We start from the raw sequence: 92809 nt of genomic DNA, 5'->3' as shown, positions 1-92809 counted from the left end.
CGAACTCAACGGACGACCACGCCAAACCCTCGACTGGCAGAATCCAGCCGAGGTACTCCACAAACACCTCGTTGCAACAGCCGCTTGAAACCGCCCGCCAGGACCCCACTGCATCCAGGATCGAGCACGATCTTGCGACGGTGTCCGGGGTTTCCGGTGCAACTTCAGTGAAGTTGCTGCCTCGGCGCGGTCTGAGGCAGCAGTTTCCCCGAAGTTGCGTGGATCTTGGGCGGCCCTGGGAAACGGATCGACGGGCTTTCGAGCGGGCCGGATGATCCGGGCTGTGGGTGACGGTGGAGTGGGTGTGCCGGCGGGGACCGAGCGGCTGCGGTTGCGGAGGCTGACCAGGGCCGACGTGGAGGCGCTCGTCGAGTTGGACAGCGACCCCGAGGTGATGCGGTTCCTCACCGGTGGCGTCGCTACCCCGCCGGCCACCGTGCGGGACGAGCAGTTGCCGAGGTTGCTGGCCCAGTACGACGAGCATCCCGGGCTGGGTCGGTGGGCGGCGCACGATCGGGAGTCCGGGGCGTTCCTGGGTTGGTTCGCGCTGGACCCGTCGGAGGACGGCGCCGAGGCCGAGCTGGGCTACCGGCTGCTCCGCTCGACGTGGGGACGAGGGTTGGCCACCGAGGGGTCGCGGGCCCTGGTCCGGTACGCCTTCGACACCGTCGGGGTGCGTCGGGTCTGGGCCGAGACGATGGCCGTCAACGAACGCTCCCGGCGGGTGATGGTGAAGGCCGGGCTGCACTACGTGCGGACCTTCCACCTCCAGTGGGACGACCCGATCCCGGGCGCCGAGCAGGGTGAGGTGGAGTACGAGGTGCGGGCCGAGGAGTGGGCGACCGGCGGTCAGGAGCGGCCGGCGGCCCGGCGGGCGCGGTAGGCGGTCACCGCGGCGCGGTTGCCGCAGCCGGCCTCGCAGAACCGCCGGGACCGGTTGCGGGACAGGTCGACCACCACGTTGTCGCAGTCCGGGTACTCGCAGATCCGCAACCGGCTCAGCTCTCCAGAACGGACCAGATCGGCCATGGCCATGGCGGCCTCCACCGCGATCCGGGTGGCCAGCGGCGCGTCGCGGGGCACGGCGTGCAGGTGGTACGGCTCGTCGTCGTGCTCGATGAGCTGGGGCAGCGCCCGGTGTTCCAGCAGTAGGCCGTTGACCACCCTGACGATCTCGGGTGGCTCGGCGTGCCAGATGCGGCGCAGTTGGGGTCGCAGCTCCCGGACGGCACGCAGCTCGTCGTCGGTGTGCTCGTGCCGGCCGCTGTACGAGTAGCGGACGAAGAACGCGTCCAACGCCGTGATGTCGGGAAGCAGCTCACCGTCCCGACCCGCGGTGTTGACCAGCGCTGCGGCGGCGATCAGTGAACACTCGGTGTCATGAGCGAATAGCAACTTGACTCCTGTCATGGCTTCCGCCTAGCGTCATCAGCACAAGGATAGTTTGCTCATGACACGGTGCCCATTGCGAGGAGCGCGACATGCACTCAAGACCTGCTGCCGGCGTCGGGTTGGCGCTGCTCTCCGCAGTCACCTTCGCCACCTCCGGCACCTTCGCGCGATCGCTCATCGAAGCCGGCTGGTCAGCCGAGTCGGCGGTGATCGCCCGTGTCGGTGTGGCCGCCCTGGTGCTCGCGATCCCCGCCCTGCTGTCGCTGCGGGGCAAGTGGCACGTGCTGCGCAGCAACGCCACGGCCATCGGACTGTTCGGGCTTCTCGGGGTGGCACTGGCCCAGGTGTGCTTCTTCAACGCCGTGCGCTACCTGCCGGTCGGTGTCGCGCTGCTGCTCGAATACCTGGGCATCATCCTCGTCGTGGTCTGGATGTGGCTGCGGCACGCCCAGCCGCCCCGCAGGCTCACCGTCGCCGGGTCGGTGGCCGCGCTGGCCGGGCTGGCGTTCGTGCTCGACCTCGCCGGCACCGCCGACTTCCACCCGGTGGGCGTGCTCTGGGGGTTGGGCGCGGCGTTCGGCCTGGCCGGATACTTCGTGCTCGCCGGCCGGGTCGACCCCCGGCTGCCCTCGGTCGCCATGGCCAGCGGTGGCATGGCCGTCGGTGCCGCGGTGCTGCTCCTCGTCGGGATGACCGGCCTGCTGCCGCTGCACGCCACCTTCGGCGAGGTCACCTTCGCCGGGCAGCCCACCAGCTGGCTGGTGCCCATCGCCGGGCTCTCGCTGGTGGCCGCAGTCATCGCGTACCTCGCCGGTATCGCCGGAACCCGGATCCTCGGCCCGCGCCTGTCGTCGTTCGTCGGACTGACCGAGGTGCTCTTCGCGGTGCTGATCGCCTGGCTCTTCCTCGACGAACTGCCCACCGGCTGGCAGTTGTTCGGCGGTACGTTGATCGTCGCCGGCGTCGCCCTGGTCCGCCTCGACGAGCTGCGCCGGCCGGCTGCGGGGGACTCGGCGCCTTCGCCGCCCTCGCAGCCCTTGCCGGCCTCGCAGCCCCTGCCGGGTACCTCGGCCTCGCCGGAGGTCGAGGTGGCGTTGGATGGCCGGTGAGAGGCTGACCACTGTGGTGTTCGACGCTGACGAGACGCTGCTGAAGTGACTGCGGTCGTGGCTCGGTGGTGGCGTCCCGGGCGGCGTGGATTGCGTAGATGTCGATGCGGCCGGTGTGCGCTTCGAAACTCAACGGATTCACTACCATAACGGGCGCTTAGCTGGCGTAATCCGCATCGTTGTTGTGTGATGGCTGCCACGTCCCTCAACGAGAGGATCCGATGTGGTGAGCAAGCGCTTCACCGCCCGCACGGTCGCTACCGCGGCAGTGCTGGCACTTACGGCTACGGGGTTGGGTGTGCCGGCGAACGCCGCACCGGTCGACTCTCGCACCTTCACCGTCGTCGCCGAGGACGGCGTCGCTGCGGACACGGCCGTCGCGGCGATCCGGGCAGCCGGCGGCACTGTGGTTTCCCGGTCCGACGAGGTCGGCATGTTCCAGGTCAGCAGCGACCGGGCCGACTTCGCCGCCAGGGCGACCGCCGCACCGACGCTGATCGGCGCCGCCGAGCAGAAGGCCATCGGCCGCAAGCCGAAGCTTGACCGGGTGGAGCAGGAGCACCTGACTGCCGCTGCCGGCGCTCGGGCCGGCGCCGGCGCTGCCAGGAAGGGCGCGAAGCTCGACCCGCTCGACGACAAGCTGTGGGGCCTGGAGATGATCCGGGCCGACAAGGCCCGCAAGATCGAGCCAGGCGATCGTCGGGTGACAGTCGGCGTCCTGGACACCGGCGTCGACGCCAGCAACCCGGACATCGCGCCGAACTTCAACTGGTCGCTGTCGCGCAACTTCGCGCCGGACCTGGTCGACGTGGACGGCGCCTGTGAGGTGCCGAGCTGCCTCGACCCGGTCGGCACCGACGATGGCGGGCACGGCACCCACGTGGCCGGCACCATCGGTGCCGCCGCAAACGGCTTCGGCCTCTCCGGCGTGGCGCCGAACGTCTCGCTTGTCGAGCTCAAGGGTGGCCAGGACTCCGGCTACTTCTTCCTCGACCCGGTGGTCAACGCCCTTGTCTACGCCGGCAAGTCCGGGATCGACGTGGTCAACATGTCGTTCTACGTCGACCCGTGGCTCTACAACTGCACCGCCAACCCGGCCGACTCGCCCGAGGACCAGGCCGAGCAGCGGGCCATCATCAAGGCGATGAAGCGCGCGCTGACCTTCGCGCACAACAAGGGCGTCACCCTGGTCGGTGCGCTCGGCAACAACAACGAAGACCTGGGCGCGCCGCGTACCGACGTGACGAGCCCCGACTACGGCGCCGACCCGTACCCGCGACCGATCGACAACGACAGCTGCTGGGACCTGCCCACCGAGGGCCCGCACGTGATCGGCGTGTCGTCGGTCGGCCCGTCTGGCAAAAAGTCGGACTTCTCCAACTACGGCACCGAGCAGATCTCGGTCGCCGCGCCGGGAGGCTGGTTCCGGGACGGCTTCGGCACCGACACCTTCCGTACCGACGCCAACATGATCCTCTCGACGTACCCGAAGCATGTGCTCCAGGAGGAGGAGTCGGTCGACGCCGACGGCAACATCGTCGCCGGCTTCGAGAACTCGGTCTTCAAGCAGTGCAAGGCCAACGGTGAGTGCGGCTACTACACCTACCTCCAGGGCACCTCGATGGCGTCTCCGCATGCCGCCGGCGTCGCCGCGCTGATCGTCAGCCGCTACGGCAAGGCGCAGGGCCGGACTGGCTTCGGGATGTCGCCGGACCAGGTCGAGCAGCACCTTTACCGCACGGCCGCCGAGCACGCCTGCCCGGAGCCGCGCCTGCAGCAGTACCGCAACGAGGGCCGGGACGAGACCTACGACGCGTACTGCGCCGGTGGGGTCAACTTCAACGGCTTCTACGGGTACGGGATCGTCGACGCCTACGCGGCGGTGAAGACCCCGTTGAAGCCGAACGCTCGCCCGTAGCGCACATCGCACTGCAGGGGGTGGCCCAACCGCCACCACCTCCCAGGCCCGGTCGACGCTCGTCGACCGGGCCTGGGCTCGTCCGGGCCTGCTGCCCGTCATCGACCATGCCTGGTGCCCGGCTTCATGATCGACTCGGTTTCCTTGAAGGCGTGGTGTCGGGGCCTGGGGATGGCGCGGTTTCCAGGAACCCGAGTTGACCGTGGTCATCTGGACGATCCCCGTCGCCATCCGCGGCTGACCAGCGCGTTGCGCACCTCCCGAAGCACCGCCGGGAACTCGCCGTGCAGCCGTTGACTGGTCACGTGCAGGACCAACCAACCCGCACCTACCAGCTGATTCAGCCGACGGCGGTCGCGGTGCAGCTGCTCTGCGTCGGAGTGCCACTTTCCGTCGTACTCCACCGCTACCCGATAGTGCGGCCAGGCCAGATCGGGGTGCAGAACGAAACCGGTGGGCAGGCGTATCGGATGTTGAACCGATGGACGCGGTAGCCCGTTCAACACCAATCGCACGCGTAGGTGTGACTCCGGTGGCGACTCTGCTCTGCTGTCGGCCAGGTCGAACACCCACCGCGCTCGTCGTCCACCCGGCCGATCAGCGTTGCGGTCAGCGATGGCTGCCAGGCTGTCGCGATCGATCAACTCCTGCCCGAGCAGCGAGTCGACGATGGCGACTGCCTGGACCGGGTCGAGCCACAGGGCCGTCTCCCAGGCGGCCCGGCCAGGGTCGGATCGGGGGATCGGGACGTCCCGCTCGTCAGGCGGGAACGCGCTGGCCGAGGCCGACCCGTGGCCGTGGTTGGCCCCCACCATGCCTCCTGCTCCGGCGGAGACGGCGGTCGGGCGGGACAGGTGTCGTGTGTGGCGTGGTGACACTCCGCCGCCAGGTGGGCGCCCAGCTCCCGTAGGTCGCGCAGCGTCACGTGGGCGTAGGTCTGTCGGTCGTCTGGTGTCTGACGATCGTCGTGTGGATGGCACCGCCAGCTCAGGGACCTTGCTCGCGATCAGTGGGGTGGTGGCGTTGACGTGCACGCGGAGCCCGCGCTGTGGGCCGACCCGCAGCGGTCGAGGCACGAGGACGTGCACGTCGTCGGTGAAGCTCGCGGCGTGTTGAACACCGTGCAGGTAGGCGGCCGACGGACCACCGATCACCACTCCGGGCGGTAGCCGGAGGAGAGCGGCGCGACACGCGAGGGCGTGGTCCCGGTCCAGCCGCGAATCGGCGTAGGTGTCGTGGCGCAACCGCACCCAGGCGGAGTTGCGCAGCTGATGTTCGGTGAGCAGGCCGTCCCGGACAGCGTCGGAGCCGCGGAAGACCTGCCAGGCCAGGGCATCGGGACGATGCGGACGTGGGGGCATGCCGAGCAGCCTGCCGACCACCGACCGGCCACCGGTACCCCTGTGGACAACCCAGCCCCCGCGCGCCGCCGGACCTGTGGACAACCAACAATCCGCCTGCAGATCGTGCTATGGGACTTGCCGGAGGGCCGACCACATCAGGGCTGGTGGCGGGCGCTGATCCACTCGCGTTCCTGAAAGTCGGGCGGTTACCGACTGCGGGATGCCGCGACTTCCGTGAACCCGAGTTGATCAAGCCGCGCGGGCCCGGGGCGGACGGCGCCGAGGGAGCACTTGGCGGTGAGGGAGCAAGCGACGCCGAGGGCGGGCCCGGCGGTGGGGCGGAGGGCATCAGCTGAGGGCGGTGGTGATGGCTCGGGCGGCGGCCAGCACCTGCGGCCCGGTCGTGTCGACGTCCAGCGGGGCGAGCGCGACCACGCCGACACTTGCTTCCAGACCGGGTACGCCGAGCACCGGTGCGGCCACCCCGTACGCCCCGGCCTGCAACTCTCCGCTGCTGCTCACCGGCTCTGCCGCCCCGATCCGGCCAGCCAAGATCGCCCGGCCCGCCGCTCCCCGGTCCAGTGGATGCCGTGCCCCGGCGCGGTACGCGACGTGGAACGACGTCCAGCTCGGTTCGACCACGACCAGGGCGACACCCTCGCCACCCTCGACGACGGTCAGGTGCGCGGTCGCGCCGGCCTGTTCGGCGAGGCGGCGTAACGCGGGCAGCGCACCCTCGGCGAGCAGTGGTTGGGCCCGTCGTGCCAGGTGCAGCAACCCGGCGCCGAGGCGCAGCCGACCGTCTCCGTCGCGGCGCAGCATGCCGTGCCCGGTCAGCGCACTGACCAGCCGGTAGACGGCCGCCCGCCCGATGCCGAGCTGATTCGCGGCCTCGGTGACGGTCAGACCACCAGGGGCATCGGCAACGAGGTGTAGCAGCCGCAACCCCCGGTCCAGCGTCTGCGACGTCTCCCCGCCCCGGCCCGAAACCGCGTCGGCCGTCCGCACGCCAGCGTCGGCCCGCCCCACGCCAGCGTCGGCCGAGCCGGGGGCCCGCCCGACGGTCGGGTCGGCGGGGGCGGTGGGGTCGGCTGGCGTGTCACCGGAGCGTGCGGTCGCTTCCACGCCTGGCAGCGTACGACCCGGCACCGGCGGACCCGGACAGGCACGGACAGCTACCCTTGTACGGTGACGCTACGCCTGTATGACACCGCCACCCGATCGGTGCGGGACTTCGTCCCGCGGGAAGCCGGCAAGGTGGGGGTCTACCTGTGTGGTCTCACTCTCCAGGCGCCGCCGCACATCGGTCACCTTCGTTCCGGCGTCAACTACGACGTGCTGCGTCGCTGGCTGTCGGCCACCGGCTACGAGGTCACCTTCATCCGGAACCTGACCGACATCGACGACAAGATCCTGGTCAAGGCGGGCGAACAGGGTCGACCGTTCTGGTCGATCGCGTACGCGAACGAGCTGCTGCTCGCCGAGTCGTACCGGGCGTTGAACGTGTTGGCGCCCACCTATGAGCCGCGCGCCACCGGGCACATCCCCGAGATGCACGAGCTGATCATGAAGTTGATCGCGGACGGGCACGCGTACCCGGCGAGTGACGGCTCCGGTGACGTCTACTTCGACGTGGCGTCCTGGCCGGCGTACGGGTCGCTGTCGGGTCAGTCCCCGGACGCCATGCAGTCCGCCGGGGACGCCCCGGATCGGGGCAAGCGGGATCCGCGCGACTTCGCGCTCTGGAAGGGCGCCAAACCGGACGAGCCGGCGGACGCCTACTGGCCGTCGCCGTGGGGGCTGGGCCGTCCGGGCTGGCACATCGAGTGCTCGGCGATGTGCTGGCGTTATCTCGGCCCGGAGTTCGACATCCACGGCGGTGGGCTGGATCTGACGTTCCCGCACCACGAGAACGAGATCGCCCAGTCCCAGGCGGCCGGGTTGCCCTTCGCCCGCTTCTGGGTGCACCACGGGCTGCTGAGCATCGGCGGGGCCAAGATGGGCAAGTCCGCGGGCAACGCCCTCGGCCTGGCGTACGTGGACTCGCTCGGGGTGCGGCCGGTGGAGCTGCGTTACTACTACGCCGCCGCGCACTACCGCTCGGTGATCGACTACTCGGAGGATTCGCTGCGCGACGCGGGCACCGCGTACCGGCGGATCGAGGGTTTCGTGCAGCGGGCCGCGGAGCGCGTCGGCGCCGGGCAGTTCGGTGAGCTGCCCGCCGGCTTCGTCGCGGCGATGGACGACGACCTCAACACGTCCGCCGCGCTGGCTGTGCTGCAACAGCACATTCGGGACGGCAACACCGCGCTGAGCGTCGGCGACGATGTGACCGTCCGCACCACGCTGGCCGTGGTACGGGCAATGCTGGATATCCTCGGGCTCGACCCCCTCGACCCGTCCTGGACCGGCGGCGGCCGATCGGACGATCTTCGTGCCGTGGTGGACTCCCTGATCGCGCTGGCCCTGGAGCAGCGTGCGCAGGCGCGGGGCCGCAAGGACTGGTCCGCTGCGGACGCCGTGCGTGACCAGCTCAAGCTGGCCGGTGTGGTGGTCGAGGACACCCCCCAGGGCCCCCGTTGGACTATTGGAGAGCAGGACTGATGGCCGGCAACTCGCAGCGCCGTGGCCGGCGACTGACGTCGAAGGCAGGCGCCCCCAAGGGCACCGGCGGCAAGAACAAGGACTCGTTGGCCGGGCGAGGTCGCACCCTGCCCGCGGACGAGCGGCCGTGGCACAAGGGCTACTCGGGCACCGAGAAGTTGCCGCAGCGCACCGCCTGGAAGCAGGACAAGGAGCGCCGCGCGGCGGCCGAAGAGGGGCGCGCCCCGAAGATCGGCCAGCCCGGCACCAAGGACACCACCTGGGGCAAGGGCGGCGGTCGGGGCGTCCCTGTCGGTCGGGGTGCCACCGGCGGTCGGGGCGGCAAGCCCACCGGCCGGTCCGGTCCTCGGGTCGCGCCGGGCCGCAAGTCCAACCCGTCGAAGGACTCCCCTGAGCTGCTGGTCGGGCGTAACCCGGTGCTGGAGGCGCTGCGCGCGAACGTGCCGGCGACGGCGCTCTACACGGCCCAGGGCATCGACATGGACGACCGGGTCAATGAGATCATCCGGACCGCCGCCGACCGTGGCATCGCCAACCTGGAGATCAGCCGCGCCGAGTTGGACCGGATGACCGGCGGGGTGCTGCACCAGGGTGTCGGCTTGCAGGTGCCGCCCTTCGCGTACCAGCCCTTCGAGGATCTGGTCGCCGCCGCCCTGGAGCAGCAGGCTCCGCTGCTGGTCGCGCTTGACGGTGTCACCGATCCGCGCAACCTGGGCGCCGTGATCCGGTCGGCTGCCGCGTTCGGCGCGCAGGGTGTCTTCGTACCCGAGCGTCGTGCCGCCGGGATCACCGCGACCGCCTGGCGGACCAGCGCCGGCGCGGCCGCGCGGGTGCCCGTGGCGCAGGTGACCAACCTGACCCGGTCGCTGAAGGCGTGCCGGGACGCCGGCTTCATGGTCGTCGGCCTCGATGCCGACGGCGACACCGACCTCTACAACCTGGAGGCCGCGGTCGGACCGCTCGTGGTGGTGGTCGGTTCCGAGGGGCGTGGCCTCTCCCGCCTGGTCGGGGAGACCTGCGACCTGACCGTCAGCATTCCGATGATCTCCGAGGTCGAGTCGCTCAACGCCAGTGTGGCGGCGGCGGTCGCCCTGGCCGAGGTCGCCCGGCGGCGCTCCGTCGAGCTGTAACGCACGCCGACGAAGGCCCTCTCCCGCTCGGCGGGCGGGGGCCTTCGTGGTCAGATCTAACGGGTCCACGCGACGAAGAGCAACGCCCCGGGTCGGACAGGGGCAGCAGGGCCACCGCGCCGACGAGCAGGCTGAGCAGCGCATGGCCGAGTACCGCGACCGTGCCGGGCCGCCGACCGGGCACGGCCGTCGGTGGCATCCCCAGCAATCCGGTACGGAGGGCTCGCCAGCGTGCGACGGCGGCGTCGCCTCCGCCCAGCGGGGCGGTCACCAGCGCGACCACTGCGACCGGGATCAGCGCCGCGCAGTAGGCGAGGCTACGACCGGCCGGGCGGGCGATCCGGTACGGCCGGCGGGTGCCGGATCACCCCACGGAGCCATCCCCGCGCTGGCTCCCGGGAGTGACCACCCCTCCCGCCGGTACGACGAAGGGGCGGCCCGCCGAAGCGGACCGCCCCTGTCGGTACGGCGTTACGTCAGATCCGGCTGCCGGTGTTGGCGTGGAAGACGTGGCTGCGACCGGCGACCGGCTTGACGAACACGGTGTCACCCATGTTCGGCATGTTGCGCCGGTCGGTGCGGACGACGAAGCGCTCCGAGTTGCCACCGAGCGCGGCGTGGCCGTAGACGTTGGCGTCCGAGCCGAGGTCCTCGACAAGCTCGACCACGACCGGCATGCCGCCCTCGGTCGGGCTGACCAGCTCGCAGTCCTCCGGGCGGAAGCCCACGGTGACCTTGCCGTCGCCACCCTCGGCGCGGGCCGCCTCGACCTGCTCCCGGGTCAGCGGGATGTACATCTCGGCGAACTCGGCGCCCTTCTCGTTCAGCGGAACGGTCTTGATGTTCATGGCGGGCGAGCCCATGAAGCCGGCGACGAACACGTTGGCCGGGGTGTCGTAGAGCGCGCGCGGGGTGTCCACCTGCTGGAGGACACCGTCGAGCAGCACCGCGACCCGGTGACCCATGGTCATGGCCTCGACCTGGTCGTGCGTGACGTAGACGGTGGTGACGCCCAGCTTGGCCTGCAGCGACGCGATCTGGGTACGGGTCTGCACACGCAGCTTGGCGTCGAGGTTCGACAGCGGCTCGTCCATGAGGAAGACCTGCGGCTCGCGGACGATCGCCCGGCCCATCGCGACACGCTGACGCTGACCACCGGAGAGGGCCTTCGGCTTACGGCTCAGGTACTCCTCCAACTGGAGCAGCCCGGCCGCCTCCTTGACCCGCCGGTCGATCTCCGACTTGGAGGTCTTGCGCAGCTTGAGGGCGAACGCCATGTTCTCGTACACCGTCATGTGCGGGTAGAGGGCGTAGTTCTGGAAGACCATCGCGATGTCGCGGGCCTTCGGGGGAAGGTGAGTGACGTCACGCTGGTCGATGTAGATCGAACCGGCGTCCACGTCCTCGAGGCCGGCGAGCATCCGCAGGCTTGTGGACTTGCCGCAACCCGAGGGGCCGACCAGGACGAGGAACTCCCCGTCGCCGATCTCGAGGTCCAGCTCGTTGACGGCGGGACGCTCTTGGCCCGGGTAGACCCGGGACGCCTTGGAATAGGTGACCGTAGCCATGGTGAAGCGCTTCCTTTCACCGGCAGGAACGTGCCGGACGATCCGAGTGAAGGAGCAACCGGCACGCAGCCGTGCCGGTCATCGGACGGCGCGCGGTCGCGGGGCGCCCGTCGTCGTCCGTGAGTGAACCGTAAACGCGTTTCCCCGTGCTGCCAAGGCGGGGGAACGCCGAACGTCGCGCACGGCCTACGCATTCCGGTCACTCCGGCACGGTCAGACATCAATCGACGCAGCGCCAGGCGGGCGTGCGTCGGGTTGTTGACGATTCCCGTGCCCGGGAGGGATCGCGAGCGGGATAACCGGACGTCAGTCGCTATGCTGACCTCGACACACGCGCCCCTGTAGCTCAGCTGGCCAGAGCACTCGCCTTGTAAGCGAGATGTCGCCGGTTCGATCCCGGCCGGGGGCTCCAATTCCATCAGATCTTTCCGACCGGTGCTGCCACAAGTGAGGCATTGGCGGGCATCGCTTCCCGACGTGTCGCCCGCCTGAGACAGGCGCAACCGAGGGCTCGAGCCACCTTCGGCGTCACTGTTGCCGTGCGCGAGGAAGATCCGACCATCCGCTACGGCGGATGCCCGACGCCAGCGGACCTGACGACGAAGTGCCGGGCGGTAGCCTGGGCTCCGGCGGCGAGCGGAGTGGGGCCGGGGGGTCGATGAGTCGCGCGGTGGAGGAGTCGAACCGGGCGATGCTGCGCGCCCGGGACGCGATGGACCGGGCGTACGCCGAGCCGCTGGACATTCCCGCGCTGGCCCGGATCGCGCACGTCTCGGAGGCGCACTTCATCCGTACCTTCCGGGCCACCTTCGGCGAGACCCCGCACCGCTACCTGCAACGTCGCCGGGTGGAGCGGGCCATGTCGTTGCTGATGGAGACCGACCGGGACGTGACGGACATCTGTTACGCCGTCGGCTTCGGCAGCCTGGGTACGTTCAGCCGCACGTTCCGGCAGATCGTCGGGCAGTCGCCCTCGGACTTCCGGCGTCAGCGCGTCGCGCCGGCAGGCGTGCCGTCGTGCTTCACCAAAGCCTGGACCCGACCCAGCAGTTTTGGATAAGCCGCAGGTCACGGTCTGCCTCTAGCGTCATGGGCATGACGATGAACGCGATCAGCCGCTCCCAGATCTACGTCCTCGACCAGGATGAGGCACTCGACTTCTACGTGAACAAGCTCGGCATGGAGGTCAACACCGACCAGGACCTCGGCTTCATGCGGTGGCTCACGGTCAACCTGCCCGGCGACCCTGAGCGGGAGATCCTGCTGGAGAAGCCGGGCCCGCCCGCCCTGGACCCGACGACCGCCGAGCAGGTCCGGGAGCTGCTCACCAAGGGTGCCCTCGGGGGGTACCTCTTCATGACCACTGACGACGCCCGCAAGACGCACGAGGATCTCGTGGCGAAGGGCGTCGAGATCACCGACGAGCCGACCGAGCGCCCGTACGGGATCGACTTCGGAATCAGGGACCCGTTCGGCAACAAGATCCGCATCGGCCAGATGTTCCCCCGGGCGTAGGGGCGGCGGTTCGGTCTGCCTGTCTGGCCCCTCGGTTGGCATCGGGAGGTGCGGGTCGAGCCCGTACCTCCCGGTGTGTTGAGCTGGGGCCATGGTGACCCGGCTGCTCTACCTCACCCGACACGCCGAGCAGGACCTGTCCGAGCCGAGTGGGCCGGATGCCGGCGAACCGGACACCGGCCTGTCGGAGCGCGGCCGGCGGCAGGCCATTCTGCTGGGCGAACGCCTGCGGGCCCGGCGGTTCGCCGCCGTCCATCACGGGCCGCTGCGCCGGGCCGCGCAGACCGCCGAGCTGATCGCCAAGTCGCTGCCCGAGGTTCCGGTGTACGAGACGGAGCTGGCCGGCGACCACCTTCCACACGACACGGACCCGACCGGCCTGCCGCCCGCGTACGCCGAGTTCCTCGCCCAGTTCTCGACGGCCGAGCGGGTCGACGGGCCGCGAGTGACGGCGGACGCGGTGCGGCGGTTCGCCGGCCCGGTCGGCGAGGGGCCCGCCGGCGGCGAACCCGTTCGCGAGCTGGTCGTGACGCACAGCTTCCTGATCGCCTGGCTGGTGCGGCACGCCCTGGACGCGCCGGAGTGGCGGTGGCTGGGGTTGAACTCGCACAACGCGGGTCTGACGGTCATCCGGTACAGCGCGGCCGGCCCGCCGAGCCTGATCGCCGTCAACGACGTGGCGCACCTGCCCCCGGAGCTGCGGGGCACCGGCCTGCCACCGGACTACCTGACATAGGTCTCGGTGGTCCGCAGCAGCAGCTTGACCACCGCCTGGGTGGCCGGCGGCGGGGTCCCGTCGTCCGGGCAGGTGGTGTAGCCGGTGTCGTTGCTGGCCACGGTGAGGCGGTAGTGCATGACGTCCGAGCACGTCGTCGCGGTGGTCGGCTGCCGTGCCTCGGTGGCGAGCCGGGGGTCGGTGGCCAGTCCCGCCAGGGTGCCCTGGTCGGTAGGGGTGAGCCGGCCGATGCGCCGCCCGCCGGCCCGGTCCGTCACGGTCCAGCGTCCGTCCGGCTCGACGACGATGGACTCGCCGCGTCCGGCGAAGCCACCGGAGATCCGCAACGTCACCCGGGGGGCCACACCGTCGGTCCCGGCGCTGACGGTGGGGATGGCGGTCGGTTGCGCGGTGCCGATGGTCGGGGCGGCCGGGCCGGTAGCGGTGGTGGCCGAGGGTTGGCCCGGGGTGGTGGGGGCTCGTTCGACGCTTGTGCAACCGGTCAGGAGCGCGGCCACGAGCGCGACCGTGACGGCGGTCGTCGATGCGGGTCTCATCTCCGTCGGACGCGCGGCCCGAACCGTTGGTTCCCCCCGCCAAGAGTTCCAGGCGACCGTTAGGGTCGCGGCGTCGGTGCCACGACGCCGACAACGAGAATGGCGGCGTCGCACAGGTGGCGCGGGAAGGGAGCGGACGTGTCCGACGCGGAGTTGACAGTCGAGGTGGCCGGGCCTGTCGCCACGGTTGTCATCAGCAACCCGACCCGGCGCAACGCGATGACCGCGGCCATGTGGCGTCAGCTCCCCGCACTGCTCGACCGGCTGGAGCCCGACCCGACCGTACGGGCGTTGGTGCTCACCGGCGCGGGCGACGCCTTCTGTGCGGGTGCCGACCTCGGTGACCTGGCCGAGTTGCTTGACGCCGGTGACGCCAGCATCGCGGTAGCCGCCGAGGAACGGTTGGCCCGGTTCGCCAAGCCGACGATCGCTGCCATCCGGGGCGCCTGCGTCGGCGGAGGGGCTCAGCTCGCGGTCGCCTGTGACCTCCGGATCGTCGCGGACGACGCCCGTTTCGGCGTACCCCCGGCCCGGCTCGGGCTGGTCTATCCGGCGCCGACGACGCGCCGGCTGGCCCGGCTGGTCGGCCCGTCCGCGGCCAAGCACCTGCTGTTCACCGCGGAGTTGATCGACGCCGAGCGCGCTCTGCGGATCGGCCTGGTCGACGAGGTGTTGCCCGCCGACCGGGTCGCCGCACGGGTGGACGAACTGACCGCGATCATCGCCCAGCGGTCGCCGCTGAGCATCGCCGCCGCCAAGGAGATCATCGACGAGCGGGCCGAGCCCACGCGGATCGCCTGGTGGCACCGGAAGGTGACGACCACCGGCGAGGCCCGGGAAGGGGTCGCGGCGATGAGCGAGCGGCGTACGCCCCGCTTCGCCTGGCAGCCACCGACCGGCGCCTGAGTGCCTCGGCTGCCGGGTGCATGACAACTGCTGGGTGCATGACAACGCGGAGCCGGCCGAGTCGGCGGTTGGCAACCGTTTGGCCGCCGTCGTCGATGGGTAGTTCCCGCCCCACGCGGTGATCGGGGGACGACCATGGATGCGGCAGCGACAAATCCGGACACGGCCGGGCGGAAACAACAGCGACTCCGTCTGGTTCTTGCTTTCGTGCTGCTGTCCGCCGTGGTCGGCGCGCTCGCGGTGGGTGTCGCGATTGGTGGTCAGAACACCGGCATCTTCGACGGTGAGCCGCCGCGTTGGGCCAGTAACCTCGGGCGCGTTCTGGTGATCCTCGGATTCATCGTCGAGGTGGCCGCGATCTTCTGGGCCGTACGCACCGGGCGCTTCCGGGCGAGCCGACGGTCCCCGTTGCTGACGTCGGGCTGGTCGCACGGTCGGCGGCTGGCGCGGCAGGTTCGACGCGGCACGCCCGAGGCCGACGAAGACCCGGCCCTGCTTGTGGAGACCGCCCGACAGTTCGCCGGCCAGCGCTGGTTCGTGGTGCTGGTGGCCGGGTTGGCGATGACGAGCGTCGGTCAGGCGTTCCTGGTGTTCGCGCCGTTCTTCGCGGTGATCGGTGGGTTGTTGCTGGTGATCTGGGCGGTACTGATCCTGTCGGTGGTCCGAAACGCCCGCCGGGGCGAGGAATTCCTGCGGGACCACCCGGATCTGAGTGGACGGTAGCCGCCAGCCGGTCCCACTCATCGCAATATTTCGATCCCGGGTAGCCGGTTCTCAAGCCGGTACGGCAGGCTGTCCGCTGTGCAGCGTGATCAGTTGCTTGCGGGCCGCTACCGGCTCCTGGAGCGCCTCGGCAGTGGCGGCATGTCGGCGGTGCACCGGGCGTACGACGAGGTGCTCGAACGGGACGTGGCGGTGAAGGTGCTGGTCGGGTCGGACACCGACGCCCGCCAACGGATCCGGGGCGAGGCCAAGGCCGCCGCCCGGCTGTCGCATCCGCACGTCACAGGCGTCTACGACTACGGCGAGTCGGTGGTGGACGGTGAGCAGGTCCCGTTCGTGGTGATGGAGATGCTCGGCGGTCGCACCCTCGAAAACCGGCTGGCGGCCGGGCCGTTGCCGCCGCGCGCCGGTCTGCGGGTGTGCGCGGAGGTGGCCTCGGCGCTCGCCGCAGCCCATGACCAGGGGTTGGTGCACCGCGACATCAAGCCGGGCAACGTGATGCTCACGCCGACCGGGGCGAAGGTGCTCGACTTCGGCATCGCGGCAGCCGCGGGTGCCCCGGAGATCGACTTCGAGGGGCGGCTGATGGGCACGCCGGCGTACCTGGCGCCGGAGCGGCTGCGGGCCGGCGAGGTGCTGCCGGCCAGCGACGTCTACGCCCTCGGCCTGCTGCTGCACCGGGTGCTCACCGGCCGGCTGCCCTGGCCCGCGGAGCCGCCGATCCAGGTGCGCCACCTCCACCCGCACGTCGAGCCGGACCCGCTGCCACCGATCGATGGGGTGCCGCCCGAGGTGCACCGGCTCTACCGTTGGTGCCTGGCCAACGACCCGGCGGACCGGCCGCCGGCCACGGACGCGGCGCGCATCCTGTTCGCCGCCAGCGGGGCCGCCCCCGACGCGGTTGCCGTCGCCGCCGACCCCCCGACGACCGTCGCCGAGCCGGCCAGCGCCGAGCCGGCCAGCGCCGAGCCGGCCAGCGCCGAGCCGACCGGCACCGAATCGACAGGTGGTTCGGCGGTGCGGATGAGGCGCGAGCCGTGGCGTCGACGGCGGGCCGTGCTGACCGTCGGCGGTGCCGTGATCGCCGCGCTGGCGCTGGCCGGGTCACTCGGTGACTTCAGCAATCGTCGACCAGGGCAGAGCGCCGCGCCGACCGGCAGCGGTCCGGGCACGACCACGGTGGGGATGCCCAGTAGCGAGGAGCCGACCGTCGACCTCTCCGCCGGCCCGTCTGCCGTGCCGACAAGCAGGAACGCGGCGCCCGCTACCCGGACCAGCCCGTCGACAGGTCCGGGCGGGACGCTGGCCCCGGGCTCGACGCCCACCACGGCAGGTCCGACCCCGACCAGCGCCGCGCCGACGCCCACCCCCGCCGCCGGCGTCCCTGTCGACGCGCGCGGCGGGACGGTCACCGTGCGCTGCGTGGGTAAGTCGGTCGAGGTGCTCGCGGTGGCGCTGGAGCCCGAATTCCGGGTCGAGGCGTACGACCCGGGGCCGGCGAAGCAGATCGTGGTCGAGCTGACCTCCGCAGAGCACCGCAGCGAGATCCGGGTGCAGTGCCCCGCCGGCCGCCTGAAGCCGAAGATCATGGAACGCACGGTGTAGGGGCCGACGGGTGCCGCGCCCGGAACGTACCCGGGACGCGGCCCCCCGTTCCCGCCGGCCGGTCCGTCACCGCCCGGCCAGCACCGCCCAGCCCGGGTTCACCGGCTCCCGGCGCAGCGGCATGCCCGCCTCCCTCGGCGTCCGGTCCCCCTTGCGCTGGTTGCAGGCGTAGCAGGCGGCGGTGGTGTTCCGCCAGGTGTTCCGGCCGCCGCGCGAGCGGGGCAGAACGTGGTCGATGGTGGAGGCAGGGCCGCCGCAGTAGGCGCAGCACCTGTCGTCGCGGCGCAGCACACCGGCGCGCGACCAGGCCGGCCCGGAGTTGAACCTCCACCGGGTGACCACGAAGCGGACCAGCCGCACCACCCGGGGCATCGGGAAGACCCCGATCACCCGGTCCGGCTCGGCCTCGTGGATCTCGGCAACCCGGCGGCAGAGCATGCGTACGGCGTGTTGAACGGTGACCCGGTGCAGCGGGCCGAGGTCGGCGTTGATGACGAGGACGGCGTCCACCGGGACTCCTTTCCAGATGAGGAACGGTCAGCAAGAAGCCGCCCGGTCCGGCTGTCGGACGGGGCGGCTCAGCGCGTACGGGTACGCGTCAGTCGGGCCGGCCCGCCCGGGGACCTTCCGCTCGGTAACCGTCGCCGGGCAGCGACGACGGCACGATGGTGACGTGCGACATCGTCATGAGTTGCTCCCGCGGTGGTGGTTGACCTTGCGCGCTCACGGTAGGTCGACGTGGGAGACGCCGGCAACGTATTTCGATCGGCCGGTCTCCTCGGGACGCCGTTGACGACGGGTGCGGGGAGCTGCCTTGGCCGAGGCCTGGGCGGTGGTCAGTGGCCGGTTCAGTCGCAGGGCCATCCGTGCGGTGAGTTCGCTGTCCAGCAGGGGTCGGTTGACCTCGCCGGCGACCGTCAGCGCGGGCCCGGAGACGGTCCGCCAGATCGCGGCCAGCCCGGCGCCGAGGCCCACCAGGGCGACTGTGGCCCGGGTGGTCGGTGAGCCGGCGGCCGCGGCGGCACTCACCCCGACGACCGCGAAGAGCACCAACAGCAGGGGTACCAGCACCGGCCAGAAGATGCCCCGGGCGGCCTGCGCCACCAGTCTTCGGTCCCGGATGATCAGGTTCCGGGCGATCACCGCGTAGTCCTCCTCGTCGAGCAGGTCGCGGGGGTGCAGGCCCCCGGTGAGCACGTCGCGCCAGAGGTCCCCCTGAGCGCGCAGCGCCCGGCTCAGCACGGCGGGCGTCGGTTCGGTCGGGTCCCCGTGGCCGGCCCGGTCGACAGCGCTCGCCCAGGCGGCAAGCGACCGGCGCACCACAGCTGCCGAGTACGGCGGCAGCACGCTTGCCAACTCGTCCAACCACCTGCTGATCTGGACCTGCCGGCCGCCGAACTGCCGCAGCAACGCGGTGACGTCGCCGGCTCGGACGGTGTCGGCCACCGAGCGGCCCAGTCGGTAGGCCAGCCCGACCCGGTGGTTGGCGGCCATCGCCCACCGCAGCACCTCCACGTTGAGGTCGTCGAGGGCGAGCAGCAGCGGCACCGGGTCGGCGGTGTCGGTCGGACCCAGGTCGGGGAGCAGGGTTCGGGCGGCCGACGTGTCGGGTACCGGCCCGGTGTGCCGGGTGAGGTCGGCGATCTGGGCCAGGGCGACGTCCACCCCGTCGAGGTACATCCGCATCCGCCGGTGGGCGGACATCTCGGTGAGGTTGGAGAGTTTGGCCGGTGGCACGGCTGGCCGGGCCTCGACGAAGGCGCGCGGCTCCGCCTGCTGCCCGTGGTGGTAGGCGTCCGCCATCCACCACCCCAGCCGGAGCGCGGTGACGATGCAGGCGCGCTCGTCGCGGATCAGCGGGTACGCGTCGTCGCGGCCGACCTCGTCGAGCGACGGGGCGTTCTCCGGGCCGGCGCGGTGCAGTGGTGACATCTTCCGCTGCCCTCCCGCCCGGCCGATCGACGGTTGATCATTCGAGCGTACGGCAGCGTACCGTGGCTTATGTGGCGTTTTGTCGATTTGACCACGCGCGACCGGCCAGCAGCCCACGCGGTCGGATCGAGAGCACCGGCTCGGCCGCGCCACCCTCGGCACGCAGGATGTGGTTCGCGGCGATGATCCCGGTCGCGGCCGAGCGCTCCATCAACGCGCTCGGGAAGTCCGTGGCGATGCCGTCGCCGGCCAGGTAGAGGTTCGGCGCGTCGGTGCGTACCCCCGGTCGCCAGGCGTGGCTGCCCGGCGTGAATGCCGGCGCCTGCGCCTCCACCCGGGCCCGCAGCTCCCGGACCCGCAGGTCACCGGCCTCCGGCCAGAGCGCGACAAGCTCGCGGCGCATCCGCTCGGCCAACTCCTCGGCCGGCACACCCGGCTCGCAGGCGTACGCGTGCAGCTCGATGACCGACCCACCGGTCTGCCGCGCCCAGCGCCGCGGCTCGTTCTCCAGCCGGTGGTAGAGGGTCACCGAGTCCAGAGTGGGCTGGCGGGACACACCGCTGAACACCGCCCGTTCGGCGGCCACGTCCCCGTCACACCAGTAGCGCGCCACCGCGTACGGCGGGCCGGGAGTGCCGAAGGCTGGCATCCGTGCCGCCAGCTCGGAGGCCTGCTCGGCCAGGTCCGGTGAGGCCGCGACAAGCGCGGCGAGCGCTGGCGGGTCGACGGCGAGCACGACGTGACCCGCCGGATGACTGCCTCCGTCGGTGGTCGCCACCCGCCAGCCCTCGGGGTCCCGGTGCACCCCGGTGGCGGCGCAGTTGGTCAACACCCGGCCGCCGTGCTTCTCCACGTGCCGGGTCAGCGGCTCCCAGATCGCCGTGGCGTAGTCCTCGTCGGGGCAGTCGAAGGTCAGGCCCTCCGGATTGCCGAGCAGGTAGAAGTGGAACTGGGCGACCATCTCGGCGGCCGACATCTCCGCCTCGTGGTTGAAGAACGAGTGCGAGAAGACCTCGAACAGCATCGCCCGCGCCCGGTCCGGCAGCCGCAGCGACGCCAGCAACTCGTCGGCGGTGGTGTCGTCCAGGTCGGCGTAGGTGCGCACCGGGTCGTAGCTGAGCAGTGGCAGCGCGGCGTTGCGATCCATCAGCCGCAGGTCGGCCAGGCGCAGGCTCGGGCTGCGCAGCAGCAGCGCCAGCAGGTTCGCCGGCGGGGCGGGCGGCAACCGGCCGAACTCCTCGGTCGGCCACTGCTCGCTCAGGATCGGGTAGCCCGGAATGGGCTTGAGAAAGCCCAGGTCACCGTCGATCCGGCGAAGGATGGACCGCCAGTTGTAGTACTGCCGGAAGAACGCGTGGAAGCCGTGCTCGTTCTGCTGGCTGCCGTCGGCGAGCGCCTCCGGCCAGGCACCCAGTCGACCGCCGAGCGTCGGCGCCGCCTCCAGCACCGTGACCGCCACACCCCGTTCGGCGAGCACCACCGCCGCCGACATGCCGGCGATGCCGCCACCCACCACGAGCGCCGTGGTCGGTCGCGGCACGCGGGCGGCGCCACCGCCGCCCGGGTCCACCTGGTGCTGCCGTACGCCGATCAGCCGACCAACCAGTTGGGACAGCGCCATGCGCCCCAGTCTGCCCCACCTCGGCTCAGTCGGATGGTAGGCAACGGCGGGGGCGGTCGGAGGTGGGCCAGACGTACTCCAGATCCTCCGGCACCTCGTCGCCGAACAGCGGGCGATAGTGCGCCGGGTCCTTGCGCAGCAGCGACGAGCGGTGACTCAGGTGCAGGTCGTCGCGGCCCAGCCACGGCGGCAGCTCGCCGGCCCCGGCCAACTCGTCCTGGGTCCGTACGACACCGGCCCCGCACGCGGCGGCGAGGTCGACGGTCATCGTGGTGGCGCAGGTGTCGGCCCGCCCCGGCTCGCTCCACACCGCGCACATGTCCAACCCGTAGCGGACGAGCGCCTCCTCGTACCCGGCCCACATCTTCACGGCCGGGTGGTTGCGCCAGCCGTACCCGGGTCGGGTGAGCCCGCGCAGCACCTGGATGGCCTCCACCCGCTGCTTGCCCAGCCGCTTCTGGTCCAGCGTGCGGGCGCTGGCCAGGAAGCCCGGGTACGGGAGGAACGTCTGCATGCCGCTGCTCTACCCGCCGCCGGTGCGGACATACCTGGTCACCGGGATGATCCGGACGGGGTCGCCCACCCTGGCCGTGCTGATTACGATCCGGGCATGGCGGAGCCGTGGCGGGACCGGGCGCGACGGGCGGTCGAGTGGAACTGGCGGCTGCGGTCCGTCGGTGATCCGCGCCCGCACTACGTGATCTGTGGGAAGGACGCGCTCGCCTACTACGTGGCCCGGGCGATGCTCGAATCGGAGCTGCCGGTCGGCGGGGCCCGGGTGACGGTCGTGGTGCCGGAGCGTTACCGCAGCAACGGGCCGGACGTGGCCGGGCTGCGCGGGGTCCGGGTGGTCCGCTCGGACCGCCTGGACGTGGCCACCTTCGAGGCCGCCGGCCTGGCCGGAGCGACCGGGCTGGCCCTGCTGCACCAGGACGACGTGGGCAACCTGCACGCCGCGCTCTGCGCACAGGCCGTCGACCAGCGGGTCCGCCAGGTGCTGCGGATGTTCAACGGCACCCTCGCCGACGGCGTACGCAAGCTGCTCAAGGCCCCGGTCGAGGTGCTCTCCGACGCCGAGATGGCCGCACCGGCGTTCGTGGCCGCCGCGCTCAACGAGGTCGACCCCAGCTCCTTCCAGCATCGGGACAAGACGTTGCGGGTGGCGCGGCGGGCCGACGTACGACCGCAGGACGTGGTCTGCGCGCTGGCACATCTCACCGAGGCGCAGGGGGTCGAGTTGCTGCCGGCCGAGCAGGCCGGCGCCGACCTGGTGCTCGCCGAGGCGACAGGCCAGCCACCGGGCACCGAGGTCGCCGCCCGTCGGCTGGTCCGCGCGCGTCGGCGGCGTCGCCCGGTCACCGTGGTGTTGGGCGCGGTACGCGGCTTCGCCACCCGCAAGATCGGCATCGCGGTGATGGTGGTGCTCGCGCTGATCGCGGTGTTGGGGGCGCTGATCTCCCGGGCCGAGGACGTCTCTCCGTTGGAGGCGCTGTACCTGACGCTCGTCACCACGCTCAGCGGCGCCGACCCGGACACCACCAAGACGGCGGACGCGCAGATCATGCAGGTGGTGCTCAACCTGGCCGGTTTGGCGCTGATCCCGCTGATCACCGCGGTGGTGGTGGACGGCATCGTCAACGCCCGACTGGCCCTGCACACCGGCCGGTTACAGCCCGCCCGGGCCGGGCACGTGGTGGTGATCGGCCTGGGCAACGTCGGCACGCGGGTGATGGCGCAACTGCGCGGGTACGACGTCGAGGTGGTGGCCATCGACAAGGACCCGGAGCCGCGCGGCGCCGCCCTGGCGCGCCAACTGGAGGTGCCGCTGATCGTCGGCGACGCCGCATTACCGGAGACGCTGGCTGCCGCGTCGGTGGCCGACTGTCAGGCGCTCGTGGTGGCGTCCACCGACGACGTGGCCAATCTGGAGGCTGCGCTCGCCGCCCGCGATCTCCGCGCCGACCTGCGCGTGGTGCTGCGGCTCTTCGACGGCGACTTCGCCGAACGGGTGGAGGAGACCTTCGCGCTCGGGGTGTCCCGATCCGTCTCCTACCTGGCCGCCCCGGCCTTCATCGGGGCGCTCACCGAACGCGCCGTGATCAGCACCATCCCCGTCGACAGGCACGCGCTGCCGGTCGCCGAGGTGCCGGTCGCTCCCAACTCCGGGCTGGACGGCCGACCGCTGGATGTGGTCAACCGGGACGGGCAGGTCCGCCTGATCGCCCGCACCCCGGCGGGCGGGGCCAGGACGATCTGGTGGAAGGACCTCGACCCTCGGCAGGTGATCTTCGCCGGGGACCGACTGACAGTTGTCGCCCGGCGGCGCGGGCTGGATTGGCTGACCCGGCAGTGCGCCCCGCCGGCTCACCCGTTCACGGTGCCTCGGCCAGCCGGGTCGGTGCACGGCGGAGTGCACACCCCGGCGGCGGCTCCGTCGGTGCCGGGCCAGACGGAGTCGGGGATCGGCTCGGCACATCCCGTTCCTCCGGGCGGGGATGCGCCGCCGACCAACGGCGGTCAAGCTGACGAACGGGAGCCGACCCGCCGGCACGACGGGATCGCCGAGGTGAGCTGAGCCGCTGACCCTCCCAGATCGGCAACGTCGGCGGATCGGTAAGCAGACGACGGCCGGGGGTGGGCGACAATCCATCACATGCGTTTCCGCATCCTGGGGCCGACCCAGGTGGTGCTGGCCGACGGGCGAGAGGTGCCCGTGGGTGGTCCGCGGCTGCGCTCCCTGCTCGCGCTCCTGCTGCTCGACGCGGGCCGGGTGGTTCCCGCCGAGCGGCTGATCGACGGCCTGTACGGAGAGCACCCGCCCCGGGGCGCGGCAAACGCGCTCCAGTCCCAGGTGTCGCGACTGCGCCAGGCCCTGCCCGCCGACCACGACCTGATCGAGTTCCACCCGACCGGTTACCGCCTGGCGGTGCACACCGACGAGGTCGACGCGTACCGGTTCGAACGGCTCGTCGAGGCGGGGCGACGCGCGCTCGTCGACGGTGACTGGCCTCGCGCGGCGGCGGTGTTGCGGGAGGCGCTGGAGCTGTGGCGTGGTCCCGCTCTGGCCGACGCCACCGGCGCGGCCGCGCCGGCGGCCCGGTTGGACGAGCTACGGCTGGCCGCCGTCGAGGATCGGATCGAGGCGGACCTGGCGTTGGGCGCCGACGGCGCGCTTGTCGCCGAGCTACGGGAGTGGGTCGTCGCGCATCCGTTGCGGGAGCGCCTGCGCGGGCAGCTCATGCGCGCCCTGGCCGCGCTGGGGCGGCCGGCGGAGGCGTTGGCCGAGTTCGAGGAGGCCCGGCACACGCTTGCCGAGCAGCTCGGCGTCGACCCGTCGGCGGAGCTGGCCGCGGTCCACGTGGCGGTGCTGCGCGGTGCGGAACGCTCGTCGGCCGAAGCGACGCTGCCGAGTCAGCTCACCACCTTCGTCGGACGCGAGGAGGAGCTGAAGCGGGTCGGTGACCTGCTGGGCGGGCGGCGACTCGTCACCCTCACCGGTCCCGGAGGTGCCGGCAAGACACGCCTGGCCATCGAGGCTGCGAGCCGGGTCGACGGTGAGGCCCGTTTCGTCGAGCTGGCCGGGCTGGCCGACGGCTCGGACGTCCCGCAGGCGGTGCTGAGCGCGCTCGGCCTGCGCGACGCGGGCCTACGTGCCCCGGCCGAGCCGGGCCGGCAGGCAGTCGACAGGTTGGTCGAGGCGCTCGCCCAGCGGCGACTGCTGCTGGTCCTCGACAACTGCGAGCACGTCCTCGTCGAGGCGGCCCGGCTGGCGGCCCGGTTGCTGAGCGCGTGCCCGACGTTGCGTGTCCTGGCCACCAGTCGGGAGCCGCTCGGGCTGGCCGGGGAGGCGCTGTGCCAGCTGTCCGGGCTCACCGTGCCACCGCTCGGCGCGTCCGCGCTCGCCGTCGACGACTACGCGGCGGTCGGGCTCTTCGTTCAACGGGCCGTCGACGTCGCGCCCGACTTCACCGTCACGCCGGCAAACGTCGAGGCGGTGCTGCGGATCTGCCGCAGCCTCGACGGCCTGCCGTTGGCGATCGAGTTGGCCGCCGCGCGTCTACGGGCGCTCTCCGTCGCCGAGGTGGCCGCCCGTCTCGACGACCGGTTCCGGCTGCTGTCGACGGGCAGCCGGGCCGTGTCGCCGCGACACCGCACCCTGCGGGCCGTTGTCGAGTGGAGTTGGGACCTGCTCGACGACGCCGAACGAAAGGTGGCCCGGCGGCTGACCGTCTTCGCCGGCGGTGCCACGCTCGAAGCGGCCAACCGGGTCTGTGACCTGCCCACCTCCGAGTTCGTCGACGCGCTCACCGGCCTTGTCGACAAGTCCTTCGTGGAGATGGCCGGCGGCCGCTACCGGATGCTCGAGACGGTGCGGGCCTTCTGCGCCGAGCGTCTCGCCGAGGCCGGCGAGGCGGACCAGCTCCGTCGCGCGCACACCGCGTACTTCCTGGAACTCGCCTGGACCGCGAGCGACCACCTCCGGTGCGCGGAGCAACTGCACTGGCTGCGACGCCTCGACGCGGAACGGGACAACCTGCACGCGGCGTTGCGCCGGGCCACGGCCGCCGGTGACGCGTCCGACGCGGCCGGAATGGTCGCGGCCCTGTCGTTCTTCTGGTGGCTGCGCGGCATGCGGGGAGAAGGGGCCCGGCTCGCCGCCGACGTCCTCGAACTGCTCGGCACCGAAGCACCGCCGGGGCTGAGCGAGGAGTTCGCCCTCTGCGTCTACAACGCCGCGCTCGCCGGCTCCGGTCACCTGCCGTTGGTCGGGACGCAGCAGTCCGTGATCCGTAGCCTCGACCGGCCGCCCCGGCAGCCGTTCCTGCTGTACCTGTCGGGGATCTCGACCGGACCGCCGTCCGGAGGCGCGGACGATGTCGACGAGCTGATGGGGGAGCTGCGGCGGCTGGTCGGCCCGGGAGACGTGTGGGTCAACGCGCTCGGCGCGATGGGCAGCGGCTCGGCGCTGATGTGGAGCAACGACTGGGACCGGGCCGGGACCGCGCTGGCCACCGCGCTCGACGGCTTCCGGAGCACGGGGGACCGGTGGGGCACCATGATCACGCTTGGCGCGCTCGGTGAACTGGCCGCCTGGCAGGGCGATCCGGTGGCGGCGGCCGCTCACATGGACGAGGCCATGGGCCTGGTCGAGGCGCTCGGTTCGGCCGTCGACCAGGCCGACATGCTGCGTACCCGGGGGGAGATCAGGCTGCGTGCCGGTGACCTCGCGGCGGCGCACGACGACTTCGCAGGTGCGTTGCTCCTCGCGCAGCGCAGCGGCGCGCCCGAGTTCGTGGCCAGCGCCCGCCTCGGCCTCGCCCAGGTGGCGCGGAGGCGCGGAGACCTGGCCGAGGCGAGGCGGTTCTGCGAGGAGGCGTTGGCCGGCGGGCTCACCGGCTGGTACGTCGGCGAGGCCGCCCGTGCGGAGATCATTCTCGCCCTCGCCGAGATCACCAAGGCCGAGCAGGCCGGTGCGCGGCCGTCAGCGGACGGTGCGTGATCCGTCAGCGCCCGAACGCACCGTGGGGGCATGACGACATTCGAAGTGGTCGCCGAAGGTCTGGGCAAGCGGTACGGCCCGACCCGCGCGCTCGACACGTTCGACCTCACCGTGCCGACCGGCACGGTCCACGGACTGCTGGGACCGAACGGCGCGGGCAAGACGACGGCCGTACGGATCCTCACCACGCTGCTGCGCTTCGAAACGGGAAGGGCGACCGTGGCCGGGTACGACGTGCTGCGCCGGCCGGACGAGGTGCGCGCCCGGATCGGGCTGACCGGGCAGTACGCCGCGGTCGACGAGATCCTCAGCGGCCGGCAGAACCTGGAGCTGTTCGGCCGGCTGTTCCGCCTCGGCCGACGGGAGGCCCGTCGACGCGCCGACGAACTGTTGGAACGGTTCGGGCTCGACGAGGCCGCGAGCCGCTCCGCCGGTGAGTACTCGGGTGGCATGCGCCGCCGACTGGACCTCGCCGCAAGCCTGATCCGTACGCCACGGGTGCTCTTCCTGGACGAGCCGACCACCGGCCTGGACCCGCGCAGCCGCAACCAGGTCTGGGACCTGGTCCGTGGTCTGGTGGCGGACGGGACCACGGTGCTGCTCACCACGCAGTACCTGGAGGAGGCCGATCAGCTCGCCGACCGGATCTCGGTGATCGACGCCGGTCGGGTGGTGGCCGAGGGCTCGCCGGACCAGCTGAAGGCGATGACCGGTGGCGACCGGATCGAGGTGGTGGTCCGCGAGGCGGCCGAGCTGAGCCGCGCCGGCCTGCTCGTCGCGCCGATCTGCGGCGCGGAGCCCGAACTCGACCCGGAGGTCCGACGGCTCAGCGTGCCGGTGGTCGATCGGGTCGCCGGCCTGGTCGACGTGGTACGCGCGCTTGACGACGCCGGGATCGCGGTCGAGGACATCGGCCTGCGGCGCGCCACGTTGGATGAGGCGTTCCTGCACCTGACCGGGCACCGGCCGGACGAGGCTCGGGAACCCGTCGCCGCCGGACGAGAGGTGGACGTGGCATGACCACAGCTGTGGCCGACGGCTGGACGATGACCAGGCGGAACATGACGCACGTGGTCCGCGCGCCGGAGGAGCTGATCCTCTACTTCTCGCTGCCGATCATGTTCGTGCTGGTGTTCGGGTACGTGTTCGGCAGCGGCATGCAGGTGTCCGGTGGTGGCAGCTACCGGGAGTTCCTGCTGCCCGGGGTCTTCGTGATGACGATGCTGTACGGGCTGGGGGCGACCGCTACCGGCGTGGCGCTGGACCTCAGCCGGGGCGTGGTCGACAGGTTCCGGTCGATGCCGATGGCACGGTCCGCCCTGATGACCGGTCGCAGCGCCGCCGACCTGCTGCGCGCCCTGCTGGAGATGTCCACCCTCCTGGTCTGTGGGCTGCTGGTCGGGTGGCAGTGGCGACTGGGTGCGGGCAAGGCGTTGCTCGCCGTCGGTCTGCTCCTGCTGCTGCGGATCGCGATCACCTGGGTCGGGATCTACCTGGCGTTGCTGGTCCGCAACCCGGACACGGTCGGTGTGATCGTCTTTCCGGCGGCGTTCCCGTTCACCGCGATCTCCAACGTCTTCGTGTCGCCCGAGCTGATGCCGTCGGTCATCGGGACGATCTCGGAGTGGAATCCGCTGTCGGCCACCGTGGCGGCGATCCGGGAACTGTTCGGCAACCCGGGCCTGGGCGGCGACTCCTGGCCGGCAGAGCACGCCATGCTGTTGGCCGTGCTGTGGCCGGTGCTGCTGATCGCGACGTTCGCCCCGTTGGCCGTGCGCCGCTACCGGCGGTTGAGCCGATGATTGGGCCACCTGCCCGGGTCAGCGGCGGGCCCGCAGCGCGTAGAGGGCGGCACCGACGGCGAGCACACCGAAGCCGGCGAGGACGCTGCCCAGCGGCAGGTTGACCGCCAGCAGCAGACAACCGAAGAGCCCCAGACCGGCGAGCCCCCGGACCGGCAACCGCCGGTCCGGGTCCCGGCCCAGGGTGAGCGCCGCCGCGTTGGTGATCGCGTAGTAGACCAGCACCGTGCAGCTGGAGAAGCCGATCGCTGCGCGTACGTCGCCGAGCAGCACCACCACGACCACCACGGCGGCCACCGCCAGCTCGGCCCGGTGCGGCACCTGGCGCACCTGGTGCACGACGGCCAGCGCGCCCGGCAAGTCCCGGCGGCGGGCCATGGCCAGGGTGGTCCGACCGACCCCGGCGACCAGGGACAGCAGCACCCCGAGGACCGCGACGGTGGCCCCGGCGCGGACCACCCACGCCAGGCCGGGCAGCCCGGCGGCGGTCACCACGTCGACCAGGGGCGCGGCGGATCCGGCCAGCCGGTCGGCGCCCAGCACGCCGAGCGCGACCACGGCCAGCACCAGGTAGATCACGAGCACCACCCCGAGCGCCAGCGGCACCGCGCGGGGGATGGTCCGCTGCGGGTCGCGGACCTCCTCGCCGAGCGTGGCGATCCGGGCGTACCCGGCGAAGGCGAAGAACAGCAACCCGGCGGCGGTGAGCACCCCCCGCGCCGAGCCGCCGGGTTCGCCGAGCCGCTCCAGGCGCACCGACCCGCCGACCACACCGACCACGGTGACGAGGACCAGCACCGCGAGCACCAGCGCAACCAACGCCCTGGTCACGGCGGCGGTCTTGCCGATGCCGCGCAGGTTCACCGCGGTCACCGCGAGCACCGCGCCGGCGGCGACCAACCGGGCCTGGCCCGGCCAGAGGTACGCCCCGACGGTCAACGCCATCGCCGCGCAGCTCGCCGTCTTGCCGACCACGAAGCCCCAACCGGCCAGGAAACCGGCGAACGGCCCGAGGCGTTCCCGGCCGTAGACGTAGGTGCCGCCGGACTCCGGGTACCGGGCCGCCAGCCGCGCCGAGCTTGTCGCGTTGCAGAACGCGACGAAGCCGGCCAGCACCAGCGCGGGCAGCAGACCGGCACCGCCGGCCGCCGCCACGGCCGGGCCGAAGACCACGAAGACGCCCGCGCCGAGCATCGAGCCCAACCCGATGACGACCGCATCGGGTACGCCCAGCCGCCGCGCCAGTTGATCCACGAGCCGAGACCCTAGGGGTACGAGGTGAACGGCCGGTCCCACGCGCGTAGCCGCCCCGGAAGCGGCAGGCCGTCCCAGGGCACCCGGTGCAACAGTCGGTCCAGGAAGAGCCCCAACAGCAGGGCCGCCACGCCGTCGGTGAGCCAGTGGAAGTTCAGGTAGGTCGTGGTGACCAGGAGGATCGCCGGTGGGGCGAATCGGATCAGCCGGTGCACGGCTGGGTGCAGTCGCCCGGACGTCAGCGCGGTCAGCAGGACGGCTATCACCCCGTACCAGACGATCGCGTTGGCGACATGCCCGGACGGGTAGGACAGGTCGTACTCGGTGGGCGGCAGATCGTTGAAGATCCGGACCGACTGGGTCGGCGGCAGATCCGAGCTGGGCGCGGCCCGGTCGGTCAGGACCTTCAGCGGCCCGACCGTCAGATACAGGAGCACGAACGCCCCGGCGAGCAGCAGTAACGGCCGGACCGTGCGGGCCCGCCAGGCCACGGCGATGCCGAGCGCCGCCGAGATCGGCATCAGCAGCCAGCCACCCTGCCCGAGGAAGTTGAACACCCGCGCCGTCCAGTAGACCGGCGCCGGGTGATGGGCGTAGGCCCACTCCCGGACCGCCAGGTCCAGACCGAGCAGGGCACCTCGGGCGAGCGCCAGGGTCACCGCGCCGAACCCGACCAGCAGCAGCGCGTCGAACCACCACCCGGCCGGGCGGACGGGCCGTAGCCGCAGGTCACGTCGTACCGCCGTGGGTTTGAGCACGCGACCACGCTACCGGCCCGACGCGAGGCCGGGGCGATCGGCGCTGTGGGCCCAACCACGATCAGAGGCGGATGCGGGGGGCGACACGTCATGCTTGTGCCCGTGCGGATCACGTCAGCCCTCGTGGATCCGGCGCTGCTCGACCTGCCCTGGTCGACACCGCTGGAGGAGTGGCCTGCCCAACACCTGGTGGCGCTGCCGCAGGGCATCTCCCGGCACATCGTCCGGTTCGTCCGGTTGGGCGACTACGTGTACGCCTTCAAGGAGACCCGCGAGCGGATCGCCGAGCGGGAGTACGACCTGCTCCGGGCCCTGGAGCGGATCGACTTCCCGTCGGTCGAGGCGGTGGCGGTGGTCGCCGACCGGCAGACCGAGGACGGGGAACCCCTCGAATCGGTGCTGATCACCCGGCACCTCCAGTTCTCGCTGCCGTACCGGGCGCTCTTCTCACACACCCTGCGGCCGGAGACGATGAGCCGGCTGCTCGACGCGCTCGCCGCCCTGATCGTGCGAATGCACCTGACCGGCTTCTTCTGGGGTGACTGCTCGCTGTCGAACACGCTGTTCCGGCGGGACGCGGGCGCCTTCGCCGCCTATCTGGTGGACGCGGAGACGGGCGCCCTGCACAACTCGCTCTCCAACGGTCAGCGTGGCGAGGACCTGGAGATCGCCCGGGTGAACATCTTCGGTGAGGCGCTGGACCTGCAGGCCGCCGGGCTGCTGCACGAGTCCATCGACCCGGAGGTGGTCTGCGAGGAGGTCGTGCAGCGCTACGAGCGGCTCTGGCACGAGATCACCTACGAGCAGGCGATCGAGCGGGAGGCGCGGCGCGACATCGAGGGCCGGATCCGCCGCCTCAACGAGCTGGGTTTCGACGTGGCCGAGGTGGCCATGTCCTCAATCGACGGAGGGCGCTTCCTGGTTCGGCCGAAGGTCGTCGACGCCGGCTACCACACCCGCCGGCTACTGCGGCTCACCGGCCTGGACGCCGAGGAGAACCAGGCCCGCAAGCTGCTCAACGACCTCGACGCCTACCGGGCCGAGAGCGACCTGACCGACGAGCAGCAGGCCGCCCACCGCTGGCTCACCGAGGTCTTCGAACCGGTGGTCCGGGCCGTCCCCGCGCACCTGCGCCGCAAGCTGGAGCCGCAGGAGCTGTTTGCCCAGATCATCGAGCACAAGTGGCTGCTCTCCGAGCAGGCCGGCCGGGACGTCGGGATGCGCCACGCGGTCCAGTCGTACCTGGCCGACGTGCTGGTGCACCGCCCCGACGAACAGGCCGTCCTCGGCGTGGACGTCCCCAGCCTCAGCTGAGGCCCAGCCCGGTCGTCCGGGGCCCGGTGTTACTCCATCCAGGAGCCTCCGCGCAGCACCCGTACCACATTGAGGTCGTCGTCGAGCACCACCAGGTCGGCGCGGAGGCCCACCTGGAGGGACCCGACCCGGTCGCCCAGACCGATGGCCCGTGCCGGGGTGGTGGCCACCATCCGGGCGGCGTCGGCGATCGGGATTCCGGCATTCACGGCGTGCCGCAGGGCGGCGTCCATGGTCAGGGTGCTGCCGGCGATAGCGCCGTCGCGGGCCAGTCGGGCCACCCCGTCGGCCACGGTGACCGCCTGGCCACCAAGCTCGTACTCGCCGTCGGCCATTCCGGCGGCGGCCATCGCGTCGGTGATCAGCGCGGCGCGGTCCGGGCCGGCGGTCGCCGTGGCGAAGGTCAGCGTGCCGTCGTGCAGGTGCACCCCGTCGGCGACCAGCTCGCAGATCACGGTGGGCGCGTCGAGCAGGGCCACCACCGGCCCGGGCTCGCGGTGGTGCACCGGGCGCATCCCGTTGAACAGGTGGGTGCCGACACTGGCACCTGCGGCGACCGCGGCGCGGGTCTGGTCGTACGTGGCGTCGGTGTGGCCCACCGCCGCCACCACCCGCTGCGCGGTGAGCAGCTTGATCGCCTCCAGCGCACCGTCGCGCTCCGGGGCGAGGGTGACCATCCGGATCGCGCCCCGGCCCAACTCGATCAGCTCGGTCAGCTCGTCAGTCGACGGGTCACGCAGGTACTCCGGGTTCTGCGCGCCACAGCGGGCGGCCGACAGGTACGGCCCCTCGAAGTGGACCCCCGCCAACACGCCCTCGTCGACAAGCGGGGCGAACGCCTCGGTGGCCGTACGCATCAGCGAGAAGGGCGCGCTGACCAGGCTGGCCAGCAGCGTGGTCGTACCGTGTGAGAGGTGGAAGTCGGCCGCCGCGCGGGCCTCGTCGGCGTCCCCGGTCGTGAAGGTGTGCCCGCCACCGCCGTGCGTGTGCATGTCGACGAAGCCCGGCAGGATCCAGTGCCCGTCACGCACCGACGGATACTCGGCCACCGCGGTGATCCGGTCCCCGTCCCACTCGACGCAGCCCTGTCGGACGACTCCGGTCGGGGTCACCACTCGGCCGTTCACCCGTACGGTCATCGATTCTCCTGACGGTCACGGACACCCACGGCGTCCAGGGCGAGCAGGGCGGCACCGAGGCAACCGGCCTCGTCGCCAAGGGCTGCCGCGACCAACTGCGGCTCCCGGTGAAAGGTCATCCGTTCGTGCAGCGCCGCGCGCAACGGGGTCAGCAGGCGGTCGCCGGCCTGGGCCAGGCCGCCCCCGAGCACGATCGTCGCCACGTCGAACAGCGCCTGCCCGCTGGCGAGGCCATCGGCGAGCGCCTCGACCGCCTCCCGCCAGACCTGGCCGGCGAGCGGTTCGCCGGCGGCTGCCCGCTCGGCCACCTCGGCCGCGGTCACCGACTCGTCGGCGGACTCGCCGGCCAGTTCCGCGTAGCGGCGGCCGATCGCGGCGGCCGACGCGACCGCCTCCAGGCAGCCGGGCCGACCGCAGCCGCAGCGCGGACCGTCGGGCCGGACCAGGATGTGGCCGATCTCCCCGGCGGCGCCGTGCGCCCCCACGGCCGCCACGCCGTCGACGACGTGCGCGGCGGCGATGCCGGTGCCGATCGCCACGAACAGCACGTGCCCGGTACCCCGTCCGGCACCGAGCCGGGCCTCGGCGAGACCACCGACGCGTACGTCGTGGCCGAGCGCCGTCGGCAGGCCGAGCCGCGTCACCGTCAGGTCCCGCAGGGGTACGTCCCGGAAGCCCACGTTCGCCGACCAGACCGCGACTCCGCGCGCCTCGTCCACCACTCCGGGCACGGCGATGCCGACAGCGATCGGGGTGAGCCCGTCGGCGCGGGCCTTGTCGGCAAGCCCACCGGCCACGTCCAGGATGGTGGCCACCACGGCAGCCGGGCCACGTGCGGCCCCGGTGGGGTGCCGCTCGGTGCCCACCACGACGCCGTCCGGTCGGACCAGGGCGCACTTCATGCCGGTGCCGCCGACGTCGAGCGCAACCACAACGCGGTCGTCGCTCATGGCGATGTCTCGGTTCGCGACTGCGGGGCTCGCAACCCCGGCTCACTCCTCGCGCTCACGCGAGTACCACGGACCGGGTCAGGTGTCGGGGCGCGTCCGGGTCGAGGCCCCGGCTGGTCGCCAGCGCGACAGCGAAGCGCTGGGCCAGGATCAGGTCGGCCATCGGGTCGACCGGGGTACGGCCGGCGGACCAGCTGCCGAGCACCGTGCGCCAACCGTGCGTGCGGCTGTGCACGAAGGCCGCGCCGGTGGCGGCCACGTCCTCGGGCAGCCCGTCGGGCAGCTCACCGAACGCCCAGACCAACCGCCCCGGCGCGGCGACCGAGATGGGCCCGTGTCGGTAGTCCATCGCCGGGTACGCCTCGGCCCAGAAGGTGGCCGCCTCGCGGCACTTCAGCGCCGCCTCCTGGGCCAGGCCGACCGTCCACCCCCGACCGAGGAAGGTGGCCTGCTCGATGGTGGCCGGGTCGATCGGCAGCGGAGATCGCACCGCCACCTCGGCGTCGGCGGCGAGTGCGCTCACCGGGTCGCCGAGCTGGGCCCGGAGCAGGGCCAACGCGGTGGTCGCGAAGCGGGTCTGCACCACCGACCGCTCGTCGGCGAAGGGCATGGTCACGGTTGCGGCGGCCAGGTGGACCGCCGGGGACGCGGGATCGCCGACGATGACGGTGGTGGGTGTCTGGCCGCGCAGTGCGGCGAGCAGCTCCAGCACCTCGGTGGTGGTGCCGGAGCGGGTGATCGCGATCAGCCGGTCGTAGCGGCGCCCGGCGGGGAACTCGGACGCCTGGAACGCGTCGGTCTCACCCTGGCCGGCCTGCTCGCGGCGGGCCGCGTACGCCATCGCCATGAACCACGACGTGCCGCAACCGACGACGGCGACCCGCTCACCGGGGCGCGGCAGGTCGCCGCGGACCACCTCGGCCAGGCTGGCCGCCTCCCGCCAGCAGTCGGGTTGGCTCGCGATCTCCGCGTCCACGTACGCCATGGCAACTCCTCGCAGGCCGGGCTGTGCGCAATACGGCTCGTTACCGCCGCATTTCGCGCGTTATTCTGCGCGAACGCTGGTGACCATGGCAACCGGTGGGCCGATCGCGCAGGTCAGCCTTTTGCGCCAGCCTAGTTTTGCGCACTAGTGTGCACGCAATCAATCACCGTCCGTGCAGTTGCTTGAAGGGCCCCCGCAGTGGACCGGTACGCCAGATGGAACGCCCTGCTCGAGATGCTGACCGACAACGGTCGGGTCAGCGTGGAGGCGGCAGCCGAGCGGCTGGACGTCTCCCAGGCCACCATCCGGCGTGACTTCGACCAGCTCGCGCAGCAGCAGATGATCACCAGGACCCGGGGTGGCGCGGTCGCGAACGGCGTGTCGTACGACCTGCCACTGCGCTACAAGACGGCCAAGCACTCGGCCGAGAAGCAGCGGATCGGAGCAGCCGCCGCGGCGCTCGTCACGCCGGGCACCGTGGTCGGCCTGAACGGCGGCACCACAAGCACCGAGGTGGCGAGGGCGCTCGCCGTACGACCGGATCTGAACACCAGCGCCGAGGGTGCCCAGCTCACCGTGGTGACCAACGCGCTGAACATCGCAAACGAGCTGCTGGTCCGATCCCGGATGAAGGTCGTGGTGGCCGGCGGTGTGGTGCGCCCGAAGTCGTTCGAGCTGGTCGGCCCGCTTGGCGGGGCGCTGCTGCGCGAGGTCACCCTGGACGTCGCCCTGCTCGGGGTGGACGCGATCGATCCGCAGCTCGGCGCCGCCGCCCACCACGAGGGGGAGGCGGCGATGAACAACCTGATGGTGGCCCGCGCCAAGCGCGTGGTGATCATCGCGGACTCGTCCAAGCTGGGGGGTCACGCCTTCGCCCGGATCTGCCCGGTCGAGCGGGTGGAGACGCTTGTGACCGACTCCGGTGCCGCGCCGGAGGTGGTGGACGCGTTCCGCGCCGCAGGCGTACAGGTCGTCTGCGCCTGATCGGTCACGCTCCGTCGATGATTTAGCCTGATCGGCGCGTCACTGCATACCGCGTATTGCGCGCTCCTGCATACCGCGTATGGTGTCGGCTGTCACGCCCATTCATCGGGGGAGGTGCAGCTTGCCAGCTGTCCTGGAGATCGAAGGTCTACGTAAGACGTACAAGAGTCGTCGACGCGGCACCCGCAACGCGCTCGACGGCTTCGACATGCGGGTCGACGCGGGGCAGGTGCACGGCTTCCTGGGCCCCAACGGGTCCGGCAAGACCACTACGCTGCGTACCCTGCTCGGCCTGATCCGACCCGACGGCGGCCGGATGTCGCTGCTCGGGCACGAGGTTCCCGACTCGCTGCCCACCGTCGCCGGCCAGGTCGGCGCGATCGTGGAGAGCCCGCAGTTCTTCCCGCACTTCACGGCACGGGACACGCTGTCCCTGCTCGCCGGGGCGGGCGAGGTGCCGACCTCCCGGGTCGACGAGGTGCTCGAACTCGTCGGGCTGCGCGACCGGGCCGGCGAACGGGTCAAGACGTACTCGTTGGGCATGAAGCAGCGGCTCGCCGTGGCCTCGGCCCTGCTGAAGAACCCGAAGCTGCTCATCCTCGACGAGCCGGCCAACGGCCTCGACCCGGGCGGCATCCGGGAGATGCGTACGTTGATGCGCACCCTCGCCGAGTCCGGAATGACAGTGGTGCTGTCCAGCCACATCCTCGGCGAGATCCAGCTGATCTGCGACTCGGTCACGATCATCTCGCTCGGTCGACGGGTCGCGTTCGGCCCCGTCGACGAGGTGCTCGCGCAGCACTCGTCCGGCGCGGTCCGGATCCGGCTGGAGGCGGTCAGTGACCTGCCGATCGCCACCGAGGCGCTCACCCAGGCCGGAATCCGGGTGACCGGTCACCCGGACCACCTGATGCTTGCCGGCGTCGACAAGCCGGCGTCGGTGACGCGGCTGCTCGCCGAGAAGAACCTCTACGTCAGCGAGTTGGCGCCGATCGCCGTCGATCTGGAGAGCGTCTTCCTCGAACTGACCGCCACCGCGCCGGTACCCGGCCAGCACCGGCAGGTCGACGAGTCCACGAAGGTCGGCGGGACGGGTCAGCCCGGTCCCGCCGGGGGAGGGTGGGGCGCGTGAGCCTCTTTCGTACGGAGCTGCGCCGGCTCACCAAGCGGCGCTTCACCCGCTACTCGACACTGCTCGGCCTGCTCGTGCTCGTCGCGGTGGTGGTCGGGGTGTTCTTCACCAACCAGAAGATCGACGCCGGCCAGCTGGCCCGGGCCGAGCGTCAGGCCGACCAGCAGTACCAGGAGCAGGTGCGCTGGAGCGAGCAGGAGCGCGCGGAGTGCGAGAAGGCCAAGACGTCGGGTACGGCGACCGACGGCCGGTACCCGGACGACTGCTCGGTGATCACGCCCCCGGCGCGGGACCAGATCGAGGCGGAGTGGTTCCTGCCCTCGACGTTCGACTTCAGGGAGACGTTCGACGAGACGCTGATTCCGTTCGCGGCGATCCTCGCGCTTGTCGGGTTCGTGGTCGGTGCGTCCTTCGTCGGTGCCGAGTGGAGCACCGGCGGCATGATGAACCTGCTGCTCTGGCGGCCTAAGCGGCTCACCGTGCTGCTCACCAAGCTCGCTGCGCTGCTCACCGGCATCCTGGCGGTGACGCTCCCGGCCGCGGTGCTGTGGTTCGCCGGGTTCTGGGCGGTCGCCACGTTCCGCGGCAGCACCGAGAAGATGACCTCCGGGGTGTGGCAGTCGTTCCTGCTGACAGGTCTGCGCGGAGTGGCGCTGGTGTTGGTGCTCACCACCATCGGCTTCGCCCTCGCCTCGTTGGGTCGGCACACCGCGATGGCCCTCGGTGGCGTGGTGGCGGTGATGGTGGTCGGCCAGTTCGGTCTGGGCATCCTGCTGGGGATGGCGGGCGTGCGGTTCGCCGAGGCCTGGCTGCTGCCCACGTACATCCTGGCCTGGATGACGAAGACGGTCACCCTGCAGGACTGGAACTCCTGCAACGCGACCTACTACGGCGAGTGCGAGCCGGCGAAGATGGACATCACCTGGCAGCAGTCCTCAGTGCTGCTCTCGGTCTCGGTGGTGGTGATCCTCGGGGCGGCGCTCTGGACCATGCGTCGCCGCGACATCACCTGATTCCGGTACTCGACTGATCTCAGTGCTCGACGCGAAGGCCCTCGGCTCCTGCGGGGGCCTTCGTGTCGTCGTGGGCGCGACAGGTTCGCGACGTTCGCGCTGCCGGCCGCGCCGGCTGGTGCGACCCGGATCGTCCCTGGCTAGGCTGAGTGTCATGTCCGCCGACGCCACCCCGGCCACGCCCGAGCCGTCCACCGACGCTCGTCCGGGCGACGCCCCGGGTGCTGTCGGGCCGGCGGTCCCGACGCCGCGGCCGGCACCGCCGATCGAGAGCACCGACGATTCCGAACCGGACGATGGCGCCGACGTCCCACCCAGCGGGCCGGCACCCGGGCTCACCGAGCGGGAGAGGGCCATCCTCGCCTTCGAGCAGCAGTGGTGGCGGCACGCCGGCGCCAAGGAACAGGCCGTCCGGGACACCTTCGGGATCTCGTCGACCCGGTACTACCAACTGCTCAACGGTCTGCTGGACAATCCGGCAGCCCTCGCCGCCGACCCGGTCCTGATCAGCCGTCTCCGCCGCCTGCGCTCCTCCCGAGCCCGCAACCGCCGCCGCTAAACCCCCGCACGCCGCCTCCCCGCGCCGCCCGCCTCGCCCCGCCCGCCCCGCCCGCCTCGCTGATCTTGCAGATTCTGTCGCCGCTTCGTGGTCTTCTGGGGCTTTTGTCGCTACACAAAGTGCAAGATCGCGCAGGTGGGCGGGGCGGGCGGCGCCGGCAGAGCGGGCGGGGCTCGCGGGCGGGTGGGCTGGCTGCATGGCGGGTGGTGGGGCGGGTAGGCGGGTGGCGTTCCGGGGTCGCCTGCGGCCTCGGGCCCAGGAAGGGAGCGGGGTATGACGGCAACGAACCAGAGCGGCACAGGAGAGCAGGGGGAGACGCATGCGGCCGCCGACGACCTTCGACAGCGCTGACCCGAGCGGTGCGCCGGGGCTGGCGTCGGTGATGCGGGTACGCTCCGCGTCCGCGCCAGCCCCGGGCCGGCCGGTCAACGAGGATCTGGTCTTCCGGTTCGGCCCGTTGGTCGGTGTCCTGGACGGCGCGACGGTGCCGGACGGCTTCGACACCGGCTGCGTGCACGGTCCCGAGTGGTACGTCCGGCACCTGGCCGCCCGGCTCGGCGTCGCCGAGGCGGTACGCCCCGCCGCCCGGCTGACCAGCAACCTGGCCGCGGCCATCCTGGCGGTACGCGCCGACCACGGCGGGCAGTGCGACCTCGACCATCCGGGCACCCCGTCCAGCACCGTCTGCCTGCTGCGGGAGTGCGGTGACCAGGTGGACTATCTGGTGCTCTGCGACAGCCCACTCGTCCTCGACATGGGCGGGCAGGTGAGCGTGGTCACCGACAACCGGCTGGATACGGCGATGGCGGAACTGCGGGAGACCGTGGCCGTGGTTCCGGGCGGCGCGGCGGACCCGGTCACCCGGTTCCGGCACGCCGTGAGCGTCCAACGGGAGCGGATGAACCGTACCCACGGGTACTGGGTGGCGGCTTCCGATCCGGATGCGGCCTTCCACGCGGTGACCGGGACCGCGCCCCGGCACGGTCCGGGGGCACTCCGGCGGGCGGCGCTGCTCAGTGACGGCGCGTCAAGCGCGGTGGAGCAGTTCGCGCTCACCGACTGGGCTGGCCTGCTGGACCTGCTGAGCGCCGACGGTCCGGGCGCCTTGATCGACAGAGTGCGGGACGCCGAGCGCGACCACCCCGACCGGCTGCGCCGGCACAAGTCCACCGACGACGCGTCGGTGGTGTTCTGCGAGTTCGAGGCGACGGTTTGAGCGTTCGGCACCCGGTCGGGTGACAACAGAGCGTGATGTGGAACACCCGGGCCGCCCGACCGGCCGGTACCGCTGCCCGGACCGCCAGTGGATGGCCAATGGGGTGGACTTCGGCCGATGAGGGCGGCAGACTGCGGCACGTGGCGGGTGCGGTCCGGCTGGAGCCGGTGGACGAGCGGAACCTGGAGCCGTTGCTCTCCGTAGCGGCTGCGGAGGCGGAGCCGGGTGACGTGATGCCCCCGGTCGAGGCGCCTGCCGGCTGGTCACTCGCCCGCCGCGACGCGTTCCGCGATTTCCACCGGGCGAGCTTCGGCGGGCTGGACGGCCCGACCGGTTCGCAGATGTACGCCATCCTCGTCGGCGGCGAGGTGCTGGGCATGGTCCGGATGACACGCTGTGACGAGCCGCGCACGGTGGAGACCGGGATGTGGCTCGGCCGGTCGGCGCGCGGGCAGGGGATCGGCGCGGCGGCCCTGCGGGAGTTGCTGAACGCCGCCGCTCGGGCGGGCATGCGGGTCGTCGTGGCGGACACGACAAAGGACAACGTCGGCGCAATCACCGTACTCGAGAAATGCGGTGCGAAACTGCGCGAAGATGGCGACAAGGTGCGCGCCGAGATCTGCCTGGATTCGACGCCGCCGGCGTTGTGAAGTGCCCGGCGGGGTCGGCGGCGACCGCTGGGCCGCCGCCGACCGTCCCGGTCAGGCCGGCACGCGGACGATGTCGTAGTCGGTGCTCGGCGTCGACGCCACGTCGAACCGGCCGTTCACCACGTACAACGCCGAGCCGAGCAGGTCACCGGTGGCAGGTGAACGCAGCAGCGGGCTGGTGATCTCGCGCTGCACCACACCGGCGGTGTAGCCGGCGTTCAGCCGGACCACCGCGATGATGTTCGACAGGTTCCGGATCACGTGCAGGGTGCGACCGCGCAGCACCAGACCGTCGGCCCGGTCCGCCGAGTAGCCGCCCAGGTCGAAGAGGCGGCTGCTGCCGGTACGCGGGTCGACGCGTACCAGGTGACCGGTCAGCATCTGCGCGACGAGCAGATCACCGTTCGGCAGCGCCACGATCCCGTTGTTGAACGCGTCCGGAGTCGCGCCCGGACCGGTGAGTGGCAGCACCCGGAAGGCGTTGGCGGCCGGCAACCGACCGTTCCGGCCGAGCGGCACCACGTACAGCACCGGCCGGACGGAGTCGGTGAAGTAGATCGCCCGCTCGGTGATCACCAGATCGTTGACCAGGGTGTTGGGGTCGGTGGTGAACTGGTAGTGCGCCAACCGGGCGCCGCTGCCCGGGTCGTACACGCTGGCCCCGCCGCCATAGAAGTCGGCGGTCCAGAGCCGGCCCTGCCGGTCGAGCTCGATACCCGCCTTGGCGGTCCCCGGTGTGCCGGGAATCAGCACCGAGCCGCGTCCGGTGCGTAAGTCACCCCGCCACACGGCACCGTCCAGGACGGAGCCCACGTAGACCGTGGTGCCCCGGCCGATCGTCAGTCCTTCCGGGGTGTAGCCGTTCGGCAGCGCGATGCGGGCGGGGAACGGCTTCGCCGGATGAGCCGTCGCCGGTGCGCCGACCGAGACCAGGGTCGCCGCAGCCACGAGGGGGACGAGGAGGAGAGAGAGCCGCTTGCGCAAGGAACACCACCTGACGTCGCAGTGGACGACTCCACTGAGGAATGTGACGTACTAGGGACGTCCGGGGCGCGGCGAAAGGTTGTGCCGGTCGGATCACTCCCGGTTGGCGGCGTACGTGGCGAGCCACCTGACCTGGGCCGGGTCCAACGACGGGCGGACCCGATCACGTGCCCTCGACACGTGCTCGGCGGTGACCGTGGCGGCGGCGAGTGACTCCCGCATCGCGGCCAACGCCGCCTCACGGACCAGCGCCGCGCAGTCCGCAGCGGAGAAGCCGGTCAGCTCGTCGCCGAGAGCGGACAGGTCGACGTCCGGTGCCAACGGGACCTGCCGGGACGCGGCCCGCAGGATCTCCGCGCGGGCGGGCCCGTCCGGTGGCGGCACGTAGACCAGCCGCTCCAACCGGCCCGGCCGCAGCAGCGCCGGGTCGATCAGGTCTGGACGGTTCGTCGCGCCGACCACCACCACGTTGCGCAGCGTCTCCACCCCGTCCAGCTCGGTGAGCAGGGCTGCGACCACCCGGTCCGTGGTGCCCCCGTCGGTGGCCTGGCCGCGTACCGGCGCCAACGCGTCCACCTCGTCCAGGAAGATCAGCGTGGGGGCCGCCTCCCGGGCCCGACGGAACAGCTCGCGGACCGCGCGTTCGCTCTCCCCGACCCACTTGGAGAGCAGTTCGGCGCCCTTGACCGACAGCACGTTGGCCCGTCCCGACCCCGCCAGCGCGGTGACCAGGAAGGTCTTGCCGCACCCCGGCGGCCCGTAGAGCAGCACGCCGCGCGGTGGCTGCACGCCGAGCCGGGCGAAGGTGTCCGGGTAGGTGAGCGGCCACAGCACCGACTCGGTCAGCGTCTGTTTGACCTCGTCCAGGCCGCCCACGTCGTCGAGGGTCACCGAGGCCAGGTCCAGGGTGGATGCCGCCATCGTGGTGGGCCGGACCACCTCCCGGGCGGCGGTGAAGTCGGCCATCGACACCGTCGGCGTCTCGGCGGACTTCTGCCGCAGCGCCGCGCGTACCCCGGCCTCCCGGACCAGTGCGGCCAGGTCCGCCGCGACGAACCCGGGGGTACGCGCGGCCACGTCGTCCAGCCGGACGTCGTCGGCCAACGGCACCTGCCGGGTGAGCACGGTGAGCTGCTCGCGGCGCAGCGCCTGATCCGGAAGCGGCACGCTGATCCGCAGCGACAGCAGGTCGGGTGCGCGCAGCGCCGGATCGACCGCCTCCGGTCGGCCGGTGGTGCAGACCACGGCGACGCCGGCGCGGATGCTCTCCGCGAGCACCTGACGGAACACCGTCGCCACCGGGCCGGGATCGTCCGCGGGTGCGAGCGCCTCGACGTCGGTGACCAGCAGCACCGCCGGGCCGCCGGCTCGGGCCGCCGTCGCCGCTGCCCGCAACCGCTCGGCGGCGGCCTGATTCGCCAGGGCGGCCAACTCGGGTGCCCAGAGCGGGTGGACGCGGGCACCGACCCGGGCGGCCACGGCCCGCACCAGCGCCGACTTGCCGGAGCCGGCCGGGCCGACGAGCAGCACCCCCAACGAGATCGTGGTACCCAGTCGGCCCAGCACCTCCCGGTGGTGGAAGCCGAGGTCCAACAGCTCGGTCAGCTCCTTGGCCTGGGCCCGCAGCCCGGGAAGCTCGTCCACGTCGGGCACGTCCTCGGCCGCGACCGCGTCGGCGCTCGCCCCCGGCCGGGCCGGTATCGTGCCGACCGGGGCCGGTCCACCGTGGGTGGTCGCGCCGTGCTGCCAACCGGTCACCGTGCCCATGGTGACGAGCGCGCCGTCCGCCGGCTCGACCGCGACCACGGTGAGCAGGGTGCTGGTCCAGGCGAAACCGACGGTGTTGGCCAGGCTGTGTCGCGCCGCCTCGACCAGGCTGCGGACCGAGGCGTCCGGCAGCACGTCCTGCGGCAGCAGCGATACGTCGTCACCGGCGGTGAGCACCTTGCCCAGCAGGGCGAGCCGGAGCATCTCCGGGCTGACCGCCGCGACGACTCCCACCGGCCCGGCCAGCACGACCCGGCTGGCCGGAACCAACGGCACCGGGCTCACCCGCACCTGACCACCGTCGCGCAGACCCAGGTTGCCCAACGTCAGGTCGTCGGCGTACAGCAGGGCGCTGCTCGCGCCCGGCCCGGCCGCCGCGGCGATCCCGGCCGTCTCCCGGCGGCCGGCGAGGCGGACCGGGTCGCCGGGGCGGAGGCCCAGCGCGGTCAGCGCCTCCGGGTGCAGCCGCACGATGCCCCGTCGGGCGTCCAGCGCCGCCGGTCGCAGGCTCGCCGTCAAGTTCAGGTCGGGTTGCGCCACTGCCCGACCGTAGCCGCCGGCAGCCAGCCCCGCCGGTCAGCGCCGCGGATCCAGCTCGTCCAGGAGCGTCGGGTCACGTCGGATCAGCTCGGCCAGCCGGGCCGCCGGGTCCGGGGTCAACCCGTCCGGGCCGGGCGCCCAGGCGGGCACGGTCCGGCCGGAGAGCGGCCAGGCCGGCGGCGGTTCCACCGGGGTCGGCGGGGGCACCGGCCCGACCGTGACGGCGGGCCCGTTCCAGGAGACCCGCATCGGGTACGTCCGCCCGGCGTGCTCCACCTGCACGGTCACCGCCAGCCCGGGGTACGCCCCGACGACCTGGCGGACCGCCTCGGCCACCTCCTCGACCGGCCCCCATCCGTCGCCCGGAGCCTCCACCCCCGCGTGCCGGCCCGGCCGGGCGTTGCGGGTGCCGCTGACGAGGCCGGGCGGGCTCGACAAGGCGGTGTCGTCACGGTCGGTGGCCCGACGGCGCGACGCCTCCTCACGTCGAGCCAACCGGGCCAGCGTCTCGTCCAGGTCGCCCCTCACCAGATCACCCTCTTCCCGCCACGGCCGGAGCCGGTCGGCTCAGGCCCTCCTGTCCCGGGTGGCGCGGTCCAGCGCGCGGTCCAGGACGACCAGTAGGGCGTCCCGCACCGAGAGCCGGTCGCGGGCGTCGAACTGCACCAGGGGTACATGATCGCCGATGGCCAGCGCCCAGCGGATCTCGCCGAGCTCCAGGGCCAGTCGACCGTCGAAGGCGTTGACCCCGACGACGAACGGCAGCCCGGCCCGCTCGAAGAAGTCGATGGCCGGGAAGCAGTCGTCGAGCCGTGCGCTGTCCACCACCACGAGCGCGCCGAGCGCTCCCCGGGCCAGGTCGTCCCACATGAAGCCGAACCGGGTCTGCCCCGGCGTGCCGAACAGATAGAGCTTCAGGCTGCGATCGATCGTCACGCAGCCGAAGTCCATCGCCACCGTGGTGGTGGTCTTGGCAGATCGGGCACCCGGGTCGTCCACGCCGATCCCGGCGCTCGTCATCTCGGCCTCGGTGGTCAGCGGTGCGATCTCGGAGATCGCACCCACGGTGGTGGTCTTGCCCACCCCGAATCCACCGGCCACCAGGATCTTGACCGGGATCGGCGGTGCCGCCGGCTTACCCGACGAAGACGACCCCGACTGCGCACCCGACGGGGGCCGGTACGGCGGTGGTGCGGTCGGCGACGCGGTAGGCGGTGGGCCGGCCCGCCCGACTATCGGCCCGGTGCCCGGGGACATGCCGTAGCGGGCGGCGGCGCTGTTCGCGGCGACCCCGCCGAGCGGGGCGGCCGGCCATTCAGGAGATCGCACGGAGTCCATCAATCACTCGCAGGATGAGATCGGGATCGACAGCGTCGTCGGTGTCGGTGACATGCACGTCCAGGTGCCCGGCGGCGCGCAGGTCGCCGACCAGGACCCGTACCACGCCGAAGTGCAGTCGGGCGCGGGCCGAGATCTCGGCCACCGAGATCGGTTCGGCGCAGAGCGCGATGATCGTCTGAAGCTCCGGTGCCAGCAGGCTGCCGGGTGGACCGGTCCACCAGCCGCTCTCCGTGCGGAGGGTCACCTGGGTCTCCAGGCCGATCGCCGGGTCGGCGCCCGCCACCCGTCCGGAGGTGAGCACGAACGGACGGGGACCGGCCGGCCGGCCCCCGTCCTGCTCCGGCTCGGGCTGCACCGGTGTCGCCGTCGCGCCAACCCCGGTCGGGGGTGGCGTACGCAGGTACGGGCGGATCCGAACCCTGGGATCCGGATCCGGATCGTCGCCGGCGACGTCGGGGGTCACTGCTGAACGGCGTTCTTCAACTCGACGATCAGTCGCGGGGTCAGGGCGCCACCGGCCCGCCCGGCGAAGAGCGTCATCTCGTACGCGACGGTGCCCAGGTTCGCCGAACGGTCGGCGACGACCCCGAGCACGGAACCGCTGCTGATCGCGCTGATCAACAGGTAGCCGTCGGCCATGTCGACGATCACCCGGTTCAGGCCGCCGAGCGCGTACCAACTGGCGGCCCCACCGGCGAGGCTCGTCATTCCGGACACGACGGCGGCCAACCGCTCCGCGTTGGACCGATCCTTGATCGCCGACATGGCCATCAGCAGACCGTCCGAGGAGACCGCGATCGCTTCCAGGACCCCTGCGGTGCTGGAGGTGAAGGAGTCCAGCAACCAGTTGAACGTACGGGCCTCCGGGCTGAGGTCCCCATTGGTGCTGGGCTGACTCTGGTCGACATTGTCGTGTAGGAAGGGGCTGGTCACCGTGATGATCCTTCTTCGTTCCGGTGGTCGGGGCTGACTTCGCGGAGAGCGCGGGCGACGCCCGCCTCGAACTCGCTGATGAGGTCACGGACCTCGGCCGGATCACCGAGGTGCGTCGTTGGCGGTTGGCAGGCCGGGATGGCGGTGAGGTTCGCCCCCGGTACCCGTCGGCTCAGCCGCGGCCGCTCTGCTGCGGCATCGGTCGAGCCGCCACCACGCGGCACCGTGGGGCCGGCGCCGCCCGGGGTGCTGGGCAGGTCGAGCGTCGTGCCCGGGTCCACCACCGCAGCCCCGGAGCTGGCCGTCCGCGTCGACGCGCCGCCGAGGCCCGGTGCCACGTGCAGCTCGGCGCGTCGTACACCCTCTTGGAAGGCCTCGACAAGCGCGAGGGCTTCGGCGGGGTCCGCGCCTGTCGCGTCCACCGGCCGGGTCGTCGCGGCGGTGGCGTGCAGGGTTGCCCCGGGGACCCGCTGCCGCACCCGTGGCCCGGCCGGCTTGCCCGCCGGCTCCGGGCTCTGGGTCTCGGGAACGACAGGCTCCGGCTGGCCCTGACCGAACGCGTTCCAGGACGGGCCGGCGTCCAGGCTGCGGGTGGCCCGGCTGAGCAGGTCCGAGTCGAAGCGGGCCGGTGCGGCGACGGCCACCGCGGCGGGCTGCTCGGGGTCGAGCGTCGCAGTCGTACGCCGATCCCGTTCCGGCACCGCCGCGCGGGCCACGGCGGCCCCGGCACGGTCGGCGCGGCGCAGCACCAACGACGTCGCCGGGATCTCCAGCTGTGCGGTCACCCCGCCGCCGCCGGTGGCGGCCAGGGCGACCTGCCAGCCGTGCCGACGGGCCAACCGGCCCACCACGAAGAGACCGAGCACCTCGGTCGGGGCCAGGTCGAGCCGTTCCCGGCGGGTGAACCTGGCGTTCTCCTCAGCCAGCCGTTGTTCGCTCATGCCGATGCCGTGGTCCACCACGGTCAGCCGCGCGCCGAGGCCGGACGTCTCGGCGGCCACCAGCACCCGGGTGTGCGGCGGGGAGAAGACAGTGGCGTTCTCCATCAGCTCGGCAAGTGCCAGCACGAGGTCACCGACCACTGCCGGCGCGGCCGAGACGCCCGCCGGCACCTGCACCTCCACCCGGGTGTAGTCCTCGATCTCACCGAGCGCCAACCGGACCACGTCGGCAAGCGGCACCGGCGCGGTGTGCGCGTCGGCCCCGGCCGAGCCGGAGAGCACCACGAGGCTGCCCGCGTTGCGCCGCAACCGGCTGGAGATGTGGTCGAGTCGGTACAGGTGCTCGAGCCGGCCCGGGTCGGCCTCCTGCTGCTCCAGCCGGTCGATGAGCGCGATCTGCCGACCCACCAGGTTCTGCGTACGCCGCCCGACGTGGCCGAACATCTGCGCCACGTTGCGCCGGCCGGCGACCTGCCGCTCGACCAACTGCGCCGCCGTGTTCTGCACCCGGTCGAAGGCCCGCGCCAGGTCGCCGATCTCGTCGTTCGCGCGGATGTCCACCGGCTCCAGCCGCACCGACTGGGTTCTCTCCGTCTCGTCGTCGGTGACCCGGACCAGCTCCGCCTCGGCGACCCGGGCGACCCGGTCGGCCGAGCGCGTGAGGCGGGTCAGCGGTCGGGCCACCGTCCGCGCCACCGCCACGCTGAGCAACACCACCAGCGTGAGGATCAAGGCCGCCGCGGCACCGACGAGGTACGCGGCCGTCAGCGCCCGTTGCTGCTCGGCCGTCACCTCGGCGAGAACGTCGGCGACGAGCTTCTTCTCGACGAACTGACCGAGCCGGATCATCGTGCGGACGGCCGGGAAGAGCGCTTCCATCGGCACGTCCCGGACGGCGGCGGCCGGATCCCGGGCGCTTCTGACCAGGAAGTCGGGGCTGGTACGCGCGGCCACAGCGGCCTCGTTGAGCTGGGCCACCGTGAGCTGCTCAGGCGTGATCAGGCTGCGGAAGCGCGAGTTGTCGACCTGGAGCGCGGCGATGCAGGCCACGTACCCGGCGGTGGTGTCCGGTGTGCCGATCGCCTTGACCAGCAGGCTCAGGGTGGCGCAGGCACCCAGGCCCTCGTCGGCGCGGAGCAGCCCGTCGAGGGCGAGCACCTGACGGCCCGGCAACGTGGTGGTGTCCACGCTGAACGGCAGCCGCAGTGACTCGATGATCCCCTTGTTGACCGGGCCGAACGCGTCCATCACCTGGCCCGGGTTCGCGGTGCGGGCCAGGACGGCGGTCCGCAGGTCGATGAGACTGGACACGCGGTCGAGGGCGCGGTCGACCTGATCGGTGAGCGCGTCGCTGCGGGCCGCCCGGAGGTCGGCCACCCGGTCGTCCACGTCGGCGGACTTGCGGACCAGCTCACTTCGTTCGATGCGGCCGAGTAGGAAGCCGATGGAGAGGATGCGTTCCTGCTGGAGATCCTGGACCAGGCTGCCGACCCGGCTGGCGAGGCGTACCCGCTCGGCGGTGTCGCCGGCCCGCTGCGCGGCGGCGGTTCGGTCGAGCATCACCGGCACGGCCAGGCCGACCATGCTGAGCAGCGGGATCACCACGAGCAGCGCGAGCTTGCCGCGGATCCGGAGCCTACCGAGCAGCATCGAACGCCCCCCACTGTGTGGTCTCGGGGTCCCGGGCCGCGCCGGCCGGTTGCAGCGCCCGCTGCTCGTCCGTCGGCGGTTGCCAGGGGTCGCGGTGCGGCGGGGCGTCGGGGCTCTCCGTGTGGGTCGCGGCCAGGGTGGCACGACGCCGTGCCCGGCGGCCGGCGACGACGAGCAACGCGGCGAGCCAGCTCAGCAACAGCACGGCGACGATCCCTGCCCCGGCGGTCAGCCAGCGGTCCCGGTTGAGCCGATCGATGCGCTCGGCCAGCAGAGAGTCCAGCTCGGTGAGGATGACGGGCTGAAGTTGGCGGGCCGAGCGGTGCGAGTTGAGCGCGGCGGCACTCAACTGGCCCGGGTTGACCACGCCGGTGTCCCTGGCCGGCACGGAGTACGCGGCGAGCGCCTCCACCGAACGCTGGTAGGTGTCCAGCGGGGTCAGCACGTTGGCACCGAGGTCGGTGCTCTCCGAACCGTCCACGGCCGAGCGGAGGTTGTCGACGAGGTCGGCGGCGGGCGTCAGGGCGGACACCCGCAGGCCGGTCAGCTCCATCAGGCCGCGCGGTTGCTCGGCGGCCGGCCGGCGGGAGACAAGCGTGCCGAGGTCGGCGAGCCGACCGGCGGCGACCACCGCCTCGGGCAGTTCCTGGCCGGCGCTGTCCTGGAGGAAGAACGAGTCCGACTCGGGGTCGCGGACCAGCCCGGAACTCTCCCGGACCTTCCGGTGCAGGGCCAGCAGCAGGTCGGAGGCCTCACCGTACGCGGTGTAGGCGGCCTCGGGGTCGGTGGCGCTACGCCCGCGCAGCGCCTCCAACTTGGCCCGTACGCCGGCCCAGCGTTCCTGGCTGAGCAACTCCCCGCCGATGCGGGCGTCCACCGCGGCGGCCGCCTCGACCGCGTTGTTCAACGCCTCCCGTGCGACGGGTCGGCCGTTGACCGCGTTGGACTGGGCATCCACCAGGGCGTCGGTGACCGCCGCAAGCGCGGTGAGGTACTCCACGCCGAGTCGTTCTCTGGTGGCGAGGTCCCGGTCGTCGGTGATCTGCCGCCAGTTCGACGTCACGAGCAGGCCCAACGGTGCCAGCAGTGCTCCGATGAGCAGCAGGGGCAGCAGTCGGCCCAGCGTGGACGGCCGTCGACGGGCCCGCGGCGCGGGGATCGTCATGTGTGTCTCCTCCGGCGTGGGGCGCGGATCGGCGCGGCGTCGGGCGAGCCGACAAGTCCCGTGCACCGGACCGGAAAACTAATCGAACCCTCGCCTGGTCAGACCTCACTCAGCGAGTCAGGTTCGCGTCACTTCGAGCCATGTCACCATTTGTCCGCGTTACCGGCACGCTCTGTGTCACCTGTGGGTGTGACATGGAGGGATCGAGGTGGATATCTGTGGAAGATCGGAATTCACGGGATCCGAAGTCAACTCGCTGTGCCGCGTCGGACGTTGCGCGCTCGCACCCTCACGAGCCACCGATCGGGGCAACCGGACGGACGTACGGCGGATCTCAGCCAACGCTCAGGCGTCGGGCCGTACCGTGTGCCGCATGACATCGCCGTCGCCGGCCGCGTGGTTCCGGCGTGCCCTGCCCACCCGCCGCCGCGCGACCGCCGCCGCGGTGGTCGTCGTGTTGGTGGCCGCCGCCGTGACCTGGGCGGTGTGGCCACAGGGGCCGGGCGTACGCACCGAGAGCACGATGCTCACCGTCCGCTCCGGACCATCCGGCGACCAGCCGGTCAACCTGGACACCACCCTCTACCTGCCGGACGACGCCTCGGCTGGTCGGAAGGTGCCCGCGGTGCTGCTGGCGCACGGGTTCGGCGGCACGAAGGAGTCGGTGCGCTCGGACGCGGAGGAGTTCGCCGGGCGCGGCTACGCGGTGCTCACCTGGACCGCGCGGGGTTTCGGCCGCAGCGGCGGTGAGATCCACCTGGACAACCCGGACTACGAGGTGCGCGACGCCGAGCGGCTTCTCGACTGGCTGGCTGCTCGGCCGGAGGTGCGCACCGACGCCCCCGGCGATCCGAAGGTCGGGGTGGTCGGCGGCTCGTACGGCGGCGGGTTGGCGCTGCTGCTGGCCGCCCAGGACCGTCGGGTCGACGCGATCGTGCCCATGATCACCTGGAACGACCTGTCCCGCGCGTTCCTGCCGGAGAGCACCGGCGCGGCGCCGACCGAGGGCGTGTTCAAGAAGGGCTGGGCCGGCCTCTTCTTCGGCGGGGGCGGCAACGTGGGCTCCGGCCCGGCCGGGCTCTCCGGTGCGACCGCCGCCCAGCCACAGGGCGCACCGATGTCGGCCGGCCCGCCCAGCCCCGACCCCGGTGCCGGCCCGGGCAGTGGTCCCGGTGGCGCCCCGGCGGGTGCCGCCGACCCGTCCTGCGGCCGGTTCGCCGCCGACGTGTGCGCCGCGTACCTCCGGATCGCCACCACCGGCCGCGCCGACCAGGCCGCGGTGGACCTGCTGCGCCGCTCCAGCCCGGCCGGCGTGTTGGACCGGATCAAGGCCCCCACCCTGCTGGTGCAGGGCGAGGCGGACACCCTCTTCCCGCTCGGCGAGGCGGACGCGAACGCCCGTGGCATCGCCGCCACCGGCACCCCGGTACGGGTCGCCTGGTTCACCGGTGGCCACGACGGTGGCAGTGGGCCCCGCTCCGACGAGGACCGGGTGAAGTTCCTGACCGTCCAGTGGCTCGACCACTACGTCAAGGGCGAGGGGGACGCGCCCGGCGACGACTTCACCTGGTCCCGGATCGCCGGCTTCGACGCGCTCGACCGGGGCCTCGTCGCGACCGGCTTCCGCCGCGCCGACTATCCGGGCCTGACCGGCACCGCCCGCCGGGAGGTGACGGTCATCGGCCCGGCGCAGCCGATCGCGAACCCGCCGAACGGCAACCCGGCGGCCATCTCGTCGATCCCGTTCGCGGGCGGGCTCGCCTCGCTGCTGGACGGGGTGGCCGGCGACGTGCCCGGTCAGCACGCCCAGTTCGAGTCCACCCCGTTGACCGAGGCCGTGGACGTGGCGGGTGCGCCCACCGTCACCCTGCGCGCGGCGTCGCCTACCGGCGAGGCGGTGCTCTTCGTCAAGCTCTACGACGTCGACAAGGACGGCGCGGCCACCCTGCCCAACGGCCTGGTCGCCCCGATCCGGCTCACCGGCCTGCCGCAGCAGGTGCAGGACGCCCGCCCGGTCACCGTGACGCTGCCCGGGATCGTCCGCCGGGTGGAGGCCGGGCACCGGCTGCGGCTGGTGGTGGCCACCTCCGACCAGGCGTACACCACGCCCGCCGCGCCGACCGTCTACACGGTGGCGGCGGACGGCGCGGTCAGCCTGCCCACCGTCGACGGCGAGCCGATCCCCACCGCGGCGACGGTCTGGCGCTGGGTGCTCGCCGGCCTGCTCGCCGCGATCCTCATCGGGCTCGTCGTGGTCGTCGCCCTGGTCCGCCGACGGCACCGCCGCCAGGACCGGTCGGTGCATCCGGAGTACGCGGACACCCCGCTGGCCGTGCGCGCACTGCGCAAGGAGTACGCGGACGGCTTCGTCGCCGTATCGAACGTGGACTTCGAGGTGCACCCCGGTCAGGTGGTGGGTCTGCTCGGGCCGAACGGCGCCGGCAAGACCACCACCCTGCGGGTGCTGATGGGGCTGACCCAGCCGACCGCGGGGGAGATCTACGTCTTCGGTCGTCGGCTGGTGCCCGGCTCGCCGGTGCTGTCCCGGATCGGGGCGCTCGTGGAGGGGCCTGGCTTCCTGCCGCACCTGTCCGGTCTGGACAACCTGAAGGCGTACTGGCGGGCCACCCGTCGACCGTGGGAGGACGCACAGTTCGACGCGGCGCTGGAGATCGCCGGGCTGGGTGACTCGGTACACCGCAGGATCAAGAACTACAGCCACGGGATGCGTCAGCGTCTCGCCATCGCCCAGGCCATGCTCGGCCTCCCCGAACTGCTGGTCCTGGATGAGCCGACCGACGGGCTCGACCCGCCGCAGATCGCCGAGATGCGCCGGGTGCTCCAGCGCTACGCCACGGACGGTCGGGCGGTGCTGGTCTCCAGCCACCTGCTGGCCGAGGTGGAGCAGACCTGCACGCACGCGGTGGTGGTGAACAAGGGCCGGATCGTGGCGTCCGGGCCGGTGGAGGAGATCGTGGGCGAGTCGCCGAGCGTGCTCTTCGACGTGACCGATCCGGCGGCGGCACGGGTGGTGCTGGACCGGCTGCACGGGGTCCGGGTGTTGCCGGAGAGCGACGGCCAACTGGTTGTCGACACCAACGGCACGGCCCGCAGCGAGGTGGTGGCGGAGCTGGTGCGCGCCGGCATCGGGGTGGATCGGGTGGTGCCTCGGCGGCGCCTGGAGGACGCGTTCCTCGCCCTGGTGGGCGAGAACTCTCGGGGAAGCGGTGACCGGTGATGGCTGTTATTGACGCGGGTGAGGCCCGTGGTTACCGGCCGTCGGCCACCATGCCGTTCGCGGCGGAGTTCCGTCGGCAGGCGTCCCGGCGGCGGACCCAGCTGGCGCTCGGGTTCATGGTGTTGCTGCCGCTGATCATCCTGATCGCGTTCCAGTTCAACTCCGGTGGCGACGACGACAACGGCAACAACGAGTTCGCCAGCCTGGTCGACCTGGCCACCTCCGGCGGGCTCAACTTCACCCTGTTCTCGATCTTCGTGTCGGCGTCGTTCCTGCTGGTGGTCGTCGTCGCGCTGTTCTGCGGCGACACGGTGGCAAGCGAGGCGAGCTGGGGCAGCCTGCGGTACCTGTTGGCGATCCCGGTGCCCCGGGCGCGGTTGTTGGCGGTGAAGCTGGTGGTCGCGCTCGCGTACTCGGGTCTGGCTCTGCTGCTGTTGGCGGGCACCGCCTTGCTGGCCGGCACCCTGCGCTACGGCTGGTCACCGCTGCGCAGCACGGTCGCCGCCGAGCTGGAGCCCACCGAGGGGTTGCTCCGGTTGCTGGCCGTGCTGGGCTACCTGGCCGTCGTACTGCTTGTGGTTGCCGGCCTGGCGTTCCTGCTGTCGGTGACCACGGACGCCGCGCTCGGCGCGGTCGGTGGTGCGGTTCTGCTGTGGATCCTGTCCAGCATCCTGGACCAGATCACCGCCCTGGGTGCGCTGCGTGACTTCCTACCCACCCACTACAGCACCGCCTGGCTGGGGCTGCTCTCGACTCCGGTGCAGACCGACGACGTGGTACGCGGCTGCATCTCGGCGATCAGTTACGCGACGCTGTTCTGGGGGCTGGCGTTCTGGCGCTTCACCCGCAAGGACATCACGTCGTAGCCTTCTTCCAGGCGCTGACGCCGATCCGGCCGGTGTTGCCGAGGTCGATCGGCCCGTCCGGGTCCACCTCCTCGGCCGGTTGCCCGGCGGCGGGTGCCACCGTCAGAAACTCGCCGTTGGTGGCCACCACCGTCGAGTCGGTGACAAGGTTGCGCCAGAGCACCACGGCGGTGGCCCGCTCCCCGGCGGCGAGGGTGACCGGCCGGGGTGGTTGGTCGAAGCCCGAGGTGATCTCCTTGGCGCCGTTGACCACGCGCAGCATGATCGGCTCACGCTCCTCGTCGAACACGTGCAGCACCGGATACCCGTTGAGCTGGTAGGGGCGGTGACCGCAGTTGACAAGCTCCACGCCGAGGGCGCGCAGGCCCATCGCGGCGTCCCCGCCGGTCGACCGGATCCGAATACCGCTGGTCGGGCACTCGACCGACGGCGTAACGCTCGCGGACGGGCCCGCTTCCGGGCTCGACGCGGCGGGCGGCGGCCCGGTCGGGTCCCCGCCCTGGCCGCGATGGTCGCCGGGGGTGCAGGCGGCGAGCAGAAGGGCCGCCGCGATCGCTACGCCGGCCCGTCGCCGTGTTGCCGTGTGGCTGGAGATCATCCACCGATCCTCTCCCATCAAGGCGCCCCACCGCTGCTTGCACTTGCTGTTGCGGCATCAGGGGTCACACCGCTTTCACGAGGGATCTTCCCACCAGCAAGGAAGTTATGTTCTTCGATGTCTGTGTCCTTCACGATTGACGAGACCTATTCGCTCTCTTCGATGGAGGTTCGATGAACGTCTCTCGGCTCGGCGGGCCGATCCTGTCCCTGTTCCGCATCGTGATCGGCTTGCTGTTCACGCTGCACGGCCTGTCCTCGGTGTTCGGGTTGTTCGGCGGCAACCCGATGACTGGCAAGGCGGTACCGTTCGGCACCTGGCCCGGCTGGTGGGCCGCCCTGATCCAGCTGGTCTGCGGCGCCCTGGTGCTGGTCGGGCTCTTCACCCGACCCGCCGCGCTCCTCGCCTCCGGCTCCATGGCGTACGCCTACTTCGTCGTGCACCAGCCGGACCACCTGCTGCCGCTGCACAACGGCGGCGAACTGTCGGCCCTCTTCTGCTGGTCGTTCCTGCTGGTCGCCGCGCTCGGCTCCGGCCCGTGGGCGCTCGACGCACTGCTCTCCCGACGCCGCACCGACGCTCCGTCGTCCCGGGTGGCCGAACCCAGCCCGGTGTCCGTCTGACCGCACCCGTTCCGCGCGTCGCCGGAGCCCCGACGAGGTGGTTCCGGCGACGCGCGCCGGGGAGTGGTCTGGGGGAGCGGTCGGTCGGGTGATGCCGTGAACGATTCAGCTCCAAAGGCTGCGCGGGGCAGGTCCGTGGCCAGGGGGCCAGGGGCGGGAAGGTCCGGGAATCGGGCGCGGTGCAGGTCCGGGACCAGGGAGTCGAGGCGGTCAGGCCGGCGGGCGGGAGGCGAGGACCGCGTCCAGCAGGCCGGGGTAGAGCTTGTCCACCTCGTCGCGGCGCAGCCGGACCAGTCGACTGGTGCCGGCGGCCCTGGTCCGGGTCAGGCCCGCCTCGCGCAGCACCTTGAGGTGGTGGCTGCGGGTCGCCTTGGAGACGCCGAAGTCGAGGCTGCCGCAGGCGGCCTCGCCACCCTCGGCAAGTGCCCGGACGATCTGTAGCCGCACGTCGTCGGCGAGTGCGGCCAACACGCTTGTGACCGGGACGTCGGTCAGGTCGGGCTCATGCGGCTCCATGTGACCAGTGTAACCCTTGTTCGACAATGATCGAACAAGACCCTATGGTCGGTGTCGTTGGTTCGACGATACTCGAACATTGGAGTTACCGATGCGATCCCGCGCCACCGCGTACCCACTGGTCGCCGTGCTCGGCTGGGGCGTGATGTTCCCGATCCTGGCCAGTGCGCTCGACCGGGTCGACCCGCTCAACCTGACCACCGCGCGCTACCTGCTGGCCGCCGTCGTCCTGGTCGCCATCCTGCTGCTCCGCGAGGGGGCCGGCGCGCTGCGGCACGGTGGTCGGGCGGGGGAGGTCGTGGTGCTCGGAGTGGTCGGCTTCGCCGGCTTCAACCTGCTCACCAACCTGGCACTCGAACACGCCGCACCGCAGCAGATCTCTCTCTTCGTGGCCACCACCCCGGTGATCACCCAGCTCGTCCGCTGGGCTCGCGACGGCGTACGCCCGAAGCCGCTCCTGTTGGCCCTCTCCCTGGTGGCGCTCCTCGGAGTCGGCCTGGTGATCACGCGCGGCAGCCTGGCCGGGCTCGGCCAGTTCGGCCTGGGCGGGCTGATGATGATCGGCGCGGTGCTGGGCTGGGGCATCTACACCCACGGTGCCAGTCGGTTCGGGGAATGGTCCCCCCTGCGCTTCACCACCCTGACCGCGCTCGCCGGTACGGCGGCCATGCTCGTCCTGAGCATCGGCGCCGACGCGGTCGGTTGGCAGCACGCGCCGGCCGCCGCCGACCTCGCGGCGGTCGCCCCGCAGTTGGCGTACGCCGTGCTGGTGGGTGCGGTGATCTCGGTCCTGGCCTGGAACACCGGTGTGCAGCGACTCGGTTCCGCAAACGCCGCGCTGTTCATGAATCTGGTCCCGGTGACCACCTTCGCGGTGCAGATCGCCCGCGGCTACCACCCGGAGCCCGTCGAGCTGGTCGGGGCCGCCATCACGATCGCCGCCCTGATCGCCGCGAACCTCGCCGCCCGACCCCGGACCCCGGCACTGCCAGGGCCGAGCGCCGTCACCGACCCGGTCGCGGTGACCGACCCGGTTGCGGTGAGCGCCCGCTGACCCACTGTGTGGGATCGGCGGTAGCAAGGGTCGACAGCGTTGTCCTAGACTCGGCGGCACAACTGAATACCTCATCCAGAGGGGCTGAGGGATACGGCCCGACGACGCCCCGGCAACCACCCCGCGCGCTCACCGCTGAGCGACCCGCGGGGCAGGTGCCAATTCCGTCCCCGCCGCACCGTGCGATGCGGGGAAAGATGAGAGGACTCTCGACATGACGTCGACGCTCGTCACCTCCGGCATCGACACCTCGGCCAGCCCCGCCCGCGCCCTGGTCTGCCGTGCCTGCTCGGCCCGCTACCCGCTCGCCGCCCAGCACGCCTGTTACGAGTGTTTCGGCCCGCTGGAGGTCGACTACGACGCCGCCGCGCTGGCCACCGTCACTCGCGAGCAGATCGAGGCCGGCCCGAACAACATCTGGCGGTACGCCGCGCTGCTCCCCGCTGGTCAGGACCCGGCCAGCCGGGTAAGCCTCGACCCGGGGCTCACGCCCCTGGTGGCGGCCCCGCACCTCGCCGCCGAGCTGGGCATCACCGCGCCGCTCTGGGTCAAGGACGACAGCGCCAACCCCACCCACTCGTTCAAGGACCGCGTCGTCTCGGTGGCGCTCACCGCCGCCAAGGCGCTCGGCTTCACCCGGTTCGCCTGCGCGTCGACAGGCAACCTGGCCAACTCGGTGGCCGCCCACGCCGCCCGCGCCGGGGTGCCCTCGGTGGTCTTCATCCCCAGCGACCTGGAGCAGGGCAAGGTCATCACCACCGCCGTGTACGGCGGCGAGCTGGTCGCCATCGACGGCTCGTACGACGACGTCAACCGGCTCTGCGGCGAGCTGGTGGAGACCGACGAGTTCGAGGACACCGCGTTCGTCAACGTGAACGTCCGGCCGTACTACGCGGAGGGCTCCAAGACCCTCGGCTACGAGGTGGCCGAGCAGCTCGGCTGGCGGATCCCGGCGCAGGTGGTCATTCCGATGGCCAGCGGCGAGCTGCTCACCAAGATTGACAAGGCGTTCTCCGAGCTGGTCGAGGTCGGCCTGGTCGAGGCGCCGGCCGGTGGTTGGAAGGTCTTCGGCGCGCAGTCCGCAGGCTGCAACCCGATCGCGACCGCCCTGCACGCCGACACGGACACGATCATCCCGGTCAAGCCGACCGGCATCGCCAAGTCGCTGAACATCGGCGACCCGGCGGCCGGTCTCTACGCCCTGGAGGCGGTCCGCCGCACCGGCGGCTGGATGGAGTACGTCGACGACGACGAGATCCGTGCGGGCATCCGAGACCTGGCCCGCACCACCGGGGTCTTCGCCGAGACCGCAGGCGGGGTGACAGTGGCGGTGCTGCGCAAGCTCGTCGAGTCCGGTCGGCTCGACCCGACGGCCGAGACCGTCGTGTTCAACACCGGCGAAGGTCTGAAGACCATCGACGCGGTGGCCGGCCAGGTCGGGCCGACCCACCACATCAAGCCCTCGCTGCGCGCCGCCCGGGACGCCGGTCTCCTCGGCTGAATCCAGCCGGTGACTGGGTTTTCGCTGTGAGTGTGGAAAAACCGCCGCTACGGACTTGACGGCAGGAACCGGACGGCGCAAGATGCTCCGTGCGGGAGGGCATTTCGCCGAAGACTTTTGAAGTTCTTGCGACCCAACGCCGGAGGCGTTGTGCGAGTGTCCCTCCCGACCACGTCCGATCGGGCCAGCGATTAATCGCTGGCCCGATCGCTTTTCCCCGGTGCACGCTCGACGGCATGAGCATCACGATCGCGCCGTTCGACGGCGCTGACCGGGCCTCGGTCGACGAGGCGTACCGGATCGGGGCGGCGGTCAACGACGCCGATCTGCCGGACTTCCCGCCCTCCTGCCGGCGCCGCTTCGACGCGCTCTTCCACACCCCGATGCCCGGCACCCGGTCGCTCTGGGCGTTGGCCCGACTCGACGGCGTGCCGGCCGGCTACCTCCAGCTCGACCTGCCGCAGCTCGACAACCCCGACAACGCCACCGCCGAGCTGATGGTGCGCCCCGAGCTGCGGCGTCGGGGGGTGGGTCGGGCCCTGCACGAGTACGGGGTGCGCCTGCTCCGCGAGCACGGCCGCAAGCGGGTCGTGGCGATGGCCGTCTCCGCGCTGCCCGGCGGGCCGGACCGCAGCGGGGCGGGCGGTGCGTTCGCCGCCGCGATCGGAGCCCAGCCTGCCCTCGCCGAGGTACGTCGCCGACTCGACGTCGGCGAGATCGACCGGGTCGCGCTGCGGGCGGCGCTCGCCGAGGCCCGGCCGCGAGCCGAGGGCTACCACTCGGTCTGCTGGCAGGGAACAACCCCGCAGGAGTACGTCACAGACGTCGCCTACCTCGACGGTCGGCTGCTGATGGACGCGCCCATGGGCGACGTGCAGTGGGAGCCGGAGCAGGTCGACGCCGAGCGCATCCGCGGCAACGAACGGGCGCTGGACGCCCGGGGTCGGCGCCGCTACCACCTCGGGATGCGGCACGAAGCGTCCGGCCGGCTTGTCGCGTGGACGCTGCTGGACGTGGGCGCCTCCGCCGACTGGCACGCGTTCCAGCAGATCACCATCGTCGACCCCGCACACCGTGGGCACCGGCTCGGCCTCATCGCCAAGGCGGAGAACCTGCACCACCTGCTGACCCACGAGCCGGCGGTACAGGTGATCGACACCTTCAACGCGGCAAGCAACAGCTACATGGTGGCCATCAACGAGCAGCTCGGCTTCCGCCAGGTGGACGCCTGGACCGACTGGCAGCTCACCCTCTGACGGGTGTCGGCGCTACTGCTCGCGGACCCGACTCAGGCATGATTGCGGGCATGACGGAGACCCCGCATCCCCTGTACGACAGGCACGCCGACACCCTCAACCGTGCGCTGACCGCGATCACGGAGCGGGGCTACTGGTCCGCCTATCCCGAATCCCCGAGCCCCCGGGTGTACGGCGAAACCGCCGCCGCCGACGGTAAGGCCGCCTTCGAGGCGTACCTCGGTGGTGACTTCCCGCTCGACCAGCCCGGCAGCGGCGCACGGGTCGCCACCGAGACGAGCCCCTTCGGGGTTGAGTTGGCGGTGCGGTACCCGCACGCCGGCACCGACGAGCTGGTCGACGCCGCCACCGCCGCGCTGCCGGCCTGGCGTGACGCCGGCCCGCAGGCCCGGGTGGGCGTCTGCCTGGAGATCCTCGACCGGCTGCACAAGAACATCTTCGAGCTGGCCAACGCGGTGCAGTTCACCAGCGGGCAGGCGTTCGTGATGGCCTTCCAGGCCGGTGGCGCGCACGCGCTGGACCGGGCGCTGGAAGCGCTGGCGTACGCGTACGCCGAGATGACCCGGCACCCGGGCACGGCGGGCTGGGAGAAGGCCGCCGGCAAGGGTGACCCGCTGCGGATGACCAAGACGTTCCACGTGGTGCCGCGTGGGGTGGCGCTCGTCATCGGCTGCAACACCTTCCCGACCTGGAACTCGTACCCCGGGCTGTTCGCCTCGCTCGTCACCGGCAACCCGGTGATCGTCAAGCCGCACCCGCGCGCGGTGCTGCCGCTGGCCATCACCGTGAAGTACGCCCGGGAGGTGCTCGCCGAGGCCGGGTTCGACCCGAACCTGATCATGCTGGCGGCCGAGGCGCCCGGCGAGAAGCTCGCAAGCGACCTGGCCCTGCACCGCTCCATCAAGATCGTCGACTTCACCGGTTCCACCGAGTACGGCGACTGGCTGGAGACCCACGCCCGGCAGGCCTCGGTCTACACCGAGAAGGCCGGCCTCAACACAGTCGTCGTCGACTCCACCGACGACTTCGCCGGCATGTGCCGCAACCTCGGTTTCACGCTCACCCTCTACAGCGGGCAGATGTGCACCACCTCGCAGAACATCCTCATCCCGGCTGGGGGCATCGAGACCGACCAGGGGCACAAGAGCTTCGACGAGGTGGCCGGCGGGATCGCCGCCGCGGTCGGCAAGCTCACCGCGGACCCGGCCCGAGGCGTGGAGCTGACCGGCGCGATCGTCAACGACGGGGTGCTGGAGCGGCTGGCCGAGGTCACCAAGGTCGGCGAGCCGGTGCTCGAGTCGCGGGTCGTCGCCCACCCGTCGTACGCCGACGCGGTGGTGCGTACCCCGACGATCGTGAAGCTGACCGCTGACGACGCCGAGACGTACGGCCGGGAGTGGTTCGGGCCGATCTCGTTCGCCATCGCGACCGACTCCACCGCGCACAGCCTGGAGTTGCTGCGCCGGACTGTCGGCGAGAAGGGCGCGCTCACCGCCGGGGTCTACTCGACGGACGAGGCCGTGCTGGACGCCGCCGAGGCGGTGGCGGTCGAGGTCGGGGTGCACCTGTCCTGCAACCTCACCGGCGGCGTCTTCGTCAACCAGTCGGCGGCGTTCTCGGACTTCCACGGCAGTGGTGCCAACGCGGCCGCCAACTCGGCGCTGACGGACGGGGCGTACGTGGCCAACCGGTTCCGGATCGTGCAGTCGCGGCGACACGTCTGATTCAGCTGCTCTCGGTGATCAAGAGGTTTGCGTCAACATCAGCGCCGTTTCTGACGCAAACCTCTTGATCACCGGACCGGGGTCAGGCGGGGCGGCGCATCTGTAGCTCGGTCAGCGCCGGGATGGTGGGGTGGGGGACCCGTACACCGGTGTCCTTGAAGCCCAGGCGCTGGTAGGCGCGATAGGCGCGGTCGTTGCCGACCACCACCTCGAGCAGCAGCTCCGGGCGGCCACAGGCTCGGGACCAGGCGGCCACCCCGTCGATCAGCTCGCCCAGCAGTCCGCTGCCGCGCCAGGTCGGCGTGACGTACACGGCGTAGATCACGGTCAGCCCGGGTTCGTTCGGCGCGGTCGTGCCACCGGCGTGCCCGACCAGCCGGCCGCCCGGGTCGGCGATGAACTGCGCGTTGCCGGAACCGGCCGAGGTGTACGCGACCCGGGCGGCGTACTCGTTGTGCGGTCGGGCTGCCGCGTCCGCCAGGGTCTCCAGGAAGGCCAACGGCGCGTCGGCAAGCATCTCCAGGCGCAGCGCCCGCATCCGGGCGGCGTCCTCCGGGCGGACCCGACGGATCTCCGCGAGCCGCAGGGCCGACGGGCCCATGTCGGTGGTCATGTCCGCATGCCTACCACAGCGGCTGGACATCGTTTCGTGTGCTCTGCCGGAGTGCCGTCAGCTCGGCTGCGCCCTGCGGCCCACCCTTTCACTCGCAATGACGCGCGCGAATCCGACGGATCGGGAACCCGACCGATCAGTGTGGTCGGAACGCCCCGAAGTGTGTCCGATTTGTGGCCGTGCGCGGCCGTCACTCCTCGTGTAGCGTGCGATTTCGGTCACCTATGTCAATGGCGGTCATCGATCGCTGAGTCGGTGGTCGGTGGTGCCCGGCCGTGCCGTGCACCGGGTCAGGCAACGCCGCGCAGAGTGAGGGAAGTGCACCGTGGCACAGGGCTCCGTGAAGTGGTTCAACGCTGAAAAGGGCTACGGCTTCATCGCCGTCGACGGCGGTCAGGACGTGTTCGTCCACTTCTCCGCGATCGAGATGGACGGTTACAAGGCGCTGGACGACGGTCAGCGGGTCGAGTTCGAGATCGCCCAGGGCCAGAAGGGTCCGCAGGCCGAGCACGTGCGCGTCATCGGCTGATCTTCCTGGCCGATCGGCCCCGCGAGTCGGGGCTGCGGCAGGGGCGTGCAGCCGGGAAGATCGTGAACCGTTCCAGTCGATGCCGAGGAGCGTTCATGACCGACCAGCCACCCCCGCCCTCTCCCTCCACCGGGTCGGGGGAGCCGGACCCGTCCGACCCGTCCTCGCCCCCCGGCAACCCTGGCCAGGCAGCTCCGCCGCCCGGCTGGGGGCCGGGCCTGCCTCCGGCTGGGCCGCCCTCCGGCCCGGCCGGTCCGCCTCCGGGCTGGGATCCGGCGCAGGGTGCCTGGGGTGCCACCCCGCCACCGCAGGGCTGGGCGTTCCCGCCCACCGGGGGCTATCCGCCCGGGTCGGGTCCCTACCTAAGGCAGCCGTGGTATCCGGGGCCGCCGGTGGGCTGGTACCCGCCGGGGCACGGGTTCGACCCGAACGACGCCCTTGTCACTCCGCCCGGCGCCGGCCTCGGCGCCTGGTTCAACAGGTGCGGCGGAGCGCTGCGCCGGGGCTGGCGGCAGTTGGTGCCGATCATGCTGCTCACCCAGGTGCTGCCGGCGGCGGTGCTCTCGGTGCTCTCGCTCGGGCTGGACCCGTCCGCGAAGTGGGCCGCCCAGGCCGGGTCGAATCCCACACCCGTGCTGCCGGACAACTTCGCCGTCGAGGTGCTGAGCCTGCTGGTCGTGCTGATCGGCGGCAGCGTGGTGGTCGGGTTGGTGCAGGCCGTCGGATGGGCGTCCGGCACCTGGGTGATCACCCGGCAGGCGGCTGGTCAGCCGGCCAGTCTGGAGGCGGCGCTGCGCTACGGCCTGCGGCGGGCGCTCGGGCTGTGGGGTTGGACGCTGCTGGTCAGCCTGCTGATCGGCGTCGGCGTCTGCTTCTGCGTGCTGCCGGGCATCTACCTGGCCTTCGCGCTGAGCATGGCCGGCCCGGTCTACCTCTTCGAACGCCACAACCCGATCGGTCGATCGTTCCGGATGTTCCACGACCGGCTCGGTCTGCTGCTCGGGCGGGTGGCCCTGGTGGCCCTGGCGGTGATCGTCGGCACCCTGATCCCCGGTGGCCTGGAGGGGGTCGGCACCTCCGCGTTCGGTACGGATCCGTTCGCCTCGGCGGGCACCGCGGTCGGGGCGGTGGTGGTGATCGGGATCACCGCCGTGCTGGCCCTGCCGGCCCACCTCGCGCAGATGATCGGCCTGCTGGTGACGTACGCGGAGCAGCGCGCCCATGAGGCGCCGGTGAACACCGCTGGACTGGCCGCCGAACTCGGCTGAGCGGCGGCATCGTGCTTGCACTCGGCAGGGGAGAGTGCTAAACAAGTCATTGGCACTCGCATACCGTGAGTGCCAATGGTCGGGACGGTGGGGCCAGGTTGCACCGGTGTGGAGACGCCGGGGCGGCACATGGCCGGTCGTCGCGGGCTATCCGGCCCGGCCGAAGGACGTCGTCGTCGCCAGGTGGCGACGTCCCAAGGTGCGTACACCAGGCGGCCCATCCGGGGCACACATCTCGGGTGGCCCGTGAGTGTCCAGGAGGACAACGCCGTATGGCCAAGATGATCGCGTTCGACGAAGAGGCGCGCCGCGGCCTCGAGCGGGGCATGAACCAGCTCGCCGACGCCGTAAAGGTGACCCTCGGCCCCAAGGGCCGCAACGTCGTGCTCGAGAAGAAGTGGGGTGCCCCCACCATCACCAACGATGGTGTGAGCATCGCCAAGGAGATCGAGCTCGAGGACCCGTACGAGAAGATCGGCGCTGAGCTGGTCAAGGAGGTCGCCAAGAAGACCGACGACGTTGCCGGTGACGGCACGACGACGGCGACCGTCCTGGCCCAGGCCCTGGTTCGCGAGGGCCTGCGCAACGTGGCCGCTGGCGCCAACCCGATGGCCCTGAAGCGGGGCATCGAGGCTGCGGTCGCGAGCGTCTCGGAGGAGCTGTCCAAGCTCGCCAAGGACGTCGAGACCAAGGAGCAGATCGCCTCCACCGCCTCCATCTCCGCTGGCGACAGCACCGTCGGCGAGATCATCGCCGAGGCGATGGACAAGGTCGGCAAGGAAGGCGTCATCACCGTCGAGGAGAGCAACACCTTCGGGCTGGAGCTGGAGCTCACCGAGGGTATGCGCTTCGACAAGGGCTACATCTCGGCCTACTTCATGACCGACCCGGAGCGTATGGAGGCCGTCTTCGACGACCCGTACATCCTGATCGCCAACAGCAAGATCTCGTCGGTGAAGGACCTGCTCCCGATCCTGGAGAAGGTCATGCAGTCGGGCAAGCCGCTGCTGATCATCGCCGAGGACCTGGAGGGCGAGGCCCTCGCCACCCTGGTCGTCAACAAGGTCCGTGGCACCTTCAAGTCGGTCGCCGTCAAGGCGCCGGGCTTCGGTGACCGCCGCAAGGCCATGCTGACCGACATCGCCATCCTCGCCGGTGGCCAGGTCATCAGCGAGGAGGTCGGCCTCAAGCTCGACGCCGCCAGCGTCGACATGCTGGGCCGCGCCCGCAAGGTCGTCGTGACCAAGGACGAGACCACCATCGTCGACGGTGCCGGTGACGCCGAGCAGATCCAGGGCCGGGTGAACCAGATCCGGGCCGAGATCGACAAGAGCGACTCCGACTACGACCGGGAGAAGCTGCAGGAGCGGCTGGCCAAGCTGGCCGGTGGCGTTGCGGTCATCAAGGTCGGCGCGGCCACCGAGGTCGAGCTCAAGGAGCGCAAGCACCGCATCGAGGACGCCGTTCGCAACGCGAAGGCCGCCGTCGAGGAGGGCATCGTCCCGGGTGGTGGCGTCGCGCTGGTGCAGGCCGGCAAGACCGCCTTCGACAAGCTCGACCTGGTCGGCGACGAGGCGACCGGTGCGAACATCGTCAAGGTCGCGCTTGACGCCCCGCTGCGGCAGATCGCCGTCAACGCCGGCCTCGAGGGCGGCGTCGTGGTGGAGAAGGTCCGCAACATCGAGGCCGGTCACGGCCTCAACGCCGCCAACGGCGAGTACGTCGACCTGCTGGCCGCGGGCATCATCGACCCGGCCAAGGTGACGCGTTCGGCGCTGCAGAACGCCGCTTCCATCGCGGCGCTCTTCCTCACCACCGAGGCTGTTGTCGCGGACAAGCCGGAGAAGACCCCGGCTGCCCCGGCTGGCCCGGGTGGCGGGGACATGGACTTCTGAGTCCAGTTCCGACACACCGAACGGGGCGGGCCGCTGACGCGGTCCGCCCCGTTCGTCGTCAGGTGGGTAGTGGGCGCTGGTTGCGCCGTTTCTGGGCCCGGTCGTACGGCGGCAGCAGTTGGATCGGCGCGTCCACCATCTCCTGCGGCTCGTCGGCCGCCGACGACTCACCGTCGGTGGTCATCTCGGCCAGTTGCTCGGCGTCGCCGTAGTCGAGCCGGTCGAACGGCAGTTGGCCGGGGAGTTCACCTACCGGTTTCCAGGTGATCGGCGGGCCGTCCTCGGTCTGGTTGTCATCCGTGGTCATGGCTGCCTCCTCTACCGAAACGGTAGGGGGCGTCGATGGCCGATGCGGGCGAATGGATCCACGTCCCGTTTGCCCCGGTTACGCCGCCGGTAGGGTCCGCCGGTACAGGAAGAAGACCCGTTCGATCCACGCGCCCGCGCTGCCCGAGTAGAACGGCACCGGCCCCACCCAGCCGATCTGTGCCCGGTCCAGCCCCGCCGTCCGCTGGTCGCGCAGGCAGCGCCGCAACAGCACCCCGCCGATGCCCGACCCCTCCGCTGCGGGCGCGGTGCCCATCGGCCCGAACCAGCTCGGCCGGGACGACCCGTACGCGGCGAAGCCGAGCAGCTCACCGTCCCGCTCCGCCAGGTGGCAACCGGCGTCGGGGCGCCCCACCGATCCGGCCAACTCGCCATCCCACGTGCCGCCGAAGGCGGACCTGGCGAACGCCGTCAGCGCCGGCAGATCCGTCGGCTCCGCACGTCGTACGGTGACGCCCTGGTCGGCCAGCCGCCGCTCCGCCGCCTCGGTGGACCGCAGCGCCGGCGACCCGTCGTACGACAGGTCCGCGGTCATGTTCCAGGCGGTCCGGTCCTGCTGGTAGCCGAGCGCGAGGGCGGCGCAGATCGCCGGCGTGTAGCGGACGTCGATGCCCGGCCACGCGTAGTACGGCGGATTCCCGGCCAGCAGCACCTCGGTCGCCCCGCGCTCGGCGAGCACCCGCTCGGCCCGCGACAGCAGTGCCCGGCCGACGCCCCGACGCCGCTGGTCCGGGAGGACCGCGACCAGATCCACGTGCCCGACTCCCGGCTCGGTCGACGACACCGAACAGATCAGCACGCCGACCAGATCCGCGCCCCGGTACGCGCCCAGCCCGACCACCTGCCGGTCGGCGGCGGCCCGTGGCCAGAGTACGTCCACGATGGCGGCCGCCTCGGCGGCGTCCTCGGGCAGGTCCAGAGCCTGCCCGCAGAGCTGTACGACGCTGGGGGCCAGGTCGGCGGTCAGCTCGGTGACGGTGATCTCGGCGTCCATGGTCGCCGACCCTAGATCACCGGGTGCCGGGTCGCGCCTCCTGGGCGGCGCGAACGGCGGCGAAGGCGTCGACCTGGCCGGCACCCGTGATGTTCGACGGTTTGCCGCAGGCGTCGGACGGGTTCCCGGAGCGGTAGGTGGGCGTCGCCGCCGTCGCGGTGTCCCGCAGGATCTGCCGGGTGCGGGTCACGTCGCCGACAAGGTCCGGGTTCGCCGACCACATCAGCGCCACCACCCCGGCCACCTGCGGGGTCGCCATCGACGTGCCGTCAAGCGCGGCGTACGTGCCGCCGGGCATTGCCGACACCACGCCCACTCCCGGTGCCAGCACGTCCGGCTTACCGGAGCCGCCCGGCACCGGCCCGCGCGAGGAGAACTCGGCGACCCGCCGCTGGTCATCCACCGCCCCCACGGTCAGCACGTCCGCGTACGGCGCTGGTGGGTCGTCGATCGACGCGCACCACGGGCCGGTGTTGCCGGCCGCGGCGACCACGAAGATGCCTGCGGCGTCGAGTGCGGCGGTGGCCGGCCGCAGCACCCGCTGGTCGCAGCCCTCGATGGACGGGCACCCCCAGGAGTTGGTCAGCACCTGCGGAGCGCGCTCCGGACGGCCGTCGGTGAACGGGTCGCCGCCGGACGGGAAGGGTGCCAGCATGAACTGGAGACAGTCCAGGTAGTGGCCGGGACTGCCGAGGTTGCGGTCCAGGTTGACGCAGCCCACCCACTGCGCGTCCGGCGCCACCCCGATGCCGTCCCGCCCGACCGCGCTGCCCACCGTGTGCGTGCCGTGCCCGCCCTGGTCGGTGGGGCTCCGGGTGTCGTCCCACGGGTCGTACCAGGAGTCGTCGCCACCACGGAACCCGGCTCGCAGCGCCGGATGGGTGCCGTCCACCCCCGAGTCGGAACTGCCGACCACGACGCCGGTGCCGGTCACCCGCAGCTGGGACCACACCCGGTCGGCGCCGATCTGGCGGATGTTCCACTCCGGGCCGGTGGGCGTGGGCGCGGAGCCCTGACTCTGCCCGGCCGGCGCCGGCAACGGGCGTAGGCGCTGGCTGACCAGCACCCGGGCCACCTCCGGACGGCCGGCGAGCCAGGCCCGTACCGCCGGGCTGCCGTCCACCTCGACCGCGTTGACCAGGTAGTACGACACCGGGTCGAGTCGCAGTCGATTCACCTCCCGCAGCAGGTCGCCCTGGCTCTGCTCGGCGGTCGTCACCAGCCGCCGGTAGACCTCCGCCGCGCGGGCGTCCCGGCCGGCCCGCCCCGGCGCGGCAGCCGGGAGACCACTCAGGTCGGCCTGGGCGCGCAGCACCACGAACAGCCGCTCGCCGTACAGGCCCGGCTGGCCGGGGCCGAGGTCGACCACGCCGAACGTCACCAGCAGCACCACGGCCGCCACCGCTGCGGCCCGCCGGTTCGGAGTGCGCGCCGTCGGCCGGGCGAGCAGCACCGCGTACCCGATGGCGACCAGGACCGCGACGGCGAGCCCGACGCCGGCGGCGACCGCAACCCAGAACGGAACGTCCCGGGTGCCGACCAGCAGCAGGCTGATTTCCTCCGGGTCGGTGAAGGCCAGCGGGCCGAGCGCGGCCAGGCCCACGAGCCAGCCGGTCGCCGTCCGGCCGGCGCGGGTCGCCTCGGCCGGGCTGATCGTGGGCCGCCAGGTGGCGGCCCAGAGCGCGGCCAGCGCGAAACCCACAGGCGGCAGGGTGAGCAGCGCGGGCAACTGCGCGCCGGACTGGCCCGTCCCGGCCGCGAGCAGGAGCAGCGCCACCCCGGCGACCGGGCCGCCGACCATCACCAGCCGCGCCGGCCGGGGCGGTCGCCCGACCGCGAACGGAGACCAGAAGGGGGCATCCAGCAGCGCCGCGGCCAGCACACCGAGCGCGGCGGCCGCCAGCAGCGCCAGCGCGGTCTCCAGGAGACCGCCGAGCGCGCCCAGCCAGGCCCACGGCAGCAGCAGCGCCAACCCGGCGGCGACCGCGAGCAGCGGCACCGCCCCCGGTCGGCGCACACCCCCTCCGGCCGGCGCCACCTCTCCGACAACCTCGCGCCGCGTGGCGTCGCCGTCGGTGGTGGCCTCGGGTCGTGTGGCGTCGCCGTGCCCGGTGGGTGCCGGGCCGCCGATCGCGCCGACCAGCCCGGGGTACGCCCACCGGCGCGCCGCCCAGCGCACGGCGAGGGCGCCGAGCGATGCGGCGCCCGCCAGCGCGGCGAGGTAGGCCTCATGATGCACCTGTGGCACGACACGCAGCGGTGTGAGCAGGCCGAGAGCGAGTGCCCCGATCAACCAGGCCCGCCCGGTGGCCCGGACCGCGGCCGACCGGGGCAGGACCGCCAGCAGCAGGGCGGGCGTGCCGACGACCACGACTGTGGCCAGGCCGAGCACCGGCCAGAGCCAGCCGATGCGGTCCCGCCCGAAGGTCAGCAGCACCTGGTCGGTGACCCAGCCACCGGTCTGGGTGCCCACGGTGACCGCCACCGTCCAGCAGCCGACGAACACGGCCGCGAGCACCGGCCAGGGGGAATGGCGGGTGCTGATTCCGGGATGCGCAGGGTGACCGTGCATCCGAGAACCTTACGACCACGCCGAACGGTTTCGAACCGAACGCGACGCTGGAGTGATCAGGTGATGAGAAGTAGGTGTGAGTCGCCGCCTGGACCTACTTCCCATCACCTGATCATGGTGGCGGCGAATGTCGACACGGTGGCACGGCGGTTACGGTGGACGGGTGCGTGACCCCAATGTCTCCCGATCCGTCGCCGGTCAGCTCTCACCTGTCCGCCGTACGTCCGACCTGCGTCGACTGCGTGCCGAGCGCTTCGACGTGTTGGTCATCGGCGGTGGGGTGACAGGTGCCGGCGCCGCCCTGGACGCGGCCTCCCGGGGCCTGAAGGTGGCGCTGGTCGAGGCTCGTGACCTCGCGGCCGGCACCTCCAGCCGGTCCAGCAAACTCATCCACGGTGGCCTGCGCTACCTGGAGCAGTTGGAGTTCCACCTGGTCCACGAGGCGCTCACCGAGCGCGGCCTGCTGGCCACCCGGCTCGCGCCGCACCTGGTGCGCCCGGTGCCGATCATGGTGCCGCTGCCGGCCGGGCAGGGCCTGCGAGGTCTGCCGGGTCGGGTCTTCCGCCGCTCGTACTACGGCGCCGGGGTGGCCGCCTACGACGCCTTCGCCGGGGTCTTCGGGGGTGGTCGGGGCATGCCCCTGCACCGCCACCTGACCCGGGAGGGCGCCCGGCGGGTCTTCCCGAGCCTGCGGGCCGACGCGCTGGCCGGGGCGATCCGTTACTACGACGGGCAGGTCGACGATGCCCGGCTGGTGGTCACCCTGGCCCGCACCGCGGCCAGCCTCGGGGCCACGGTGGTGACAAGTGCCCGTGCCGTCGGGCTGATCCGGCAGGCCCGCGAGGTGACAGGTGTCCGCGTCCGTGACCTGGAGGCCCCGGCGGGTTCGCCGGACGCGGAGTTCGAGGTGCAGGCCCGCACCGTCATCGCCGCCACCGGCGTGTGGAGCGACGACATGTCCCGGATGCTCAACGACGTGGGCCTGCGGCCCGGCGTCCGGGTGCGCGCCTCCAAGGGGGTGCACCTGGTGGTGCCGCGCTCGGCGATCACCGGCGAGACGGGGCTCATCCTGCGGACGGCGAGTTCGGTGCTCTTCGTCATTCCGTGGGGCGGGCACTGGATCATCGGCACCACGGACACCGACTGGCGGCTGGACCGCTCCCACCCGGCCGCCTCGGCCCGCGACATCGACTATCTCCTTCAGCAGGTCAACACCGTGCTGGACCGGCCGCTGACCACCGCCGACATCGAGGGGGTGTATGCCGGGCTGCGGCCACTGCTGGCCGGTGAGGCCGACTCGACCTCGAAGCTCTCCCGGGAGCACGCGGTCTTCGAGCCGATGCTCGGGCTGTTGCTGGTCGCCGGTGGCAAGTACACGACGTACCGGGTGATGGCGTCCGACGTGGTCGACCGGGCCGCTCGTCGGCTCGGTGGCGCCCGCCCGTCGCGCACCGCCGACCTGCCTCTGCTCGGTGCCGACGGGTACCCGGCGATGTGGCGGGACCGGGCCGACCTGGCGCGTCGGCACGGCGTGCCGGTGGGCGTGGTGGAGCACCTGCTGGAGCGGTACGGCACCCTCACCCTGGACCTGCTGGCGCTCGTCGACGCCGACCCGCTGCTTGCCTCCCCGCTTGCCGGTGCTCCGGAGTACCTGGCGGCGGAGGTCGCCTACGCGGCGCGGGCCGAGGGTGCGCTGCACCTGGAGGACGTGCTGACCCGGCGGACCCGGATCTCGTTCGAGACCAGCCACCGCGGGCTGGAGTCGGCGGAGCACACCGCCGAGCTGATGGGCTCGGTGCTCGGTTGGGACGCGGCCACCCGGGCACGCGAGGTCGAGCACTACCGGGTTCGGGTGGAGGCGGAGCGGCAGTCCCAGTTGATGCCGGACGACGCGGCGGCGGACGCGGCTCGGCTCGGCGCCCCGGACGTCCGGGGTTACGCCGCCGACCGGGGCGACGACGATCAGGCGGAGCTGCGCCCGTCCGCTCGATGACGAATTGCGACGTTACCGATGGGTAACCATCGATACCAGCCCGGATGGTGGTTTCGGACGCTACCTACGGTGGGGTAGGTTTCCGCCCGTGCTACCCCGCGCGCGCCCTCGTCTGCTCGTACCCCTGCTCGCCGTCGCGCTCGCCGGCGCCCTGAGCGGGTGCTCGCTCTTCGACCGGGACAAGCCGGAAACGCCGGTGGCACAGTCGACAGGCGCGGCGGGTGGCGGCACGCAGTTGGAGATCCCCACCACCGTCGCCGCCGGCCAGGTCAGCCTGCTCCAGCGGCTCGGTGAGAACGGGCCGATGCGCACCCTGAGCGTGGAGCGGAACGGCGCATGGCAGTGCGTCGACTGCGCCGGGGACGGCGTGACCTCCCGGGGCACCCTCGCACCGGAGCTGACCGAACGGCTCCAGGTGCTGCTCGCCAACCCGAGGCTTGCCGACGAGACCGATCAGGCCCGGCGGTACCGGACCACCTGCATCGACGCGCTGACGTCGAGCCTCATCACCTCGACCGGGCTGATCACCTCGCAGGACTGCCCGGGTGAGGAGCTGACGCCGGTCGCCGGGGAGATCCTGCTGCTGCTCACCCAGGCGACCCCGGCCGAGGTCAAGGGCTGACCGTAGCCGGTCAGAGCACCTTGCCCGGGTTGAGCAGGCCGGCCGGGTCGAGCGCCGCCTTGATCGCCTGATGGACCCGGACGCCGACCGGGCCGATCTCCCGGGCCAGCCAGTCCCGTTTGAGCAGCCCCACCCCGTGTTCGCCGGTGCACGTGCCGCCCAGCTCCAGGCCGAGCCGCATGATCTCGTCGAATGCCCGCCGGCCCCGCTGCACGCTCGCCGGGTCGGCCCGGTCGACAACGATGTTCGGGTGCATGTTGCCGTCTCCGGCGTGCCCCACCACGCCGATCGGCACCTCGCACTCGGCAGCGATCCGGGCGACCCCGTCCAGGAGCGCGACGAGCGCGCCACGTGGCACCGCCACGTCGTCGATCACCAGACCGCCGTTGCCGCCCGGGTAGGCGTCCGCCGCGAACTTCTCCATCGCCGGGTGGGCGAGCCGGCGGGCCTGCAACAGCGCCGCCGCCTCCACCGCGTCGGTGGCCGCGTAGACCTCCTCGGCACCGACGGCCTCGCAGACCTCGGCCAGCACGGCCAGGTCGCCCGCCGCCCGGGGGCCGGTGTCGGCGGCGGCAAGCAACAGGGCCTGGGCGTCGGTCCGCAACCCCATCGGCTGGTACGCCTCGATCGCCCGCAGGTGGGTCTGGTCCAGCAGCTCCAGCAGGCTGGGAGTGAGCCCGCGCGACGCGATCTCGGCCACTGCCGCGCCGGCCGTGGCGGTGGACCCGAAGACCGCCACCAGGGTCAGCGAGTCGGCCGGGGCGGGTCGCAGGGCCACGGTCACCTCGGTGATCACCCCGAGGGTGCCCTCCGAGCCGACGAACAGCCGGGTCAGGTCGTAGCCGGCCACCCCCTTGGCCGTACGCCGGCCGGTGCGCAGCACCTCACCGGAGGCGAGCACCACCTCCAGGCCGAGGACGTACTCGGTGGTCACGCCGTACTTCACGCAGCACATGCCGCCGGCGTTGGTGGCCACGTTGCCGCCGATCGTCGACGACTCCCAGGAGCCGGGGTCCGGCGGGTACCAGAGGCCCTCTTTCGCCACCGCCCCGGCCAGCGCCGCGTTGACCACCCCCGGTTGGACCACGGCGATCCGGCTCACCGGGTCGATCTCCCGGATCTCGTTCATCGCCACGGTGCTGAGCACCACCGCGCCGTCGACCGCGTTCGCCGCGCCGGCCAGCCCGGTCCGTGCGCCCTGCGGCACCACAGGTACGCCGTGCCGTGCCGCCGCCTGGACCACGGCCACCACCTGCTCGGTGGTGCGCGGCCGGGTCACCGCCAGCGGGACGCCGGCGTCGCACAGGTCGGCCTCGTCGCGCTGGTGCACGCGTAGCAGGTCCGGGTCGGTGAGCACGGCGTCGGCACCGAGCGCGGCGCGCAGGTCGTCGAGGAGCGCGGTGGCTGCCATGCAGCCGAGGTTAGGTCGCCGACTGGCGATCATCAACATGATCGACTGCGGGGGATAACTTGGGCACCATGCTCTATGTGGACCGGCCGGCCTGGCCGTGGCGTGGTCGGCTCTGGTCGCACCTGATCAGTGACGTCTCGTACGCCGAGCTGCACGCCTTCGCCGAGGCACTCGGCGCCCCCCTGCGCGGCTTCGACCGGGACCACTACGACATTCCGGCCGACCGGTTCGCGGCGGCGGTGTGGCTCGGTGCCCGGGAGGTGCCGAGCCGGGAGCTGGTCCGGTTGCTCCGGGCCGCCGGCCTGCGTCGTCCGAAACACCTGATCAGCCCGCGGTCTCCGGTTCGCCGGTGAGCGCGGCCAGCTCGCGGCGCACATTGTCCCGCGCGGGCTCCTCCCACCGGCTGGCCAGCGGCGGCGACCGGAACAGCGCGGGCAACGCCAGCAGGCCTGTCAACACGGCCGCCCGCCCAGCCCGGAAGGCCGGCTCCGGCACGTGGGCGTACTCCCGACGGATCGCCGCCGCGTAACCCTGGTAACCGGCCGGCGGTGCGGCGAGCACGGCCAGGTCGGCATCGCAGAGCAGCGCGCCGTCCCGGTCGACCGGCGCCACCGTGTGCCCGGCGGTGAGCAGCACCAGCCGGCGCACCTCGGCCACCGTGGCCGCCGGCACCCCGAGCCCGCTGAGCACGGTCTCGGCAAGCGCGGCGCTGTCCCGTTCATTGGCGTCGCCAACGGCCCGGGGGTCGTAGACCGCGTCGTGGAACCAGGCCGCCAGCCGGACGACGTCGGCCCGACCGGCCAGGTCGGCGTGCTTGTCGACCACGTCGAGCACCGCCGTCAGGTGGGCAAGCGTGTGATAGTGCCGGTGCGGCTCCCGCCAACGGGCGAGCAACTGCTCGCCGGCCCTCGTCGTATCCGCATCGGGCCGCGCGCCGGCATCCCGGGCCGCCGCCCCCCACCGCTCCAGCAGATCAACCACCGCCCGAGTCTCCCGCATCCACCCACGGCGCGCGGGACGGGAGGATTCAGCGGGCCCACCACGGGTAGTCGCGCCCATGGCCGTGGCCCGGGACAAGCGACAGCCGATGGTGCGACGTACCGCGCTGCGCGACGGGTTGGTGGACATCGACGGCGCGCGGATCGCCGAGGCCACCGAACAGCTGCGCCACCGCGGCCGAGCCACCCTGCACGACCGGCTGCACCGGGTACGGATGGCCGGCGGACTCGCCGTGCAGGCCGGGCTGGCCGCCGGGCTGGCGTACCTGATCTCGCACAAGGTGCTCGGCAACCCGCAACCGGTCTTCGCGCCGATCTCCGCGGTCGGCACCCTGGCCGCGTCGGTGGGGCAGCGGTTCCGCCGGACGGTGGAGCTGATCGTCGGGGTGGGGGTCGGGGTGGCCGTCGGCGACCTGCTGATCTACCTGCTCGGCACCGGGGCGTGGCAGCTCGGCCTGGTGGTCACGGTGGCGATCCTGCTCACCATCTTCGCCGGCGCGAGCGTGGCGATCGTCATCCAGGCGGCGGCCACCGCGGTGCTGATCGTGACGCTGAGCCCGTCGACCCAGAACCTCGAGATACCCCGCTTCGTCGACGCGTTCCTCGGTGGTGGGATCGCGCTGCTGGTCACGGCGGTGTTGCTGCCGCTGAACCCGCTGCGAGTGATCAACCGGGCGGCTCGGCCCGCCCTGGACCTGTTGGCCGCCCAACTCGACGCCACCGCCGACGGACTGCGCAGCCGGGACCGCGCCACCATCCAGGGCGCACTGGAGAGGCTGCGCAACAACAAGGAGGAACTTGCCACCCTCGGCGAGGCGATCGAGGGGGCGAAGGAGACGGCGACCCTCTCCCCGGCCCGCTGGCACCGGCGCGACGAGCTGACCCACTACGCGGAGGCCGCCGACCCGATCGACAGGGCGATGCGCAACAGCGGCACGCTGATCCGCCGGTCCGTGACGCTTGTCGAGGACGAGGAGCCGGTGCCCGATCCGATGCCGGACGCGATCGGTCACCTCGCCGAGTCGGTCCGGCTGCTCAAGCACGAGTTCGCCTCCGGTGAGGAGCCGGAGAAGGCCCGGGAGCGTTCGCTGCGGGCGGTCAGCGAGGCCGGCCGGGCGTACGGCGACGGGGTGGGCTTCTCCGGCAGTGTGGTGATCGCCCAGGTCCGGACGACGGCGAGCGACCTGCTGGTCGCCTCCGGAATCGAGCAGGAGGAGGCGAACCGGTGGATCCGCACCGCCTTCGGGGAGCAGGAACGCCCGGTCGGTGAACCCGTCGAGCCCGGTGCGGCGCCGAAGCCACCCACCGCCCCGCCGGTCGGCTGACCGAGAGCCCCGCCGGCCCGGCCTCAGCCCAGCTCGGCCAGCGCCGCGAGCAGCCGGTCCACCTCATCGAGAGTGCTGCCCAGCCCGATGCTGGCGCGCAGCGCGGTCGGCGGCAGGTCCCGCCGGCCGGTACGCCCCGCCGCCTCGCCGAGCAGACGCCGGGCCAGCGGGTGGGCACAGAACAACCCGTCCCGTACGCCGATGCGGTGCTCGGCGGCAAGCCGCGTGGCCACCTCGGTGGAGTCCCATCCGGCGACCACGAACGACACGATGCCGACCCGGGGCGCGTCCACGCCGAAGGTGCGCAGCTCGACGACGTGCGGCAGGGCGGCGATGCCGGTCCGCAGCCGGGCCAGCAGGGCCTGCTCGTGGGCGACCAACGCGGCCTGGTCCGCGTCGTCGAGGGCCGCGCACACCGCCGCCAACGCGACCGCGCCGAGCAGGTTCGGGGTGCCACCCTCGTGTCGCGCTGGGCCGGTCGTCCAGGTCACGTCGTGGGTGGCCGGCCCGACATGGCTGGTGGCCCCACCCCCGGCCAGGTACGGCGGGGCGGCGTCCAGCCAGTCCGCCCGACCGATCAGCACGCCCGCGCCGAACGGCGCGTACAGCTTGTGGCCGGACACGGCCAGGTAGTCGACGTCGAGCGCGAGCAGGTCGACCGGGGCGTGCGGGGCGAGTTGCGCGGCGTCGAGCACGATCCGGGCACCGTGCCGGTGGGCCACCCGCGCCAGCTCGGCGACCGGCCACCGCTCACCTGTCACGTTGCTCGCGCCGGTCACCGCCACCAGCACCGGCAGGGCCGGGCTGCTGCCCCGACGCAGCTCGGTGAGGGCGGCGGCGAGATCGCGTACCGCACCGTCGGGGTCACTGGGCACCGGCAACCGCACCGACCCACGCGGCCACGGCAGCAGATTGGCGTGGTGCTCACCGGCGAAGGTGACCACCGTCGTGCCGGCCGGCACGGCCCTCGCCAGCAGGTTGAGCGCGTCGGTCGTGTTGCGGGTGAAGATCACGTGATCGTCGGCGCGAGCCCCGAAGAAGTCGCCGATCGTCTGGCGCGCCTGCTCGTACGCCAGGGTGCAGCGCCGCGACAGCGCTCCGGCTCCGCGGTGCACGCTCGCGTACCAGGGAAGCAGCTCGGCCACCGCGTCGGCGGCGGCCCGCGCGCACGGCGCACTTGCCGCGTAGTCCAGGTTGATCTCACCCGGCACGCCCAGGACGTCGAGCGGCGCAGTGGGCAGACGTGACGGTGCGGGGACGACAGTGACGGACACGCCGGAACCTCCGGGGTCAGGGACCCCGGATGCGGCATCGGGACGGGGTCCGCGCTTGCCCAGCACGCCGATCGGGCTGGGCCCGGTCATCACCCGGGGCACCCCACCGCGAACTCGACGAGGGTTGCCGGCCAGCAAGCCGGGGCTTGACGCTGGCGCTCGTGACCTGCCGGCAGCATAGCGGCTGCCGATGCGACCGAACCAGCCGGCGGCGGATGGCTACGCTGACCGCATGGCCGACACCCCGCCCGGTACACCGCTGCCGCCGTCGCCCGCCGCCCCGCCCGCTCCCGCCGCCCCGCCCACGGGCGAGACGCCCCGGATGCCGCTGCGCCGACTGGGCTGGCGGCGGTTCCTGGTGCTGGCCGGGGTGGTGCTGCTCATCGCGGCCTGCGCGGTGTTCATGGTCTTCACACTCGGCCAGTCGCTCGGTGCGCAGGCCCTGCTGATCGGGGTGGTCGCCGCCATCCTGCCGGTGCCGGTGCTTGTCGCCTGCTTCCTCTGGCTGGACCGCTACGAACCGGAACCGCTGAAGTACCTGATCTTCTGCTTCGCCTGGGGGGCGTTCGTCTCCACCGCCGCCTCGCTCACGGTGAACGACTTCGCGGCCAACCTGTTCGACGACTGGGGCCTGCCGTCCGCGCTCACCGGGGTGCTGGTGGCGCCGTTCATCGAAGAGTTGACCAAGGCGCTGGGCCCGATCCTGCTGCTCGTGTTCCGCCGCCGCGAGTGGTCCGGGATCACCGACGGCCTGGTCTACTGCGGGCTCGCCGCGGTCGGCTTCGCGATGGTGGAGAACATCCTCTACCTGGGCGGTTTGGGTTACGCGTCCGGCGCCGACCGTTACGGTCCTGCCACCGGCATCCAGCAGGTCATCGCCATCTTCATCCTGCGGATCCTGCTGTTCGGGTTCGCCCATCCCCTCTTCACCTCGATGACCGGTGTGGGGCTGGGCATCGCCTCCCGGACGGCCGACCGACGCATCCGGGTGCTCGCCCCGATCGCCGGCCTGCTGCTGGCGATGATGCTGCACGGCACGTGGAACCTGCTGCCCACGCTGACCCAGGCCACCGGCGAGGCCGTGATCATGCTGTACGGCTTCCTGGGCCTCATGGTGCCGGTCTTCTTCGGCACCGTGGGGCTGGCGCTCTGGCTGCGCGCCTGGGAGGGGCGGCTCACCGAGCGGGTCCTACCCGACTACGTCCGTGCCGGCTGGCTCAGCCCGCCCGAGGTGGCCGCTCTGAGCAGTCTCGGCCGGCGACACGCCGCCCGCAGTTGGGCGCGTCGAGTCGCAGGCGACGCCGGGGTGCGGGCGATGCGGGGTTACCAGGCCGCAGCCACCCGGCTGGCCCTGCTACGCGACGGGGCGCTGCGTGGATTGGACCGCAAACCCGCCGACCAGGAGCGGACCGCCCGCGAAGAGCGCGAGCTGCTGGACGCGATCAGCGCGTACCGGACGTTCTTCGTCGGTCGGGACCCGCAGGCCCCGGCCGGAGTCTGGGACGGCAGCCGCTACCACCTGCGCTTCCCCGACGGTACGCAGCGCACGGTGGACGCCCCGGACGAGCCGGTCGTGCCGATCCCGGTAGTGCTGGCCCCCACCCCGGCCCCGCTCGGCTACACCCCACCCGCCTGGCCCGGCCCCCACGCAGCGCCACCCTGGCCACCAACCCACCCCTAACACCCCGCCGCCGCCCCCCGGCCCCCCCGCCCCCGCCCCGCGCCCTGCCCGCGCCGATCTTGCGGTTGCTGTTGTCGAGAAGCCCTGAATGCCCCTTATGCCGGGACAGCAAGTGCAAGATCGGCGCTGACCCGGGTCGATCAAGGAGTTGGGGTGCCTGGTTTGGGGCTACTTGTGGACTTTGTCGCCCATCACAAGTCCAAGATCGACGGGGTGGGGCAGGGGCCGCGGCAGGACAGGGCAGGGCGAAGGCGGGGCGGGGTTTGGTGTCAGGTCATCAGTGAGGTTAGGAAGTCACCTAGGCCCTGGAACATCGCGATGAGCGCGGCTCCGATCGCCCTGAACATCTGCGCGGCACCGTCCGGCCGGAAGGCCATGAAGTAGATCAGGAACGCGACACTGCCCCAGGTCAAGAGCTTCTTTACGAATACCGGCATCGTCCCTCCCCAGGGCCACGGTCGCCGGATGGCTTCCCGTCGTACGGCCGGGCAAACGGTGCGCGACGGGGCCTGGTGGCCGGGGGAGGTGCGTCAGAGGTAGAGGCCGGTCGAGTCGTTCTCGATCCGCTCGGCGGCCACGGCGTGCACGTCCCGCTCCCGCAGCAGCACGTAACCGCGGCCGTGCAGCTCGACCTCGGAGCGGTCGTCGGGGTCGAAGAGCACCCGGTCGCCGGAGACGATGGCGCGGACGTTCGGCCCGACCCCGACCGCGGTGGCCCAGGCGAGGCGCTTGCCGACCGCTGCGGTCGCCGGAATGACGATGCCGGCGGTGGAGCGGCGTTCGCCCTCGCTGCCCTCCATCCGCACCAGCACGCGGTCGTGCAGCAGGCGGATCGGCAGGCCGGCGTCGAGATCGTTGTCGGCGGTCACGCCGCAGACGCTACCGTGTGGCCGACGGTGGCCCGCCGGTGGTTACGCCGGAGGTGGTCGGGGCAATGTGTGGCTGAACTGCCCTACGGTGTCGGGAACGGACGTATGCTGTCCGACCTGTCGCCGTTGGCGGGCCGGGTTCTTCTGCCAGGAGGTGCGCTTGAGCCGCTTCGAGCGGGTACGCGGGCGGCTTCGCCGCGCCTACCAGTCACGACAGGAGTCGGCGCGCGCCGACGAGGGCGCCTCGTCCGATGCGCTTGACGACGCGTCGGAGGCTGCCCGGGTGGCGTCGCCGACCGTGCCGGGGCCGACCGCGCCGTCGAGCGCCGCAGTCTACGGCGCGGAACCGCCGGTGGACCTGCACAGCTCCACCTCCAGTCGGGACGACGCCGACGTTCCGCACGGGCTGCGGATCGCCGCCGCGTGGTGTTGGCGACTGATCGTGATCGGCGTGGTGGCCTGGGCGCTGCTGCGGATCGTCGGCACGGTCAAGATCGTGATCATTCCGCTGGCCATCGCGTTGCTGCTCTCCGCGCTGCTCGCCCCGGCGGTGGGCTGGTTGCTGCGGGTCCGGTTCCCCCGGTCGCTGGCGACGGCGGTGGTGCTTGTCGGCGGTCTGGCCGCGGTGATCGGCACGCTGACGCTCGTGGTCAACGAGTTCATCCGCGGCGTACCGGAGCTGAGCGAGAAGTCGTCGGAGGGCGTCCGGCAGATCCAGAATTGGCTGAAGACAGGCCCACTGCATCTTTCGGACACCCAACTCGACCGCTACATCGACGAGGCGCAGGCCTGGATCAACAACAACACCTCGAGGTTCACCAGCGGCGCGCTGAGCACCGCCGCGACGCTTGCCGAGGTGCTGACCGGCACGCTGCTGGTGCTCTTCGCGACCTTCTTCTTCCTGCGTGACGGCAACCGGATCTGGCGCTTCCTGGTCCGGCTGCTGCCGGTGGCCGCCCGGTGGAAGGTCGACGACGCGGGCCGCGCCTCCTGGCAGACGCTTGTCGCCTACGTCCGCGCGACAGTGCTCGTCGCCTTCATCGACGCGGTCGGCATCGGCATCTTCCTGGTCGCCTTCGACATCCCGTTCGCCTTCCCGCTTGCCGCGTTGGTCTTCCTCGGCGCGTTCATTCCGATCGTCGGTGCGGCGCTTTCCGGCGGCGTGGCGGTGTTGGTGGCCCTCGTCGACAGCGGCCCGGTCACCGCGTTGATCATCCTGGCTGCGGTGATCGTCGTGCAGCAGGTGGAGGGTCACATCCTGCAACCGCTGATCATGGGCCGGGCGGTCGCACTGCACCCGCTCGCGGTGATCATCGGTATCGCGGCCGGTGTCGTACTCGCCGGCATCACCGGCGCGCTGGTCTCGGTGCCGCTCATCGCGGTGCTGAACACCGCGATCCGCCGGCTTGCCGCCCGACGGGTCCCGGACACCCCACCCGACGCCGTGGTCGTCGCCGCCCAGGCCCCGTAGACCCGCCCCGCTCGGGCTCGGGCGCCCCGCAGACCGGCTTGATCACGCACGAACGTGGAAAGAGTGGCCTCCCGCAGCAGGGAGGCCACTCTTTCCACGTTGCAGCGCGATCTTGCCGCGTGGCGGGGCCCGCGACGGCGGCGCGGCGGGGATGGGCGTCAGGACTTGGCGAGGCGTTCCAGGGCGCCGCGGGCCACCTCGGGGCGCGTGGTGTACCAGAACGGGGGCAGCGACCGGCGCAGGAACGGCCCGTAGCCGCGAGCCGTCTCCAGTCGCGAGTCGAGCACCGCGACCACACCCTTGTCGCCGGTCGCCCGGATCAGCCGGCCCACGCCCTGCGCCAGCCGTACCGCCGCGATCGGCACGCTTACCGCCGCGAAGCCGGAGCCACCACCCGCGTCGACCGCCGCCGCCCGGGCCGCCGCCAGCGGTTCGTCCGGGCGAGGGAAGGGCAACCGGTCGATGACGACGAGCTGGCAGGCGTCGCCCGGCACGTCCACCCCCTGCCAGAGCGACATCACCCCGAACAGGCAGCTGGCGCGCTCCTCGCGGAAGCGACGTACCAGCAGCGGCAGCGCCTCCTCGCCCTGGAGCAACACCGGCAGGTCGGTCCGCGCGCGCAACAGCTCCGCCGCCTGCTGCGCGGCCCGCCGGGAGGAGAAGAGCCCGAGAGTACGACCACCGAGCGCTTCGACCAGCCCGAGCAACTCCTCTCCGGCAGCCTCGGGCAGCCCCGAGACGCTGGGGCGGGGGAGGTGCGCGGCGACGTACAGGATGCCCTGCCGGGCGTAGTCGAACGGCGACCCGACGTCGAGTGACCGCCACCCGGGGCCTTCGGTGGCCGGTACCACGGCGTTCGGGGTGACCTCGCCGGCGAGGCGGCGGCCCGGCGCTTCGGCGGCCGGACGGCCGGGGGCGGTGCGGGCGGCCAGCGCGGCTGCGGCGGGGGTGGGCGGTGCGGGCGGTGGCGCGTCCAGCCCGAGGGCGCGGGCGACCGTGTCGAACCGGCCGCCGAGCGCCAGGGTCGCCGAGGTGGCGACGACTGTGCGCTCGTCGTACAGGTGGGTGGCGAGGGTGCCGGCGACCGAGAGGGGCGCTACGACAAGCGCCCGGCGGCTGCCGCTGTCGTTCTTCTCCACCCACGCCACGTCGTGGTCGGCCTCCTCCAGCAGCCGCTGCGCGGTGGTGGAGAGCTCGTCCAGGGCGGCCTTGGCCTGCTGCTTGCGGACCGGGTCGGGGTCGTCGGCCTTGATGTCGCCGATCGCGTCCAGGGCGGTGCGGGTCGCGGCGTCGAGCAGGGTGCACGCCTCCCGCAGTGGCGTCGGCAACCCTGCGGTTATCCGCCCGGCCGGCGCCTCGGCCAGCCCGACCGCGAGGGCGTCGCCGGCGGCGGTGAGCGCCTCGGCGGTCTCCGGGCGCAGCAGCGTGCGGGCCCGCCGGGTGGTCCGGTCGATCAGCTCCGGCACCAGCTCGGCCTGCGCCGCCGAGGAGACCCGGTCGGCCAGCTCGTGCGCCTCGTCGACGATGAGCAGCTTGTGCGGTGGCACGATGTGCCGGTCGGCGAGCATGTCGACGGCGAGCAGGCTGTGGTTGGTCACCACGATGTCGGCCTCCCGGGCGCGGGCCCGGGACGCCTCGGCGAAGCACTCCTGCCCGAACGGGCAACGGGTCGCGCCGACGCACTCGCGCGCCGGCATCGACACCAGCCGCCAGGCCTGGTCGTCGACGCCTGGGTCCAGCTCGTCCCGGTCGCCGGTGGCGGTCTTCTCGGCCCAGTCGCGCAGCCGCTCGACCTGCTTGCCCAACCGGCCCGCCTCACCGAGCCACTTCGTTCCGCCGCCGGGACGTGCCGCAGGGGCGTCGAAGAGGGTGTCCTCCGGCTCCTCCTCGGTGGAGTTGTCAAGTCGGGCGAGGCAGAGGTAGTGGTGGCGGCCCTTGAGCACGGCGAAGGTCGGCCGACGGCCGAGCACCGGCTCGACCGCGTCGGCGAGCCGGGGCAGGTCGTGGTCGACCAACTGGGACTGCAACGCCAGGGTGGCGGTGGAGACCACCACCGGGCCGTCCACAGTGAGCGCCGGCGCGAGGTAGGCCAGTGACTTGCCGGTGCCGGTGCCCGCCTGCACGAGCAGGTGCTCGCCGCCGGCCACGCAGTCCTCGATGGCAGTGGTCATCTGTAGCTGGCCGGGGCGTTCCGCGCCGCCGGGCACCGCGCCGACCGCCGCCGCCAGCAGTTCCGTGCCGCTGGGCCGGGCACCCCGCCGCCGGCCCTTCGCGCGGGCCGACGGGGTGGCGGAACCGGTGGCGGTGCGGGGCGGAGTCACCGTGCGACGGTACCCGGCGCCGCCGACACCGGCCGCGCCCATCCGCCGCGTGGCGTGCTGCCGACCAGACGCGTCGGCTGGACGACCCCGTCCGGTTACGGCCGCGCTACGACGCGTTGGGCAGTATCGGTTAGGGTGCGAATCATGCCGAGCGACATGGTCCGCGTGATCTACCGCAAGTACGACGGCAGCGCCCACCGCGACTACCCGGCCCGCCGGCTCACCGAGGACGATCTCGGCATCTGGCTCGGCGTGCCCGAGGGCACCGAGTCGGTCTACCACGGCCGACCCTCGGTGGAGAAGATCCCATTCGTGCTGCTGGTGCCTCATCGCGCCTGGTGGACGGCCATGTTCAACCCACCGCCACGCACCAGCGAGGTCTACTGCGACATCACGACGCCGGCCCGCTGGGAGTCCGACGACACCGTCCAGCTGATCGACCTGGACCTGGACGTCGTCAGGCGTCGGGCCACCGGCCTGGTGGAACTGCTCGACGAGGACGAGTTCGCCGAGCACCGGGCCCGGTTCGGCTACCCGGACGACGTGGTGGTCGAGGCCGAGGCCGCGGCACAGCGGCTGTTCGGGGCTCTGGGCGACGGCACCGAACCGTTCGCCACCGCGTACCGCAAGTGGTTGGCCCTGGTGGTCTGACGCCGCACGCCCGGTCGGGCCGCCTCACCAGCGCGGTGGCCAGCCGTCGTCGCCGTCGAGCGGCGGCAGGTCGGTCAGCTTCTCCGGGTTGAGTTGGTTGTAGATGGCGGTGATCCGGCCCTGGTCCACCGCGAACGCGGTGACCAGGCGGATCGGCCGCCCGTCGGTGTGCGCCGTCTCCATGTGCAGGCCGAGCGCGCCGTCGACGAGCACGGGCCGAGCCAGCACCCGGTCGGCGTAGCGGCCGGTCCGGCCGAACAGGCTGAGCGTGAGGCGAGCAACGGCGTCCGCGCCGAGCACCGGCCGACGGGCCGCGGGGAAGTGCCCGCCCGAGTCGCCGACGAAGACCACCTCCGGCGCGAGCACCTGGAGCAGTTGGTCCAACTCGCCGGACTCGGTGGCGGCGACGAACGCCTTGAGCACCCGGCGCTGCTCGGCCGGGCCGGCGGTGTGCCGAGGTACGTCCGGTGCGCTGACCGCCCGGCGGGCCCGCGAGGCGAGTTGCCGGGCGGCCGCCTCGGTGGTGCCGAGCACCGCCGCGACCCGGGCGAACGGCAGCGCGAACACGTCGTGCAGCACGAGGGCGACCCGTTGCTCCGGCGCGAGCCGCTCCAGCACCACCAGCAGCGCGGTGCCGACCTGATCGGTGCGGACGGCCCGTTCGGCCGGGTCGGGAGCGTACCCGTCGGCCAGCGGAAGGCCGCCCAACGGCCTCACCACCGGCTCCGGCAGCCACTGCCCCGGGTACGCCTCCCGGCGGACCCGGGCCGAGCGGAGCACGTCCAGGCAGATCCGGGCGCAGGTCGTGGTCAGCCACGCGGAGAGGTCACGGATCTCGGCGCGGGCCGCCGGTCGGGCCAGCGCCCCGGCGTAGCGCAGCCAGGTCTCCTGCACCGCGTCCTCCGCCTCACTGCGGCTGCCGAGCATCCGGTGGGCCACCGCGAGCAGCCGGCCCCGCTCGGCCTCGAACTCCGTCGCCAACTCCCGCACGACCCACCACCCCACTCCCGGTCGGCGTTCCGCTCCACATCCTCCCGCCGAGTGGGCGGGCCGGCAGCCCCGGGCGGCCCTGCCGTGGGTGGAGATCGGGGAGCGCCGGTTGGCAGGCCGGGGGTCGAAGGTCCTCTCGGCGGGCGGAGAGGCGGCGGTTGGGCGATGATCCGTGCATGAGCGCACCCCAGCAAGGGCAGATCGTGGCACCGGACGGTGGCTCGGTGCGGGACCTCCTGCGGGTCACCGCGCCGGTGGACCTCGGCGCGATCGACCCGCGGTCCACGCCCGGCCTGCCCGGGCCGGCGGGCCGCGGCGAGCACCGGAAGACCTGGGCGCGGGGGCAGGTGGAGCTGGTCGGCGCGGAGTTGGGCCGGCAGCAGGAGATGCTCTTCGCGATGGCCAAGACCGGGTCGGAGCGGCCGGCGCACCGGGTGCTGCTGGTGCTCCAGGCGATGGACTGCGGCGGCAAGGACGGCACGATCAAGCGGGTGGCCGGCGCGATGAACCCGCTGGGTCTGCACATCCGCTCGTTCGGGCCGCCGACCCGCCAGGAGCTGCGGCACGACTTCCTCTGGCGGATCCGGCGGGAGCTGCCGCCGGCGGGGTACGTGGGGATGTTCAACCGTTCGCACTACGAGGACGTGTTGATCGCCCGGGTCGGCGCGCTGGTGCCGGAGACGACCTGGCGAGCCCGCTATGACCAGATCAACTCGTTCGAGCGGGAGCTCGCCGAGGGTGGAATGACCCTGGTGAAGGTCATGTTGCACATCTCGTACGCCGAGCAGGGCAAGCGCCTGCTGGACCGCCTCACCGACCCGCGTAAGCACTGGAAGTACAACCCGTCCGACATCGACTCCCGAGGGCACTGGGACGACTACCAGGCCGCGTACGCCGAGGCCCTGAGCCGGTGCGACACGGACGCCGCGCCCTGGTTTGTCGTGCCGGCGGACCGCAAGTGGTACCGGGACTGGGCGGTCGCGCACCTGCTGCGTGAGACGTTCGACACGCTAGACCTCGGGTATCCGGCAGCCGATTTCGACGTTGCACGGGAGCGGAAACGGCTCCTGGCTGGGGGACCGGGTGCGGGTGGGGCAGCCGAGATGAACAGTAGGTAAACGAGCGGTGAATGACGCCTGGCCAGGGGTGGGCCGGCGAATTCCCAGTTCCGTCGTTTCCTAGCATTCACCGAGCGGGCACCCGTTGGGCACCGCCACCCTTCCACCGACGCGACGAGGTCTGTGCTGTGAAGTTTTCCTTCCGCCCCACCGAGGGCGCCTTCTACGAGCTCTTCACCAGGGCCGCGCAGAACCTGGTCCGGGGCACCACGCTGCTCAACGAGCTGGCCCTGCCGGGTGTGGACGTGCAGTCCGTCAGCGAGCGGCTGACCGAGGTCGAGCACGACAGCGACCAGATCACCCACGATCTGTACAAGAAGATCAACTCGACCTTCATCACGCCGTTCGACCGGGAGGACATCTACCGGCTCGGCTCGCTGCTCGACGACGTGATGGACCACCTCGAGGCGGTCGGCGACCTGCTCTACCTGTACGGGTTGACCGAGCTTCCGGCGCTGCCCCGCGAGCTGCACGAGATGGTCAACGTGCTCGACCAGCAGGCCAAGCTGACCGCCGACGCGATGCCCCGGCTGAAGTCGATGAAGGATCTCGAGGACTACTGGATCGAGTGCAACCGGCTGGAGAACGAGGGCGACCGGATCAACCGGCAGCTGCTCGTCCGTCTCTTCTCGGGTGAGTACGACGCGTTGACGGTGCTGAAGATGAAGGAGGTCGCCGACGAGCTGGAGGCCGCCTGCGACGCCTTCGAGCACGTGGCCAACACCGTCGAGACCATCGCCGTCAAGGAGTCCTGAGCCGGTGTCCCCTGAACTCATCGCCGTGCTGGCGGTGATCGCGGTGGCCCTGGCGTTCGACTACACCAACGGCTTCCACGACGCTGCCAACGCGATCGCCACAAGCGTCTCCACCCGGGCGCTGACACCCCGGATCGCCCTGGCGCTCGCCGCGGTCGGCAACTTCATCGGCGCCCACTTCGGCGCCGGCGTCGCCAAGACCGTCGGTGACGGTCTGGTCACCCTCCCCACCGGGATCAACAGCCTCGGGGTGGTCTTCGCCGGGGTGCTCGGAGCGATCGCCTGGAACCTGATCACCTGGTACTTCGGTCTGCCCTCGTCGTCCTCGCACGCTCTCTTCGGCGGTCTGGTCGGCGCGACCCTGCTGTCCACCGGCGGCATCGTGCAGTGGGGCAACATCGGCGAGAAGGTGCTGCTGCCGATGGTGTTGTCGCCGATCGTCGGCCTCACCCTCGGCTACCTGCTGATGCTTGCCATCCTGTGGCTGTTCCGGAAGGGGCAGCCGGGCAAGCTCAACCGGGGCTTCCGCTGGGCGCAGACCGCCTCGGCGGCAGCCATGTCGATCGGTCACGGCATGCAGGACGCCGCCAAGACCATGGGCATCGTGGTGCTGGCGCTCTACACCGGCGGTTTCCAGGAGAGCAAGACGCACATCCCCGGATGGGTGTTCTGGACCTCGGCGACGATGCTGGCCCTCGGCACGTACGCCGGTGGTTGGCGGATCATCCGGACCCTCGGCCGCAAGATCATCGACCTGGGGCCGCCGGAGGGCTTCGCCGCCGAGACCGTCGCCAGCGCGGTGCTCTACTTCAACGCCCTGGTGCTGAAGGCGCCGATCTCCACCACCCACACGATCACCTCGGCGATCATGGGCGTGGGCGCGACCAAACGGCTCTCCGCGGTTCGCTGGAACGTGGCCGGCAACATCGTGCTCGCCTGGATCATCACGTTCCCGGCAGCCGCCCTGATCGCGTGCATCATGTACCTGCTGGTCCGGCCGCTCTTCGGCTGAGCCCGTTCCGCTCGAAGTCGGAGGCCCCCGGTCACCCGGGGGCCTCCGTCGTTCACTCGTACCGCACGCCGATCTGTTCGCGGACCGTGTCCAGCAGGGCCATCACCTCGAGGGTCGTCGAGTGCGGCACCACCGGGCTCTCGGTCAGCCCGGCGGCCAGGCAGCGCTGCACCTCGATCGCCTCGTACTGGTAGCCGTTGCCGGCCTCCTCGGTGGTGATCGTCTCCGGCTCCGCGCCGGCCCGGTGCAGAGTCACCGAACCCGGCCGGAAGAACGGCTCCGGCAGGTCGATCCGGCCGGTGCTGCCGACGATCGACGCGGACAGCTCACTCGCTCCGACCATGCCACAGCTCAGGGTCGCGAGCGCGCCGCTGTCGTACCCGAAGAGGATGCCGGTGTTCTCGTCCGTGCCCTCCGGCCCGAGCTGCGCCCACGAGCGCACGTGCTGCGGCACCCCGAGCAGCAGGTGAGCCAGGCTGATCGGGTAGATCCCCAGGTCGAGCAGGGCGCCCCCGCCCAACGCCGGGTTGCGCATCCGATGCTCCGGCGGGAACGGCCCGGCCACCCCGAAGTCGGCCCGGACGCCGGTGACCGTGCCGATCGCCCCTCCCCCGATCAGCTCGACCACCCGCAGGATCATCGGATTCAGTCGCATCCACATGGCCTCCATCAGGAAGACCCCGGCGGCGCGGGCGGTGTCGATCAACTCGGTGCTGGAGGCCAGGTCGAGGGTGAACGGCTTCTCCAGCAACACCGCCCGACCGGCGGTGAGGCAGGTCATCGCCGCCTCGTAGTGCGCGGAATGCGGGGTCGCGACGTAGATCGCGTCCACCTCCGGGTCGGCCGCCAGCTCCACCCAGGAGCCGTAGGCACGCTTCGCGCCGTACGTGTCGGCGAAGCGCCGCGCGCTCTCCGCGGAACGGGAACCGACCGCGACCAACTCGGCGTCCGGCACCAACCGGAGGTCTTCGGCGAAACGGCTGGCGATGTGGCCGGTGGCCAGGATGCCCCAACGAGTCATGCCGGAACGCTAACCCCTGCGGTCGCGGGGTCGCCCGCCCCACCCACTCCTCGCCTACCGAGCACCTGTTGCGTCGCCTTTGCTCTGCTGCCGCCGAAGCGCCAGTAATCGGCCGCGCCCGAGGGTGGTGCGCACGGGTGGTGCGTGAACGGCAGCAGAGCAAAGGGCGTGGTCGGTGGTCTGGCCCGGTGGTGGCCCGGCCCCGGGGAACTAGGCTCGCGGCATGACGATCGACAGCGCCGGCTTCGCCGCCCCGGCCGCCCTGGTCGAGCACGCCCGCCGGTTCCAGGCCGAGGGTGGCACCCCGGCCACGCCGCGGGTCGCGGCCACCGTGTTGCTGCTGCGTCCGACCGACGACGACTTCGAGGTGTACGTCATCCGCCGGGTCGCCGCGATGACCTTCGGCGGGATGTACGCCTTCCCCGGCGGCGGGGTGGACCGCTCCGACTCGGAGGCGCACCTGGACTGGGCTGGCCCGACACCTGGTGAGTGGGCGGACCGGCTGGGCGTGGCCCCGCAGGCCGCGCAGGCGGTGGTCTGTGCCGCTGCCCGGGAGGTCTTCGAGGAGGCAGGCGTCCTGCTCGCCGGCCCGGACCGGGAGACCGTGGTGGGCGACGTCAGCGGCGACGACTGGGAGGCGGCCCGGCAGGACCTGGAGGGGCGCCGGCTGGGCTTCGCCGCACTGCTCGCCGACCGTCAGCTCACCCTCCGGTCGGACCTGCTGCTGCCGTGGAGCCGGTGGGTCACTCCCGAGTTCGAGCCGCGCCGCTTCGACACGTACTTCTTCATCGCCCTTTTGCCTGCGGGCCAACGGACCCGCGACGTCTCCGGCGAGGCCGACCACACCCTGTGGATCCGGCCGGCGGACGCGCTGACCCGCGCGCAGGCCGGCGAGCTGACCATGCTGCCACCGACACTTGTCACGCTGGCCCAGGTGGCGGCGGCCGGCGATCTCGCCGGAGTGGCACGGGCGGCGGCTGATCGGGATGCCGCAAGCCCGGTCATCCCACGTCTGGACCTACCACCGGACGGCGAGCCCCGCTTCGTCCTGGGCTGATGCAGTTGCGGACATGGCACCGGCGCCCACGCCGGGAGGGCGGGGCGCCGGTGACCGGACGTTTTCGGCTCAGCCGAAGCGGCCGGTGATGTAGTCCTCGGTCTTCTTCACGCTCGGGTTGCTGAAGATCTTCTGGGTGTTGTCGTACTCGATGAGCCGGCCCGGGTCGCCGGTCTTCTCGATCGAGAAGAAGGCGGTCCGGTCCGACACCCGCGCGGCCTGCTGCATGTTGTGCGTCACGATGATGATTGTGAACTTGTCCTTGAGCTGGAACATCAGGTCCTCGATCGCCAGCGTGGAGATCGGGTCCAGGGCCGAGCACGGCTCGTCCATCAGGACGACCTGCGGCTCGACCGCGATGGTCCGGGCGATGCAGAGCCGCTGCTGCTGACCGCCGGAGAGGCCGGCGCCCGGCTTGCCCAGCCGGTCCTTGACCTCGCCCCACAGGTTCGCGGCGCGCAGGGCCTTCTCGGCCGCGTCCTCCAGGATCGACTTCTTGCGGACCCCGTTGAGCTTCAGCCCGGCCACCACGTTCTCGAAGATGCTCATGGTGGGGAACGGGTTCGGGCGCTGGAAGACCATGCCGATCGTGCGCCGGACCGCGGTGACGTCCACGTCCCGGTCGTAGATGTCCTGGTCGTCGATGGTCAGGCTGCCCTCGACCCGGGCCCCCGGCAGCACCTCGTGCATCCGGTTGATCGACCGCAGGAACGTCGACTTGCCGCAGCCGGACGGCCCGATGAGGGCGGTCACCGTCTTCGGCTCGACGGTCAGGTTGATGTTCTCGATCGCCTTGAAGCCGCCGTAGTACGCGGTGACGTTCGAGGCGGAGACGCGCTTGGCCATGGTGGTACCTCCGGGGTTCATCGGCTGAGCCTGTTGCGACGGGCCAGCAACTTCGCCGCGATCGTCAGGATGAGTACGAGGGCGACCAGGGTGAGTGCCGCGGTCCACGCCCGTGCCGGCGCGTACTTCGACGCGTCACCGGCCTGCTGGTAGACGAAGAGGGACAGCGACGACTGGTTGTTCTCGAAGGGGTTGGTGTTGATGGCGGCGCCGCCGCCGGCGACAAGCAGCACCGGCGCGGTCTCGCCGGCCGCGCGGGCGATGGCGAGCATGACGCCGGTGACGATGCCGGGCAGCGCCGTCGGCAGCACCACCCGCAGGATGGTCTTCCACTTGGGTACGCCGAGCGCGTACGCGCCCTCGCGCAGTGGCGCCGGTACGAGGCGGAGCATCTCCTCGGTGGACCTGACGATCGTGGGCAGCATGAGCACGCTCAGCGCGAGCGCGGCGGCGAAGCCGGAGAAGCTGGGCCGACCGTCGTTGAACCACGGCGACACGATCAGCACCCAGAACGCCAGCACGAAGAGGCCGGAGACGATCGACGGGATGCCGGTCATCACGTCCACGAAGAAGCGGATCGCGAAGGCGAACTTGCCCCGCCCGTACTCGACGATGTAGATCGCGCAGAGGACACCGAGCGGGACGGTGATCAGGGTGGCGATGCCGACCTGCTCCAGCGTGCCGACGATCGCGTGGTACGCGCCGCCGTTGGCGTCCCGGGCCCCGATGTTGTTCATCGAGGTCTGGAAGAAGTTGACGTCCAGCCGCTCGGCGCCCTTGCTGACAAGCGTCCAGACCACCGAGACGAGCGGCAGCACCGCCAGCACGAATGCGGAGTGGATCAGCGCGCTCCAGGTGCGGTTGCGGGCCGACCGGCGTCCCTCGACCGCGTTCGCGGCGGCGAAGAGCCCGACCAGGTAGAGGATCGCGCCGAGGACGACGACGAGGACCGGGCCGCCGATGCCGGTGCCGTAGACGACCACGGCGGCGAGCGCCAGGGCCGCCACGGCGATGGCCGGAGCGGCGTACCAGGGCAGCCGCCTGGCCCGCAGCGAGTCGGGCTGGGCCGGTGGCCGGGTGCGGTGGGAGGTGGCGGTTGTGGTCATGCGGCCGACTCCGTGAACTCCCGGCGGCGGTAGATGATCGCCCGCGCCGTGATGTTGACGATCAGCGTGATGGTGAACAGCACCAGACCGGAGGCGATGAGCGCGCCCCGGCCGGTCTCGTTCGCCTCGCCGAACGCGTTGGCGATGTTGGCGGCGATGGTGTTGCCGCCGTTCTGGATCAGGTTGAACGAGATGCCGAAGGTGATGCCGAGGGTCAGCGCCAGGGCGATGGTCTCGCCGAGGGCCCGGCCGAGGCCGAGCATCATCGCGGCGATGATGCCGGGGCGGCCGTACGGGAGCACCGCCGTGCGGAGCATCTCCCAGCGGGTGGCGCCCAGGGCGAGGGCGGCCTCCTCGTTCGCGGTGGGCGTCTGGAGGAACACCTCGCGGGAGAGCGAGGTGATGATCGGCAGCACCATGATCGCGAGCACCAGGGCACCCAGCATGACGGACGCCCCGAAGGGGCCGTCGCCGCCGAAGAGCGGGATCCAGCCGAAGTGCTGGTTCAGCCAGATGGAGAAGTCCCGGACCGGGCTGCTGAAGACGTCCCGTCCCCAGAGGCCGAAGACCACGCTCGGTACGGCGGCCAGCAGGTCGACCAGGAACCCGAGCGCGGTGCCCAGTCGGCGCGGCGCGTAGTGCGACAGGTAGAGCGCGATGCCGAGCGCCACCGGCACCGCGATGAGCAGCGCGAGCGCCGAGCTGAGCACGGTGCCGAAGGCGAGCGCACCGATGCCGAACTTCGGCTGGGTGTCGTTGGGGGACCAGCCCTCGTAGGACCAGAAGTTCTCGGTGTTGGCGCGTAGGGCCGGTACCGCCTTGGCGACCAGGAAGATCGCGATGGCGGCGATGATGACCAGAACTGCGGTACCGGCGGCCAGGGTGAGACCGCGGAAGGCCCGCTCGGCGCCGAACTTTCGGCTGCGCGGCAGTGCGCCGCCGCCGCCCAGCCCGGTGCCGCCCGGGGAACGGGTGCTGACTGGTGCCTCGGCCACACGCGCCGAGGCACCGGCGGGCCACTCGTGACTCTGGGTCACGCGCGTCCCGCCGGTGCCGGCGTCGGCCGAGCGGTGAGGGGTTTCACCCATCTGCTCGCTCGATTCGGTTGCGGAGGTGTGGGGTCGGGTCAGGAGAGGTTCTTGACCGCGGTCTCGACCTTGGTGCGGACCGTCTCCGGCAGCGGGGCGTAGCCCAGCTCGGTGAGAGAGGCCTGGCCCTCGGCGCTGGCGGCGTGGCCGAGCAGGCCCTTGACCAGCTTCAGCTTGTCGGCCGCGAGGCCCTTGCTGCAGACGATCTCGTACGTCGCCAGGACGATCGGGTAGGCCCCGGCCTCCTTGGTGTTGTAGTCGATCTTCAGCTTGAGGTCGTCACCCTGACCCTCGATGGCAGCGCCGGCGATGGTCTTGCCAGCCGCCTCGGCGGTCAGCGCGGCGAACTCGCCGTTGCCGTTGCCGATCTTCGACATCTTCAGGCCGGCGTTCTCGGCGAACGACCACTCC

83 protein-coding genes, 1 tRNA gene and 2 riboswitches (1 of these 86 only partly in view) are annotated in these 92809 nt (G+C 72.0%); of the genes, 44 read left to right on the top strand and 40 right to left on the bottom strand.

The genetic code is table 11. From position 1 onward, the window contains the following. The first annotated feature begins 283 nt into the window (after positions 1 to 283). The gene (locus ACWER9_RS04345) at positions 284 to 883 is read left to right on the top strand and encodes a GNAT family N-acetyltransferase (protein WP_452300421.1); all 600 of its coding nucleotides are present in this window, start codon (positions 284 to 286) and stop codon (positions 881 to 883) included. On the opposite strand, the gene ACWER9_RS04340 is transcribed toward ACWER9_RS04345, so the two are convergent. Next, on the bottom strand, positions 850 to 1395 hold the full coding sequence (locus ACWER9_RS04340; RefSeq protein ID WP_452300420.1) for a CGNR zinc finger domain-containing protein: 546 nt from the start codon (positions 1393 to 1395) through the stop codon (positions 850 to 852). The two genes, ACWER9_RS04345 and ACWER9_RS04340, sit on opposite strands and share 34 nt — an antisense overlap. 86 nt (positions 1396 to 1481) lie before the next feature. Between ACWER9_RS04340 and ACWER9_RS04335 the strand changes: the two genes are divergently transcribed. Then, entirely contained in the window at positions 1482 to 2501 is a 1020-nt protein-coding gene (locus ACWER9_RS04335; RefSeq protein WP_452300419.1) for an EamA family transporter, read from the top strand. 226 nt (positions 2502 to 2727) lie between these two features. Next, positions 2728 to 4419, top strand: a complete 1692-nt coding sequence (locus tag ACWER9_RS04330; RefSeq protein ID WP_452300418.1) for a S8 family serine peptidase — start codon at positions 2728 to 2730, stop codon at positions 4417 to 4419. 206 nt (positions 4420 to 4625) lie between these two features. Here ACWER9_RS04330 and ACWER9_RS04325 read toward each other — a convergent pair whose 3' ends face one another. Continuing rightward, positions 4626 to 5780 (bottom strand): hypothetical protein, encoded by a 1155-nt coding sequence (locus tag ACWER9_RS04325; protein WP_452300417.1) that lies wholly within the window; start codon positions 5778 to 5780, stop codon positions 4626 to 4628. Between the two features lie 330 nt (positions 5781 to 6110). After that, positions 6111 to 6791, bottom strand: a complete 681-nt coding sequence (locus ACWER9_RS04320; protein ID WP_452300425.1) for an IclR family transcriptional regulator — start codon at positions 6789 to 6791, stop codon at positions 6111 to 6113. 159 nt (positions 6792 to 6950) lie between these two features. Between ACWER9_RS04320 and cysS the strand changes: the two genes are divergently transcribed. Together cysS and rlmB are read left to right on the top strand one after the other, a co-directional pair. Beyond that, complete coding sequence (cysS, locus tag ACWER9_RS04315; protein ID WP_452300416.1) at positions 6951 to 8366, top strand: cysteine--tRNA ligase; 1416 nt, start codon at positions 6951 to 6953, stop codon at positions 8364 to 8366. After that, the gene (gene rlmB / locus ACWER9_RS04310) at positions 8366 to 9496 is read left to right on the top strand and encodes a 23S rRNA (guanosine(2251)-2'-O)-methyltransferase RlmB (protein WP_452300415.1); all 1131 of its coding nucleotides are present in this window, start codon (positions 8366 to 8368) and stop codon (positions 9494 to 9496) included. The genes cysS and rlmB overlap by 1 nt, the downstream gene beginning before the upstream one ends. A gap of 476 nt (positions 9497 to 9972) precedes the next feature. Here the strand turns inward: rlmB and ACWER9_RS04305 are convergent, their stop codons facing one another. Next, a complete protein-coding gene (locus ACWER9_RS04305; RefSeq protein WP_452300414.1) occupies positions 9973 to 11064 on the bottom strand; it encodes an ABC transporter ATP-binding protein in 1092 nt (363 codons plus the stop codon). Between the two features lie 335 nt (positions 11065 to 11399). On the opposite strand from ACWER9_RS04305, the gene ACWER9_RS04300 reads away from it, so the two are divergent. From ACWER9_RS04300 to ACWER9_RS04285, 4 genes are all read left to right on the top strand, one after another. Next, positions 11400 to 11476: transfer RNA gene (locus ACWER9_RS04300), tRNA-Thr, on the top strand. 246 nt (positions 11477 to 11722) lie between these two features. Further along, positions 11723 to 12124 (top strand): helix-turn-helix domain-containing protein, encoded by a 402-nt coding sequence (locus tag ACWER9_RS04295; RefSeq protein WP_452300413.1) that lies wholly within the window; start codon positions 11723 to 11725, stop codon positions 12122 to 12124. Positions 12125 to 12159: 35 nt separating this feature from the next. Further along, positions 12160 to 12579 carry a VOC family protein gene (locus ACWER9_RS04290; protein ID WP_452300412.1) on the top strand — a complete coding sequence of 140 codons (420 nt, stop codon included), beginning with the start codon at positions 12160 to 12162 and terminating at the stop codon, positions 12577 to 12579. A 91-nt stretch (positions 12580 to 12670) separates the two neighbouring features. Further along, the gene (locus ACWER9_RS04285; protein WP_452300411.1) at positions 12671 to 13315 is read left to right on the top strand and encodes a histidine phosphatase family protein; all 645 of its coding nucleotides are present in this window, start codon (positions 12671 to 12673) and stop codon (positions 13313 to 13315) included. On the opposite strand, the gene ACWER9_RS04280 is transcribed toward ACWER9_RS04285, so the two are convergent. Continuing rightward, a complete protein-coding gene (locus ACWER9_RS04280) occupies positions 13303 to 13812 on the bottom strand; it encodes a hypothetical protein (RefSeq protein WP_452300410.1) in 510 nt (169 codons plus the stop codon). The genes ACWER9_RS04285 and ACWER9_RS04280 overlap by 13 nt on opposite strands. A 138-nt stretch (positions 13813 to 13950) precedes the next feature. On the opposite strand from ACWER9_RS04280, the gene ACWER9_RS04275 reads away from it, so the two are divergent. From ACWER9_RS04275 to ACWER9_RS04265, 3 genes are all read left to right on the top strand, one after another. Then, positions 13951 to 14757, top strand: a complete 807-nt coding sequence (locus ACWER9_RS04275; protein WP_452300409.1) for an enoyl-CoA hydratase/isomerase family protein — start codon at positions 13951 to 13953, stop codon at positions 14755 to 14757. Positions 14758 to 14964: 207 nt separating this feature from the next. Continuing rightward, a complete protein-coding gene (locus ACWER9_RS04270) occupies positions 14965 to 15480 on the top strand; it encodes a hypothetical protein (RefSeq protein WP_452300408.1) in 516 nt (171 codons plus the stop codon). Between the two features lie 78 nt (positions 15481 to 15558). Beyond that, positions 15559 to 17085 (top strand): protein kinase domain-containing protein, encoded by a 1527-nt coding sequence (locus ACWER9_RS04265; protein WP_452300407.1) that lies wholly within the window; start codon positions 15559 to 15561, stop codon positions 17083 to 17085. Positions 17086 to 17151: 66 nt separating this feature from the next. Here ACWER9_RS04265 and ACWER9_RS04260 read toward each other — a convergent pair whose 3' ends face one another. The 4 genes from ACWER9_RS04260 to ACWER9_RS04245 form a co-directional block, all read right to left on the bottom strand. Next, a complete protein-coding gene (locus ACWER9_RS04260; RefSeq protein ID WP_452300406.1) occupies positions 17152 to 17595 on the bottom strand; it encodes an HNH endonuclease in 444 nt (147 codons plus the stop codon). A 213-nt stretch (positions 17596 to 17808) separates the two neighbouring features. After that, a complete protein-coding gene (locus tag ACWER9_RS04255; protein WP_452300405.1) occupies positions 17809 to 19017 on the bottom strand; it encodes a hypothetical protein in 1209 nt (402 codons plus the stop codon). A gap of 67 nt (positions 19018 to 19084) precedes the next feature. Further along, on the bottom strand, positions 19085 to 20638 hold the full coding sequence (locus tag ACWER9_RS04250; RefSeq protein WP_452300404.1) for a hydroxysqualene dehydroxylase: 1554 nt from the start codon (positions 20636 to 20638) through the stop codon (positions 19085 to 19087). 25 nt (positions 20639 to 20663) lie between these two features. Further along, a complete protein-coding gene (locus tag ACWER9_RS04245) occupies positions 20664 to 21152 on the bottom strand; it encodes an MSMEG_6728 family protein (protein WP_452300403.1) in 489 nt (162 codons plus the stop codon). A gap of 96 nt (positions 21153 to 21248) precedes the next feature. Here ACWER9_RS04245 and ACWER9_RS04240 point away from each other — a divergent pair, with 96 nt between their 5' ends. From ACWER9_RS04240 to ACWER9_RS04225, 4 genes are all read left to right on the top strand, one after another. Continuing rightward, positions 21249 to 23213: an NAD-binding protein gene (locus tag ACWER9_RS04240; RefSeq protein ID WP_452300402.1), complete on the top strand. Its 1965-nt coding sequence runs from the start codon at positions 21249 to 21251 to the stop codon at positions 23211 to 23213. Positions 23214 to 23291: 78 nt separating this feature from the next. Continuing rightward, positions 23292 to 26138: a BTAD domain-containing putative transcriptional regulator gene (locus tag ACWER9_RS04235; RefSeq protein ID WP_452300401.1), complete on the top strand. Its 2847-nt coding sequence runs from the start codon at positions 23292 to 23294 to the stop codon at positions 26136 to 26138. Between the two features lie 30 nt (positions 26139 to 26168). Next, positions 26169 to 27158: an ATP-binding cassette domain-containing protein gene (locus tag ACWER9_RS04230; RefSeq protein ID WP_452300400.1), complete on the top strand. Its 990-nt coding sequence runs from the start codon at positions 26169 to 26171 to the stop codon at positions 27156 to 27158. Beyond that, complete coding sequence (locus ACWER9_RS04225) at positions 27155 to 27940, top strand: ABC transporter permease (RefSeq protein WP_452300399.1); 786 nt, start codon at positions 27155 to 27157, stop codon at positions 27938 to 27940. Before ACWER9_RS04230 ends, ACWER9_RS04225 begins: the two co-directional genes overlap by 4 nt. Positions 27941 to 27958: 18 nt before the next feature. On the opposite strand, the gene ACWER9_RS04220 is transcribed toward ACWER9_RS04225, so the two are convergent. Both ACWER9_RS04220 and ACWER9_RS04215 read right to left on the bottom strand, forming a co-directional pair. Further along, a complete protein-coding gene (locus ACWER9_RS04220; RefSeq protein WP_452300398.1) occupies positions 27959 to 29194 on the bottom strand; it encodes an APC family permease in 1236 nt (411 codons plus the stop codon). Between the two features lie 11 nt (positions 29195 to 29205). After that, complete coding sequence (locus ACWER9_RS04215) at positions 29206 to 29952, bottom strand: phosphatase PAP2 family protein (protein ID WP_452300397.1); 747 nt, start codon at positions 29950 to 29952, stop codon at positions 29206 to 29208. 102 nt (positions 29953 to 30054) lie between these two features. On the opposite strand from ACWER9_RS04215, the gene ACWER9_RS04210 reads away from it, so the two are divergent. Beyond that, positions 30055 to 31266, top strand: coding sequence for a DUF4032 domain-containing protein (locus tag ACWER9_RS04210; RefSeq protein WP_452300396.1), 1212 nt, complete (start codon positions 30055 to 30057; stop codon positions 31264 to 31266). Positions 31267 to 31295: 29 nt separating this feature from the next. On the opposite strand, the gene nagA is transcribed toward ACWER9_RS04210, so the two are convergent. From nagA to ACWER9_RS04195, 3 genes are read right to left on the bottom strand one after another with little or no spacing between them, the layout of a single operon-like run. After that, the gene (gene nagA, locus ACWER9_RS04205; RefSeq protein ID WP_452300395.1) at positions 31296 to 32405 is read right to left on the bottom strand and encodes an N-acetylglucosamine-6-phosphate deacetylase; all 1110 of its coding nucleotides are present in this window, start codon (positions 32403 to 32405) and stop codon (positions 31296 to 31298) included. After that, entirely contained in the window at positions 32402 to 33355 is a 954-nt protein-coding gene (locus ACWER9_RS04200) for an ROK family protein (protein WP_452300394.1), read from the bottom strand. The genes nagA and ACWER9_RS04200 overlap by 4 nt, the downstream gene beginning before the upstream one ends. Before the next feature lie 55 nt (positions 33356 to 33410). Continuing rightward, on the bottom strand, positions 33411 to 34340 hold the full coding sequence (locus ACWER9_RS04195; protein ID WP_452300393.1) for an SIS domain-containing protein: 930 nt from the start codon (positions 34338 to 34340) through the stop codon (positions 33411 to 33413). 198 nt (positions 34341 to 34538) lie between these two features. Here ACWER9_RS04195 and ACWER9_RS04190 point away from each other — a divergent pair, with 198 nt between their 5' ends. The 6 genes from ACWER9_RS04190 (at position 34539) to ACWER9_RS04165 (ending at position 39894) form a co-directional block, all read left to right on the top strand. Then, positions 34539 to 35324, top strand: a complete 786-nt coding sequence (locus ACWER9_RS04190) for a DeoR/GlpR family DNA-binding transcription regulator (RefSeq protein ID WP_053654382.1) — start codon at positions 34539 to 34541, stop codon at positions 35322 to 35324. Positions 35325 to 35445: 121 nt separating this feature from the next. Next, positions 35446 to 36456 (top strand): ABC transporter ATP-binding protein, encoded by a 1011-nt coding sequence (locus ACWER9_RS04185; protein WP_452300392.1) that lies wholly within the window; start codon positions 35446 to 35448, stop codon positions 36454 to 36456. Continuing rightward, positions 36453 to 37469, top strand: a complete 1017-nt coding sequence (locus ACWER9_RS04180) for an ABC transporter permease subunit (protein ID WP_452300391.1) — start codon at positions 36453 to 36455, stop codon at positions 37467 to 37469. The genes ACWER9_RS04185 and ACWER9_RS04180 overlap by 4 nt, the downstream gene beginning before the upstream one ends. Positions 37470 to 37623: 154 nt before the next feature. Then, entirely contained in the window at positions 37624 to 38028 is a 405-nt protein-coding gene (locus ACWER9_RS04175) for a DUF3263 domain-containing protein (RefSeq protein WP_452300390.1), read from the top strand. 319 nt (positions 38029 to 38347) lie between these two features. Continuing rightward, positions 38348 to 39244, top strand: coding sequence for a hypothetical protein (locus ACWER9_RS04170; protein WP_452300389.1), 897 nt, complete (start codon positions 38348 to 38350; stop codon positions 39242 to 39244). Positions 39245 to 39384: 140 nt separating this feature from the next. Next, positions 39385 to 39894 (top strand): GNAT family N-acetyltransferase, encoded by a 510-nt coding sequence (locus ACWER9_RS04165; protein WP_452300388.1) that lies wholly within the window; start codon positions 39385 to 39387, stop codon positions 39892 to 39894. 51 nt (positions 39895 to 39945) lie between these two features. Here the strand turns inward: ACWER9_RS04165 and ACWER9_RS04160 are convergent, their stop codons facing one another. From ACWER9_RS04160 to ACWER9_RS04125, 8 genes are all read right to left on the bottom strand, one after another. Continuing rightward, on the bottom strand, positions 39946 to 40842 hold the full coding sequence (locus ACWER9_RS04160; RefSeq protein WP_452300387.1) for a superoxide dismutase: 897 nt from the start codon (positions 40840 to 40842) through the stop codon (positions 39946 to 39948). 129 nt (positions 40843 to 40971) lie between these two features. Continuing rightward, positions 40972 to 43185, bottom strand: a complete 2214-nt coding sequence (locus ACWER9_RS04155) for an AAA family ATPase (protein WP_452300386.1) — start codon at positions 43183 to 43185, stop codon at positions 40972 to 40974. 36 nt (positions 43186 to 43221) lie between these two features. After that, positions 43222 to 43713, bottom strand: coding sequence for a hypothetical protein (locus tag ACWER9_RS04150; protein WP_452300385.1), 492 nt, complete (start codon positions 43711 to 43713; stop codon positions 43222 to 43224). 39 nt (positions 43714 to 43752) lie between these two features. Continuing rightward, positions 43753 to 44523, bottom strand: a complete 771-nt coding sequence (locus ACWER9_RS04145; protein ID WP_452300384.1) for a GTP-binding protein — start codon at positions 44521 to 44523, stop codon at positions 43753 to 43755. After that, complete coding sequence (locus ACWER9_RS04140; RefSeq protein ID WP_452300383.1) at positions 44501 to 44989, bottom strand: DUF742 domain-containing protein; 489 nt, start codon at positions 44987 to 44989, stop codon at positions 44501 to 44503. The genes ACWER9_RS04145 and ACWER9_RS04140 overlap by 23 nt, the downstream gene beginning before the upstream one ends. After that, positions 44986 to 45459 carry a roadblock/LC7 domain-containing protein gene (locus ACWER9_RS04135; protein WP_350857371.1) on the bottom strand — a complete coding sequence of 158 codons (474 nt, stop codon included), beginning with the start codon at positions 45457 to 45459 and terminating at the stop codon, positions 44986 to 44988. Before ACWER9_RS04135 ends, ACWER9_RS04140 begins: the two co-directional genes overlap by 4 nt. Then, positions 45456 to 48050: a nitrate- and nitrite sensing domain-containing protein gene (locus tag ACWER9_RS04130; RefSeq protein ID WP_452300382.1), complete on the bottom strand. Its 2595-nt coding sequence runs from the start codon at positions 48048 to 48050 to the stop codon at positions 45456 to 45458. The genes ACWER9_RS04135 and ACWER9_RS04130 overlap by 4 nt, the downstream gene beginning before the upstream one ends. Beyond that, entirely contained in the window at positions 48037 to 49215 is a 1179-nt protein-coding gene (locus tag ACWER9_RS04125) for a hypothetical protein (RefSeq protein WP_452300381.1), read from the bottom strand. The genes ACWER9_RS04130 and ACWER9_RS04125 overlap by 14 nt, the downstream gene beginning before the upstream one ends. Before the next feature lie 373 nt (positions 49216 to 49588). Between ACWER9_RS04125 and ACWER9_RS04120 the strand changes: the two genes are divergently transcribed. Then, positions 49589 to 52453 carry an alpha/beta fold hydrolase gene (locus ACWER9_RS04120; protein WP_452300380.1) on the top strand — a complete coding sequence of 955 codons (2865 nt, stop codon included), beginning with the start codon at positions 49589 to 49591 and terminating at the stop codon, positions 52451 to 52453. Continuing rightward, positions 52453 to 53319 carry an ABC transporter permease gene (locus ACWER9_RS04115; protein ID WP_452300379.1) on the top strand — a complete coding sequence of 289 codons (867 nt, stop codon included), beginning with the start codon at positions 52453 to 52455 and terminating at the stop codon, positions 53317 to 53319. The genes ACWER9_RS04120 and ACWER9_RS04115 overlap by 1 nt, the downstream gene beginning before the upstream one ends. Here ACWER9_RS04115 and ACWER9_RS04110 read toward each other — a convergent pair. Continuing rightward, positions 53309 to 53917, bottom strand: coding sequence for a DUF4232 domain-containing protein (locus tag ACWER9_RS04110; protein WP_452300378.1), 609 nt, complete (start codon positions 53915 to 53917; stop codon positions 53309 to 53311). The two genes, ACWER9_RS04115 and ACWER9_RS04110, sit on opposite strands and share 11 nt — an antisense overlap. A gap of 173 nt (positions 53918 to 54090) precedes the next feature. Here ACWER9_RS04110 and ACWER9_RS04105 point away from each other — a divergent pair, with 173 nt between their 5' ends. Further along, on the top strand, positions 54091 to 54540 hold the full coding sequence (locus tag ACWER9_RS04105; protein ID WP_452300377.1) for a DoxX family protein: 450 nt from the start codon (positions 54091 to 54093) through the stop codon (positions 54538 to 54540). A 210-nt stretch (positions 54541 to 54750) separates the two neighbouring features. On the opposite strand, the gene ACWER9_RS04100 is transcribed toward ACWER9_RS04105, so the two are convergent. After that, positions 54751 to 55056, bottom strand: a complete 306-nt coding sequence (locus tag ACWER9_RS04100) for an ArsR/SmtB family transcription factor (protein ID WP_452300376.1) — start codon at positions 55054 to 55056, stop codon at positions 54751 to 54753. A gap of 91 nt (positions 55057 to 55147) precedes the next feature. Between ACWER9_RS04100 and ACWER9_RS04095 the strand changes: the two genes are divergently transcribed. The 4 genes from ACWER9_RS04095 (at position 55148) to paaN (ending at position 60591) form a co-directional block, all read left to right on the top strand. Next, entirely contained in the window at positions 55148 to 56110 is a 963-nt protein-coding gene (locus ACWER9_RS04095) for a DMT family transporter (protein WP_452300375.1), read from the top strand. A gap of 68 nt (positions 56111 to 56178) precedes the next feature. Beyond that, a riboswitch (SAM riboswitch) is annotated at positions 56179 to 56314 on the top strand. A gap of 10 nt (positions 56315 to 56324) precedes the next feature. Continuing rightward, entirely contained in the window at positions 56325 to 57611 is a 1287-nt protein-coding gene (gene thrC, locus ACWER9_RS04090; RefSeq protein WP_452300374.1) for a threonine synthase, read from the top strand. 236 nt (positions 57612 to 57847) lie between these two features. Next, a complete protein-coding gene (locus ACWER9_RS04085; protein WP_452300373.1) occupies positions 57848 to 58867 on the top strand; it encodes an N-acetyltransferase family protein in 1020 nt (339 codons plus the stop codon). Positions 58868 to 58917: 50 nt separating this feature from the next. Continuing rightward, positions 58918 to 60591: a phenylacetic acid degradation protein PaaN gene (gene paaN, locus ACWER9_RS04080; RefSeq protein WP_452300372.1), complete on the top strand. Its 1674-nt coding sequence runs from the start codon at positions 58918 to 58920 to the stop codon at positions 60589 to 60591. 82 nt (positions 60592 to 60673) lie between these two features. Here paaN and ACWER9_RS04075 read toward each other — a convergent pair whose 3' ends face one another. Next, positions 60674 to 61204, bottom strand: a complete 531-nt coding sequence (locus ACWER9_RS04075) for an N-acetyltransferase family protein (RefSeq protein WP_452300371.1) — start codon at positions 61202 to 61204, stop codon at positions 60674 to 60676. A 325-nt stretch (positions 61205 to 61529) separates the two neighbouring features. Here ACWER9_RS04075 and ACWER9_RS04070 point away from each other — a divergent pair, with 325 nt between their 5' ends. The 3 genes from ACWER9_RS04070 (at position 61530) to groL (ending at position 64896) form a co-directional block, all read left to right on the top strand. Beyond that, the gene (locus ACWER9_RS04070) at positions 61530 to 61733 is read left to right on the top strand and encodes a cold-shock protein (protein ID WP_124815530.1); all 204 of its coding nucleotides are present in this window, start codon (positions 61530 to 61532) and stop codon (positions 61731 to 61733) included. Between the two features lie 95 nt (positions 61734 to 61828). Beyond that, positions 61829 to 63001: a hypothetical protein gene (locus ACWER9_RS04065; RefSeq protein WP_452300370.1), complete on the top strand. Its 1173-nt coding sequence runs from the start codon at positions 61829 to 61831 to the stop codon at positions 62999 to 63001. 272 nt (positions 63002 to 63273) lie between these two features. Further along, entirely contained in the window at positions 63274 to 64896 is a 1623-nt protein-coding gene (gene groL, locus ACWER9_RS04060; protein WP_354882257.1) for a chaperonin GroEL, read from the top strand. A 58-nt stretch (positions 64897 to 64954) separates the two neighbouring features. On the opposite strand, the gene ACWER9_RS04055 is transcribed toward groL, so the two are convergent. From ACWER9_RS04055 to ACWER9_RS04045, 3 genes are all read right to left on the bottom strand, one after another. Next, on the bottom strand, positions 64955 to 65203 hold the full coding sequence (locus ACWER9_RS04055) for a hypothetical protein (protein WP_452300369.1): 249 nt from the start codon (positions 65201 to 65203) through the stop codon (positions 64955 to 64957). Positions 65204 to 65281: 78 nt separating this feature from the next. Next, on the bottom strand, positions 65282 to 66217 hold the full coding sequence (locus tag ACWER9_RS04050; RefSeq protein WP_452300368.1) for a GNAT family N-acetyltransferase: 936 nt from the start codon (positions 66215 to 66217) through the stop codon (positions 65282 to 65284). 16 nt (positions 66218 to 66233) lie between these two features. Next, positions 66234 to 68789 carry a S8 family serine peptidase gene (locus tag ACWER9_RS04045; RefSeq protein WP_452300367.1) on the bottom strand — a complete coding sequence of 852 codons (2556 nt, stop codon included), beginning with the start codon at positions 68787 to 68789 and terminating at the stop codon, positions 66234 to 66236. A gap of 127 nt (positions 68790 to 68916) precedes the next feature. On the opposite strand from ACWER9_RS04045, the gene ACWER9_RS04040 reads away from it, so the two are divergent. Further along, positions 68917 to 70782: a glycerol-3-phosphate dehydrogenase/oxidase gene (locus ACWER9_RS04040; RefSeq protein ID WP_452300366.1), complete on the top strand. Its 1866-nt coding sequence runs from the start codon at positions 68917 to 68919 to the stop codon at positions 70780 to 70782. Positions 70783 to 70870: 88 nt separating this feature from the next. After that, entirely contained in the window at positions 70871 to 71404 is a 534-nt protein-coding gene (locus ACWER9_RS04035) for a hypothetical protein (RefSeq protein WP_452300365.1), read from the top strand. A gap of 10 nt (positions 71405 to 71414) precedes the next feature. Here the strand turns inward: ACWER9_RS04035 and ACWER9_RS04030 are convergent, their stop codons facing one another. Continuing rightward, entirely contained in the window at positions 71415 to 72815 is a 1401-nt protein-coding gene (locus tag ACWER9_RS04030) for an FAD-binding oxidoreductase (protein WP_452300364.1), read from the bottom strand. Positions 72816 to 72883: 68 nt separating this feature from the next. Here ACWER9_RS04030 and ACWER9_RS04025 point away from each other — a divergent pair, with 68 nt between their 5' ends. Next, complete coding sequence (locus ACWER9_RS04025; protein ID WP_452300363.1) at positions 72884 to 73168, top strand: DUF4031 domain-containing protein; 285 nt, start codon at positions 72884 to 72886, stop codon at positions 73166 to 73168. On the opposite strand, the gene ACWER9_RS04020 is transcribed toward ACWER9_RS04025, so the two are convergent. Next, the gene (locus ACWER9_RS04020; protein ID WP_452300362.1) at positions 73140 to 73796 is read right to left on the bottom strand and encodes an HD domain-containing protein; all 657 of its coding nucleotides are present in this window, start codon (positions 73794 to 73796) and stop codon (positions 73140 to 73142) included. The genes ACWER9_RS04025 and ACWER9_RS04020 overlap by 29 nt on opposite strands. A gap of 106 nt (positions 73797 to 73902) precedes the next feature. Between ACWER9_RS04020 and ACWER9_RS04015 the strand changes: the two genes are divergently transcribed. Then, positions 73903 to 75138, top strand: a complete 1236-nt coding sequence (locus ACWER9_RS04015) for an FUSC family protein (protein WP_452300361.1) — start codon at positions 73903 to 73905, stop codon at positions 75136 to 75138. A gap of 23 nt (positions 75139 to 75161) precedes the next feature. Here ACWER9_RS04015 and ACWER9_RS04010 read toward each other — a convergent pair whose 3' ends face one another. Continuing rightward, a complete protein-coding gene (locus ACWER9_RS04010; RefSeq protein WP_452300360.1) occupies positions 75162 to 76412 on the bottom strand; it encodes an aminotransferase class V-fold PLP-dependent enzyme in 1251 nt (416 codons plus the stop codon). 46 nt (positions 76413 to 76458) lie between these two features. Then, positions 76459 to 76579, bottom strand: a riboswitch (SAM riboswitch). A 23-nt stretch (positions 76580 to 76602) separates the two neighbouring features. Here ACWER9_RS04010 and ACWER9_RS04005 point away from each other — a divergent pair. Next, the gene (locus tag ACWER9_RS04005) at positions 76603 to 78093 is read left to right on the top strand and encodes a PrsW family intramembrane metalloprotease (RefSeq protein ID WP_452300359.1); all 1491 of its coding nucleotides are present in this window, start codon (positions 76603 to 76605) and stop codon (positions 78091 to 78093) included. Positions 78094 to 78362: 269 nt separating this feature from the next. Here ACWER9_RS04005 and ACWER9_RS04000 read toward each other — a convergent pair whose 3' ends face one another. Both ACWER9_RS04000 and ACWER9_RS03995 read right to left on the bottom strand, forming a co-directional pair. Next, a complete protein-coding gene (locus ACWER9_RS04000) occupies positions 78363 to 78530 on the bottom strand; it encodes a hypothetical protein (protein WP_167337262.1) in 168 nt (55 codons plus the stop codon). A gap of 93 nt (positions 78531 to 78623) precedes the next feature. Then, on the bottom strand, positions 78624 to 78962 hold the full coding sequence (locus ACWER9_RS03995; RefSeq protein WP_030327790.1) for a GroES family chaperonin: 339 nt from the start codon (positions 78960 to 78962) through the stop codon (positions 78624 to 78626). A gap of 160 nt (positions 78963 to 79122) precedes the next feature. Here ACWER9_RS03995 and ACWER9_RS03990 point away from each other — a divergent pair, with 160 nt between their 5' ends. Continuing rightward, positions 79123 to 80433 carry an AI-2E family transporter gene (locus ACWER9_RS03990; RefSeq protein WP_452300358.1) on the top strand — a complete coding sequence of 437 codons (1311 nt, stop codon included), beginning with the start codon at positions 79123 to 79125 and terminating at the stop codon, positions 80431 to 80433. Positions 80434 to 80591: 158 nt separating this feature from the next. Here the strand turns inward: ACWER9_RS03990 and ACWER9_RS03985 are convergent, their stop codons facing one another. Then, positions 80592 to 82796, bottom strand: a complete 2205-nt coding sequence (locus tag ACWER9_RS03985) for an ATP-dependent DNA helicase (RefSeq protein ID WP_452300357.1) — start codon at positions 82794 to 82796, stop codon at positions 80592 to 80594. Between the two features lie 102 nt (positions 82797 to 82898). Here ACWER9_RS03985 and ACWER9_RS03980 point away from each other — a divergent pair, with 102 nt between their 5' ends. Beyond that, complete coding sequence (locus tag ACWER9_RS03980; RefSeq protein ID WP_452300356.1) at positions 82899 to 83405, top strand: DUF402 domain-containing protein; 507 nt, start codon at positions 82899 to 82901, stop codon at positions 83403 to 83405. 24 nt (positions 83406 to 83429) lie between these two features. On the opposite strand, the gene sigJ is transcribed toward ACWER9_RS03980, so the two are convergent. Further along, complete coding sequence (gene sigJ, locus ACWER9_RS03975) at positions 83430 to 84395, bottom strand: RNA polymerase sigma factor SigJ (RefSeq protein ID WP_452300355.1); 966 nt, start codon at positions 84393 to 84395, stop codon at positions 83430 to 83432. A 176-nt stretch (positions 84396 to 84571) separates the two neighbouring features. Here sigJ and ACWER9_RS03970 point away from each other — a divergent pair, with 176 nt between their 5' ends. The 3 genes from ACWER9_RS03970 to ACWER9_RS03960 all read left to right on the top strand — a co-directional run bounded on the left by ACWER9_RS03970 (position 84572) and on the right by ACWER9_RS03960 (position 87280). Further along, positions 84572 to 85513 (top strand): PPK2 family polyphosphate kinase, encoded by a 942-nt coding sequence (locus tag ACWER9_RS03970; RefSeq protein ID WP_452300354.1) that lies wholly within the window; start codon positions 84572 to 84574, stop codon positions 85511 to 85513. 128 nt (positions 85514 to 85641) lie between these two features. Then, positions 85642 to 86268: a DUF47 domain-containing protein gene (locus tag ACWER9_RS03965; RefSeq protein WP_357351199.1), complete on the top strand. Its 627-nt coding sequence runs from the start codon at positions 85642 to 85644 to the stop codon at positions 86266 to 86268. 4 nt (positions 86269 to 86272) lie between these two features. Next, on the top strand, positions 86273 to 87280 hold the full coding sequence (locus ACWER9_RS03960; RefSeq protein WP_452300353.1) for an anion permease: 1008 nt from the start codon (positions 86273 to 86275) through the stop codon (positions 87278 to 87280). 52 nt (positions 87281 to 87332) lie between these two features. Here ACWER9_RS03960 and ACWER9_RS03955 read toward each other — a convergent pair whose 3' ends face one another. Continuing rightward, positions 87333 to 88301 (bottom strand): Gfo/Idh/MocA family protein, encoded by a 969-nt coding sequence (locus tag ACWER9_RS03955; RefSeq protein ID WP_452300352.1) that lies wholly within the window; start codon positions 88299 to 88301, stop codon positions 87333 to 87335. A 223-nt stretch (positions 88302 to 88524) separates the two neighbouring features. Between ACWER9_RS03955 and ACWER9_RS03950 the strand changes: the two genes are divergently transcribed. Next, on the top strand, positions 88525 to 89358 hold the full coding sequence (locus tag ACWER9_RS03950) for an NUDIX hydrolase (RefSeq protein ID WP_452300351.1): 834 nt from the start codon (positions 88525 to 88527) through the stop codon (positions 89356 to 89358). A gap of 69 nt (positions 89359 to 89427) precedes the next feature. Here the strand turns inward: ACWER9_RS03950 and pstB are convergent, their stop codons facing one another. The 4 genes in view from pstB to pstS are tightly spaced (at most 38 nt apart) and all read right to left on the bottom strand, a layout consistent with a single transcriptional unit that may run on beyond the window. Continuing rightward, positions 89428 to 90204 (bottom strand): phosphate ABC transporter ATP-binding protein PstB, encoded by a 777-nt coding sequence (gene pstB / locus ACWER9_RS03945; protein ID WP_112584183.1) that lies wholly within the window; start codon positions 90202 to 90204, stop codon positions 89428 to 89430. A 17-nt stretch (positions 90205 to 90221) separates the two neighbouring features. Then, positions 90222 to 91310, bottom strand: coding sequence for a phosphate ABC transporter permease PstA (gene pstA / locus ACWER9_RS03940; RefSeq protein WP_452300350.1), 1089 nt, complete (start codon positions 91308 to 91310; stop codon positions 90222 to 90224). After that, positions 91307 to 92398, bottom strand: a complete 1092-nt coding sequence (pstC, locus tag ACWER9_RS03935) for a phosphate ABC transporter permease subunit PstC (protein ID WP_452300349.1) — start codon at positions 92396 to 92398, stop codon at positions 91307 to 91309. Before pstC ends, pstA begins: the two co-directional genes overlap by 4 nt. A gap of 38 nt (positions 92399 to 92436) precedes the next feature. Next, positions 92437 to 92809: the final stretch of a phosphate ABC transporter substrate-binding protein PstS gene (pstS, locus tag ACWER9_RS03930; protein ID WP_452300348.1), read on the bottom strand. Its footprint extends 734 nt past the window's final position; the window shows 373 of its 1107 coding nt (coding positions 735-1107); its start codon lies off the right edge, out of view — the gene reads right to left on this strand; its stop codon occupies positions 92437 to 92439.

This window comes from Micromonospora sp. NPDC003944 (assembly GCF_053605225.1).
The sequence above is the reverse complement of the archived record's forward strand: the minus strand, read 5'-3'. Positions and strand labels throughout refer to the sequence as shown.

Bases quoted from the DNA above. Each gene is read 5' to 3' on its own strand.
- ACWER9_RS04245 (WP_452300403.1), bottom strand. From the start codon at position 21,152: ATGCAGACGTTCCTCCCGTACCCGGGCTTCCTGGCCAGCGCCCGCACG.
- ACWER9_RS04195 (WP_452300393.1), bottom strand. From the start codon at position 34,340: ATGGCGTACGTGGACGCGGAGATCGCGAGCCAACCCGACTGCTGGCGG.
- ACWER9_RS04120 (WP_452300380.1), top strand. From the start codon at position 49,589: ATGACATCGCCGTCGCCGGCCGCGTGGTTCCGGCGTGCCCTGCCCACC.
- ACWER9_RS04065 (WP_452300370.1), top strand. From the start codon at position 61,829: ATGACCGACCAGCCACCCCCGCCCTCTCCCTCCACCGGGTCGGGGGAG.
- ACWER9_RS04040 (WP_452300366.1), top strand. From the start codon at position 68,917: ATGTCGACACGGTGGCACGGCGGTTACGGTGGACGGGTGCGTGACCCC.
- ACWER9_RS04050 (WP_452300368.1), bottom strand. From the start codon at position 66,217: ATGGACGCCGAGATCACCGTCACCGAGCTGACCGCCGACCTGGCCCCC.
- groL (WP_354882257.1), top strand. From the start codon at position 63,274: ATGGCCAAGATGATCGCGTTCGACGAAGAGGCGCGCCGCGGCCTCGAG.
- ACWER9_RS04145 (WP_452300384.1), bottom strand. From the start codon at position 44,523: ATGGACTCCGTGCGATCTCCTGAATGGCCGGCCGCCCCGCTCGGCGGG.
- ACWER9_RS04125 (WP_452300381.1), bottom strand. From the start codon at position 49,215: ATGACGATCCCCGCGCCGCGGGCCCGTCGACGGCCGTCCACGCTGGGC.
- ACWER9_RS04295 (WP_452300413.1), top strand. From the start codon at position 11,723: ATGAGTCGCGCGGTGGAGGAGTCGAACCGGGCGATGCTGCGCGCCCGG.
- ACWER9_RS04115 (WP_452300379.1), top strand. From the start codon at position 52,453: ATGGCTGTTATTGACGCGGGTGAGGCCCGTGGTTACCGGCCGTCGGCC.
- ACWER9_RS04075 (WP_452300371.1), bottom strand. From the start codon at position 61,204: ATGACCACCGACATGGGCCCGTCGGCCCTGCGGCTCGCGGAGATCCGT.
- ACWER9_RS04130 (WP_452300382.1), bottom strand. From the start codon at position 48,050: ATGCTGCTCGGTAGGCTCCGGATCCGCGGCAAGCTCGCGCTGCTCGTG.
- ACWER9_RS04290 (WP_452300412.1), top strand. From the start codon at position 12,160: ATGACGATGAACGCGATCAGCCGCTCCCAGATCTACGTCCTCGACCAG.
- ACWER9_RS04285 (WP_452300411.1), top strand. From the start codon at position 12,671: ATGGTGACCCGGCTGCTCTACCTCACCCGACACGCCGAGCAGGACCTG.
- nagA (WP_452300395.1), bottom strand. From the start codon at position 32,405: ATGACCGTACGGGTGAACGGCCGAGTGGTGACCCCGACCGGAGTCGTC.
- ACWER9_RS03980 (WP_452300356.1), top strand. From the start codon at position 82,899: ATGCCGAGCGACATGGTCCGCGTGATCTACCGCAAGTACGACGGCAGC.
- ACWER9_RS04240 (WP_452300402.1), top strand. From the start codon at position 21,249: ATGGCGGAGCCGTGGCGGGACCGGGCGCGACGGGCGGTCGAGTGGAAC.
- pstB (WP_112584183.1), bottom strand. From the start codon at position 90,204: ATGGCCAAGCGCGTCTCCGCCTCGAACGTCACCGCGTACTACGGCGGC.
- ACWER9_RS04200 (WP_452300394.1), bottom strand. From the start codon at position 33,355: ATGAGCGACGACCGCGTTGTGGTTGCGCTCGACGTCGGCGGCACCGGC.
- ACWER9_RS04275 (WP_452300409.1), top strand. From the start codon at position 13,951: ATGGCGGCGTCGCACAGGTGGCGCGGGAAGGGAGCGGACGTGTCCGAC.
- ACWER9_RS04045 (WP_452300367.1), bottom strand. From the start codon at position 68,789: ATGCACGGTCACCCTGCGCATCCCGGAATCAGCACCCGCCATTCCCCC.
- ACWER9_RS04105 (WP_452300377.1), top strand. From the start codon at position 54,091: ATGAACGTCTCTCGGCTCGGCGGGCCGATCCTGTCCCTGTTCCGCATC.
- ACWER9_RS04325 (WP_452300417.1), bottom strand. From the start codon at position 5,780: ATGCCCCCACGTCCGCATCGTCCCGATGCCCTGGCCTGGCAGGTCTTC.
- ACWER9_RS03955 (WP_452300352.1), bottom strand. From the start codon at position 88,301: ATGACTCGTTGGGGCATCCTGGCCACCGGCCACATCGCCAGCCGTTTC.
- ACWER9_RS04015 (WP_452300361.1), top strand. From the start codon at position 73,903: ATGGTGCGACGTACCGCGCTGCGCGACGGGTTGGTGGACATCGACGGC.
- ACWER9_RS03970 (WP_452300354.1), top strand. From the start codon at position 84,572: ATGAGCGCACCCCAGCAAGGGCAGATCGTGGCACCGGACGGTGGCTCG.
- ACWER9_RS04095 (WP_452300375.1), top strand. From the start codon at position 55,148: ATGCGATCCCGCGCCACCGCGTACCCACTGGTCGCCGTGCTCGGCTGG.
- ACWER9_RS04230 (WP_452300400.1), top strand. From the start codon at position 26,169: ATGACGACATTCGAAGTGGTCGCCGAAGGTCTGGGCAAGCGGTACGGC.
- ACWER9_RS04225 (WP_452300399.1), top strand. From the start codon at position 27,155: ATGACCACAGCTGTGGCCGACGGCTGGACGATGACCAGGCGGAACATG.
- thrC (WP_452300374.1), top strand. From the start codon at position 56,325: ATGACGTCGACGCTCGTCACCTCCGGCATCGACACCTCGGCCAGCCCC.
- ACWER9_RS04235 (WP_452300401.1), top strand. From the start codon at position 23,292: ATGCGTTTCCGCATCCTGGGGCCGACCCAGGTGGTGCTGGCCGACGGG.
- paaN (WP_452300372.1), top strand. From the start codon at position 58,918: ATGACGGAGACCCCGCATCCCCTGTACGACAGGCACGCCGACACCCTC.
- ACWER9_RS04305 (WP_452300414.1), bottom strand. From the start codon at position 11,064: ATGGCTACGGTCACCTATTCCAAGGCGTCCCGGGTCTACCCGGGCCAA.
- ACWER9_RS04025 (WP_452300363.1), top strand. From the start codon at position 72,884: ATGCTCTATGTGGACCGGCCGGCCTGGCCGTGGCGTGGTCGGCTCTGG.
- ACWER9_RS04000 (WP_167337262.1), bottom strand. From the start codon at position 78,530: ATGCCGGTATTCGTAAAGAAGCTCTTGACCTGGGGCAGTGTCGCGTTC.
- ACWER9_RS04170 (WP_452300389.1), top strand. From the start codon at position 38,348: ATGCGGCCGCCGACGACCTTCGACAGCGCTGACCCGAGCGGTGCGCCG.
- ACWER9_RS04030 (WP_452300364.1), bottom strand. From the start codon at position 72,815: ATGGCAGCCACCGCGCTCCTCGACGACCTGCGCGCCGCGCTCGGTGCC.
- ACWER9_RS04335 (WP_452300419.1), top strand. From the start codon at position 1,482: ATGCACTCAAGACCTGCTGCCGGCGTCGGGTTGGCGCTGCTCTCCGCA.
- ACWER9_RS04100 (WP_452300376.1), bottom strand. From the start codon at position 55,056: ATGGAGCCGCATGAGCCCGACCTGACCGACGTCCCGGTCACAAGCGTG.
- ACWER9_RS04250 (WP_452300404.1), bottom strand. From the start codon at position 20,638: ATGGCGCTGTCCCAACTGGTTGGTCGGCTGATCGGCGTACGGCAGCAC.
- ACWER9_RS04175 (WP_452300390.1), top strand. From the start codon at position 37,624: ATGTCCGCCGACGCCACCCCGGCCACGCCCGAGCCGTCCACCGACGCT.
- pstC (WP_452300349.1), bottom strand. From the start codon at position 92,398: ATGGGTGAAACCCCTCACCGCTCGGCCGACGCCGGCACCGGCGGGACG.
- pstA (WP_452300350.1), bottom strand. From the start codon at position 91,310: ATGACCACAACCGCCACCTCCCACCGCACCCGGCCACCGGCCCAGCCC.
- ACWER9_RS03985 (WP_452300357.1), bottom strand. From the start codon at position 82,796: ATGGGCGCGGCCGGTGTCGGCGGCGCCGGGTACCGTCGCACGGTGACT.
- ACWER9_RS04005 (WP_452300359.1), top strand. From the start codon at position 76,603: ATGCGACCGAACCAGCCGGCGGCGGATGGCTACGCTGACCGCATGGCC.
- ACWER9_RS03950 (WP_452300351.1), top strand. From the start codon at position 88,525: ATGACGATCGACAGCGCCGGCTTCGCCGCCCCGGCCGCCCTGGTCGAG.
- ACWER9_RS04110 (WP_452300378.1), bottom strand. From the start codon at position 53,917: ATGATCTCCAGCCACACGGCAACACGGCGACGGGCCGGCGTAGCGATC.
- ACWER9_RS04255 (WP_452300405.1), bottom strand. From the start codon at position 19,017: ATGTCACCACTGCACCGCGCCGGCCCGGAGAACGCCCCGTCGCTCGAC.
- ACWER9_RS04085 (WP_452300373.1), top strand. From the start codon at position 57,848: ATGAGCATCACGATCGCGCCGTTCGACGGCGCTGACCGGGCCTCGGTC.
- rlmB (WP_452300415.1), top strand. From the start codon at position 8,366: ATGGCCGGCAACTCGCAGCGCCGTGGCCGGCGACTGACGTCGAAGGCA.
- ACWER9_RS04055 (WP_452300369.1), bottom strand. From the start codon at position 65,203: ATGACCACGGATGACAACCAGACCGAGGACGGCCCGCCGATCACCTGG.